The organism is Pelomonas candidula (genome assembly GCF_043555985.1).
Lineage (GTDB): Bacteria > Pseudomonadota > Gammaproteobacteria > Burkholderiales > Burkholderiaceae_C > Pelomonas > Pelomonas candidula.
In genome coordinates this window covers 1-115,343 of sequence record NZ_JBIGIC010000010.1, presented here as the reverse complement: position 1 = coordinate 115,343, position 115,343 = coordinate 1, and the positions used below count along the sequence as shown (strand labels likewise).

101 protein-coding genes and 1 pseudogene (1 of these 102 running past the window's edge) are annotated in these 115,343 nt (G+C 67.8%); 40 read left to right on the top strand and 62 right to left on the bottom strand.

Annotated features, from left to right (window positions below):
• On the top strand, positions 1-209 hold the 3' portion of the coding sequence (locus ACG04R_RS19380) for an acyl-CoA thioesterase (protein ID WP_394414581.1). It extends 196 nt beyond the left edge of the window; only the last 209 of its 405 coding nucleotides appear in the window; the start codon falls outside the window, past its left edge; its stop codon occupies positions 207-209.
• 18 nt (positions 210-227) lie between these two features.
• Here ACG04R_RS19380 and ACG04R_RS19375 read toward each other — a convergent pair whose 3' ends face one another.
• Together ACG04R_RS19375 and ACG04R_RS19370 are read right to left on the bottom strand one after the other, a co-directional pair.
• On the bottom strand, positions 228-2,045 hold the full coding sequence (locus ACG04R_RS19375; protein ID WP_394414578.1) for a rhamnogalacturonan lyase B N-terminal domain-containing protein: 1,818 nt from the start codon (positions 2,043-2,045) through the stop codon (positions 228-230).
• 105 nt (positions 2,046-2,150) lie between these two features.
• A complete protein-coding gene (locus ACG04R_RS19370) occupies positions 2,151-2,885 on the bottom strand; it encodes an SGNH/GDSL hydrolase family protein (RefSeq protein ID WP_394414575.1) in 735 nt (244 codons plus the stop codon).
• A 137-nt stretch (positions 2,886-3,022) separates the two neighbouring features.
• Here ACG04R_RS19370 and ACG04R_RS19365 point away from each other — a divergent pair, with 137 nt between their 5' ends.
• Positions 3,023-3,184 carry a DUF1328 domain-containing protein gene (locus ACG04R_RS19365; protein ID WP_394414571.1) on the top strand — a complete coding sequence of 54 codons (162 nt, stop codon included), beginning with the start codon at positions 3,023-3,025 and terminating at the stop codon, positions 3,182-3,184.
• Here the strand turns inward: ACG04R_RS19365 and ACG04R_RS19360 are convergent.
• The 8 genes from ACG04R_RS19360 to ACG04R_RS19325 form a co-directional block, all read right to left on the bottom strand.
• Positions 3,181-3,945, bottom strand: coding sequence for an enoyl-CoA hydratase (locus tag ACG04R_RS19360; protein WP_394414568.1), 765 nt, complete (start codon positions 3,943-3,945; stop codon positions 3,181-3,183). The two genes, ACG04R_RS19365 and ACG04R_RS19360, sit on opposite strands and share 4 nt — an antisense overlap.
• 80 nt (positions 3,946-4,025) lie before the next feature.
• Entirely contained in the window at positions 4,026-4,559 is a 534-nt protein-coding gene (locus tag ACG04R_RS19355; protein ID WP_394414565.1) for a DUF1569 domain-containing protein, read from the bottom strand.
• 3 nt (positions 4,560-4,562) lie between these two features.
• Positions 4,563-5,777 (bottom strand): acetyl-CoA C-acyltransferase, encoded by a 1,215-nt coding sequence (locus ACG04R_RS19350; RefSeq protein WP_394414562.1) that lies wholly within the window; start codon positions 5,775-5,777, stop codon positions 4,563-4,565.
• An 11-nt stretch (positions 5,778-5,788) separates the two neighbouring features.
• The gene (locus tag ACG04R_RS19345) at positions 5,789-6,280 is read right to left on the bottom strand and encodes a DUF4442 domain-containing protein (RefSeq protein WP_394414559.1); all 492 of its coding nucleotides are present in this window, start codon (positions 6,278-6,280) and stop codon (positions 5,789-5,791) included.
• A gap of 12 nt (positions 6,281-6,292) precedes the next feature.
• A complete protein-coding gene (locus ACG04R_RS19340; protein ID WP_394414556.1) occupies positions 6,293-8,689 on the bottom strand; it encodes a 3-hydroxyacyl-CoA dehydrogenase/enoyl-CoA hydratase family protein in 2,397 nt (798 codons plus the stop codon).
• A 35-nt stretch (positions 8,690-8,724) separates the two neighbouring features.
• Positions 8,725-9,150, bottom strand: a complete 426-nt coding sequence (locus tag ACG04R_RS19335; protein ID WP_394414553.1) for a DUF2147 domain-containing protein — start codon at positions 9,148-9,150, stop codon at positions 8,725-8,727.
• A 37-nt stretch (positions 9,151-9,187) separates the two neighbouring features.
• A complete protein-coding gene (locus ACG04R_RS19330; RefSeq protein WP_394414550.1) occupies positions 9,188-10,978 on the bottom strand; it encodes an acyl-CoA dehydrogenase C-terminal domain-containing protein in 1,791 nt (596 codons plus the stop codon).
• Positions 10,979-11,013: 35 nt separating this feature from the next.
• Entirely contained in the window at positions 11,014-11,736 is a 723-nt protein-coding gene (locus ACG04R_RS19325; RefSeq protein ID WP_394414547.1) for a TetR/AcrR family transcriptional regulator, read from the bottom strand.
• A gap of 202 nt (positions 11,737-11,938) precedes the next feature.
• On the opposite strand from ACG04R_RS19325, the gene ACG04R_RS19320 reads away from it, so the two are divergent.
• The 4 genes from ACG04R_RS19320 (at position 11,939) to ACG04R_RS19305 (ending at position 14,162) form a co-directional block, all read left to right on the top strand.
• The gene (locus tag ACG04R_RS19320) at positions 11,939-12,496 is read left to right on the top strand and encodes an HNH endonuclease (protein ID WP_394414544.1); all 558 of its coding nucleotides are present in this window, start codon (positions 11,939-11,941) and stop codon (positions 12,494-12,496) included.
• An 83-nt stretch (positions 12,497-12,579) separates the two neighbouring features.
• Positions 12,580-13,074, top strand: coding sequence for an outer membrane lipoprotein (locus ACG04R_RS19315; RefSeq protein WP_394414541.1), 495 nt, complete (start codon positions 12,580-12,582; stop codon positions 13,072-13,074).
• Positions 13,075-13,133: 59 nt separating this feature from the next.
• Positions 13,134-13,625, top strand: a complete 492-nt coding sequence (locus tag ACG04R_RS19310) for a hypothetical protein (protein WP_394414539.1) — start codon at positions 13,134-13,136, stop codon at positions 13,623-13,625.
• Positions 13,626-13,697: 72 nt separating this feature from the next.
• Positions 13,698-14,162: a DUF1203 domain-containing protein gene (locus ACG04R_RS19305; protein WP_394414537.1), complete on the top strand. Its 465-nt coding sequence runs from the start codon at positions 13,698-13,700 to the stop codon at positions 14,160-14,162.
• 3 nt (positions 14,163-14,165) lie between these two features.
• Here ACG04R_RS19305 and ACG04R_RS19300 read toward each other — a convergent pair whose 3' ends face one another.
• The 6 genes from ACG04R_RS19300 to ACG04R_RS19275 form a co-directional block, all read right to left on the bottom strand.
• Positions 14,166-14,936: a nitrilase-related carbon-nitrogen hydrolase gene (locus tag ACG04R_RS19300; protein ID WP_394414534.1), complete on the bottom strand. Its 771-nt coding sequence runs from the start codon at positions 14,934-14,936 to the stop codon at positions 14,166-14,168.
• Positions 14,933-16,156, bottom strand: coding sequence for a saccharopine dehydrogenase family protein (locus tag ACG04R_RS19295; RefSeq protein ID WP_394414531.1), 1,224 nt, complete (start codon positions 16,154-16,156; stop codon positions 14,933-14,935). Before ACG04R_RS19295 ends, ACG04R_RS19300 begins: the two co-directional genes overlap by 4 nt.
• On the bottom strand, positions 16,156-16,701 hold the full coding sequence (locus ACG04R_RS19290; RefSeq protein ID WP_394414528.1) for a GNAT family N-acetyltransferase: 546 nt from the start codon (positions 16,699-16,701) through the stop codon (positions 16,156-16,158). The genes ACG04R_RS19295 and ACG04R_RS19290 overlap by 1 nt, the downstream gene beginning before the upstream one ends.
• A gap of 63 nt (positions 16,702-16,764) precedes the next feature.
• Positions 16,765-17,124 (bottom strand): hypothetical protein, encoded by a 360-nt coding sequence (locus ACG04R_RS19285; RefSeq protein WP_394414525.1) that lies wholly within the window; start codon positions 17,122-17,124, stop codon positions 16,765-16,767.
• A gap of 12 nt (positions 17,125-17,136) precedes the next feature.
• Entirely contained in the window at positions 17,137-20,826 is a 3,690-nt protein-coding gene (locus tag ACG04R_RS19280; protein ID WP_394414522.1) for a M48 family metalloprotease, read from the bottom strand.
• 57 nt (positions 20,827-20,883) lie between these two features.
• On the bottom strand, positions 20,884-22,890 hold the full coding sequence (locus ACG04R_RS19275; protein ID WP_394414519.1) for an SDR family oxidoreductase: 2,007 nt from the start codon (positions 22,888-22,890) through the stop codon (positions 20,884-20,886).
• A gap of 171 nt (positions 22,891-23,061) precedes the next feature.
• On the opposite strand from ACG04R_RS19275, the gene ACG04R_RS19270 reads away from it, so the two are divergent.
• Entirely contained in the window at positions 23,062-23,694 is a 633-nt protein-coding gene (locus tag ACG04R_RS19270) for a phasin family protein (protein WP_394414516.1), read from the top strand.
• Positions 23,695-23,719: 25 nt separating this feature from the next.
• Complete coding sequence (locus tag ACG04R_RS19265) at positions 23,720-24,973, top strand: patatin-like phospholipase family protein (protein WP_394414513.1); 1,254 nt, start codon at positions 23,720-23,722, stop codon at positions 24,971-24,973.
• Here ACG04R_RS19265 and ubiM read toward each other — a convergent pair.
• The 5 genes from ubiM to ACG04R_RS19240 form a co-directional block, all read right to left on the bottom strand.
• Complete coding sequence (gene ubiM / locus ACG04R_RS19260) at positions 24,948-26,105, bottom strand: 5-demethoxyubiquinol-8 5-hydroxylase UbiM (RefSeq protein ID WP_394414509.1); 1,158 nt, start codon at positions 26,103-26,105, stop codon at positions 24,948-24,950. The two genes, ACG04R_RS19265 and ubiM, sit on opposite strands and share 26 nt — an antisense overlap.
• 44 nt (positions 26,106-26,149) lie before the next feature.
• Positions 26,150-27,925 (bottom strand): ABC transporter ATP-binding protein, encoded by a 1,776-nt coding sequence (locus tag ACG04R_RS19255; protein WP_394414506.1) that lies wholly within the window; start codon positions 27,923-27,925, stop codon positions 26,150-26,152.
• A gap of 269 nt (positions 27,926-28,194) precedes the next feature.
• Positions 28,195-29,931 carry an ABC transporter ATP-binding protein gene (locus ACG04R_RS19250; RefSeq protein ID WP_394414502.1) on the bottom strand — a complete coding sequence of 579 codons (1,737 nt, stop codon included), beginning with the start codon at positions 29,929-29,931 and terminating at the stop codon, positions 28,195-28,197.
• Positions 29,932-30,025: 94 nt separating this feature from the next.
• Entirely contained in the window at positions 30,026-30,337 is a 312-nt protein-coding gene (locus tag ACG04R_RS19245; RefSeq protein WP_394414499.1) for a hypothetical protein, read from the bottom strand.
• Complete coding sequence (locus tag ACG04R_RS19240) at positions 30,334-31,761, bottom strand: sodium:solute symporter (RefSeq protein WP_394414496.1); 1,428 nt, start codon at positions 31,759-31,761, stop codon at positions 30,334-30,336. Before ACG04R_RS19240 ends, ACG04R_RS19245 begins: the two co-directional genes overlap by 4 nt.
• Before the next feature lie 106 nt (positions 31,762-31,867).
• On the opposite strand from ACG04R_RS19240, the gene ACG04R_RS19235 reads away from it, so the two are divergent.
• Together ACG04R_RS19235 and ACG04R_RS19230 are read left to right on the top strand one after the other, a co-directional pair.
• Entirely contained in the window at positions 31,868-34,936 is a 3,069-nt protein-coding gene (locus tag ACG04R_RS19235; protein WP_394414493.1) for an ExeM/NucH family extracellular endonuclease, read from the top strand.
• Between the two features lie 23 nt (positions 34,937-34,959).
• Positions 34,960-35,439 carry a PEP-CTERM sorting domain-containing protein gene (locus tag ACG04R_RS19230; protein WP_394414490.1) on the top strand — a complete coding sequence of 160 codons (480 nt, stop codon included), beginning with the start codon at positions 34,960-34,962 and terminating at the stop codon, positions 35,437-35,439.
• A gap of 47 nt (positions 35,440-35,486) precedes the next feature.
• Here the strand turns inward: ACG04R_RS19230 and ruvC are convergent, their stop codons facing one another.
• From ruvC to dusB, 11 genes are all read right to left on the bottom strand, one after another.
• Positions 35,487-36,035 (bottom strand): crossover junction endodeoxyribonuclease RuvC, encoded by a 549-nt coding sequence (gene ruvC / locus ACG04R_RS19225; protein ID WP_394414488.1) that lies wholly within the window; start codon positions 36,033-36,035, stop codon positions 35,487-35,489.
• A 165-nt stretch (positions 36,036-36,200) separates the two neighbouring features.
• Positions 36,201-37,199, bottom strand: coding sequence for a phosphatidate cytidylyltransferase (locus ACG04R_RS19220; RefSeq protein ID WP_394414485.1), 999 nt, complete (start codon positions 37,197-37,199; stop codon positions 36,201-36,203).
• Complete coding sequence (locus tag ACG04R_RS19215; protein ID WP_394414482.1) at positions 37,199-37,849, bottom strand: lysophospholipid acyltransferase family protein; 651 nt, start codon at positions 37,847-37,849, stop codon at positions 37,199-37,201. Before ACG04R_RS19215 ends, ACG04R_RS19220 begins: the two co-directional genes overlap by 1 nt.
• A 56-nt stretch (positions 37,850-37,905) precedes the next feature.
• Positions 37,906-38,805 (bottom strand): tetratricopeptide repeat protein, encoded by a 900-nt coding sequence (locus ACG04R_RS19210; RefSeq protein WP_394414479.1) that lies wholly within the window; start codon positions 38,803-38,805, stop codon positions 37,906-37,908.
• 126 nt (positions 38,806-38,931) lie between these two features.
• Positions 38,932-39,321 carry a GFA family protein gene (locus tag ACG04R_RS19205; RefSeq protein ID WP_394414476.1) on the bottom strand — a complete coding sequence of 130 codons (390 nt, stop codon included), beginning with the start codon at positions 39,319-39,321 and terminating at the stop codon, positions 38,932-38,934.
• Positions 39,322-39,326: 5 nt separating this feature from the next.
• Positions 39,327-39,866: a GNAT family N-acetyltransferase gene (locus ACG04R_RS19200; RefSeq protein ID WP_394414473.1), complete on the bottom strand. Its 540-nt coding sequence runs from the start codon at positions 39,864-39,866 to the stop codon at positions 39,327-39,329.
• A gap of 33 nt (positions 39,867-39,899) precedes the next feature.
• Positions 39,900-41,507, bottom strand: a complete 1,608-nt coding sequence (locus tag ACG04R_RS19195) for a GMC family oxidoreductase (protein WP_394414469.1) — start codon at positions 41,505-41,507, stop codon at positions 39,900-39,902.
• A gap of 157 nt (positions 41,508-41,664) precedes the next feature.
• Positions 41,665-43,083: a coniferyl aldehyde dehydrogenase gene (locus ACG04R_RS19190; protein ID WP_394414466.1), complete on the bottom strand. Its 1,419-nt coding sequence runs from the start codon at positions 43,081-43,083 to the stop codon at positions 41,665-41,667.
• A gap of 347 nt (positions 43,084-43,430) precedes the next feature.
• Complete coding sequence (gene purH / locus ACG04R_RS19185) at positions 43,431-45,008, bottom strand: bifunctional phosphoribosylaminoimidazolecarboxamide formyltransferase/IMP cyclohydrolase (RefSeq protein ID WP_394414463.1); 1,578 nt, start codon at positions 45,006-45,008, stop codon at positions 43,431-43,433.
• Between the two features lie 7 nt (positions 45,009-45,015).
• Entirely contained in the window at positions 45,016-45,267 is a 252-nt protein-coding gene (locus ACG04R_RS19180; protein WP_394414460.1) for a helix-turn-helix domain-containing protein, read from the bottom strand.
• 2 nt (positions 45,268-45,269) lie between these two features.
• Entirely contained in the window at positions 45,270-46,319 is a 1,050-nt protein-coding gene (dusB, locus tag ACG04R_RS19175; RefSeq protein WP_394414457.1) for a tRNA dihydrouridine synthase DusB, read from the bottom strand.
• A 70-nt stretch (positions 46,320-46,389) separates the two neighbouring features.
• On the opposite strand from dusB, the gene ACG04R_RS19170 reads away from it, so the two are divergent.
• Both ACG04R_RS19170 and ACG04R_RS19165 read left to right on the top strand, forming a co-directional pair.
• The gene (locus ACG04R_RS19170) at positions 46,390-46,896 is read left to right on the top strand and encodes a YqaA family protein (RefSeq protein ID WP_394414454.1); all 507 of its coding nucleotides are present in this window, start codon (positions 46,390-46,392) and stop codon (positions 46,894-46,896) included.
• Entirely contained in the window at positions 46,884-48,383 is a 1,500-nt protein-coding gene (locus ACG04R_RS19165) for a carboxypeptidase M32 (RefSeq protein WP_394414451.1), read from the top strand. Before ACG04R_RS19170 ends, ACG04R_RS19165 begins: the two co-directional genes overlap by 13 nt.
• A gap of 52 nt (positions 48,384-48,435) precedes the next feature.
• Here ACG04R_RS19165 and ACG04R_RS19160 read toward each other — a convergent pair whose 3' ends face one another.
• The 5 genes from ACG04R_RS19160 to ACG04R_RS19140 all read right to left on the bottom strand — a co-directional run bounded on the left by ACG04R_RS19160 (position 48,436) and on the right by ACG04R_RS19140 (position 53,462).
• Positions 48,436-49,044 carry a hypothetical protein gene (locus ACG04R_RS19160; protein WP_394414448.1) on the bottom strand — a complete coding sequence of 203 codons (609 nt, stop codon included), beginning with the start codon at positions 49,042-49,044 and terminating at the stop codon, positions 48,436-48,438.
• 379 nt (positions 49,045-49,423) lie between these two features.
• A complete protein-coding gene (locus tag ACG04R_RS19155; RefSeq protein WP_394414445.1) occupies positions 49,424-49,609 on the bottom strand; it encodes a hypothetical protein in 186 nt (61 codons plus the stop codon).
• A gap of 10 nt (positions 49,610-49,619) precedes the next feature.
• Positions 49,620-50,555 (bottom strand): UDP-3-O-acyl-N-acetylglucosamine deacetylase, encoded by a 936-nt coding sequence (gene lpxC, locus ACG04R_RS19150; protein ID WP_394414442.1) that lies wholly within the window; start codon positions 50,553-50,555, stop codon positions 49,620-49,622.
• Positions 50,556-50,573: 18 nt separating this feature from the next.
• Complete coding sequence (locus ACG04R_RS19145) at positions 50,574-52,547, bottom strand: sensor histidine kinase (protein ID WP_394414439.1); 1,974 nt, start codon at positions 52,545-52,547, stop codon at positions 50,574-50,576.
• 354 nt (positions 52,548-52,901) lie between these two features.
• Positions 52,902-53,462 (bottom strand): TetR/AcrR family transcriptional regulator, encoded by a 561-nt coding sequence (locus tag ACG04R_RS19140; RefSeq protein WP_394414436.1) that lies wholly within the window; start codon positions 53,460-53,462, stop codon positions 52,902-52,904.
• Positions 53,463-53,573: 111 nt separating this feature from the next.
• Here ACG04R_RS19140 and ACG04R_RS19135 point away from each other — a divergent pair, with 111 nt between their 5' ends.
• Positions 53,574-54,269 carry an SDR family oxidoreductase gene (locus ACG04R_RS19135; protein WP_394414433.1) on the top strand — a complete coding sequence of 232 codons (696 nt, stop codon included), beginning with the start codon at positions 53,574-53,576 and terminating at the stop codon, positions 54,267-54,269.
• Positions 54,270-54,284: 15 nt separating this feature from the next.
• Positions 54,285-55,112 carry an alpha/beta fold hydrolase gene (locus ACG04R_RS19130; RefSeq protein WP_394414430.1) on the top strand — a complete coding sequence of 276 codons (828 nt, stop codon included), beginning with the start codon at positions 54,285-54,287 and terminating at the stop codon, positions 55,110-55,112.
• A gap of 66 nt (positions 55,113-55,178) precedes the next feature.
• Here the strand turns inward: ACG04R_RS19130 and ftsZ are convergent, their stop codons facing one another.
• The 15 genes from ftsZ to mraZ all read right to left on the bottom strand — a co-directional run bounded on the left by ftsZ (position 55,179) and on the right by mraZ (position 72,707).
• Complete coding sequence (gene ftsZ, locus ACG04R_RS19125) at positions 55,179-56,420, bottom strand: cell division protein FtsZ (RefSeq protein WP_394414426.1); 1,242 nt, start codon at positions 56,418-56,420, stop codon at positions 55,179-55,181.
• 84 nt (positions 56,421-56,504) lie between these two features.
• Positions 56,505-57,734 (bottom strand): cell division protein FtsA, encoded by a 1,230-nt coding sequence (gene ftsA / locus ACG04R_RS19120; RefSeq protein WP_132570473.1) that lies wholly within the window; start codon positions 57,732-57,734, stop codon positions 56,505-56,507.
• 8 nt (positions 57,735-57,742) lie between these two features.
• Positions 57,743-58,567 (bottom strand): cell division protein FtsQ/DivIB, encoded by an 825-nt coding sequence (locus tag ACG04R_RS19115; RefSeq protein ID WP_394414424.1) that lies wholly within the window; start codon positions 58,565-58,567, stop codon positions 57,743-57,745.
• A 151-nt stretch (positions 58,568-58,718) separates the two neighbouring features.
• Positions 58,719-59,690 (bottom strand): D-alanine--D-alanine ligase, encoded by a 972-nt coding sequence (locus ACG04R_RS19110; RefSeq protein WP_394414422.1) that lies wholly within the window; start codon positions 59,688-59,690, stop codon positions 58,719-58,721.
• On the bottom strand, positions 59,687-61,075 hold the full coding sequence (gene murC, locus ACG04R_RS19105) for a UDP-N-acetylmuramate--L-alanine ligase (protein WP_394414419.1): 1,389 nt from the start codon (positions 61,073-61,075) through the stop codon (positions 59,687-59,689). The genes ACG04R_RS19110 and murC overlap by 4 nt, the downstream gene beginning before the upstream one ends.
• Positions 61,072-62,148: an undecaprenyldiphospho-muramoylpentapeptide beta-N-acetylglucosaminyltransferase gene (murG, locus tag ACG04R_RS19100; protein ID WP_394414416.1), complete on the bottom strand. Its 1,077-nt coding sequence runs from the start codon at positions 62,146-62,148 to the stop codon at positions 61,072-61,074. The genes murC and murG overlap by 4 nt, the downstream gene beginning before the upstream one ends.
• 142 nt (positions 62,149-62,290) lie before the next feature.
• Entirely contained in the window at positions 62,291-63,544 is a 1,254-nt protein-coding gene (ftsW, locus tag ACG04R_RS19095) for a putative lipid II flippase FtsW (RefSeq protein ID WP_394414997.1), read from the bottom strand.
• 5 nt (positions 63,545-63,549) lie between these two features.
• Positions 63,550-65,247 carry a UDP-N-acetylmuramoyl-L-alanine--D-glutamate ligase gene (gene murD, locus ACG04R_RS19090; protein WP_394414414.1) on the bottom strand — a complete coding sequence of 566 codons (1,698 nt, stop codon included), beginning with the start codon at positions 65,245-65,247 and terminating at the stop codon, positions 63,550-63,552.
• Positions 65,248-65,251: 4 nt separating this feature from the next.
• Positions 65,252-66,430 carry a phospho-N-acetylmuramoyl-pentapeptide-transferase gene (gene mraY, locus ACG04R_RS19085; protein WP_394414411.1) on the bottom strand — a complete coding sequence of 393 codons (1,179 nt, stop codon included), beginning with the start codon at positions 66,428-66,430 and terminating at the stop codon, positions 65,252-65,254.
• Positions 66,420-67,805: a UDP-N-acetylmuramoyl-tripeptide--D-alanyl-D-alanine ligase gene (locus tag ACG04R_RS19080; RefSeq protein ID WP_394414408.1), complete on the bottom strand. Its 1,386-nt coding sequence runs from the start codon at positions 67,803-67,805 to the stop codon at positions 66,420-66,422. The genes mraY and ACG04R_RS19080 overlap by 11 nt, the downstream gene beginning before the upstream one ends.
• A complete protein-coding gene (locus ACG04R_RS19075; RefSeq protein ID WP_394414405.1) occupies positions 67,802-69,268 on the bottom strand; it encodes a UDP-N-acetylmuramoyl-L-alanyl-D-glutamate--2,6-diaminopimelate ligase in 1,467 nt (488 codons plus the stop codon). The genes ACG04R_RS19080 and ACG04R_RS19075 overlap by 4 nt, the downstream gene beginning before the upstream one ends.
• The gene (locus ACG04R_RS19070) at positions 69,268-71,058 is read right to left on the bottom strand and encodes a peptidoglycan D,D-transpeptidase FtsI family protein (RefSeq protein WP_394414402.1); all 1,791 of its coding nucleotides are present in this window, start codon (positions 71,056-71,058) and stop codon (positions 69,268-69,270) included. The genes ACG04R_RS19075 and ACG04R_RS19070 overlap by 1 nt, the downstream gene beginning before the upstream one ends.
• The gene (ftsL, locus tag ACG04R_RS19065; protein WP_394414400.1) at positions 71,055-71,318 is read right to left on the bottom strand and encodes a cell division protein FtsL; all 264 of its coding nucleotides are present in this window, start codon (positions 71,316-71,318) and stop codon (positions 71,055-71,057) included. Before ftsL ends, ACG04R_RS19070 begins: the two co-directional genes overlap by 4 nt.
• Positions 71,319-71,322: 4 nt before the next feature.
• Positions 71,323-72,276, bottom strand: coding sequence for a 16S rRNA (cytosine(1402)-N(4))-methyltransferase RsmH (gene rsmH, locus ACG04R_RS19060; RefSeq protein ID WP_394414397.1), 954 nt, complete (start codon positions 72,274-72,276; stop codon positions 71,323-71,325).
• Complete coding sequence (gene mraZ, locus ACG04R_RS19055) at positions 72,276-72,707, bottom strand: division/cell wall cluster transcriptional repressor MraZ (RefSeq protein WP_394414994.1); 432 nt, start codon at positions 72,705-72,707, stop codon at positions 72,276-72,278. The genes rsmH and mraZ overlap by 1 nt, the downstream gene beginning before the upstream one ends.
• A gap of 378 nt (positions 72,708-73,085) precedes the next feature.
• Between mraZ and ACG04R_RS19050 the strand changes: the two genes are divergently transcribed.
• Positions 73,086-73,733 carry a hypothetical protein gene (locus tag ACG04R_RS19050; RefSeq protein WP_394414394.1) on the top strand — a complete coding sequence of 216 codons (648 nt, stop codon included), beginning with the start codon at positions 73,086-73,088 and terminating at the stop codon, positions 73,731-73,733.
• A 163-nt stretch (positions 73,734-73,896) separates the two neighbouring features.
• Here the strand turns inward: ACG04R_RS19050 and ACG04R_RS19045 are convergent, their stop codons facing one another.
• Together ACG04R_RS19045 and exaC are read right to left on the bottom strand one after the other, a co-directional pair.
• On the bottom strand, positions 73,897-74,283 hold the full coding sequence (locus ACG04R_RS19045) for a DUF779 domain-containing protein (RefSeq protein ID WP_394414391.1): 387 nt from the start codon (positions 74,281-74,283) through the stop codon (positions 73,897-73,899).
• Between the two features lie 80 nt (positions 74,284-74,363).
• On the bottom strand, positions 74,364-75,887 hold the full coding sequence (gene exaC / locus ACG04R_RS19040; RefSeq protein WP_394414389.1) for an acetaldehyde dehydrogenase ExaC: 1,524 nt from the start codon (positions 75,885-75,887) through the stop codon (positions 74,364-74,366).
• A 416-nt stretch (positions 75,888-76,303) separates the two neighbouring features.
• Between exaC and ACG04R_RS19035 the strand changes: the two genes are divergently transcribed.
• Both ACG04R_RS19035 and ACG04R_RS19030 read left to right on the top strand, forming a co-directional pair.
• Complete coding sequence (locus tag ACG04R_RS19035; RefSeq protein ID WP_394414386.1) at positions 76,304-78,052, top strand: PQQ-dependent methanol/ethanol family dehydrogenase; 1,749 nt, start codon at positions 76,304-76,306, stop codon at positions 78,050-78,052.
• Positions 78,053-78,126: 74 nt separating this feature from the next.
• Positions 78,127-78,432: a high-potential iron-sulfur protein gene (locus ACG04R_RS19030; RefSeq protein WP_394414383.1), complete on the top strand. Its 306-nt coding sequence runs from the start codon at positions 78,127-78,129 to the stop codon at positions 78,430-78,432.
• A 1,010-nt stretch (positions 78,433-79,442) separates the two neighbouring features.
• Here the strand turns inward: ACG04R_RS19030 and ACG04R_RS19025 are convergent.
• The 8 genes from ACG04R_RS19025 to ACG04R_RS18990 form a co-directional block, all read right to left on the bottom strand.
• Positions 79,443-80,090 (bottom strand): response regulator transcription factor, encoded by a 648-nt coding sequence (locus tag ACG04R_RS19025; RefSeq protein WP_394414381.1) that lies wholly within the window; start codon positions 80,088-80,090, stop codon positions 79,443-79,445.
• Entirely contained in the window at positions 80,087-80,944 is an 858-nt protein-coding gene (locus ACG04R_RS19020) for a sensor histidine kinase (RefSeq protein WP_394414378.1), read from the bottom strand. The genes ACG04R_RS19025 and ACG04R_RS19020 overlap by 4 nt, the downstream gene beginning before the upstream one ends.
• A complete protein-coding gene (locus tag ACG04R_RS19015; protein ID WP_394414375.1) occupies positions 80,944-81,624 on the bottom strand; it encodes a hypothetical protein in 681 nt (226 codons plus the stop codon). Before ACG04R_RS19015 ends, ACG04R_RS19020 begins: the two co-directional genes overlap by 1 nt.
• Before the next feature lie 182 nt (positions 81,625-81,806).
• Positions 81,807-82,301, bottom strand: coding sequence for a hypothetical protein (locus ACG04R_RS19010; RefSeq protein WP_394414373.1), 495 nt, complete (start codon positions 82,299-82,301; stop codon positions 81,807-81,809).
• A complete protein-coding gene (locus ACG04R_RS19005) occupies positions 82,298-82,909 on the bottom strand; it encodes a hypothetical protein (RefSeq protein WP_394414370.1) in 612 nt (203 codons plus the stop codon). Before ACG04R_RS19005 ends, ACG04R_RS19010 begins: the two co-directional genes overlap by 4 nt.
• The gene (locus ACG04R_RS19000) at positions 82,906-83,547 is read right to left on the bottom strand and encodes a hypothetical protein (RefSeq protein ID WP_394414368.1); all 642 of its coding nucleotides are present in this window, start codon (positions 83,545-83,547) and stop codon (positions 82,906-82,908) included. The genes ACG04R_RS19005 and ACG04R_RS19000 overlap by 4 nt, the downstream gene beginning before the upstream one ends.
• On the bottom strand, positions 83,544-84,479 hold the full coding sequence (gene pqqB, locus ACG04R_RS18995; protein WP_394414365.1) for a pyrroloquinoline quinone biosynthesis protein PqqB: 936 nt from the start codon (positions 84,477-84,479) through the stop codon (positions 83,544-83,546). The genes ACG04R_RS19000 and pqqB overlap by 4 nt, the downstream gene beginning before the upstream one ends.
• A 231-nt stretch (positions 84,480-84,710) precedes the next feature.
• Positions 84,711-86,756: a sigma-54-dependent Fis family transcriptional regulator gene (locus ACG04R_RS18990; protein ID WP_394414362.1), complete on the bottom strand. Its 2,046-nt coding sequence runs from the start codon at positions 86,754-86,756 to the stop codon at positions 84,711-84,713.
• A gap of 240 nt (positions 86,757-86,996) precedes the next feature.
• Between ACG04R_RS18990 and pedF the strand changes: the two genes are divergently transcribed.
• The 23 genes and pseudogenes from pedF to istB all read left to right on the top strand — a co-directional run bounded on the left by pedF (position 86,997) and on the right by istB (position 115,020).
• Complete coding sequence (pedF, locus tag ACG04R_RS18985; RefSeq protein ID WP_394414359.1) at positions 86,997-87,470, top strand: cytochrome c-550 PedF; 474 nt, start codon at positions 86,997-86,999, stop codon at positions 87,468-87,470.
• A complete protein-coding gene (locus tag ACG04R_RS18980; RefSeq protein ID WP_394414356.1) occupies positions 87,467-88,288 on the top strand; it encodes a substrate-binding periplasmic protein in 822 nt (273 codons plus the stop codon). Before pedF ends, ACG04R_RS18980 begins: the two co-directional genes overlap by 4 nt.
• A gap of 26 nt (positions 88,289-88,314) precedes the next feature.
• Positions 88,315-90,429, top strand: coding sequence for a TonB-dependent receptor family protein (locus ACG04R_RS18975; protein WP_394414353.1), 2,115 nt, complete (start codon positions 88,315-88,317; stop codon positions 90,427-90,429).
• 10 nt (positions 90,430-90,439) lie between these two features.
• Positions 90,440-91,381, top strand: a complete 942-nt coding sequence (locus ACG04R_RS18970; protein ID WP_394414350.1) for a beta-propeller fold lactonase family protein — start codon at positions 90,440-90,442, stop codon at positions 91,379-91,381.
• 120 nt (positions 91,382-91,501) lie between these two features.
• Positions 91,502-93,991, top strand: coding sequence for a TonB-dependent receptor (locus ACG04R_RS18965; RefSeq protein WP_394414347.1), 2,490 nt, complete (start codon positions 91,502-91,504; stop codon positions 93,989-93,991).
• Positions 93,992-94,235: 244 nt separating this feature from the next.
• Positions 94,236-95,366, top strand: coding sequence for a porin (locus ACG04R_RS18960; RefSeq protein ID WP_394414344.1), 1,131 nt, complete (start codon positions 94,236-94,238; stop codon positions 95,364-95,366).
• Positions 95,367-97,135: 1,769 nt separating this feature from the next.
• Complete coding sequence (locus tag ACG04R_RS18950) at positions 97,136-99,139, top strand: hypothetical protein (RefSeq protein WP_394414338.1); 2,004 nt, start codon at positions 97,136-97,138, stop codon at positions 99,137-99,139.
• 15 nt (positions 99,140-99,154) lie between these two features.
• Positions 99,155-101,725 carry an RHS repeat domain-containing protein gene (locus ACG04R_RS18945; protein WP_394414335.1) on the top strand — a complete coding sequence of 857 codons (2,571 nt, stop codon included), beginning with the start codon at positions 99,155-99,157 and terminating at the stop codon, positions 101,723-101,725.
• Entirely contained in the window at positions 101,722-102,252 is a 531-nt protein-coding gene (locus ACG04R_RS18940; protein WP_394414332.1) for a hypothetical protein, read from the top strand. Before ACG04R_RS18945 ends, ACG04R_RS18940 begins: the two co-directional genes overlap by 4 nt.
• A 597-nt stretch (positions 102,253-102,849) precedes the next feature.
• The gene (locus ACG04R_RS18935; protein WP_394414329.1) at positions 102,850-103,335 is read left to right on the top strand and encodes a hypothetical protein; all 486 of its coding nucleotides are present in this window, start codon (positions 102,850-102,852) and stop codon (positions 103,333-103,335) included.
• 219 nt (positions 103,336-103,554) lie between these two features.
• Complete coding sequence (locus ACG04R_RS18930) at positions 103,555-103,962, top strand: hypothetical protein (protein WP_394414326.1); 408 nt, start codon at positions 103,555-103,557, stop codon at positions 103,960-103,962.
• A 113-nt stretch (positions 103,963-104,075) separates the two neighbouring features.
• The gene (locus ACG04R_RS18925) at positions 104,076-106,385 is read left to right on the top strand and encodes a type IV pilus secretin PilQ (RefSeq protein ID WP_394414323.1); all 2,310 of its coding nucleotides are present in this window, start codon (positions 104,076-104,078) and stop codon (positions 106,383-106,385) included.
• Positions 106,382-106,879: a type II secretion system protein gene (locus tag ACG04R_RS18920; RefSeq protein ID WP_394414321.1), complete on the top strand. Its 498-nt coding sequence runs from the start codon at positions 106,382-106,384 to the stop codon at positions 106,877-106,879. The genes ACG04R_RS18925 and ACG04R_RS18920 overlap by 4 nt, the downstream gene beginning before the upstream one ends.
• 6 nt (positions 106,880-106,885) lie before the next feature.
• A complete protein-coding gene (locus ACG04R_RS18915) occupies positions 106,886-107,272 on the top strand; it encodes a type II secretion system protein (protein WP_394414318.1) in 387 nt (128 codons plus the stop codon).
• 52 nt (positions 107,273-107,324) lie between these two features.
• Positions 107,325-107,759, top strand: a complete 435-nt coding sequence (locus ACG04R_RS18910) for a hypothetical protein (protein WP_394414315.1) — start codon at positions 107,325-107,327, stop codon at positions 107,757-107,759.
• Positions 107,756-108,187, top strand: a complete 432-nt coding sequence (gene gspG / locus ACG04R_RS18905; RefSeq protein ID WP_394414312.1) for a type II secretion system major pseudopilin GspG — start codon at positions 107,756-107,758, stop codon at positions 108,185-108,187. The genes ACG04R_RS18910 and gspG overlap by 4 nt, the downstream gene beginning before the upstream one ends.
• A 7-nt stretch (positions 108,188-108,194) precedes the next feature.
• A complete protein-coding gene (locus ACG04R_RS18900) occupies positions 108,195-109,376 on the top strand; it encodes a type II secretion system F family protein (protein WP_394414309.1) in 1,182 nt (393 codons plus the stop codon).
• Complete coding sequence (locus tag ACG04R_RS18895) at positions 109,373-111,022, top strand: GspE/PulE family protein (RefSeq protein WP_394414306.1); 1,650 nt, start codon at positions 109,373-109,375, stop codon at positions 111,020-111,022. Before ACG04R_RS18900 ends, ACG04R_RS18895 begins: the two co-directional genes overlap by 4 nt.
• On the top strand, positions 111,003-111,683 hold the full coding sequence (locus ACG04R_RS18890) for a hypothetical protein (RefSeq protein ID WP_394414303.1): 681 nt from the start codon (positions 111,003-111,005) through the stop codon (positions 111,681-111,683). Before ACG04R_RS18895 ends, ACG04R_RS18890 begins: the two co-directional genes overlap by 20 nt.
• Positions 111,684-111,720: 37 nt before the next feature.
• Entirely contained in the window at positions 111,721-112,173 is a 453-nt protein-coding gene (locus ACG04R_RS18885) for a hypothetical protein (RefSeq protein WP_394414300.1), read from the top strand.
• 12 nt (positions 112,174-112,185) lie between these two features.
• Entirely contained in the window at positions 112,186-112,977 is a 792-nt protein-coding gene (locus ACG04R_RS18880; RefSeq protein ID WP_394414297.1) for a DUF6216 family protein, read from the top strand.
• Positions 112,978-113,595: 618 nt separating this feature from the next.
• Positions 113,596-114,064, top strand: a pseudogene (locus ACG04R_RS18875) (IS21 family transposase); the annotation flags it as partial.
• A 191-nt stretch (positions 114,065-114,255) separates the two neighbouring features.
• Positions 114,256-115,020 (top strand): IS21-like element helper ATPase IstB, encoded by a 765-nt coding sequence (gene istB / locus ACG04R_RS18870; RefSeq protein WP_394414294.1) that lies wholly within the window; start codon positions 114,256-114,258, stop codon positions 115,018-115,020.
• Positions 115,021-115,343 lie beyond the last annotated feature (323 nt).

Below are 115,343 nucleotides of genomic sequence, written 5' to 3'. Positions count from 1 at the left end.
AGTTCATCTTCAAGCAGCCGGTCTCCGTCGGTGACCTGTTGAGCTTCTACGCCACCGTGACGCGCGTGGGCCGCACGTCGGTCACGGTGCACGTGGAGGTGTTCGCCGAGCGCAACCCGGAGAACCTGCACGTGGTCAAGGTGACCGAAGCCAACCTGACCTACGTGGCCATCGACCGCGAGGGCAAGCCGCGGCCGATCACGACCTGATCGGTCGCGAGCTTCAGCTCAAGGTGTCACGATCAGATCGACCGCGTCGTAGGAGAAGCCCGGGCTCAGGTAAGCCGTGCCCGACGTGCCGCTGACGACGTTGATCGTCACCGTGTTGGTGCCAGCCACCAGCGCCGACGCCGGAATGGCGTAGCTGTAAAGCCGGTTCACGCCGCGGTAGGTGCCGACGGTCAGGTTGCGCGAGCCCTTGGCGGGTGCCGTCGGGATGGCCGAGCTCCAGCTGTTGACGGTGATCTGCGGGCGTGCGGCGCTGAATTCGGCCGTCGTGCCCAGGCGCAGCGTCAGGTTCTGCACCTGGGCGCTGGTGAGCGTGAACGTGATGACGCGGGCGTTGTTGACGTCCTTCCACTGGTAGGCCGGGAAGCCCGCCGCGGCCGTCGACGTGCCGACGACGAAGGTGGACGGCACCCAGCTGCTCATGCGGCTGTCGGTCGGGTGCATGGTCGTCAGCCGGCCACCGTTCAGGAACTCCGCCGGCGAGCCGTCCCAGTTGCCAATGCGCCACAGCGCCGCGGTGCTGGACGGGTCGTTGAGCGTCAGCGTGTTCAGCGCCGTCGTGCCGCCGGCCGTCACGGTCACGCTGCCGGTGTAGACCTCCAGTTCGTTCTTGTAGACGGTCAGCGTGTAGGTGCCGGGCCGCATGCCGGTGGCCTTGAAGTAGCCGTTGCTGGCCAGGTTGGCGGTGGTCCAGTACTGCGCCGTGGCGTTGGAGAAGCCCACCGTGTAGGTGAAGTTGGCGTCGGTGCCGGCCAGGCCCACGCCGGCCACGGCGCCGCGGCCGGCGGGCGCCACGTAGCCGTCCAGCGCCATCAGCGAGAACCAGCTCGTGTCGGGCGCCGACGGCGCGCCGCCGCTCGTGAACATCAGCGTGTAGCTGTTGAGCACACCGAAGCGGAAGGCCTCGGTCTGTCCTTCGCCGTAGTTGACGATGTAGGTCAGCTCGTTGTTCGTGGACGTGATCTGGTTGAGCAGGCTGCGGTAGAACGGGCCGCCGGAGTTGCCCTCGTTGTTGTCACGGTAGAACCACAGGCCCACGGTACCGGCGCTGTTGCGGCCGCCGAAGTACTGCCAGTCCTTCAGTCGCATGTTGGAGTAGTGCTTGGAGCGCGTCTGGCCAGTGCTGGAGATGCCGAACACGTCGCTGGACTCGACGGTCGTGTCGGTGCTGCGCAGGTCCTGCGGCCAGTTGCCGCTGCTGTCCGCGCCGCCCGGCGTGCCGGCCGGCCCGCCCTGCGACAGCACGCCGATGGGCACGCGCACGATGAAGCGCACGAGGTTCAGCGTATCGGGCTCCTCCATGAAGTAGGTGCCCATGTAGATGCGCGGCTCCCCGCTCTTGGCCATGTAGTAGTGCCTGAGCACGTTGCCGCTGCTGCTGTAGACGGTCACCGTGATCTTGATGTACGCCCCGCCGCTGACGACGCCGCCGTCCGACGTGGATGCGGACGTGGCGACGCCGGTGCTGCTGATCATCTGGGCCTGCACGTCGACGGCCGAGACGTTGCTGTAGAGGTAGTCGAAGCCCGAGTTCAGCTGCGAGCCGCGGCTGGCGTCGGCGTACTGCACGCCGTTGTAGAGGATGCTGGAGAGGTCGCCCTTGGACTGCGTGCTGGAGCCGTTGTCGTAGGCCATGACCTTGAATACCAGGCCGCCGCCGGTGTCCACCTGGTACTGCACCTTGGACGAGCTGCCGCTGTCGTAGACGGTGGTCAGGCTGAAGGCCGCCAACGCGGGCGAGCCCAGGGTCATGAAGAAGAGTGCGCAGGCTAGCGCACCCAGCCGGCTCAGATGCCGGCGGAGAAAGTCGATCCGCATGTTTGTCTCCGTTGGTGCCCGGCCATCTACTGCTGACTGCTGCGGCCGGTGCTGCCGCATGATTGCGGCCGGATCAGTCTAGGAAGCGGCTCGCCGCCGTGGCACTCAAGTTGTTGAGCGGTTCGCAACCTGCGGTAAGGCCGCCACGATCTGGTCGGCGAGCGCCTCGGCCCACAGCGCGTAGCCGCGCGGCCCGGGGTGGAAGCCGTCAGCCGCCATCAGCGCTGCCGCATTGCGCTGCATGGCCTCGGGCAGGTGCACGACGCGGCGCAAGGCCTGCCCCCGCGTCTGCGCCGCCAGCGCCGCGTTGAAGCGCGCCGCCTGCCGGCCGAAGAACCAGCGCAGCGGCTGCGGCAGCAGCGGGAAGCTCTGCATCGGGGGTGCGGCGCAGTGCACGCTCAGCCGTACGCCGGCATGTTCGCGCGCATGCGCGTCGATGGCGTCCAGCGCCGCCAGCGCCTCCTGCGGCGGCACCTGGTCGACGACGTCGTTGACACCCAGCGACGTGATCAGCACGTCCGCCGCGCCCACATCCGCCGCCTGCAGTGCCGCCAGCGCCTGGTTGCTGCGATGGCCGCTGGTGGCGATGAGCTGCCAGCCCACCGGATCGCCCAGCCGCGTTGCCAGCGCGCGGGCCAGGCAGCCGGCCAGCGCTTCGTCCTGATGTGCCGCGCCGACGCCGGCGGCCGACGAGTCGCCGACGATGAGCAGCCGCAGCACGCCCCCATCCCGCGAGCGCTCGCCGGCGGCCTCGGGCAGGCGCAGCGCCGTCGCACGCACATGGCGGCCCTGAAGGATCAGCAGCGGGCCCAGCAACAGTTTGGCAAGCGTCAGGCGCATCGGGCGTGGGTCATTTCGAGGCCGCGGCGTCAGCAGCGTCCGACGGCAGGCCGCCGCGCCGTCCGGCATGGCGGCGACGGGCGGGACCGTAGGCTGCGAGCGTGCGCCGTCGAGGCGTCAACCGAGAGGAGTCCGCCATGCTGCGTTACGCCATCATCTTCTTCGTCATCGCCCTGATCGCCGCCGTGTTCGGCTTCACGGGCATCGCCGCGAGCGCAGCGGGCTTCGCCCAGCTGCTGTTCTACGGTTTCCTCGTCCTGGCCGTCCTCGGCCTGCTGGTCGGGCTGGTGCGGCGTTAGTCGAACTTGGAGAAATCCGGCGCCCGCTTCTGGAAGAACGCCTGGAAGGCCTCCATGGCCTCCGGGCTGCGCAGGCGGGCGCCGAAGATTTGCGCCTCGCGCGTGATGGCCGCCTTGACGGCCTCGCGCTGAGGCTCGCGGATCAGCTTCTTGCTGTCCCGCACAGCGCCCGGCGCCAGGTGGTTGAAGCGCTCGGCCACACGGCGGGCGTGGTTCAGCACCTCGCTGCACGGCAGCACGCGGTTGGCGATGCCGCACTCGACCGCCTGCTCGCCGGTGAAGGGGTCGCCCAGCAGCAGCTTCTCGGCTGCGCGGCGGTTGCCCATCAACTGGGGCACGACGACGCTGGACGCGAACTCGGGCACCAGGCCCAGGCCCACGAAAGGCATCGCGAGACGGGCCTCATCGGCGACGAACACCAGGTCGCAGTGCAGCAGCATCGTCGTGCCGATGCCGATGGCCGCACCGGTCACGGCGGCGACGACGGGCTTGCCGCAGTCCACCAGCGCGTGCATGAACTGGAAGGTCGGTGCGTCCTCGCCACGCACGGGGCCGGCCATGAAGTCTTCGAGGTCGTTGCCCGACGTGAAGATGCCGGGCTGGCCGGTGATCAGCACGGCGCGCACCGCCTTGTCTGCATCGGCGGCGCGCAGCGCATCGGCCATGTTCTGGTACATGGCCTGCGTGATCGCATTCTTTTTCTCGGGGCGGGCGATCTCGATGGTCGCGACGCCGTTGACGGTGTAGCTCTTGATGGTCATGTCTGACTCCTGTCGGGGATCAGTTGCATTGTCGCGGGCCGGGCAGGCCGGCGTTCAGCGGGGCCTGGCTGGGCGAGGGCTCACGCCACTGCAGTCCTGGCGTGGAACTGGGTCCAGTGGTTTGCCAGATGCATCAGATGGGCTCGCTCGTACTGCGGCTTGGTCAGCTCGCCGTAGGCGAAATGAGGCCGCAGCGTACCGTTGAACTGGGTGAAGGCGTCCATCGCCGCGAGCAAACGGTTCACGGCCGTCTTCAGCGCCTGCGACGGGTCAAGCGCCGGCGCGCCCGGAATGGGCTCATCCAGACTGTGGCTCATCGCGCCGCGGGCGTTGAAGACACTGAACGCCGCCGAGCCAAGGGTCGAGCGGAACCAGGCGCCCTTCAACACCGGAAATCCCTGCATCGAGAACTCGATGCTCTGGGCCAGATGCTGCAACACCTGGCTGAGGTTCCAGGGGTTGTCCTGCACGACCTTGGGCGTGAACAGCAAGTCCAGCACAGCCTGCTGGGCCTGCTTCCAGCTCATGAAGGTCTTCAGCTCGCCGGTGCAGCCGGCGAGCGGTGCCGCCGCCAGCAACACCGTCGTGGTCTTGAGCGCGCGGCGGCGGTCCATGGCTTACAGCCTCTCGAAGATGCCAGCGGCGCCCTGGCCGGCGCCGACGCACATCGTCACCATGCCGTACTTGCCGCCGGTGCGGCGCAGGCCGTGGATGACCGAGGCTGCGCGGATGGCGCCGGTGGCGCCCAGCGGGTGGCCCAGCGCGATGGCGCCGCCGTTGGGGTTGACCTTGGCTCGGTCCAGCTCGATGCCCTTGCTGTCGAGGTCGTTCAGCACGGCCAGCGATTGCGCGGCGAAGGCTTCGTTCAGCTCGACCCAGTCCAGGTCCTTGGCGGTGATGCCGGCGGCCTTCAGTGCGACGGGGATGGCTTCGATCGGGCCGATGCCCATGATCTCCGGCGGCACGCCGCGCACGGCGAACGACACGAAGCGGGCCAGCGGCGTCAGGTTGAAGCGCTTCAGCGCGGCTTCGCTGACGATCAGCAGGCCGCCCGAGCCGTCGGAGGTCTGCGAGCTGTTGCCGGCGGTCACGCTGCCCTTGGCGGCGAACACGGGCTTGAGCTTGGCCAGGCCCTCGAGCGACGTGTCAGGACGGGCGCCTTCGTCGAGCTTGACGGTGCGGGTCTTGGTGTTGACCGTGCCATCGGCCAGGTTGGGCGTGCGCTCGATGACATCGAACGGCGTCATCTCGGCGTCGAAGTGGCCGGCCTGCATGGCGGCCACGGCGCGGCGGTGAGATTCCACCGAGAACGCGTCCTGCGCTTCGCGGCTGATCTTCCACTGCGCGGCGACCTTCTCGGCCGTCAGGCCCATGCCATAGGCGATGCCGATGTTCTCGTCCTTCTCGAAGATCAGCGGCGACAGGCTGGGCTTGTTGCCGCCCATCGGGATCATCGACATGGACTCCACGCCGCCGGCGAACATCACGTCGGCCTCGCCGACGCGGATACGGTCCGCGGCCATCTGCACGGCGGTGATGCCGGACGCGCAGTAGCGGTTGATCGTCACGCCGCCGATGGTGGGGCCCAGGCCGGCCAGCACCGAGGCCACGCGGGCGATGTTCATGCCCTGCTCGCCTTCGGGGAAGGAGCAGCCGACGATGGCGTCTTCAATCGCGGCCGGGTCCAGGCCCGGCGCCTGCGCCAGCACGGCCTGCATGACCTTGACGAGCATCTCGTCGGGGCGCGTGTTCTTGAAGTAGCCGCGGCCGCTCTTGCCGATGGGCAGACGGGTGGCGGAGACGATGTAGGCGTCTTGGACTTGCTTGCTCATGACTTTTCCTTTCAAGCCTGGGGCTTCTCTTTGGGCACCCAGGCCCAGACAAATTCACACTCGATCGGCTCGATACCGGCTTCGTCGGTCACGGTGACGGCGACGCGCACTTCGCCCTTGGTCTCGCTCGCCATGCTGGCGCGCTGGGCCTCGGTCAGATGCGCGCGGGCGACGAGGCCGCCGGTGGCGCGCTTGCGGAAGTTCACCTGCAGCGACTTGCACAGCGGCAGGCAGTCGTCGCGCACGTTCATGCCCACCACCATGCCGGTGGCCGTTTCGGCCAGCAGCGACATGGCGGCCGCGTGCACGCCCTTGATGTGGTTCTGCACGGGGCGACGGTTGGCCACATGGATCTCGCTGCGCTCGGGCGTGAGCGCAACGAAATCCAGCGACGCCGTGCCGGTGAAGGGCACCGCACGGCGCAGCGCGAAGTTGCGCGCGGCGCCCCGCAGCGGGCCGGGCAGACCGTCCAGCTTGGCGAGCGTGCGTTGAAGCCGGTTCACGACGATGGACCTTCAGTTGCGGACGGGCTTGCCGGTTTGCAGCATGCCCATGATGCGCTCTTGCGTCTTGGGGTTGTCCAGCAGCGAGCAGAAGTGCTTGCGCTCCAGCGCCATCAGGTACTCCTCCGTCACCAGGGAGCCAGCCTCGACCTCGCCACCGCAGACCACGTCGGCGATCGCCGCGGCCAGGTGGTAGTCGTGCGCGCTGACGAAGCCGCCGTCGCGCATGTTGGCGACCTGGCCCTTGATCGTCGCGATACCGCTGCGGCCCGCGACCGGGAACAGCGCCTTGTGCGGCGGGCGGTAGCCGGCCTCGGACATGCCGATGGCGGTGGCGGTGGCCACGTGCAGCAACTCGTCCTTGTGGGGCACGATGATGTCGGACTCAAGCAGGAAGCCGTTCTTCTTGGCCTCATGGGCCGACGTCGCGACCTTGGCCGTGGCCGCGGTCAGGAAGCCGTCCTTCAGGAAGCTCAGGATGTCCGCACCGGCATTGCCGGCGGCGGCCATCTCGGCAGCGCGGCGGGCGATGTAGGTCAGGCCGCCGCCGCCGGGCACCAGGCCCACGCCGACTTCGACCAGGCCCACATAGCTCTCTACGTGCGCGACACGGCGCGCGCAATGCACGGCCAGCTCGGCACCACCGCCCAGCGCCAGGCCGCGCATCGCGGCGACGACCGGCACGGTGGCGTAGCGCAGGCGCAGCATCATGTCCTGCAGCTTCTTCTCTTCCGGCGCGATGCCCTTGCTGCCCATCTTCATGAAGACGGGCATCAGGCTCTCGAGGTTGGCACCGGCAGAGAACACGTCGTCCGGGCTCCAGATCACCATGCCCTGGTAATCCGCTTCGGCGATCTCGACGGCCTTCAACAGGCCCTCGGTGACGGCCGGACTGATCAGGTGCAGCTTGGCGGTGATGGAGGCGATGACGACCTTGCCGTCCAGCGTCCAGACGCGCACTTCGTCGTTCTTGAACAGCTCGGTGCCCGACTTCAGCGGGTCGGCGGCGCCGGTGCCCAGCAGCGATTCGCGGAAGGCCTGGCGGGCGTAGACCGGCAGCTCGCTGCGCGGCTTGAACTTGCCCTCGGCGGCGCTCCACGAGCCTTGCGGCGTGTGCACGCCACCGGCTTCGGCAACCGGACCTTCGGTGACCCAGGCCGGCAGCGGCGCGCTGGACAGCGTCTTGCCGTCGGCGATGTCGGCGGAGATCCATTCGGCAACCTGCTTCCAGCCGGCGGCCTGCCACAGCTCGAACGGACCTTGCTGGCTGCCGAAGCCCCAGCGCATCGCGAAGTCGATCTCGCGCGCGGTGTCGGCCACGGTGTCAAGGTGCACGGCGGCGTAGTGGAAGCTGTCGCGCAGGATGGCCCACAGGAACTGAGCCTGCGGGTTGGTGGATTCGCGCAGCAGCTTGAGGCGGTCGGCCGGCTGCTTTTTCAGCATGCGGGCGACGATCTCGTCGGCCTTCTTGCCGCCGGGAACGTACTCGCCCGTGGCGAAGTCCAGGCGCTGGATGTCCTTGCCGACCTTCTTGTAGAAGCCGGCGCCGGTCTTCTGGCCCAGCGCGCCCTTCTCGATCAGGCCGGCCAGCACCTTGGGCGTGGCGTAGGTCGAGTAGAACGGGTCGTCCTTCAGGTTGTCCTGCATCGTCTTGACGACGTGGGCCATGGTGTCGAGGCCGACAACGTCTGCGGTGCGGAAGGTACCCGACGACGCGCGGCCCAGCTTCTTGCCGGTCAGGTCGTCGACGACGTCGACCGACAGGCCGAACTTCTCGGCCTCGATCATCGTGGCCATCATGCCGGCGATGCCGACGCGGTTGGCGACGAAGTTGGGCGTGTCGTGGGCGCGCACGACGCTCTTGCCCAGCGACGTCGTCACGAAGGCTTCGAGCTGGTCGAGGATTTCAGGCTGCGTGGTCGGCGTGTTGATCAGCTCGACCAGCGCCATGTAGCGCGGCGGGTTGAAGAAGTGGATACCGCAGAAGCGCGGCTTGATCTCTTCGGGCAGCACTTCGGACAGCTTGGTGATGCTCAGGCCCGAGGTGTTGGACGCGACGATGGCGTGGGGTGCCACGAAGGGCGCGATCTTGGTGTACAGGTCGAGCTTCCAGTCCATGCGCTCGGCGATGGCCTCGATGATGAGGTCGCAGCCCTTCAGCACGTCGAGGTGCTCTTCGTAGTTGGCCTGCTGGATCAGCGGTGCCTCGGCGCTGTCGCCCAGCGGCGCGGGCTTGAGCTTCTTCAGGCCGTCGACGGCCTTGGTGACGATGCCGTTCTTGGCACCGTCCTTGGCGGGCAGGTCGAACAGCACGACCGGCACCTTGCAGTTGACGAGGTGGGCGGCGATCTGTGCGCCCATCACGCCGGCGCCGAGCACGGCGACCTTGCGGACTTGGAAACGACTCATGGGGGTGTACTCCTGGGTATTTCTTGAGAGATCGGTCACTCGACGCGAATCCACGTCTGCGTGCGGTAGAAGGGGCCGATGTAGCCGCGCATCTCCAGTTTCTTGCCTCCGTCGACGGGCTTCAAGCGCGTACGGTAGGTCTTGCCGTTATTCGGGTCCAGCACTTCGCCACCACCCCAGGTGCCGTCACCCTCGGACTTCACGCCGCGGATGATCTGCAGGCCCACGACGGGCCTGTCCTTGCGGTCGTCGCTGCACTTGTCGCAGCGGGCGTCGGCCGGGTCCTTGGGGTCCAGCAGCCTGTCGATGTTGCCAACCAGGGTGCCCCCCTGTTCGCTGATGCGGACCAGCGACTTCGCGGTTTTGCCGTCGTCGTCGATGGTCTTCCACAGGCCCACGGGGGTGTTTTGCGCAAAGGCAAGAGCGGGCAACAGCAGAGCAGCAGCGAACAGGGATTTCATCGGGCGTCCAGTTGTCGGGCAGCGAATCGAGAGGTGCTCAGAACAGCGCTTCTTCCATTTCCATCAGCGGCGCCAGGCCCGCGCGGCAGGTGCGGATCAGGCTGGCCGTCTCGGGCAGCAGCTTGGCGAAGTAGAAGCGCGCCGTGGCCAGCTTGGCGGTGTAGAACGGGTCGCCGGAATCCTTCTTGGCCAGCGCGATCTTGGCGGCCTGGGCGAAGAAATAGGCGAAGGTCATGTGGCCGACCACGCGCAGGTAGTCCACCGCGGCAGCGCCAACTTCATCGGGGTTGCCGAAGGCCTTCATGCCGAGTTCCTGCGTCAGCTTGTTGACCTTGTCGCCCAGGTCGGCCAGCGGATTCACGAACTCCTGCATGGCTTCGTTGGTGCCCTCTTCCTCGATGAAGGCGGCGATCTTCTTGCCGAATTTCTTCAGCGTGGCACCGTTGTTGCCCAGCACCTTGCGGCCCAGCAGGTCCAGCGACTGGATGGTGTTGGTGCCCTCGTAGATCATGTTGATGCGCGCATCGCGCACGTACTGTTCCATGCCCCACTCGTGGATGAAGCCGTGGCCGCCGAACACCTGCATGCAGTGCGACGTGGCCAGCCAGCCGTTGTCGGTGATGAAGGCCTTGATGATGGGCGTCAGCAGCGCGACTTCGGCGTCGGCTTCCTTGCGCTCGTCTTCGTCGTCGCTCTTCAGCGCCTTATCCAGCTGCAGCACGGTGTAGCCCTGCAACATGCGGCCGCCCTCGGCGAAGGCGCGAGCGGTCAGCAGCATCTTGCGCACGTCGGGGTGCACGATGATCGGGTCGGCCGGCTTGTCCGGGGCCTTGGGGCCGCTCAGCGCGCGCATCTGCAGGCGGTCCTTGGCGTAGGCCACGGCGTTCTGGTAGGCCACTTCCGTCAGGCCCAGCGACTGGTTGCCCACGCCCAGGCGCGCGGCGTTCATCATGACGAACATGGCGGCCAGGCCCTTGTTGGGCTGGCCCACCAGCGTGCCGTTGGCGCCTTCCAGCACGATCTGCGCGGTGGCGTTGCCGTGGATGCCCATCTTGTGCTCCAGGCCGGCGCAGAAGATGCCGTTGCGCGAACCCAGCGAGCCGTCGGCGTTGACGTTGAACTTGGGCACGATGAACAGCGAAATGCCCTTGGAGCCCTGCGGGGCGTCGGGCAGGCGGGCCAGCACCAGGTGGACGATGTTGTCGGCCATGTCGTGCTCGCCGGCCGAGATGAAGATCTTGGCACCGGTGATCTTGTAGGTGCCGTCGGCCTGCGGTTCGGCCTTCGTGCGCAGCAGGCCCAGGTCGGTGCCGCAATGCGGCTCGGTCAGGCACATCGTGCCGGTCCACTCGCCGCTGGTCAGCTTGGGCAGATAGATGGCCTTCTGCTCGGGCGTGCCGTGGGCGTGCAGCGCCTCGTAGGCGCCGTGGCTCAGGCCCGGATACATCGTCCAGGCCTGATTGGCCGAGTTCAGCATCTCGTAGAAGAACTGGTTCACCGTGTAGGGCAGGCCCTGGCCGCCGTACTCGGCGTCGCAGGACAGTGCCGCCCAGCCGCCTTCGACGTACTGCTTGTAGGCTTCCTTGAAGCCCTTGGGCGTCGTCACCTCGTGGGTGGCCTTGTCCAGCGTGCAACCCTCGGCGTCGCCGCTGAGGTTGATCGGGGCGATGACCTCAGCGGCGAACTTGCCGCCTTCCTCGAGCACCGCATTGATCATGTCGGCGTCGATGTCCTCGTGGCCGGGCAGCATCTTCAGCTCGTCAACGACGTTCAGCAGCTCGTGCATGACGAACTGCATGTCGCGCATGGGCGGGGTGTACTGGGGCATCGGGTACTCCTGGGACGGTCGGTGATGAAATGAAGTCAGCGCTTCGTGGCGCCGGTCTTGGAAAGCTTGCGGCCGCGCTCGACATCGAGGCCGGCCGGCGTGGCGTAGAACTGCATGGCGCGGTCGAAGCCGATCCCGGCTCGCGACAGCGCGCCCGGGATGCGCATGAAACGCGCGTCATGGTGCAGCGACAGGATCAGGCCGTGCAGTTCGAAGACGATCTGGTCGATGTCGGCATCGGCCTGCAGATGGCCCTCCTGCACGGACAGCTGGATAGCCTTGTGCAGCGCGGCGTGCCAGGCCTTGACCATCGCGACGAGCGCATCGCGCACGGGGCCCGGCCGGTCGTCGAACTCGACGGCGCCACTGATGTAGATGCAACCGGAGTCGACCTCGACGGACACGCGGCGCACCCAGCGCTCGAACATCGCGCGCAGCCGCGGCAGGCCGCGCGGCTCGCGGATGGCGGTGAAGAAGACTTCTTCCTCGAACTTGGCGTGATACTCGGTGACCACCGCGATCTGCAGCTCCTCGCGCGAGCCGAAGTGGGCGAACACGCCCGACTTGCTCATGCCGGTCACGTCCGCCAGCGCGCCGATGGAAAGGCCTTCCAGGCCCATGTGGGAGGCCAGGCCCAGCGCGGCGTCGAGGATGGCGGCGCGGGTCTGCTGGCCCTTCTGCAGCGAACGCGCCACCCGTACCGGCTTCGCGGCACGCAGCGGGGCGGCTTTCTTGGCGGGGGCGGACGAGGTGGACACGGGCACAAGAATAAAACGAACGATCGTTCTATTTTGCAGGTCGCTTCCGTGACAGCGCCAGCTTTGTGCACCGAAATCCTAGGGTGAAACGCCTAATACTGCCGTCGCCTCAGGGAACACCCTAGGCCGCCACGCTGTCATCGAACCACGCTTGAGCGCTGGCCCGGTTCTCGCTAGGCTCGCGGTCGGAGGTGAACCGACCGTGGATGTGCTCCAGCTCGATGTTTCCGGCCGACCGCAGGCCTGGATCACGACCCGCGAAGCGGCCGTGATCTACGCCAGCGACGGCGTCGCCTGGACGCTGGGCCACCCCTGCCAGACGCTGCGCGGCGGCCTGCAGCGCGTGACCGGGCGGCAGTCGCGCATCGAGGTCCATCCCATCATCGCCGTGCGCGGCGCGGTGCCCAGCCGGGCCTGGCGCCAGGCGCCGGCGCTGACGAACAGCAAGCTGTTCGTGCGTGACCGCTTCGTCTGCGCCTACTGCGGCCACCACTGCATGCCCGAGGACCTGACGCGCGAGCACATCCAGCCCACCTCGCGCGGCGGTGCCGACACCTGGATGAACTGCATCACCGCCTGCAAGGCCTGCAACGGCCGCAAGGGCAACCGCCTGCCCGAAGAGGCGCGCATGAGCCTGCTCTACCTGCCCTACGTGCCCAGCCTGCACGAGGACATGATCCTGCGCGGCCGGCGCATCCTGGCCGACCAGATGGAATTCCTGCTGGCCAGCGTGCCGCGCAACTCCCGGCTGCACGGGTAAAGAGTTGTAGCCTCAGGCGACAGTCAGTCAACGGCGGGACAATTCGACACGTTGGGCTGCTGTTGTGCCCTAGGAGTGTTTCCATGTCCAAGCTCGTGACTTCCCTTTCCCTCGCCGCCGCCCTGGTGCTGTCGGCGTGTGCGACGTCCAACCCCGACGTCATCCAGCGCGGCGACGCGCAGCGCATGTCCCAGGTGCAGGACGCGACCGTGCTGTCCTCCCGCCCGGTCGTCATCGACGGCTCGCAGAGCGGCGTCGGCGGCGTGGCCGGCGGCGTGACCGGCGCCATCGCCGGCAGCACGGTCGGCGGCCGTCGCGAAGGCCAGGTGGCCGGCGTCCTCGGCGCCGTGGCCGGCGCCGTCATCGGCAACGCCATCGAGCGTTCCGCCACCCGCGAGGACGCGCTGGAGATCACCGTCCAGCTGCGCAACGGCGAGCGCCGCGCCATCGTGCAGGCCAAGGGCGCCGAATCCTTCAACAGCGGCGACCCGGTCATCCTCGTCACCACCGGCGGCAAGACCCGCGTGATGCGCGCCCCGGCCGTCGTGCCTGCCTCCGCGCCGGGCCGCAACGGCTGACAACCAGCCCGGCGTCAGACAATGGCGGGCTTCGTCCCGCCATTTTTCATTGCCGCCCCATGTCCGACGCCACCGATACCGACGAACCCATCTTCGAGCCGCGCCTGTGGCGCGACAACGGCTGGACCGCCCAGGTCATCAAGAACGAGGACGACGAGGGCTGGGCCGTCGCGATGTTCAAGGCCGGCGAGAGCGAGCCGGCATTGGTCGGGCCCTGGACGATGGGCCGCGACAAAAAGAACCCCAAGCCGCTGGACACCGCCGCGTTCAACACGCTCGTCAAGACGGCCTCCGAGGTCATCCGCCGCCACGAACAGCAGTTGCACGCCCAGCTGAACAAGGCGCTCTACGTCGCCCGCGACGGCAACTGGATCAAGGTCTCGCTGGAAATCGTGCCCGCCGAGGACGATCCCTACGCCTGGCTGGCCGCCCAGGACGCCGCGGGCGAGCCGCTCGCCAAGGTCAAGGTCGGCGCCAATTTCAAGTTCACCCAGTCGGCCGCCGAGGCCTGGGTGGACGCCGGCTTCGAGCGCCCCGCCGGGCGGGATTGAAGGTCCGATAGCGGCCAGACGCGGGCTGGCTACGCCCGAAGAATGCGTGCACCCCCATCCCAGGAGCACGCCATGTCCTTCCGCGTCACCGGCCTGTCGGCCCAGCCCTTCGCCCACCTCTTCGGCCTCAGCGACCACGAGCTTGCCCGCCACGGCGCGCTGCGCCTGATGACGGGCGAAGGCGACCGCCACCCCGACCGCATCGAGCTGCGCCTGGCCCGCCCGGGCGAGACGGTGCTGCTCGTCAATCACGAACATCAGGGCGCCGACACGCCCTACCGCTCGCGCCACGCGATCTTCGTCCGCGAGCATGCCTCGGCGAGCTTCGACGCCATCGACAGGCTGCCGTTGATGCTGCGCAGCCTGATGTCGCTGCGCGCCTTCGATGCCGACGGCATGATGGTGGATGCCGACGTCGCCGAGGGCGAAGCGGTCGAGGCGCTCATCGAACGGTTGCTGTCACAGCCCGGCGTGGCCTATCTGCATGCCCACTACGCGCGCCGCGGGTGCTATGCGGCGTTGATCCGCCGCGCCTGAGGGCTACCTGCCGTGCAGCGTGACGGGCGCAACGTCCGCCGCGTCGCGCGCGAGCACCTGGCTGATCCGCCCATCAGGCGCGACGACGACACCGGCCCCGAAACCGCGGTGCGACGGCTCGTTCAGAGACTCCGCCCAGTTGCTCTGCAGCACCCAGGCCTGCAGCTCCCTCGCCAGTTCGGCGGCACCGGCGCGATAGGCCTCGCACAAGGCCGCCTGCTCGACATCGGAATCGGCGATGTAGCTGGGCCAGAAGATCACGCGCTGGCGATCGTCACCGGTCGGCAGCGCCGCGCGCAGTTCGGGCAGCAACTGCGCGCCGTCCAGCGTCTCACGGCACAGCACCGACGTGGCCAGCACGCTGCCGAGGGCGGTCCAGCCGCGCGCGCGGCCCGGCGTGAAGAACGTCGCCTCGCTCGGCGTGAGGCCGCGTTTGTGCACGCGCCCGCACTCGCGGCCGGCGGCGTCGATGTAGACATGGCTGTTGAAGACCGCCCCGCCCTCACCCCGCGTCGGCAGGCCGACGACGGCAGCGATGCCGAGTCGGCCGCAGGCGGCGCACAGCCGCGCCAGTGCAGCGGCCAACGCGTCACCGCCCAGAAGCTCGGGCAGGCGGCGATGAAACCCCGTCAGCGCCAGTTCCGTGCAGACACAGCCCTCGGCGCCGGCCGCTGCCGCCGCCTCGAGGGCGGCCACCGTCTCGGCCAGGTTGGCCTCCAGCGTCCAGTGCATGCGCGGCTGGGAGATGGCCCAGCGCGGGGCGGCGGCACTCAAGCCGCGATCTCGAAGCTCAGCCCCGCGCGCTCATGCAGGCGGCGCACCAGCGCCAGCCCCATCGCACTGCCGGGTGTCCACACGCCGCCGGGTGTCGCGTCGCGGCCCACGTCCTGCAGCAGGCACAGCGCCGCCTCGCTGATGAGCTTGCAGGTCGAGCCGTAGCCGGGGTCGCGGTCGCCCTTGACGACGGCCCGCAGCGTCTCGCCTGCCGCCGACTTGCCGGTGAACCAGACCTCGTAGCGCCCCGCCTCGCGGGCGGCTGCGTTGGGGCCGTCCCCGGGCTGGGTCAGCACGAAGCGGCGCAGCAGCGCGCGTGTCGGGCCGAAGCCCAGCACCAGGTTCTGCAGCTTCGTGATCCTCGCCAGCGCCATGGCCTTGCGCCGCCCCCGGTCGCCCTGGCCGGGCTTGCCGGTCAGCAGCTTCTCGTCGTAGACAAAGCCCTCGCCCCAGGGATGGCCGCGCAGCGCGTTGCTGCGGTGGACGTTCTTCGTGTTGATCGTCGCCATGACGAAGGGGCCGCACCAGGCGCCGGCCCAGTCGTCGAAGCCGGCCTCCTGGCCGGCGGGCTGGCGCGGGCCCTTGAAGCCCGGCGTCAGCGCGAACGGGTTGGCCATCAGCTTGACGAGCGAGGGCTCACGGCGCACGGCCTCGATGGTTTCCATCAAGCTGGCGAAGGTGCCGCCGGAGAACGTGCCCTTGAGCCGCGCGACGCGGCCGCGCACCTCGGGCAGCGGCGCGCCGAAGCGCTTCTCGGCCTCGGCCTGCAGGTAGACGACGCCGAGGTCGAACGGGATGGAATCGAAGCCGCAGGAGAACACGATGCGCGCGCCACTCGCCTGCGCCAGCGGCGACAGCTTGTCGATCATGCGCGCCATCCACAGCGGCTCGCCGCACAGGTCCACGTAGTCGGTGCCAGCCTCGGCGCAGGCGGTGGCCAGCGGTTCGCCGTGCACTTGGTAGGGCCCCACCGTCGTGATGACGACACGGGTACGCCGCACCAGCGCCTGAAGCGCGGCAGCGTCGTTGGCGTCCGCCTTCAGCAGCGCGACGGAAGGTGGCAGGTGCAGTTCGTCGCGCACCTTGGCCAGCTTGTCGAGGCTGCGTCCGGCGATGGCCCAGCGCGCGCCTGCCGCGCCGCTGAGGTGCAGGTACTCGGCCACGAGGCGGCCGGTGAAGCCGGTCGCGCCGAACACGACGAGGTCGAACTCCCGGTCCATCACGCGACGTGCCCCTTCATCGCCAGCCAGTCGCTGCGCAGCAGCGACAGCGAATGGCAGTCCACGTACTCGCCATTGACGAAGACGATGCCGCGCTGGATGCCCTCGTGCTTGAACCCGCACTTCTCGGCGACACGGCGCGACGCATGGTTGTGCACGGACATGCCGCAGGACAGCCGGTTCACGGGCCAGTTCTCGAACAGGTAGTCCACCAGCAGCGAGGCGGCCTCGGTCATCAACCCCTGGCCGCGCATCGCGATGTCGGCCATCGTCCAGCCGATCTCACGCGCCGTCGTGTAGCGCGCCGCGGCGAAGTGCACGACGTCGCCGATGACGCTGCCATCGATCAGATGGCAGATCAACAGCCGCTCAGCATCCTCACCGGAGAAGCCGTTGTCCTTCCAACGCTGCTCCACTGTGTGCGGCGGCATCATCCGCGTGCCCATGAAGGGGCCCCGGATCTGCGGGTCGCCGCTGGTGCGCTTGAGCCAGGGCAGGTCTTCTTCGGTGACATGGCGCAGGCCGACGCGTTGTCCTCTGAGCATGGGTTCCTTTCCCTCCAACAAAGAAGCCCGGCCGGGGCCGGGCTCCGTCGGGGCATTGTGCGGTCAGAGCGTCGCGCCGGCGGCAGCCGCGGTGGGCATGGGCTCCTGCGACCTGAGGGCGGCCAGCAGCTCGGCGCTGACATCGCGCCCGCCGCCGACGTTCGTGAAGATCGTGCTGACCGTCCAGATCGGCCCCCACGGGATGCCCCAGGGTCCGGCCACCAGCGACAGCACGGAGAAGCCGAGACGGCGCCCCCAATCGGCCTCCCCGGCGCGCAGCAGGTACAGGCCCGAGCCGCGCTTGAACGACATGACGACGATGGAGATGCAGAAGCCGTAGGCGACGACGCGTGCGCCGTTCTGCAGTTCCTGCCTCAGCTCGGCCGCACTCAGGCGCTCGGCGCCATTGATCTTGATGTCCATCCCTGCCTCCTCCTAGTTGAAATACGGTCGTTCGTGGCTCAACAGCAGCCGCTTGGCGCCTTCGCGCCAGGCCGGCGGCGCGCGCTCGCCCAGGCGCATGACGGCCATGCTGTAAGCCTGACCGCGCAGCTCCAGCGACAGGCCCTGCAGGTGCTTCTCGGCGCTGGACAGCGTGGCCGGGCTGCGCAGCGCGGCACGGAAGTCCTCCATGCGACGCAGCTGCCCGGGCTCGATACCCTGCAGCGCGGCCGGCTCGGCCTGCGGCGCGGGCCAGCCCTCGCGCTCGGCCAGTGCCAGCGCCGTCCACCAGGTCTGCGAGTCCAGCCCCTCGGCACCGGGCAGCGCCGCCGCACGCTGGCGCAGCTCGGCAGAGGCACCGTCGGAGGCCGCGGCCAGGCGCAGCAGATGCGCGCTGGGCGAGCTGTCCGCGGCGGCTGCGCGGTCCGGCCGGCCCTGGGCCAATTGCTGATAGGCCTCGGGCTCGAAGACCAGCGACGCGGCCCGGACCTGCATGCCGAACGCAGCCTGCAACCGGCTCGGCGGCCCCATGCGCTCGGCGTCGGCCGGCAGCGGCTTCTCTTCGAGCAGGCGGCGCAGGCGGTTGGCCTCGATGCTCGCGAACGGCGCCAGCGTCGGCTCGGCCCGGGCCAGCTCGTAGTCGCGCAGCGCGACGCGCCAGTTCGCCGCGCCGGCCTCGGCCCAGGCGGCGCCGTAGGCCAGCCAGGCATGCTGCGGGAAGTGCCGCAGGCCCGCCTGCAGCGCCGTGTCGCGCTGCGGGCCGTCGGGCAGGCAGCGTGCGGCCAGGTAGACCAGGTCGCCCTCGGCGCCCGGCGCGGTCGCGCGGCGGCCCAGCTCGTCGCACAGCGGCTGCAGCTCGGCGGCACGCAGTGTGTCGAAGCGCTCGCGCTGCAGCTCGATGCTGGCGGGCTCCCGCGCCAGTGCCGCGGCGAGCAACTTGTCGTGCGCCGGCCGGCCGCGCAGCTGCGACAGCCACACGAAGCGCACAGGCGAGTCGCGCCGGTCCCAGCGCAGATGCAGCTCGCCCAGACGTTCGGCGGCCGTGGCATCGCCGCGCAGCAGGTCCAGCTGCAGGCCCGGCACGGCGTCAGCGCCGCTGTAGAGCACACGTCGCGTCTCGGTCTGGCCGGCCTTGACGGACACGCTCTGCGGCGGGTCGGCGAAGAACACGTCGGCGCGGCTGCCGGACCATCGCGGCGTGCCGATGACCTGGGGCGGCGGGGTCTGCACGTTGCGGCCGTAGGTGTAGGTCAGCTCCACCAGCGGCGCGGCACCGGCGACGTTGTAGACCTGCCGACCCGGGCCATGGTCCAGCGCCACCTCGAAGTGCTCGATGGCCTCGCCCTGCTCGGTCTGCGCATCGACGGCCAGGTGCTCGTCGGGTGCGAGGTCCACGGTCGTGCTGCCGTAGGGCGGCAGCGTGACGGCGCCCGCACCGCCGAGCTTGACGCGCACGGTGCGGTCCAGGCCGTTCAGCACCTGCACGGTGATGTCGCCGTAGCCGCCGCCGAAGCCCAGCACGCCGGCCACGATGCCGCCGGCCACGGCAACGCGTGCCGCCGTCGCGCCCGCGCCCTGCGCAGCCAGGAAGCGCGCCCACAGGTTGGGCTTGAGCGTGCGCGGGCGCTCGGCGCCCTCCAGCAGCACGGCGTAGCGCGGCGGTGCGGCGGGCACGGGGTCGCCGTCAGCCGGCGCATGCGCCTCGCCGCGCGCGACGCGGGCCTCGGCGTCCAGCAGCTCGCCCAGCACAGCCGCGCGCAGGCGGTCCAGCGCGTGCTCGGCCAGGTCCATCCAGCTGTCGATGACGTTGAGCCAGCCGCCCAGGTTGCCGTAGTCCGGCGCGTCGAGCTTGAGCGTGCCCAGCGCGGCGCGCCAGCTCTCGACCTCCATGCGCTTGAGCGTGGCCGCGTCCAGCTGCAGCAGGCCGGCGTGGCCGTAGAGGTCCAGCAGGCCCTCGTGCAGCTCGCCGGCGGCGCGCAGCACGCGGTCACGCACGTCGTTGGTGATGCGGCCGGCCGTCAGCACGCGCACGGTGTGGGCCAGCACGCCGCGCAGGTCGCGCAGGTTGGCGGCGGTGTGCTCGGCGTAGTGCAGCTGCGCCAGCAGGCCGCGCAGCCGCGCCTCGCTGCCATCGCCCAGCGTGCGGGCCAGCGCGAGGTGCGCCTCGCGTGCGGCGCGGTCGTGGCGGCGCAGCTGCTCCTGCAGCCGGGCGTGCTCGGCCGGCTCCTTGTCGGCATCGAGGCGGCGCCAGCGTCGCACGGCTTCACCGAGGCTGGCCGGGTAGAGGCTCGCGAGGCGCCGGATGCCGTCCGCCTCGGCCGGCAGGTCGCCGGTGAGCTGGCCGGGCTCGGCGGCGTGGCGGGTCAGCGCGCGGCCCAGGTAGGCGCCGCGGTAGCGCGGCCGCGCCAGCTCGCCGCCGAAGCGCTCGTCCAGCAGGGCTTGCAGCGCGGCGTCGTCCAGCAGCGGCGCGGACTCGGGCGTCTCGAACAGCCGGCGCGAGACCTGCGCGCGCAGCGCCGCGGCGTTGTCGAACAGCGTCCATGCGCTGCGCTCGTCGATGTCGCCCGACCGGTAGTCGGCCTTGGCGCGGGCTTCGCGCTCGTGGTTGAGCGGGTGGGTGCGCCACATCTGCGGCACGGCGCTGTCGGCGGTGTCGAACAGCCGCGCCGGGCCAGCGCCCTGCGGCGGCAGCTGGCCGTAGCGCTCGTCGTCCAGCATGCGGGCGGTGCGGCGCGCGACCTCGGCCTGCAGCGTGAACAGGTCGCCGACGCCCTGCTCCCTGGCCTTCAGCTCGGCGGCGATGCCGGCGGCGCGCTCCCAGTCGCCATCGGCCGTCTGCAGCTTGTAGAGCGCATGGATGAGGGCGTCGCTGCCGGTCAGCGCCACGGCCACCGCGTCGGCGCCGTACTCCATCTCGCGGCCCAGGCTGCGCTGCAGCAGTTGCACGCCGGTGAAGACGCTGTCGACCAGGCTGCGGATGGCCCAGACGATGAGGCTGAGCAGCCAGCCCACCCAGGCGATGCGGAAGTCGAAGCCGCTCAAGGCCTGCAGGAAGCGGTCCAGCATGTCGCGCTGCGCAACCAGCCGCGCGGCGATCTGTTGCGCCACGTAGACCCAGCGGCCCACGGCCATCGCCCGCTGCGCGAAGTGGCCGAACTCGTGCGCCAGCACCGCACGCAGCTCGCTGCGCGTCAGCACGTTGACGAGGCCCAGGCCGATCTCGAGGTTCTTCTTCGTCGGGAACAGCAGGTTCAGCGGCGACAGGTCGTAGAACACCGCCGCGTTGACCCGCGCCGACACCAGCACGCGGTGCGGCCGCGGCGCGCCGACGGCGTCGGCGATGGCATGCAGCTCGGCGAACAGCGCGGGCTGGTCGGCGGGTTGGATCTCGAAGGCATGGTCTTCCGCGCGCTTCTGGCGGAAGAACAGCGCCTTCAGCATGAAGACGGCCAACAGCGCCGCGCACAGCGCGACGAGCCCGGCCCAGAGGGCGTCGTTGCGGCCGGCGAGCGCGCCCCGGCCGAGCCGCCAGGCCGTCCACGCGAACCAGCCGGCGAGGCCGAGATAGGCGCCCAGGAACCCGATCAGCGACGCGACAGCGCCCCAGGCGCGGAGCTGATAGCTGCGCGGTGTCGGCGCCGGCGTGACGGCCGGCAGCGACCCGGCGGGTTGCTGCTGTTGCAAGAGATCCTCCCTTCGCGCCGGGGCTCGTGCGGCCCCTGGGCGCCTCACTTCACGTCGTCAGAAATGAATCCCGCGCATCATCTGCTGCAGCGCGATAGCCTCGGGTGACAGGCCGCCGCCCTTGGCCTTCTCGCCGGGCTTCAGGTTCTTGGCGGCCTCGCTGTCCGGGAACATGCGGAAGGTTGTGTTCATGACGATCTGCGCAATGCGCGGTGCGACGGCGTGCAGGATCTGGCCCGTCATGCCCAGCCTTGTCGCGATGCGCACCGGCTTGGCCGTGCAGGCCTGCGCGATCATGTCGGCCGCCTCTTCGGGCGACAGCGTCGGCACGTTGTTGTAGATCTTGGTGGGCGCGATCATCGGCGTGCGCACCAGCGGCATGTTGATGGTCGTGAACGTGACGCCGGTGTCGGCGAACTCACTGGACGCGCAGCGCGTCCAGGCGTCCAGCGCGGCCTTGCTTGCGACGTAAGCGCTGAAGCGCGGCGCGTTGGTCAGCACGCCGATGGAGCTGATGTTGACGACGTGGCCCTTCTTCTTGGCCGCCATGCCGGGCAGCAGGCCCATCGTGACGCGCAGGCAGCCGAAGTAGTTCAGCTGCATCGTGCGCTCGAAGTCGTGGAAGCGGTCGTAGCTGCTCTCGATGGCGCGGCGGATGGAGCGGCCGGCGTTGTTGATGAGGAAGTCCACGCCGCCGAACTCGCCGTTGCACCACTCGATGAGGTTGGCGGCGCCTTCCTCATCGGCGATGTCGCAGGCGAAGGCATGCACCTGCGCGCCTTTTCCCGCCTTGTCCTTGATCTCCTTGACGGCCTCGTCCAGCTTGGCCTGGTCACGCGCGCAGATCAGCGTGATGGCGCCGGCCTCGGCGAACTTGATGGCCGCGGCCAGGCCGATGCCCGACGAGCCGCCCGTCACCAGCACCACCTTGCCGCCGGTCGCGCCCTTGAGCGAGCGGTCGATGAAGAGGTCGGGGTCGAGGTGGCGCTCCCAGTAGTCCCACAGCCGCCAGGCGTAGTCGTTCAGGTCCGGGCAGGCGATGCCCGAGCCCTTCAACGCACCCTCGGTGTCGCGGCAGTCGAAGCGCGTCGGGTAGTTGATGAAGGTGAACATGTCGTCCGGCAGGCCGAGGTCCTTCATGACCGCGTTGCGGATGCGGCGCACCGGCGCCAGCGCCATCAGGCCCTTCTTCACGCTGCGGGGGATGAAGCCCAGCAGCGCGGCGTTGATGAACAGGTTCATCTTGGGCGCGTGCGCGGCCTTGCTGAAGATGTCCAGCACGTCGCCGACGCGGTAGCCCTTGGGGTCGACGAGGTGGTAGCAGCCCTGGCTCTCGTGGACCTTGTGCGAGATGTGGTCGAGCGCGTCGACGACGAAGTCCACCGGCACGATGTTGATGCGCCCCCCCTCCAGGCCCACGCTGGGCATCCACGGCGGCAGGATCTGGCGCATGCGCTGGATCAGCTTGAAGAAGTAGTAAGGCCCGTCGATCTTGTCCATCTCGCCGGTCGTGGAGTCGCCGACGACGAGCGCGGGGCGGTAGACCGTCCACGGCCGCTTGCACTCCTTGCGCACGATCTTCTCGCTCTCGTGCTTGGTCATGAAGTACGGGTGGTCGAGGTTCTCGGCCTCGTCGAACATGTCCTCGCGGAACACGCCTTCGTACAGGCCCGCCGCGGCGATGGATGACACGTGGTGCACGTGGCCGGCGTCGATCGCCTGCGCGAACTCCACCATGCTGCGCGTGCCCTCGATGTTGACGGCCACCTGCGACTCCTCGTCGGCGCCCAGGTCGTAGACGGCGGCGAGGTGGTAGAGGTGGTCGATCTGGCCCTTGAGGCTCTTGATGACGTCACTGGCCACGCCCAGCTTCTTGCCCGTGAGGTCCCCGTAGACGGGGATCGCCCGCGTCTTGCTGACGCCCCAGTAGGCCAGCAGGTCGGGCAGCTTGGCGGCGCTCTCCTCGCGCATCAGGAAGTGGACCGTGCTGCCCCGGCGGGCCAGCAGCTTCTTGACGAGTCGCTTGCCGATGAAGCCGGTCGCGCCGGTGACGAAATACTGCATGCGGGTCTCCTGAATTGGGGGTTTCGCCTGATTCTTCCCCAGCGCCCGAGGCCGGCCGGTGGGCACTTTCCCGAGGAACCGCATAGAGACTCCACACTAGGAATCGACGCGCCACGAGCCCATGCCGCCGCTAAAGTCCGCTCGCAATCTGCACATTCGAAAGGACACCCCATGGTCAAGAAGCTCCAGAAGATGGCTGACAAGAAGAAGGCTGCGGCCGCCAGCGGCTTCCCGGCCGGCCTGCTCGACAGCGCGATGGCCCAGAACGTCAAGGACAGCGCCCAGCAGATCTGGGCCGCCGGTCTCGCCTCCTTCGCCAAGGCCCAGGGCGAAGGCTCCAAGGTCTTCGAGGCCCTCGTCTCGGAAGGACTCAAGTTGCAGAAGAAGACCCAATCCGCCGCCGAAGAAAAGCTCAGCGCCGTGGCCAGCAAGGTCAGCAGCGTCGCCGGCGATGTCGGCGCCAAGGCCGGCCAGCAGTGGGACAAGCTGGAATCCATCTTCGAAGCCCGCGTAGCCAAGGCGCTGCAGGGCCTGGGCGTGCCGACCAAGGGCGACATCGACGCGCTGATCAAGCGCATCGACGCGCTGGCCGTCGCCACCGGCGTGCAGCCGGCCAAGAAGGCCGCTGCGAAGAAGGCCGCTCCCGCCGCCAAGAAGGCACCGGCCGCGAAGCCCGCCGCCGCGCCTGCCAAGAAGGCTGCGGCTGCCAAGCCCGTCGCCGCAAAGAAGGCCGCTCCGGCCAAGAAGGCGCCCGCTGCCAAGAAGGCCGCTGCGCCCAAGGCCGAGCCGACGGCTCAGGCCTGATCTCGCAGACTGACTCTCGCTGACCATGCGCCAGCCAAGGATTGGCCTGGCCCTGGCCGGCGGCGGCCCACTGGGCGCCATCTATGAAGTTGGCGCCCTTTGCGCTTTGGAGGAGGCCGTCGACGGCCTGGACTTCACCGCCTGCGACGGCTACATCGGCGTCAGCGCCGGCGGCTTCATCGCCGCCGGCCTGGCCAACGGCATGACGCCGCGCCAGCTCTGCGCCGCCTTCATCGAGAACACCGCCGAAGCGCCCGACCGCTTCGACCCCGCCGAGCTGCTGCAGCCCGCCTGGGCCGAGTTCGGCCAGCGGCTGCGCCTGCTGCCGCAGCTGCTGCGCGACGCGGCGCGCGAGGTGCTGCTGGAAGGCCGCTCGCGGCTCTCAGCCATCGAGCGCCTGGGCCGCGTGCTGCCCACCGGCCTGCTGAGCAGCGAGCGCTTTGGCGAAGCACTCACACGCGTGTTCGCCGTACCCGGCCGCACCAACGACTTCCGCGAGCTGAAGCGCCGCCTCGTGCTCGTCGCCACCGACCTCGACACCGGCGAGGCCGTCCCCTTCGGCGCCGACGGCTGGGACCATGTGCCCATCTCGCAGGCCGTGCAGGCCAGCGCCGCGCTGCCGGGGCTGTTCCCGCCGGTCGAGATCGACGGCCGGCACTACGTCGATGGCGCGCTGAAGAAGACGCTGCACGCCTCCGTGCTGCTGGACCGCGGGCTGGACCTGCTGATCTGCCTGAACCCGCTGGTGCCCTACGCCAGCGACCGCCTCTCGCACCGCGAGGCCCGCTCGCGCCGCGCGAAGAAGCTCGCCAGCAAACTGGGCCGCGCGGCCGGGCGCGCGCTGCAGCCCCGCATCCACCGGCTCGTGGACGGTGGCCTGCCGCTGGTGCTGTCGCAGACCTTCCGCTCGCTGATCCATTCGCGGCTGGAGCTCGGCATGAAGGGCTACGAGCTGACGCACCCGCAGACCGACATCCTGCTGTTCGAGCCCGACCCGCGCGACGCCGAACTCTTCCTCGCCAACACCTTCAGCTACAGCCAGCGCCGCCACCTCGCCGAGCATGCCTACCAGGCCACGCGCGAGCAGTTGCGCGCGCGTGCGGCCCGGCTGAAGCCGCAGTTCGCGCGCGCCGGCCTCACGCTGCGCGAGGACGTGCTCGCCAGCCGCGAGGCACGCCTGCTGCCCGCCCCCGGCGAGACACGCCTGGAGCAGGCACTGCGCTCGCTGCGCGGATCGCTGAGCGTGCTTGAAGCTAGGCGTCCACCAGCCGCCGCGTGATGGCCGCACGCAGTGGCGGCAGGTGGCGCACCACGTCGATGACCGCGCGCCGCAGCGCCAGCACCGGTGCGCGGTCGTCCGTGAAGAAGCGCACCAGCGCGTTCGTCCCGGCATACAGCGGACCGGCCTCGCGGCGGTGCTCGGCCTCGTAGGCCCGCAGCGCGCCCAGCTCACCGGGGTCGCGTGACGCATCCAGCCGCCGCGACAGCGCCTCGATGCCGTAAAGCCCGAGGTTGTAGCCGTGTGCCGTCACCGGGTGCATGCCCACGGCCGCGTCACCGATCAACGCGAAGCGCGGCGCGACGAAGCGCTCGGCCCACACGGCCACCAGCGGGTAGACATGGCGGGCGCCGTCCACCCGCATCGCGCCCAGCCGGCCGTCCGCCGCGGACTGGATGGCTGCGGCCAGCGCCGCGTCGTCCATGGCCGCCAGCCGGGGCAGCTCGGCGTTCGCGACGGTCCACACGGCCGAGCTGCGCCGGCCGTTCATCGGCAGCAGCGCCAGCGTGTGGCCGGCCAAAAAGCACTCCTGCGCCAGCCCCTGGTGGTCCACCTCGTGCGCCAGCGGCACCAGCAGCGCACTGCGGCCGAAGTCGCGGTGGCGGGCGCCGATGCCAGCCAGGCGGCGCAGCGTCGAGAAGCGGCTGTCGGCCGCAACGACCAGCGGCGCCGCATGCACCTCGCCGCAACGCGTGCGCAGCCGCGCCTGCGCCGCGTCGGCCTCGAAACCCACGACGGTGCGGCCGCACAGCACCGGCACGCCGCGTTCGCGAACGCCGGCCCAGGCCGCGGCGCGCAGATGGTGGTTGGACACCAGCCAGCCCAGATCCTGCCCGTCCGCCTCGAACGGCAGTGCCGTGCGCGAGCCGCTGGAGCGCACGCTGGCGCGGCGCAGCGGCGCAATGTCCGGCAGGCGTTGCCACAGCCCCAGGCCTTGCAGCAGGCGGCGCGAGCGGTGCGTCAGCGCGATCTCGCGTCCATCGTCCGGCGGCGCGGCCAGGAAGGCCTCGTCGGCCTGTTCCAGCACACGAACATCCAGGCCGCGGTCATGCAATGCACAGGCCAGCGCCAGGCCCGCGGGGCCGGCGCCACCGATGAGCACCTGGGGAGAGGAAGCAGCAATGACAGTCATTCGCGCAGCCTAGGCCGCTGCCGCGCGGCGCGCCTTGACCCAGGTCAGGAGGCGTCGGCTTCCGCCTCGCGCTCCTCCAGCGTCTGCAGCTCGACGAGGCGGCGGTACAGCCCGCCGGCCACGCCCATCAGTGCCTCGTGCGTGCCGCGCTCCTGCAGATGGCCGTGGTTCAGCACGAGGATCTGGTCGGCCGCACGGATCGTCGACAGCCGATGTGCGATGGCGATGACCGTCACACGGCCATGCAGCGCCGCCAGCGCGGCGCCGATGCGCGCCTCGGTCTCGCTGTCGACATTGCTGGTGGCCTCGTCGAGGAACAAGATGCGCGGCGCACCGGCCAGCGCCCGCGCCATCGCGAGCAGCTGCTTCTGGCCCGTTGACACACGGGCGCCACCCTCGCCGAGCTTCGTGTCGTAGCCCTGCGGCAGCGCGAGGATGAAGTCGTGCGCGCGCGCCGACCTGGCCGCGTCTTCGACAGCTTCGTTGCTGATGCCCGGCCGCCCCATCGCGATGTTCTCGCGCACGCTGGCCGACAGCAGGAAGGGCTCCTGCGGCACCAGGCCCACGGCGTCACGAAACGCCGCGTCGGGCACCGAGGCCAGTGGCTGACCATCGACCGTGATGCGCCCCTGCTGCGCCGTGTAGAAACGCAGCAGCAGCGACAGCAGCGTGCTCTTGCCGCTGCCCGTGTGGCCCACGATGCCGGTGAAGCTGCCGGCCGGGATGTCCACGTCCACGCCGTGCAGCACCGGCCGCGCCGGGTCGTAGCCGAAGCCCAGCGACTCGATGCGGATCGCGCCCCGCGAGATCGGCACGCCGTCCTGCGGCGGCCCGCGGTGTTCGTCCTCCTCAAGCAGCGCCCGCACCCGCGATGCGGCGACCATGGACTGCTGAAGCTGGCCGAACTGCATCGTGATCTGGATCAGCGGCTCGACGACGCGGGCGATGTAGGCCAGAAAGGCATACAGCAGGCCTACCTCCAGCCCCGACAGCTCGCGCCGCCCGAAGCCGTAGATGACGGTGACGAGCAGCAGCACGTTGAGCAGGTCCAGCGCCGGCCGCAGCAGCCACGCGTTGGCGCGCAGCTCGGCGATGCGCGACAGCCGGTGCTCGGCGTTCACCGCCTCGAAGCGCGCGCCGAAGCGCCCCGCCGCCCCGGCCGCCTGCAGCACCGCCATGCCGGCCATGCTCTCGGCCATCTGCGCATTGATGTCGCTGCGCAGCTGCCGCGTGCGCGCGACGGCCGGCGCGGACAGGCGCTGGTAGCCCTTGATGATGAGCACCATGGCCGGCACCAGCGTCGCGACGATGAGCATCAACCGCCAGTCCAGGAAGGCCATCGCCACCAGCGAGCCGGCCACGACGATGGACGAGTCCAGCATCACGTACAGCACCTGCCGGTAGAGCTGGTTGACCGCCTCGGTGTCGTTGGTCACGCGGCTGACGAGCTGGCCCGTGATGGCCTTGTCGAAGAAGGCCATCGGCAGCGCCAGCACATGCGCGTAGACCCGCTCACGCAGCCGCAGCACCGAGCGCCGCGCGACGCCGGCCATGCGCGACAGCTGGGCGTAGCGCAACCACGTCGCGGCCCAGCCGCTCAGCAGCACCAGCGCCAGCAGCATCGCCATCGCGCCGAGGTCGTAGTGGCCCGGCAGCAGGTGGTGGTCGATGTAGCGCTTGCCGAGGATGGGCGCGATGGCCTCCAGGCCGGCCGCCAGCAACAGCCACAGGCCGCCGCGGATCAGCTGCGGCCGCTCGGGCCGCGCTGAATCCATCAGCAGGCCGACGCTCTGCCAGGGTTTCTCTTGGGGCTTTGCCATCTCAGCTGTCCACTCCACACATGCGACGCACGACACCGCCGCATTGCAGGCCGAGCGCTGGGCCGCTCCCGAGCCGGCCCGCGCTGGCGATGTGCTCGCGGCTCGATGCCGCGAGCATCGCCGTCCCCTCGGGGGCTGAGGCCGGACACGTGGCGCCCGGTGGGCGGCACGTGCCTGCCGAAGGGCTGCGGCCCAGGCCGCAGCGCGGTCTGCAAGACCGGCCAGCCACACCGCGTTCAGCGATGTGCGGCTGGACGAGGGGCTTCACGTCAGGCGGTTTCAAGGCTGGCCTCGATCTGTTGATAGCGCCATTGCGCCGCGTACCAGCCGCCGCGCTCGAGCAGCTGCTCGTGCGTGCCGCGCTCGATGACGTGGCCCTGCTTCAACACGATGACCTCGTCGGCGTCCATGACCGCCGACAGCCGGTGCGCGATGACGATGACGCTGCGGTCGGGCCGCGCGGCGCGCAGCTCGCGCAGGTGGTCGAGGATGGCCGTCTCGGTGCCGGTGTCGACGGCGGACAAGGCATCGTCCAGCACCAGCAACGGCGCGTCCGACAGCAAAGCCCGCGCGATGGCGACGCGCTGGCGCTGGCCGCCCGACAGCGTCACGCCGCGCTCGCCGACCTCGGTGGCGTAGCCGTCGGGCAGGCGAGCGATGTCGTCGTGCACGGCGGCCAGGCGGGCGGCGGCTTCGATGTCTGATGGCGTCGCCGAGGGTCGCGTGAGCGCGATGTTGTCGGCCACCGATGCGGAGAACAGGAAGGGCTCCTGCGGCACCCAGGCGATGTGGGCGCGCAGCGTGGCCAGCGGCAGATCGGGCAGCGGCACGTCGCCCAGCGTCAATCGCCCCGCGTCGGGCTCGGACTGGCGCAGCAGCAGGCGCACGAAGGTCGACTTGCCGGCACCCGTGGCGCCGACGATGCCCAGCGTCCTGCCGGGCGCGAGCGTGACATCCACGCCGTCGAGCGCGGGCCGCCTGGCGGCGGGGAAGCTGAAGGTCAGCGCCTCGGCCCGCAGCGTCGCGCCGGCGGGCAGCACCGCCCTGCCCTCGTCCGCCAGCGTCAGCGGCGCATCCAGCACCGGGGCCAGGCGCGCCCAGGCCGCGCGGCCGCGCTCCAGCAGCGCCAGCACCCAGCCGGCCGCGAACATCGGCCAGATCAGCTGGCCCAGGTACATCGTGAACGCCGTCAGCTGGCCAATGCTGATCTCGTGCCGCGCCACCAGCCAGCCGCCCACGGCCAGCGCGATGGCCGTCGCCAGGCCCAGCGTCATGCCGACGGCGGGCTCGTAGGCGGCCTCCCAGCGCTGCGAGCGGAAGGCGGCTTCGGCGGCGTGCTCCGCCAGCTCGGCGAAACGCCGCTCGCTGCGGCCCACCAGCCCCAGCGCCCGCAGCGTGCGCACGCCGGCCAGGCTTTCCTGCACCTGCTGGTTGAGGTCGCCGAAACGGGTCAGTGAGTCCTGCGCGGCCTGGTGCAGGTGGTTGGAGATCCACCAGAACGCCAGCCCCATCAGCGGGAACGGCAGCAGCGCCGCAAGGCCGAGCCGCCAGTCGATCGCGACGGTCATCATCGCCAGCACCAGCAGCAGCGTCTGCGTGCCGTCGAAGCCCGCCAGCATCGCCTCGCCGGCGGCCTGCTCGACGGCATCGATGTCGTTGGTCGCCAGCGCCATCAGGTCGCCGGTGCGCTGCTGCTGGAAATAGGCCGGCCCCTGCAACGCGAGCCGTGCGAACAACCGCGTGCGCAGCCGCGCGCCGAGCCGGTAGGCCGCCTTGAACAGCGTCAGCCGCCAGCCGACGCGCAACAGGTAGATGACGAGGCCGGCGGCGACGAGCAACGAGAGTTGCTCGGTCAGCGCCGGGCCTTTGAGGCTGCCGGCCACGAGTTCATCGACGACATGGCCGACCTGGCGGGGAATCCAGACGGTCAGCGTGGCGATGCAGGTCAGCATCGCCGCGGCCGACGCATAGGCGCGCCAGTACTCGCGCACGAAGGTGGCGAGCATGCGAGTGAGGCTATTGGAAACAGGGGCTGTTAGCGGCATGCGAGGACGATATGCGCCGGGTGGGGAACGAAGTCAGGCGTGCATCACGCTCGATCTATTTGAGTTTGCGTTCACCCGCGAAAGCCCGAATCCTACGAACCAGCGCCACGACCGCAGTGACCGATAGCGCGAATGCAATGCTTGGATCAAGCATGGGAGGAATCCACCAAAAGACGCGAAGGCCTACGTCCGGATGCGTTGCGATAAGCAGGGTGGCCAGCAAACCCGAAAGAAAAGGCGGAGCAAAAGAGCAACTGCGTTTCTTGAACATCGCGTCTATCAACGAACCCCAGTTCGCGGCGATGAACAGCCCACAAATCCCGAGCCCCAAATTGAACGCCCACCCCATCCAGCCCTCTTCCTTCACGACATTCTTGAAAGCAGGCCTTCATTCTTGCTGCCCACACAAGCCATCCACAATCCTGCCCACGTCAGCAGCCCGTTCAACACCAACAACTCCAACCCGATCTGATACCCACCCCACGGCTGCCCGAAGTCCAGCAGAGCGCACAACAGCGGCGCCGCCACGCACACCGTCACCAGTGCACGACCTGACACCGGCCGCGGCGTGAACATCGCGAACGCGAACAGCCCCAACAGCGGGCCATAGGTGTAGCCCGCGAGCTTGAGGATCAGGAACACCATGCCCGTGTTGGCCAGCGCCTTGAAGCCCAGCACGAGCACGAGGAACAGCAGCGCAAAGCCCAGGTGCACGCGCCGCCGCGTGCGGGTGTCGTCGCGGCCCACGCTCAGCAGGTCCAGGCAGGTGCTGGTCGTCAGCGAGGTCAGCGCGCCGTCGGCGCTGGGCAGCAGCGCGGATACCAGGGCCAGCACGAAGACGACCTGCACCCACGCCGGCAGGTGCTGCATGACGACGGCGGGGAACAACTCGTCGCCCCTCGCCACCAGCCCGTAATCGCGGGCGAACAGCGTCAGCAGGCCGCCCAGCAGCAGGAAGGCGCCGATGACGACCACCAGCAGCACGGCAAGCAGCAGCAGGTTCTTCTGCGCGTCGCGCAGCTTCGCGACCGACAGGCTCTTCTGCATCATTTCCTGATCCAGCCCCGTCATCGCGATGGCGATGAACATGCCGGCCAGCAGCGCCTTGATGGAGAAGTCGCGGCTCAGCGGATCGGTCACCCACACGCGTGACAGGCCCGCTGCGTCCAGCTGCGCGAGCGCATCCGGCCGCCACAGCAGCACGATGCAGACGACCAGGCCCGTCAGCATGCCGGCCGTCTGCAGCATGTCTGTCCACACCAGCGCCTTGACGCCGCCGTCCACTGTGTAGAGCAGGATCATCGCCAGCACGACCGCCGCGGCAAGCGCGAACGGCACGCCCAGCGGCTGCAGCATCAGCGTGTGCAGCACCTGCACGACGAGGTAGAGCCGCGCCGTCGCACCCAGCGTGCGGCTCAACACGAAGTAGCCCGCGCCCAGCCGCTGCGCCGCCGGGCCCAGGCGTTCGCCCAGCAGCTCGTAGATGGAAGCCACGCGCAGCCGGTGGTAGGCCGGCAGCAGCACGAAGGCGATGGCCACGTAGCCGGCCACATAGCCCAGCGTGACCTGCAGGTAGGTGAACCCGCTGGCCGCGACCGAACCCGGCACGCTGATGAAGGTGACGCCGGAAAGCGACGTGCCGACCATTCCTAACGCGACGACCAACCAGGGACTTTCCCTGCCTCCCACGTAAAAACCCTCAGCCCCGGAACCGTGCGAGACGCACCGCGCCAGCACCAGCAGCCCGGCAAAGTAGGCGAGAACCCCGATCAAAAGCAGTGCATGCGGCATGGCGCTAACGAAGGGACCGCGAGCACCCCCTCAAACGTGGTGGATCAAATCGTCACGAAGCATCCCTAGGATGCGCCGCGTTTCCGGCAATTTTTACTAAATAGTCATGCAACTCAAACCCCTGGTGTCCCTTCTCGCCGCGGTCTTCGCGGCACCCGCCGTGCTGGCATCGCAGTCCGGCGTCGTCATCAGCCAGGTGTATGGGGCCGGTGGCAATACCAACGCGACCTACAACCGCGACTTCATCGAGATCTTCAACGCTGGCACGGCGTCGGTGACGATCGGCGGCTGGTCGGTCCAGTATGCGTCGGCGACGGGCACCAGCTGGACCAACAAGACCGTCATCCCGGCAGGCACCGTGCTGCAGCCGGGCCGCTACTACCTCATCGGCGGCGCCTCCGGCGCCGTGGGCACGGCCCTCATCACGGCCGACGTCGAAGGTGCCACCAACCTCAGCGGCACCTCGGGCAAGGTCGCCCTGGTCACCAACAGCACGACGCTGCCCGCGGTGGCCGCGCCGACCGGCGTGGAAGACATCCTGTCCTACGGCAGCTCCACGCCCGTGGAAGGCAGCCCCACCCCCGTGCTGAGCGCCACGACGGCCGCGTTGCGCAACGGCGCCGGCTGCGTCGACACCAACGCCAACAGCGCGGACTTCACCGTCGGCCCGGTCAGCCCGCGCAACAGCGCCACGCCGGCCAACGTCTGCAGCGGCGTCCCCGTCAACCAGCCCATCGTGCCGAGCTGCCCTGACGGCAACACGCTGGCCGGCAGCGCGCTCAGCTTCAACGTCAGCGCAAGCGACCCCGACAGCCGCGTCAACGCCGTCACCCTGGTCGGCAACCTGCCCAACGGCATCACGCTGGGCACCTTCACCGCGGCCACCGGCGACGGCGTCGCCGCCACCCAGGGCATCGACGTGTCCTCCGGCATGGCCGCCGGCAGCTACGGCATCACGCTGAAGTGGGACAACGACGAGAACCAGACCGCCTCGTGCACGTTCAAGGTCAACGTCACCGGCCTCACGACGATTCCGCAGATCCAGGGTTCGGGGGCCAAGAGCCCGATGGAAGGCTCGATCGTCACCACCAGCGGCGTCGTCACCAAGCTGACGAGCGCCGGCTTCTTCCTGCAGGACCCCGTCGGCGACGGCGACCCGGCCACGTCCGACGGCATCTACGTCTACACCGGCAGCGCGCCGGCCGTGGCCGTCGGTCAGTCCATCCTCCTGTCGGGCACCGTCAGCGAGTTCAACACCGGCGCCGCCGGCAACGCTGACACGCTGGCCCACACCGTCACCGAGCTCGTCAGCCCGAGCGGCATCACCGTGCTGGGCAGCGGCTTCAGCATCACGCCGGTGGAGATCGACCTGACCACGCTGCCGGCCGGCGGCCTGGAAGCCTACGAAGGCATGCTCGTCACGCTGCGCGGCCCGCTGATGGCCCAGCAGAACTACTTCCTGGGCCGCTACGGCCAGGTCACGCTGGCCGCCGGCGGCCGCGTCTACACGCCCACCAACGTCTACCCCGCCGGCCCCGATGCGCTGACGCTGCAGGCGGCCAACGCCGCCCGCAGCATCCTGCTGGACGACGGCAGCACCGCGCAGAACATCAACCCCGTGCCCTACATCGGCGCCGACAACACGCTGCGCGCCGGCGACACGACGGGCAGCATCACCGGCATCATCGACTACGGCCTGGCCACCAGCAGCAACACCGATGCCGGCATGTACAAGATCCAGCCGCTGGACGTGTCGTCCGTGGTCTTCCAGCGCACCAACCCGCGCGATACCACACCGCCGGTCAGCGGCGGCAACGTCCGCATCGCCAGCGCCAACGTGCTGAACTTCTTCACCAGCTTCACCAACGGCGGCTTCGTCACCGGCTCGGCGGGCTGCAAGCTCGGCAGCTCGACGTCCAACGGCAACTGCCGTGGCGCCGACAACCAGACCGAGTTCGACCGCCAGATCGCCAAGACCGTGGCCAACCTGTCGGGCCTGAACGCCGACGTCGTGGGCCTGATGGAGATCCAGAACAGCGGCGCCACGACGGTGAACTACCTCGTCAGCCAGCTCAACGCCAAGCTGGGCGCCGGCACCTACGCCAGCGTGCCGCTGCCCGACCAGGGCACGGGCACCGACGCCATCCGCGTGGCCATGATCTACAAGCCCGGCAAGCTGACGCTGAACGGCACGACGATCTCCGACGCCGACCCCATCAACAACCGCCCGCCGCTGGCCCAGGGCTTCACGCTGCCCAACGGCGAGAAGTTCGCCGTCATCGTCAACCACCTCAAGTCCAAGAGCTCCTGCCCGAGCAGTGCCAGCGACCCGGACGCCGACGACGGCCTGCAGGGCTGCTGGAACGCACAGCGTGTGCAGCAGGCCAACCGCCTGAAGACCTTCCTGGGAACCGTGAAGACGACGGCCGGCACCGACAACGTCGTGATGCTGGGCGACTTCAACTCGCTCGCCAAGGAAGACCCCATCCTCGCGCTGACCAGCGACGGCAGCATCGTCGACGCGGTGGCCCTGTTCGACCCGCTGGACTACTCCTACGTGTTCGACGGCGGCTCCGGCCGCCTGGACCACGGCTTCACGACGGCCGCGCTGGCGAGCAAGGTGGTCTACGCGACGTCCTGGCACATCAACGCCGACGAGCCCACCTTCATCGACTACAACACCGAGCTCAAGGTGCCCTTCGCCGCCAGCGGCAACCCGGACTTCTACACGCCCACGCCGTACCGCTCGTCCGACCATGACCCGATGGTGATGGGTCTGAGTCTGGTGAAGTCCATCACCGGCACGTCCGGCAACGACACCATCATCGGCACCGACGGCGATGACGTCATCGAAGGTGGCCTGGGTCGAGACACGATCACCGGCAAGGGTGGTCGCAACCAGTTCGTCTATCGCACGGGCGCCGACGGCCTCGACACCATCACCGACTTCGTGCCTGGCAAGGACACCCTCGTGTTCACCGACCTGCTGAAGAACGTCGGCATCACCAGTGCCGACCCGCTGGCCACCGGCCACGTCACGTGCACCAACCAGACCGATGGCGCCCTGATCGGCTACGACCCTGATGGCTCTGCTGGCAGCGCAGCCTCTCGCCCCATGGTCAAGCTCAAGGCCGTGCTCTGCTCCGCGATCAACGGCACCTCGTTCAAATTCTGAGTCACTGCAAGGACAACAACATCATGAAATTCCGTCCCCTGCTCATCGCCGCCGCCGCACTGCTCGCCGCCACGGCACAGGCTGCAACGGTCAGCTTCAACGGCGCCATCGACGCTGGTCCGCTGACGACCCAGACCTTCTCGGGCAGCTATGACGTCGATACGTCGGCGCTCACGGGCTCTGGCTTCGAGAGCCTGTCGCTGACCGCCTTCTCGCTGACCTTCCAGCTCACCAACTACAGCCTGACGGCTGGTGCCACCGCCGACTATCAGGACGGCGTCTTCCTGGGCCTGAGCTACAACTACGCCGACGCAAGCCAGGCGCTGAGCATGACCTCGGGCAGCATGGACTTGACCGACGCTTTCCTGCATTACCAACCCACGGGTGGCATCGAGAGCAGCGGTGGCTACAACATCTCAGCCGTTCCCGAACCTGCCAGCCTGGCATTGGTGATTGCCGGCCTGGGCACAGTGGGCTTCGCCGCCCGCCGCCGCAAGGCCTGAGCGGCTTCGCGCTTGTTGAACGGCCCGCCTCGGCGGGCCGTTTTCTTTCAGTACGTCCGCCCGCCCTTGAACTGCGCGTGCTGCCGCCTTTGCAGCGTCGTGCTGCGGCTCATCGCGTCGAAAGTGACGCGGGCATGGGCATGCATGATGGCCAGCCCCAGCGCATCGGCGGCGTCCTTGCCAGGCACGCCGGGCAGGTTCAGCAGGCGCTGCACCATGGCCTGGATCTGTTCCTTCTTCGCGTGGCCGTTGCCGGCGATGGCCTTCTTCATCTGCAAGGCCGTGTACTCGCTCACCGGCAGGTCGACCGACACCAGCGCGGTCAGCGCCGCGCCGCGGGCCTGGCCCAGCAGCAGCGTGGACTGCGGGTTCACGTTGACGAAGACGATCTCCACCGCGGCGCACTGTGGCTGGTAGCGTGCTGTCACCTCGCGGATGCCGTCGAACAGGATCTTCAGCCGCGCCGGCAGGTCGCCCACCGCGACGCCGCTGGTCTTGATCGTGCCGCTGGCCACGTAGGCCAGCCTCGGGCCATCGGCGTCGATGACGCCAAAACCGGTCGTCTGCAAACCCGGATCAATGCCGAGAATCCTCATGGCAGCCATACATCCCTGCGGGCCGAGCGCTGGGCCGCTCCCGAGCCGGCCCGCGCTGGGCGATGTGCTTGCCGGTCGAACCGGCACGCATCGCCGTCCCCTCGGGGGACCGACCGGGCTGGCCCGCGTTCAGCGCGGGCAGACTGGGCAAGGGGCTGCGTCATGTCACCGATAACCCAGCGGCAGCTGGAAGTACCAGCGCACGGAGTGGAACAGCACCGGCGCCGCAAAGCACAGCACGGCGATGCGGTCCAGCAGGCCCACGGCGCCGGTGATGGAGCTGCGGTTGCCCCAGTAACGCACGCCAGCGTCCTTCTTCAACGCCTTCATGACGAGGCCGCCGAAGCCCGCCGCGCCGGCCGTCAGAAAGGCCATGGCGAGCGCCTGGCCAGCCTTGAAGGGCGTGATCCAGAACAGGCCCAGGCCGGCGAGCGAACCGATCACCGTGCCGATCCACCACGCACGCATCGAGAAGCTGCGGCTGATGTGCCGTGCCACCGGCCGGCGGCGCAGCGTGCGCGTCGCGATCTCCTGCGCGATCTGCGACGCCGCCACGACCATGACGAGGAAGAACAGCAGGAAGGCGCCGCGCCCCGTGAAGCCGGGGAAGTCCAGCAGCAGCAGCGCCGGTGCGTGCGACAGGCCGTAGACGCAGACCATCACGCCCCACTGGATCTTGGCGTTGCGCTCCAGGAAGGCGCGCGGGTCGTCGGCCAGCGCGCTGACGATGGGCAGCACGAGGAAGCCGTAGACCGGCAGGAACACCGTGAACAGGTCGAAGAAGCGCGTGCCGCAAATCATGTACTGCACCGGCAGCAGCACGAAGAAGGCGACGATGAGCGTGCGGTGGTCGCTGCGCTGCGTGTGCATCAGCGTGATGAACTCGCGCAGCGCCAGGAACGAGAACAGTGCGAACAGCAGCGTCGCGCCCAGCGGCCCCGAGATCCACGCAACCCAGAACATGCAGCCGCCGATCCACGCGGCGCGCAGGTCGCGGCGCACGCGCTCCCACGTCAGCTCGGACGCGCGACGGGCCTCCTCGTCCTCGCGCTCGCGCAGCGAGTTCAGGAACAGGCCCACCGTCAGCAGCATCAGGAAGCCGAACAGCACGACGAAGAGCAGCGCCACCTGCTCGCTGGCGTTGAGGGATTTCAGCCAGCGCATCAGTCAGCCTCCGCCGGATGGCCGACGACGGATGGGTCGGGCCGCTGCTCCATGACGGCCTCGCGGGCACGGCACAGGAAGTCGGCCTTGCACTCGCCCTCGCGCAGCTGGATGGGCTCGCCGAAGGTGACCGTGCACAGGATGGGCACCGGCACGACTTCGCCCTTGGGCATGACGCGCTGCACGTTGTCGATCCAGGTCGGAATCAGCTGCACGTCGGGAAACTGTTGGGCCAGATGGTAGATGCCGCTCTTGAACGGCATGGGGTTGCCCTTGCTGGAACGCGTGCCCTCCGGGAAGATGACCAGCGAGTCGCCGTTGGTCAGCGCCTCGACGAGGGGTTCCAGCGGGTCTTCGTCCGGGTTGGCGCGCGTGCGGCTGACGTAGATGGCGTTGAAGACCTCGGTCGTCAGCCAGCGCCGGAAGGCGCTCTTGGTCCAGTAGTCCCGCGCGGCGATGGCACGCGTGGAGGCCCGCAACTCATGCGGGAAGGCGGCCCAGATGAGGACCAGATCGAAATGACTCTGGTGGTTGGCGATGTAGATGCGCTGCTCGGCTTTTGGCGGGCAGCCCTTCCAGTGTCCCTGCGCACCCGTGATGAGACGGGCGATGAAGGCGAGCAACTGGCCGGTGAAGGCGGCTGGCGTCATGGGGCGGGATTATCGGGGCCCCTCCCCGCCCGCCGCGGCGCAGGCCGGAGCAGGGTTTACCAATCGTCGCTGCCGCCGCCACCGCCGCCGAAATCGCCGCCACCGCCGGCATCGCTGCCGCCCCAGCCGTCGCCGCTGCCAAAGTCGATGTCGCGGCGGGTGAGGTCGTCGGCGGCGCCGTTGTCGCCACCGCCGAAGCTGCCGGGGATGAGGCCACCGGCGTGGCTGCCGGTATCGGCGCTGCTGTAGTTGCCGCGGTCCTCACGGCCTTCGTGCAGCAGCTTCTCGGCCAGCATGCCGGCGGCCACGCCGCCCGCCACGCCGAGGCCCACGCCCAGCATGCCCGGGCCCGACGAGGGCTGCTGCGGCACACCGTAGCCGCCCATGCCGTAACCACCACCGGCCGGGGCATAGCCGCCGGACATGACCGGCTGGCCCTGCATCTGCGCGGCCGTGCGGCGGCGCATCCAGCTCGCGGCGATCGCGATGAAGGCGATCGCGCCGACGATCAGCAGCCAGACGGGCACGCCGCTGCTGCGCTCCGGCTCGTAGCGCTGCACGGGAGCAGCGCGCGGCGCGGGGACGGGGTCCAGTGACGTCGGCGCGACGGGCCTGGCCTCGGCGGCCTGCTCGCGCTGAAGCAGCTGCTCGAAGTTGTTGAACTTGGCCGAGTCGGTGAACTTGATGGCCGGGTCCAGCGCACGGGCGCGGCGCGTGTGCTCGGCGGCTTCGCCGAACTTGCGCTCGTGGGCCAGGATCTCGGCCAGCACGTAGTGCGCCTTGGCACTTTCGGGCTTGGCCACGACGACCTCGCGCATCATCTTCTCGGCGCCGGCGTAGTCACCGCCCTTGGCGGCGGCCTGCACCTGGTCGACCGTCGGCAGCGCCTGCGCCGCACCCATCCACAGCGTGGACAGCAGGGCCAGGCAGACCAACAGGAATCGGGGGAACTTCATCGCAACACTCCTCAAACCATCGCCCGTGCGCGGCGCGCGCGAGCAAACGGCAGTTTGCGCCCCTGATCTGACACCGGGCCGTCCGGTTTCAAGAGGGTGCGGCGTAGGACGACGGCGCGGTGTCAGCTAGAACCAGTAGTCGGCGACGCAACGCCCGTCGCGCGGCAGGTCATCGAAGCTGTCGAGGCCGTCGAAGTGGTCGATGGGAATGGCCGCCACCGCGGCCGGCTCGGCCAGCCGCAGGTTGACGGCGATGCGCCGGCGGCCGTCCGGCTCCAGCCGGAGGCCGCGCCAGAAGGCCGTGCAGCCGCAGTGCGGGCAGAAGTGGAACTCGATGGCCTTGCCGCGCACATAGGCCTGCGTGGCGCCGCTGACGTGGATGCCTTCGTCCACGTAGTCGTAGGCCCACAGCGCGCCGTAGCGGCGACACACGGTGCAGTTGCAGGCGGTGGCACCGTCAGGCTGGCCGTCGAAGCGCCAGTGGACGCGGCCGCAATGGCAGGAACCTTCGATCATGATCGTCACTCCTGGGGCCGCACCGCGGCGGCGTAGATGGGGTCCATGTACAGCCGGCCGCCGAACAGGAACTCCTTGCTGCCCACCTGCACGAAGCCGGAGCGCCGGTAGAACTCGACCGCGCGCAGGTTGCGATCGTAGACACCCAGCCACAGCGTGCGCGCGCCGCGCTGGCGTGCCCGCGAATGGACCTCGCGCATCAGCCGTGCGCCCAATCCCAGGCCGAGGAAGTCCTGGCCGAGGTACAGGCGCCACAGCTCGATCGGTGCCGCTGCGCTCACGCAGGGCGGTGGCGGTGCGTCACGCACGATGGCGTAACCGGCCAGCCGCCCGTCCATCTCGGCCAGCAGCGTCGTGCAGGCCGCATCGAGGATGACGGCGGCCATCACGCCGGGCTGGAAATGGGTGGCGACGTAGTCGGCGATGTCCTGCGCGTCGTCGAGGTCGCGGTAGGTGTCGGCAAAGGCCTGAGCCGCGAAGGCCGCCAGCGCGGCGGCGTCCTCAGGCGTGGCGGTGCGGATGACGGGCGTGAGCGGTTGCGGCATGCGCCGCATGTTCGCTCACGGGCAGCGGGCGGGTCACGCAGCCCGCATCATCTGCGCGGCCTTCTCGCCGATCATCATGGCCGGCGCGTTGGTGTTGCCGCTGATGAGCGTGGGCATGATGGAGCAGTCCACGACGCGCAGCCCCTGCAGGCCGTGCACGCGCAACTGTGCGTCGACAACGGCGCCCTCGTCGCCACCCATGCGGCAGGTGCCGACGGGGTGGTAGATGGTGTCGGTGCGCCGGCGCAGCAGGGCCTCAACCTCGGCGTCCGAGGTCGTCTCGGTGCTCCACAGCTCGCGGCTCCAGTGCGCGCGCAGCGACGGCTGCTGCAGCAGCGCGCGCGTCAGCTTGAAGCCGGCCACCATCTGCGCGAGATCGTCGGGGTGCTGGAAGAACGCCGGGTCGATGCGAGGCGCGGCGTTCACGTCGGCGCTGGCCAGCGTCACCGAGCCGCGGCTTTGCGGGCGCAGCAGGCAGACGTGGCAGGACAGCCCCTGCCCCCAGCGCAGCTTGCGGGCATGGTCTTCCACGGCGGCAACGACGAAGTGCAGCTGCACATCGGGCCGCTCGACCTCACTGCTCGTGCGCAGGAAGGCACCGCCCTCGGCGAAGTTGCTCGTCAGCATGCCGCGACGCTCGGCGCGGTAGCGGCGGATGGCGCGCCAGAACGCCAGCCCGCCTCGCAGCGACACGCCGAAGCTGTGCGGGCTGTCGCTGGCCATGCCGAACACGAAGTCGGGGTGGTCCTGCAGGTTGGCGCCGACGCCCGGCAGGTGGTGCAGCACGGGAATGCCATGGGCCTGCAGCTGCGCCGCGTCGCCCACGCCGGACAGCATCAGCAACTGCGGCGACTGGATGGCCCCGGCCGCCAGCACCACCTCGCGCCGCGCCTGCAGGCGGCGGGTGACGCCGCCCACCTTGACCTCCACGCCCACCGCGCGGCGGCCGTCGAACAGCACGCGCTGGACCTGGGCCTGCGTCGTGACGCGCAGGTTGGGCCGGCCCAGGTGCGGGCGCAGGTAGGCGCGCGCGGCGCTGCAGCGCTCGCCGCGGTCCTGCGTGACCTGGTAGATGCCGACGCCTTCCTGCACCTCGCCGTTGAAGTCCGCGTTGATCGCGTGCCCCGCCTCGCGGCCAGCGGCGAGCCAGGCGTCCTGCAGCGGGTTGTCGGTGCGCAGCTGGCTGACCTTCAGCGGACCGCCCTGGCCATGCAGCGGCGCGCCGAACGTGTCGTTGCCCTCGCTCTTGACGAAGAACGGCAGCACGTCGCTCCAGCCCCAGCCGGGGTTGCCGAGCGCAGCCCAGTGGTCGTAGTCCTCGCGCTGGCCGCGGATGTAGACCATCGCGTTGATGCCCGACGAACCGCCCAGCATCTTGCCGCGCGGCACATAGCCGCGACGGCCGTTCAGGCCCGGCTGCGGCACGGTCTCGAAGGCGTAGTTGTGCAGCTTGCTGGGCACCATGACGACGGCGCCGGTGGGCACGGTGCCCAGCCAGCTGGTGACGTCGGCACCGGCCTCCAACACCTGCACCTGCGTGCCAGCGTCCTCGCTGAGGCGCCCGGCCAGCGCCGAACCGGAAGAGCCGCCGCCGATGACGATGACGTCATGGCTTTCGTCGAAGCGTTGCGTGTCGTTCATGTCGATATTCAAGGGGGTAGTGCACCCGCGGGCCGAGCGCCGGGCCGCTCCCAAGCCGGCCCGTACTGGCGATGTGCTTGCCGGTCGAGCCGGCAAGCATCGCCGTCCCCTCGGGGGACCGGCCAAGGTACTCCTTGGACGAGGGGCTCCATCTCAGTCAGGCGATCCGCTTCAGCAGCGACAACAGGCGCTCGAAGGTCTTGCCGTAGGGCGGCTGGAACAGCTTCGTGCCGGCGAAGCGCGACTGCACGAACAACGGCTTCTCCTTGCTGAAGGTGCGGAATCCCCACTCACCGTGGTACGCGCCCATGCCGCTGGCGCCCACGCCGCCGAAAGGCTGCTCCTCCTGGCCCAGGTGCCACAGGCAGTCGTTGATCGTCACGCCGCCGGCGTGGGTCTGGGCCATCGCCTGGTCGCGCGCGGCGCGGTCCTGGCCGAACCAGTACAGCGCCAGCGGCCGGTCGCCGCGGTTGATGTGCGCCAGCGCGTCTTCCACCTTGTCGTAGGCCACGACCGGCAGCAGCGGCCCGAAGATTTCCTCCTGCATGACGGCGGCCTCCAGCGGCACGTCCAGCAGCAGCGCCGGCACGAGGCGACGGTCCTGACTCGGATCAGGCTGCTCGTCGTGCGTGCGCAGCACACGTGCGCCACGCCGCGCCGCGTCGTCGATCAGGCCCTGCAGCCGCGCGTGATGGCGCGGCGTGGCGATGCTGCTGTAGTCGGCATTGCCGGCAATGCGCGGGTACATGCGGCGCATCTCGGCGAGGATCTTCTGGCTCAGCGGCTCGACCAGTTCGCGCGGCACCAGCAGGTAGTCGGGCGCCACGCAGGTCTGGCCCGCGTTGAAGAGCTTGCCGAAGGCCAGGCGGGACGCGGTCAGGTCGACGTCGCATGAGCGGTCGACGATGGCAGGCGACTTGCCGCCCAGCTCCAGCGTGACCGGCGTGAGGTTCTTCGCCGCGGCCTGAGCCACCAGACGGCCCACCGGCGTGGAGCCGGTGAAGAAGAGGTGGTCGAACGGCAGCTCGGTGAACGCCTTGCCGACCGCGGCATCGCCGGCGACGACGAGCATCTCCTCCGGCTTGAAATGCTCGGCCACCAGGCGCGCCATCAACTCGCTGGTGGCCGGCGTCAGCTCCGACGGCTTGACGAGCACACGGTTGCCGGCCGCCAGCGCGGCCACGGCCGGCGCCATCGCCAGGTAGTACGGGTAGTTCCAGGGCGCGACGATGCCGACGACGCCCAGCGGCTGGCGCATCAGCACGTTGTGCGCAGGCAGGAAGTGCAGCGGCGTCGCGACACGGCGGGCCTTCATCCAGGCGCGCAGGTGCTTGATGGCGTGGCGCGCACCTGACTCGACGGTGAACACGTCCGCCAGCAGCGACTCCTGCCGCGCACGGTGGCCGAAGTCCTGCGCCATCGCGCTCGCCAGCGCCTCGCCGTGGTCGCGCGTCATCTTCAGCAGCCGCTCGAGACGGTCACGCCGCACCTCGTAGGTCGGCATACGCTCGGCCTCGTAGGCGTGGCGCTGCGCGAGCAATGCCAGATGCAGACGTTCCTGCAACGCGGTGTCCATGGCCTTGTCTCCGGTTCTAGATCGAATCGAAGGAGGCTAACCGCAAGTGATGGGCCGCCCAACAGGGGCGGCCCTGGACTAGAGGGCTGCGTCTAGTCGCGGGGGCGACACGGAGTCTTTGGAATTCGCTGGCCGAGCGCCGGGCCGCTTCCAAGCCGGCCCGCCTTGGGCGATGCTTGCCGGTCGATCCGGCAAGCATCGCCGCCCCCTCGGGGGCTGTGAGGCCGGACACATTGCGCCCAGTGGGCGCGGTGTGCCTGCCGAAGAGCTGCGCCACTGGCCCAGCGCGGTCTGCAAGACCGACCAGGCACGCCGCGTTCAGCAGGCGCGACTGGGCGAGGAGCTCGTCAGTGCCGGAAGTGGCGCACGCCCGTCAGCACCATCGCGATGCCGCGCTCATTGGCGGCAGCGATGACTTCGTCGTCGCGCATCGAGCCGCCCGGCTGGATGACGCAGGTGGCGCCGGCGTCGGCCAGCACGTCCAGACCGTCGCGGAACGGGAAGAAGGCGTCGCTGGCGACGGCGGAGCCGGCCAGCGTCAGGCCGGCATGCTGGGCTTTGATGGACGCGATGCGGGCCGAGTCGAGGCGGCTCATCTGGCCGGCGCCGACGCCCAGCGTCATGCCGCCGCCGCAGAAGACGATGGCGTTGCTCTTCACGTACTGCGCGACGGTCCACGCGAACATCAGGTCGTCGAGCTGCTGCTCTGTGGGCTTCAGGGAGGTGACGACCTTGAGGTCTTCACGCTTCAGGAAGTGGTTGTCTGAGCTTTGCAGCAGCAGGCCCGAGCCGACGCGCTTGCTGTCGCCGGCATTGCGGCCCTGCTGCCACGGCGTGTTGCCGCCCGGCGGCAGCGCGATCTCGAGCAGGCGCACGTTGACGCGGCCCTTGAAGATCTCACGCGCCTCGGGCGTGAACGAGGGCGCCATCAGCACCTCGACGAACTGCTTGACGACTTCGGCCGCGGCCGCGCCGTCCAGCGGACGGTTGAAGGCGATGATGCCGCCGAAGGCGCTGGTGGGGTCGGTCTTGAAGGCCTTGCTGTAGGCCTCGAGCGGGTTCGCGCCGACGGCCACGCCACAGGGGTTGGCGTGCTTGACGATGACGCAGGCCGGCGTATCGAAGCTCTTCACGCATTCCCACGCGGCGTCGGCGTCGGCGATGTTGTTGTAGCTCAGCTCCTTGCCCTGCAGCTGCTTGCCCGTGACCAGCGAGCCGGGCGCCGGGAACAGGTCGCGGTACAGCGCCGCGCTCTGGTGCGAGTTCTCGCCGTAGCGCAGATCCTGCACCTTGACGAACGTCGAGTTCATCTGCGCGGGGTACTCGGCCTTGGAGCCGTCTTCGTTCAGCGCAGACAGGTAGTTGCTGATGGCCGCGTCGTACTGGGCGATGCGGTTGAAGGCTGCGACGGAGGCAGCGAAGCGCGTCTTGTCGCTGGTCTTGCCATTCGCCTTCAACTCTTCGAGCACGGCGGCGTACTGGGCCGCGTCGGTCAGCACCGTCACGTCCTTCCAGTTCTTGGCCGCGCTGCGCACCATGGCCGGGCCGCCGATGTCGATGTTCTCGATGGCGTCTTCCAGCGTGCAGCCGGGCTTGGCGACGGTGGCCTCGAACGGGTAGAGGTTGACGGCCAGGATGTCGATGCGCGTGATGCCGTGCTTCTCCATCGCGGCCACGTGCTCGGGCACATCACCGCGCGCCAGCAGGCCACCGTGGATCTTGGGGTGCAGCGTCTTCACGCGGCCGTCCATCATTTCCGGGAAACCGGTGTGCTCGGCCACCTCGGTGACGGGCAGGCCGTTGTCAGCCAGCAGCTTGGCGGTGCCGCCGGTGGACAGCAGCTTCGCGCCGAGGGCATGCAGCTCCTTCGCGAATTCGAGGATGCCGGTCTTGTCGGAGACGGAGAGGAGTGCGGTGAGTGCCATGGTGGTGTCAGCCAATGTTGTGATCGGTCAGTTTGCGGCGCAGCGTGTTGCGGTTGATGCCCAGCCATTGCGCGGCCTTGCTCTGGTTGCCGCCGGCTTCGCGCATGACGATCTCGAACAGCGGCTTCTCAACGAGCTTGATCAGCATCTCGTGCATCGAATGCGGCTCCTGGCCGTCGAGGTCACGGAAGAAGGCTTCGAGGTTGTCGCGCACGCAGGCGTCGATGGGGTTGGGCGGGGTGTTCTTCTGGGCGCTCATGTTCAGGCAGCGCAGGCTTCGTGGCCTTGCGCTTCGTCGTCGTTGGCTGCGTCGGTCGGAGGCAGCCGGTCGTGGGTCTGGCCGAGTTCGTCGAACCAGTCGCGGAGCGCCTGCACCTGCTGTTCGCAGCGCTCCAGGGTGTTCATGTGCTGGCGGAATTCTTCGCCGCCCGGCAGGCCGCGCACGGCCCAGCCGATGTGCTTGCGCGCGCTGCGCACGCCACTCAATTCGCCGTACAGGCCGTAGTGGTCGTGCAGGTGCTCGGTGAGCACATCGCGCGCCTCGGTGACCGTGGGCGCGTCCAGGTGTTCGCCCGTCGCCAGGAAATGCGACACCTCGCGGAAGATCCACGGCCGGCCCTGCGCGGCGCGGCCGATCATCAGCGCGTCGGCACGCGTGTAGGCCAGCACGTCGCGGGCCTTCTCGGGCGAGGTGATGTCGCCGTTGGCAACGACGGGGATGCCCAGCGCGGCCTTCACGGCGGCGATGGTGTCGTACTCGGCCAGGCCCTTGTAGCCCTGCTCGCGCGTGCGGCCGTGGATGGTCAGCATCGCGATGCCGGCAGCCTCGAAGAGGCGCGCCAGGCGCAGCGCGTTGCGCTCCTCAAGACTCCAGCCGGTGCGCATCTTCAGCGTGACCGGCACGCCACGCGGCGCGCAGACCGCCACGACCGCCTCGACGATCTCCAGCGCCAGTGCCTCGTTGCGCATCAGCGCCGAGCCCGCCCACTTGTTGCAGACCTTCTTGGCCGGGCAACCCATGTTGATGTCGATGATCTGCGCGCCGCGGTCGATGTTGTAGGCGGCGGCCTCGGCCATCATGGCGGCGTCGGTGCCAGCGATCTGCACGGCGATGGGGCCGGGCTCGCCGCTGTGGTCGGCACGGCGCGAGGTCTTCAGGCTGCCCCACAGCTCCTTGCGCGACGTGACCATCTCGCTGACCGCGTAACCCGCGCCGAGGCGCCGGCAGAGCTGGCGGAAGGGCCGGTCCGTCACCCCCGCCATCGGCGCCACAAAGAGCCGGTTGGGGAGGAGGTGGGGGCCGATGTGCACGAGGGGTCTGCTCAAAAAAGAGGCGAGATTGTAGCCATCCGGCTTTTCAGCCCCGCCCCACAATGCCGGCATGGAAGCCTGGCTCGGTCAACTCATCCACGATCTGCTCGCCTCCCTTGCCTTGCCGCAGGTGGGTCTGGTCGCGGTCTTCATCATCACCTTCATCTCGGCGACGCTGCTGCCGCTGGGCTCGGAGCCGGCGGTGTTCCTCGTCGTCAAGGCCGACCCCGGCATGTTCTGGGTGGTCATCGCGGTGGCCACCCTCGGCAACACGCTGGGCGGCGCCACGAGCTGGTGGGTGGGCTATGGCGCGGAGAAGGCGGTCGAGGCCGTCCGCCACCGCGAGCCGCCCAACCCGCGCGCGCTGGCCTGGCTGAAACGCTTCGGCCCCAAGGCCTGCGTGCTGAGCTGGCTGCCCATCGTCGGCGACCCGCTGTGCGCCGTGGCCGGCTGGCTCAAGCTGCCGTTCTGGCCCTGCCTGGGCTGGATGGCGCTGGGCAAGGGCCTGCGCTTCATCTGCTTCACGGTTGCGCTACTCTGGCTGATCCCCGAATCCTGGATGTCATGGATGCAATGAACACACCCGCCTACCAAGACCTCGCCGCCCGCCAGCAGCGCCTGCACCGCCTGGGCCACCTGCAGGCCATCGCCCAGTGGGACCAGGCCGCCAACATGCCCGCCAACGGCAACGAGGCGCGCAGCCTGGCGCTGGCCGAGATGGACGGCCTGCTGCACCAGCTGGCCACCGACCCGGCACTGGCCGGCCTGCTGGACGCCGCGGCCGCCGAGCCGCTGGACGACACGCAGCGCGCCAACCTGCGCGAGATCCGCCGCGCCTGGCGCGCCGCCAACGCGCTGCCGCAGGCCCTTGTCGAAGCGAAGAGCCTGGCCAACAACCGCTGCGAGCATGCCTGGCGCACGCAGCGCCCGGCCAACGACTGGCCCGGCTTCGCGCCCAACCTGCGCGAGGTGCTGAAGATCGCCCGGCAGGAAGCCGAGCTGCTGTCGCAGAGCGCGGGCCTGTCGAAGTACGACGCGCTGCTGGACCTGTACGAGCCGGGCATGCGCAGTTCGGAAGTCGAGCGCGCGTTCGCGCCGCTGCGCGGCTGGTTGCCGGGGCTGATCCGCGACGTCACCGCGAAGCAGTCGACAGAGACCGTCATCGAGCCCGTCGGCCCCTTCCCGACCGCGGCGCAGAAGGCGCTGGGCCTGGACGCGATGCGGCTGATGGGTTTCGACTTCGCCGCCGGCCGCCTCGACGAGAGCACCCACCCGTTCTGCGGCGGCGTGCCCGAGGACGTGCGCATGACCACGCGCTACCGCGAGGACAACTTCCTGCCCAGCCTGATGGGCACCATCCACGAGACGGGCCACGGCCGCTACGAGCAGGGCCTGCCGCGCGAGCTGCTGGGCCAGCCCATCGCCCGCGCACGGTCCATGGGCATCCACGAGAGCCAGAGCCTGTCCTTCGAGATGCAGCTGGGCAGTCACCCGGCCTTCGCCGGCCTGCTGGCGCCGCTGCTCGTGAAGCACTTCGGCGACCAGCCCGCCTTCGAGCCCGGAAACCTGAACAAGCTGCTGACGCGCGTGGCGCCCGGCTACATCCGCGTCGACGCCGACGAGGTGACCTACCCCGCCCACATCCTGCTGCGCTTCGACATCGAGCGGGCGCTGATCGAGGGCGATGCCGAGGTGGATGACATCCCCGCGCTGTGGGACGCCAGGATGGCCGAGCTGCTGGGCCTGGACACGCGCGGCAACTTCAAGGATGGCCCGATGCAGGACGTGCACTGGCCCGCCGGCCTGTTCGGCTACTTCCCCTGCTACACGCTGGGCGCCATGTACGCCGCGCAGTGGTTTGCGACGATGCGCGCGCAGCAGCCAGACCTGGATGCCCGCATCGCCCGCGGTGAGCTGGGCGGCGTGTTCGACTGGCTGCAAACCCACGTCTGGCAGGAAGCCAGTCGCTGGGAGACACCCGAGCTGGTTGAACGCGCCAGCGGCGAGGCGCTGAACCCGGCCCACTTCGAGGCCCACCTGCGCAGCCGCTACCTGGGCGCCTAAAAGAAAAGCGCCGAGGGGTTCAGCCCTCGGCGCCGTTCAGTGCACGCCTCGATCAGCCAGCCGTCGTGCCATTGGTCTTGGCGCGGTGGATGCGCTTGCTCTGGTGGTTCTCGGCATGCTGCACGCGCCGCTGCTCGCCGGCACCGACATGGCCATCAGCCGCGGCGTGCGCTTCGGTGCGGTCCACGTGCGCCTGGCCTTGCTCCAGGTGGGCGGCCTCGCGCTTGGTCAGCGAGCCGCTCTGCAGACCGTTCTCGACGCGCTTCTCCTGATTCACGTCCCGCTGCACGTCGGCCTGCATGCGCTGGCTGGAGGCCGACAGCGGGTTGCCGTTGACGCCGTTGTTCTCGGCCGTCTTGATGTCGCGGCTGGCCTTGTTCTGCGCGGCGCGCAGCTGGCGGCGCTCGGCGGGGCTGAGCTTGCCGTCCTTCATATCCCTGGCCTGAAGCTTGTCGACCTTGGCCTCGTCGCGCTCCAGCTGGCCGGCTTCACGCGTCGTGATCTTGCCGCTCTGCAGGCCGTTCTCGATGCGCTGCTGCTGGTTCGCGTCGCGCTGCACGGTGGTCTGCGCGGTCACGGGCACGGGCGTGGCGGGGGTCTGGGCCATTGCGGCGCTGGTCAGCAGGGCAAGGGCGGCGGCGGCGATCAGGGAAGTCTTCATGGTGAGGGTCCTTTTTCAGCGGTCAGCGACGCTGGCCTGGGCATACAACGCCGCCTCGATGACGCCTGGACGACGCCCGATCAGGCCGTTGCGTGAGCGCTTGTAACGGCCGACAGGCAACAGACAGCGAGCGCATCCGCACAAAAAAATAGGGCCGCCCCAGCGGGGAGCGGCCCAAGTTCAGTCGAACGATCTCTCTTCCAGATCCACTGCGCTTCCCCGGCCCCCCGGCCATCTCCGCGCGTGGCGCCCGGTGGTTGTTGTCTCCGGGCTCGGCCGCCGCACCTCGGTGCAGCAACCGTGAAGCGATTCTGAGCACGTCAGGCCCCGGCCGCATCCCCGCAAGCCCAGGGGGTGTCGCCGCGAGCCGTGAACGGCTTCACAGCATCAGCGCCAGCCGCTCCAGGAACAGCACGCCGAAGAAGCCCAGGCCGGCGATCAGCGTCCATTTCATGATGATCAGCCCCAGCCGCCGCCAGCGACGCTGCCCCGTGGCGATGGAGAACGCGAAGCAGAGGATGGCCGCGAACAGCAGCAGGCCGACGACGAGGCGGGCGATCAGCATGCGGCTGTGCTCACCACGCCGGCGCCAGTTCTGCGAAGCCCTTGGGCGCCGCGCTGTCGTCCTCGAAGTAAACGACCTCGTAGGCGTCCTTGTCCGCCAGCAGCGCGCGCAGCAGCTTGTTGTTCAGCGCATGGCCGCCCTTGAACGACGTGTAGGCCGCCATCAGCGGCATGCCCGCGACCTGCATGTCGCCGATGGCGTCGAGGATCTTGTGCTTCACGAACTCGTCGTCGTAGCGCAGGCCGTCGGCGTTCAGCACCTTGTAGTCATCCACGACGATGGCGTTGTCCATCGAACCGCCCAGCGTCAGGCCACGCGAGCGCATCAGGTCGATGTCGGACGTCATGCCGAAGGTGCGCGCGCGGGCGATCTCCTTCTTGTACTTGCCCGAACCCATGTCGAAGACGAAGCTGCTGCCGGTCGCGGCGACGGCCGGGTTGTCGAACTCGATCTCGAAGCTCAGCGTGTAGCCGTGGTGCGGCTCCAGCCGGGCCCACATCAGCTTCTTGCCCTCACCCTGACGCACCTCGACGGGTTTCCTGACTTTCAGGAAACGCTTGGGCGAGTCCTGCATCGCGATACCGGCTGACTGCAGCAGGAACACGAAGCTGGCGGCCGAGCCGTCCAGCACGGGCACCTCGTCGGCGTTGATGTCGACGTAGAGGTTGTCCAGGCCCAGACCTGCACAGGCGGACAGCAGGTGCTCGATGGTCTGCACCTTGGGGCCGCCGGGGTCGCCGCCCGGGCTGATGGTGGTGGCCATGCGCGTATCGCTGACCGACGTGACGGTGACCGGGATGTCCACCGGCGGGCACAGATCCACACGGCGGAAGACGATGCCGGTGTCGGCGGGCGCCGGGCGCAGCGTCAACTCGACCTTCTGGCCGCTGTGGATGCCGACGCCGACGGCGCGCGTGATCGACTTCAGGGTGCGTTGCTTGACCATCCCCCGATTGTCCCGGAATCAACCCTGGCTCTTGCGTTCCACGGGCAATCGCAGCGATAGCCGCGTGCCCATGCCCGGCGTGGAGTCGATGCGCAGCTTGCCGCCCAGACGCTGGGCGCGCTTGATCTGGCTCTTCAGGCCGCGACCGTGCTGGATGGACTGCAGGTCGAAGCCGGCGCCGTCGTCCTCGACGCGGATCTCGACGTAGCTGCCGTGGTGCCGCGTGACCATGCGTACGCGGCTCGCGCCGGCGTGCTTGAGCACGTTGTTCAGCGCCTCCTGCATCAGCCGCAGCACGTGCAGCGCGTCGGGCGGTTCCAGCCAGGCCAGCGGCGGCAGGTCCTGCACGTCCCAGTCGAGCTTGAGGCCGCCGGTCTGCAGCCGCTTGCCGAGGCGGTAGCGCATCGTCGCCAGCAGCGAGACAAGGTCGTGGCCAACGGGCTCCAGCGAGTCGATGACCAGGCGCAGGTCGTCCACGCATTCGCGCAGCACTTCGACGCATTGCTCGTGCGACATGCTGCCCTGCTCCATCGCCACCAGTGCCGACAGCAGCGACGAGCCCAGGCCGTCGTGCATGTCGGCCATGATGCGCTGGCGCTCCAGCAGCAACGCCTGCTGGCGCTCGGCCTCGCGCAATTGCGCGTTCTGCACCTGCAGCACGGAGATCTGCTCGTCCAGGTCTTCCTGCAGCTGGCTGTTCTCGGCCTGTACCTGCTCGACGGTGCCGACGTAGCGGCGCTGCACCGCGTACAGGAAGCTGATCATGACGGCCAGCGTCGCGAACGGCATCCAGAAGAAATGCTCCGGCCAGGCCCAGCCCGCCAGCACGGCGAGGTCATGTCCGCCGATGAGCACCGCCACGATGAGGGCCAACGCCATCAGGCGCAGCTCCGGGTGGCGCTCGCGCCAGGCGAGGAAGGCCACCCAGGCCGTGCCGACGGCGGCCACGACGGCCGTCACGCTGTACTGAAGCACGACCATGTCGATCTGCCGCAGCCACAGCGGCACGCTGACCACGCTGACGACGCCCACCGCCCCCACCAGCACCCACTCCAGCCGGGGCGCACGGCGCGTCGCAAAGCGCAGCACGAACAGCAGCGCCGGCACGAGGACCCAGGCCATGGACGCATGGGTGGCCCACCAGAACCAATCCTGCGCCAGCGGCGAGGCCGGCGGGCTGACGTAGTAGTGCAGGCTGCGCACCATCCACGCAGCGGCTGCCAGCGCGAACAGCCCGTAGATGGCCTCGTCCGGCCGGCGCAGCCACAGCATCAGCGCGAATGCGCCCAGCACCGCCAGCGTCAGGCTGACGGCCTGGGGCAGCCCCGTCTGCATGCGCACGCGCCACTGCCAGCGCGTCTCCAGCACGTCGCGCGGACCGACCCAAAGGCGCGAGACCGCGTGATAGCCGCCCGCCGGCACCGGCAGCGCGACAACCAGCTCCTGCACCTGTGCGCCGCTCCCCGGCAACGGCAGCCAGACGGGCTGTACCCACTGCTCGCGCTCGGCGTGCTGGTTGTCCAGCAGCAGCCGCCAGCCGCCCTCGGTACGCGCCAGCACGGCGGCCGACAGCGTCACCAGCCGCGGGATGTAGAGCGCCTGGGGTTCGTCGGTTCCAGCCGGCACGCGCACGCGATACCAGCGCATCTCGTAGCCACGCGTATCGCTGACGACGGTGGCACCGGGGCGGGCGCGCACGTCAGGCATGGGCAGCGGCTGCCAGGCCGCCGCGGCTTCCGGCGGCAGCAGGGACGCTGGAAGGTTGAGCCGGTCGTCGGCGGACACGGCCTGGCGGCGCAATGCGGCCCACCAGGCGTCCAGCTGTTCGCGGCTCCACGCGGTGGTGGCGATCTCGGTGGGCGCGGCCTCCTCGGCCGTCTGGTACGCCGTGGGCTGCGGCAGGCGCTGGGCCAGCACGGGCAGGCACAACCCCAGGGCCAGCCACAGCAGGCCCGTACGCAGCAAGCCCCACAGACCCCGGACCTCAGACATCCCCGTGACGACCAGTCCGGCGAATCCGTGAAATCGACGCTGCGCAGGGGTCTCGCTGGGCAGGCGGCAAGGCGTGGCGCGCAGCCAAGGCTGGAGCCTTGGCAAGCGCCGCAACGACGCTGCCTGCCCAGCGAGACCCCTGCCCGAAGGGTGAGCTCCTGGCGGGTCGCACTCGGCGTTGCACGCGCTCGCCGGGTGCCTACCCGGCCGCGCGCCTGCGCCTGGATTGCAGCCCGCCAGGGGCTCACGCACCGCCGATTTCACGAATTCGCCGGACTGGACATTGACATGGGCCGCGAGCATGCCACACGGGGGACGGCCCACCCGTGCCGCCCAGGCAGCGGGAGCGACCGCTCAGCCGCCGGCCGGCAGGCTCTTGCGCGCGGCCTCGCGCAGTTCGCGCGACAGCGCCGTGTCGCCCACCGCCCGCGACAGCAGCAGCGAGCCGACCAGCGTCGACAGCATTGCCAGTGCCTGCTCGCGGCGCTCGCCGGCTTCCGCCCCGGGCATCTGGCGCTGCAACGTCTGGACCAGGCTGTCGACGCCTTCGCCAAACGCCTCCTTCACCGCCGGACCGCCACGCGCCGCGTCCCCCGCCAGCGCGACCAGGCCGCATCCGGCGCCAGGGTGGTCGCGGTGCGCGTCGGACAGATAGGTCCGCACCCACGCCTGCAGGCTGCGATCGGCCTGCTGCTTCCACTGCTCGCGGTTGGTCTGCAGCGCGCGACGCGTGGCCTGGGCGGCGAGGTCGTCCTTGGACTCGAAGTGGCCGTAGAAGCCGCCACGCGTGAGGCCGGCTGCCTGCATCAGATCGTTCAGGCCGATGCCGTCGAACCCGCGCTCGCGGAACAGCTGGGCGGCGTTGTCGAGGATGCGTTCGCGGTTCTCTTCGGCCTGGGCGCGGGTGACCTTCATCGCAGCCTCCTGGGGTCATTGGGGATCGTGGTTGACACATTTTATATGTTGATCGACATTTAACTCAATCATGTCGGTCGACATGAATAAACGGACTGCGAAGGAATCCCCATGAAGCTCAAGAACGCCGTCGTCTTCATCACCGGCGCCAACCGCGGCCTGGGCCGGGCGTTGGCGCAAGCGGCACTGGCTGCCGGCGCCGCCAAGGTCTACGCCGCGGCGCGCGACCCGGCCAACATCGACCTCCCCGGCGTCGTGCCGGTCGCGCTGGACGTGACCGACGCCGCCCAGGTCGCCGCCGCGGCCGCGCAATGCGCGGACGTGACGCTGCTCATCAACAACGCCGGCATCTCGCAGGGCGCGGGCGTGCTGGCCGACGACGCCATCGCCACGGCGCGCCGCCACCTGGACACCAATTTCTTCGGCGTCTGGGCGCTGACGCAGGCCTTCGCCCCGGTGCTGTGGGCCAACGGCGGCGGCGCGGTGCTGAACGTGCTGTCGGTGCTGAGCTGGGTCACGCTACCGGGCCTGACGCCCTACAGCGCCAGCAAGGCCGCCGCCTGGGCACTGAGCAACGGCCTGCGCGCCGAGCTGAAGGCGCAGGGCACGCAGGTCACCAACCTGCACGTCGGCTACATGGACACCGACATGACGCGCGGCCTGGAGGCGCCCAAGTCCGCGCCCGCCGACGTGGCCCGGCTGGCGCTGGAGGGCGTCGAGGCCGGCGCCTTCGAGGTGCTGGCCGACGACATCAGCCGGCACGTCAAGCAGAGCCTGTCCACGCCCACGCCGGCCTACGCCGGCTGAACCCGGGAGGTCGCCATGCTCGAGTCCTCAGCCCTGACGCCTGCACGCCCGGCGACGTCCGCGGCCTACACCGACGGCCATCTCGCGGCGGCACGCCACGCGTTCTCGTCGCCCGACCGCGTGGCGCTGACGGCGAGCGAGAAGGCCGCCCTCACCAGCGCCACCGAACCGCCACTGCGCCACGAAGGCCTCAAGCTCGCGCGCTGGACGCTGGGCACCGGCCCGCGAGTGGTGCTCGTGCACGGCTGGAACAGCCGCGGCGCGCACCTGCTCGGCTTCGCGCGGCCACTCGTCGAGGCGGGCTTCTCGGTGACGCTGTTCGACCTGCCCGGCCACGGCGACTCTGGCGGCCACGCGGCCAGCGTCGTGCATGCCGGCCGCGCCCTGCGTGCGCTGGCGACGCACATCGGAGACGTCCACGCCGTCATCGGCCACTCGATGGGATCGGCGGCGGCGCTGATGGCCTTTGCGCATGGGCTGTCGGTGAAACGCAGCGTGCACCTGGCCGGGCCGTCCTCGCTGACGCCCATGGTCAAGGGCCTGGCCAGGGCCCAGGGCCTCGGGCCAGCCGACGCCGCCGCGTTTGCGGGCTGGGTCGAGAGCTTCATCGGCACGCGCATCGCGAACGTGGACCTGGAACGGCTGCAGCACGGCCTGCGTCACCCCGGCCTCATCGTCCACGACGCCGAGGACCGCACGGTGCCTTTCGCCGCGTCGCAGGCGCTGCACGCCGCCTGGCCCGGCTCGCGCTTCGAGCCTGTCACGGGCCTGGGCCATCGGCGGCTGCTGGTGGATGCCGGTGTCATCGCGCGCAGCGTCGCTTTCGTCGCCGAGCGCGCGTAGACGCAACGCGACAAAGAAAAAGGGCGAGCCTCGCGACTCGCCCTTTTTCAGTTCGGCAGAAACCGATCAGTCGGCCTGCTTGCGCAGGAAAGCCGGGATCTCGATCTCGTCCATGCCGTTGGAGGAAAGCGCCTCCACCTTGGCGGCCGCGCTGCCCGAACGGCCGTGGCGCCACACACTCGGCACGTTGGCGTTCGCGAAGTCACCCAAGCCCAGGCCAACGTTGGCCTGCGCCGCCGTCGGCGTGGCCATCGCAACAGCCTGCGTCAGCACCGGCATGGCCATGCCGTCGGTGCCGTTGCGCACGACCTGCTGGGTCTGCACAACTTGCAGCGGCGCCTGCTGGCGAGCGCGGCCTGCCGTCAGGCCGGTGGCGATGACAGTCACGCGCAGCGCGTCACCCAGCGTCTCGTCGTAGGCCGTGCCGAAGATGACGTGGGCTTCCTCCGAGGCGTAGCGCTTGATGGCATTCATCGCGTTGCGCGACTCGCTCAGCTTGAAGTTGCTGCGGCCGGCGGCGATCAGCACCAGCACGCCACGCGCGCCGGACAGGTCGATGCCTTCCAGCAGCGGGCAGGCAACGGCGGCTTCGGCCGCCTTGGCGGCGCGATCCGGGCCGGTGGCTTGCGCCGTGCCCATCATGGCCTTGCCGGGCTCGCTCATCACGGTCTTCACGTCTTCGAAGTCGACGTTGACGAGGCCGGGGATGTGGATGATGTCCGAAATGCCGCCAACGGCGTTCTTCAGCACGTCATTGGCGTGCGCGAAGGCCTGATCCTGCGTGACGTCGTCGCCCAGCACGTCGAGCAGCTTGTCGTTCAGAACGACGATCAGCGAGTCGACATTGGCCTCCAGCTCGGCCAGGCCGGCATCGGCCGCCTTGGCGCGACGGCCGCCTTCGAATTCGAAGGGTTTGGTGACGACGCCGACCGTCAGGATGCCCATTTCCTTCGCGACGCGTGCAATCACCGGCGCGGCGCCCGTGCCGGTACCACCGCCCATACCGGCGGTGATAAACAGCATATTGGCACCGGCGATGGATTCGCGGATGCGGTTTTCTGCTTCCTCGGCGGCCGCCTTACCCATCTCGGGTTTGGCACCCGCGCCCAGGCCGGTGGAGCCGAGTTGCAGCAATTGGTCTGCCTTGGAGCGGTTCAGCGCCTGTGCGTCAGTATTGGCGCAGATGAATTCAACGCCCTGGACGCCCTGGGCGATCATGTGGTCCACGGCATTGCCGCCGCCGCCACCGACCCCGATCACCTTGATTTGGGTGCCTTGGTCAAATTCTTCGATCATCTCGATGGGCATATCGCTCTCCTAACTGCTGCAATTGTGCCGTGGCACTCAATGAATGACTAGTTGCTGAAACAAAAAATTCGTGGTTTTAGGGAGTCAGAAATTCCCCATGAACCAATCCTTGACGCGTCCAAGCAGGGTTTGCACGGAGCCGGCCTGCTGCGCGGCCTTGAAACCCCGGCTGCGCGACAGCCGAGCCTCCTCCAGCAACCCCATGACGGTGGCCGAACGGGGGTTGGCGACCATGTCGTAAAGAGCCCCCGAATAGGTGGGCAAGCCGCGCCGGACAGGTTTCAGAAAAATATCCTCGGCAAGTTCCACCATGCCCGGCATCACGGCCGAACCGCCGGTCAGCACGATGCCGGAGGACAGCAATTCCTCATACCCGGATTCGCGAATGACCTGGTGGACCAGCGAGAAGATTTCCTCGACGCGCGGCTCGATGACACCGGCCAGTGCCTGTTTGGACAACATCCTGGGGCTGCGGTCGCCCAGGCCCGGCACTTCCACCTGGTCGGACGGGTCGGCCAGCAGCTGCTTGGCCACACCATATTCGACCTTGATCTCCTCGGCATCCTTGGTCGGCGTGCGCAGCGCCATCGCGATATCGGAGGTAATCAGGTCGCCAGCGATGGGGATGACGGCGGTATGGCGGATCGAGCCGCCGGTGAATATCGCGACATCGGTCGTGCCGGCGCCGATATCCACCAGTGCCACACCCAGGTCGCGTTCGTCGGCGGTCAGCGCGGCATGGCTGGATGCGCTCGGGTTCAAAACCAGTTGGTCGACCTCCAAACCACAGCGTCGCACGCACTTGACGATGTTTTCCGCGGCACTTTGCGCCCCGGTCACGATATGGACCTTGACCTCCAGCCGGCCGCCACTCATGCCGATGGGTTCCTTCACCTCATGACCGTCGATGACGAATTCCTGCGGCTCGACCAGCAGCAGGCGCTGGTCGTTGGGGATATTGATGGCCTTGGCGGTTTCGACAACCCGGGTCACATCGACCGGCGTGACCTCCTTGTCGCGCACGATGACCATGCCGGTGGAGTTCTGGCCGCGAATATGGCTGCCGGTGATCCCCGTATAAACCCGGGAGATTTTGCAGTCGGCCATCATTTCGGCCTCTTTCAGGGCCTGCTGGATGGACTGCACGGTGGCATCGATATTGACGACGACCCCGCGCTTTAGGCCGTGCGACGGCGCCACACCCAAACCGGCGATGCGCAATTCCCCCCCCGGCAAAACCTCGGCCACGACGGCCATGATCTTGGCGGTTCCGATATCCAGCCCGACGACCAAATCCTTGTATTCCTTGGCCATGTCCGTCCTCAACGTTTTCTATTTGCGGGTTTACCCGGAGTTTGTGTCGTCACGCCGCGCAGCTTGACCGCGTAGCCATCGGCGTGGCGCAGGTCGGCCGTCAGCAGCGGACTGCGATAGGTCGCCGTGACCTGCGAGATGGAGCGGGCGAACTGGCCGAAGCGGGCAACGACCTCGGCCTCAGTACCGCGGCCCAGTTCGATGACGGCGCCACTGCCAAAGGTCGCGCGCCAGGAGCCGCGGCCGGACAGGTCCAGGCGGTCGATGCTTTCGCCCAGTTTCTCGGCGGCCGGCGACAGCGCCTGCCACATGCGCAGCATGTCGCTGGCGGCATTGGCCGGGCCGGCCAGCACGGGCAGGTCCTCGTCCTCGACGTCGCCGAGGTTGGCCTGGAAGACTTCGCCGAAGCTGTTGACCAGCGCGCGCTCGGCCGTCGCCTCGGTGGCGGAGTCGGCACCGTCGGCGCGCGCCTCCCAGTAGGCTGCGGCACGATGCTCTTCGAGGTTGACCTTGAGTCGCATCGGCCAGACGCGCTGGAGCTGCGCATGCCGCACCCACGGCACGGCCTCGAAGGCGGCGCGGCCTTGCGCGAGGTTCATGTTGAGGAAGGAACCTCGCAGTTGCGGCAGCGCGTTCGCGCGCAGCGACGCGACGCTGTTGCGGCTGACGTCACCGTCCACCTGGATGACACGGAAGTTGAACACCGGCAGCCGCACCACCCAGCGGATCAGCCCCCACGCCGCGGTCGCCAGCAACGCCGTGACGAGCACCGCCGACACCGCATTCATCAGGCGGATGTCGGGCGGCAGCGCGGCGGTGGCGGCAGCATTCATGTTTGCCCCTCGTCCGGCGAGTACGCCGGCCGGTCCCCCGCGGGGACGGCGATGCATACGGCATCGAGCCGCATGCACATCGCCCGACGGGCCGGCTTGGGAGCGGCCCGGCGCTCGGCCCGCAGGCGCGCAGCAGTGGCGGAGACGGCGTTCACTGCTTGTCGAGCCTCGCTTGCGAAAGCAGCCACAGGCACAGCTGCGGATAGTCGACGCCCACGGCTTGCGCGGCCTTGGGCACCAGCGAGTGCGAGGTCATGCCCGGGCTGGTGTTCATCTCCAGCAGGAAGGGCTTCATGTCGGACTTGCGCAGCATCAGGTCGGCGCGGCCCCAGCCGCGGCAGCCGAGCAGGCGATAAGCCTTCAGCACCAGCTGCTGGATGTCGGCTTCGAGCGCGGCGGGCAGTGAGCCGAACAGGTACTGCGTCGTGTCGGTCTCGTACTTGTTCGCGAAGTCGTAGTTGCCGGCCTCGGCGCGGATCTCGATCAGCGGCAGCGCGACGGCCGACGCGCCCTCGCCCAGCACGGCGCAGGTCAGCTCGGGGCCTTCGATGCACTGCTCGAACAGCAGCTCGTCGTCGAAGCCCAACGCCAGTTCGACGGCTCCCTGCATCTCCGAATAGCCGGTGGCCTTGGTGATGCCGATGCTGCTGCCTTCGTGCGGCGGCTTGACGACGACTGGCAGACCCAGCTCGTCGGGGATCGTGCGGATGCGCTCGCGCGTCAGCTCGGCGCGGGACAACGCCAGGTATTGCGGCGTCGACAAGCCCTCGTTGGTCCACAGACGCTTGGTCATCGTCTTGTCCATCGCGACGCCGGAGGCCGTCACGCCGGAGCCGGTGTACGGGATGCCCAGCCATTCGAGCGCGCCCTGGATCGTGCCGTCCTCGCCGCCGCGGCCGTGCAGCGCGATGAAGGCGCGGCCGAAGCCGCCGTCCTTCAGCGACTGCAGCGGGCGCTCGGCCGGGTCGAAGGCATGTGCGTCCACGCCGACGGACCGCAGTGCGGCCAGCACGCCGTTGCCGCTCATCAGCGACACCGGCCGCTCGGCGCTGTGGCCACCCAGCAGCACGGCAACCTTGCCGAGCGCGGTGGCGTCGATGTTCAGATCAATCGGCGACTTCATGCTGCGCCTCCCTGGAAATGCGCCGCCACCAGCCGCGGCAGCGCGCTCATCGATCCCGCCCCCATGCCGATGACGATGTCGCCGTCGCGCGTCAACGCGGCCAGCGCGGCGGGCATGTCGGCCACGGTCGCAACGAAGTTGGTCGTGCCGACGGCCTGCGCGAGCGCGGTACCGGTCGCGCCTTCGATGGGCAGCTCGCCGGCCGAGTACACCTCGGTCAGCAGCACCACGTCGGCGCTCTTCATGACGCGCACGAAGTCGGCGAAGCAGTCGCGAGTTCGGGTGTAGCGGTGCGGCTGGAAGGCCAGCACGAGGCGGCGCCCCGGATACGCGCCGCGCGCGGCGGCGAGCACCGCGGCCATCTCGACCGGGTGGTGGCCGTAGTCGTCGATCAGCGTGAAGCGGCCGCCATCGGCCGCTGGCCATTCGCCATGCTTCTCGAAGCGGCGACCCACGCCGGAGAAATGCGCCAGCGCCTTCTGGATCGCGACGTCGTCGCAGTCCAGTTCCGTCGCGATGGCGATGGCGGCCAGCGCGTTGCGCACGTTGTGCTCGCCGGCCAGGTTCAGCAGCACGTCCAGGTCGGCCATGCCCTCGCGCTGGCAGGTGAAGCGCATCTGCGCGCCGGCCAGCGCCTGCACGCCGACGGCCCGCACGCTGACGCCTTCGCTCAAGCCGTAGCTGACGACCGGCCGTTCGATGCGGCCGAGGATGGCCTGCACGCCGGGGTCGTCCGCGCAGACCACCGCCGCGCCATAGAACGGCATGCGGTGCAGGAACTCGACGAAGGCTGCGTGCAGCTTCTCCACCGAGTGCCCGTAGGTGTCCATGTGGTCTTCGTCGATGTTGGTGACGACGGACAGTACGGGGCTCAGCTTGAGGAAGGACGCATCGCTCTCGTCGGCCTCGACGACGATGAACTCGCCCTGACCCAGCCGCGAGTTGGCGCCGGCGGCGTTGAGCTTGCCGCCGATGACGAAGGTCGGGTCCAGGCCCGCCTCGACGAGGATGGCCGTGACCAGCGAGGTCGTCGTTGTCTTGCCGTGAGTGCCGGCGATGGCGATGCCGCGCCGCAGCCGCATCAGCTCGGCCAGCATGACGGCGCGAGGCACGACGGGCACCTGGCGGGCACGAGCGGCGACGACCTCGGGGTTGTCCGCCGCGACGGCCGTGCTCGTGACCAGCGCCTGCGCGTTGCCGATGTGCGGCGCGGCATGGCCGATCTCCACGCGCAGGCCCAGCGAGCGCAGGCGCTCGGTCGTCGCGCTCTCGGCCGCGTCCGACCCGCTGACCTCGTAGCCGAGGTTGTGCAGGATCTCGGCGATGCCGCTCATGCCGGCGCCGCCGATACCGACGAAGTGCAGTCGTTGGACGGCGTGCTTCACTTGATCATTCCTTCGATTTCATCCGCCACGCGCGCAGCGGCACGAGGGCGCGCCAGCGAGCGGGCCTTCTCGCCCATGGCCAGCAGCGCACCGCGGTCCAGGCCGGCGAGCAGCTCGTGCAGCTTCTCCGGCGTCAGCTCCGTCTGCGGCAGGTGGATGGCCGCGCCGTGCTGCGCCATGAAGACGGCGTTGTCGCGCTGGTGCGAGGTGGTGCTGACGACCAGCGGCACCAGCACTGCCGCACAGCCGGCCGCGCACAGTTCGCTGACGGTGATGGCGCCGGCGCGGCAGACGACGACGTCGGCCCAGGCGAGTGCTGCGGCCATGTCGTCGATGAAGGGCCGCACTTCGGCCGACAGGCCGGCGTCGCTGTAGGCCTGCCAGACGGCGCCGAGGTGATCCTGCCCCGACTGGTGCAGCACCTGCGGGCGCTGCTCGGCGGGCCACAGGGCGAGCGCCTTCGGCAGGGCCTGGTTCAGCGCCCGGGCGCCGAGCGAGCCACCCAGCACCAGCAGGCGCAGCGGCCCGATGCGATCGGCCATGCGCTCGGCCGGCGCCGGCAGCGCCTCGATCTCGGCGCGAACCGGGTTGCCGCTGACGACCGCGCCCGACGTGGACGCCGCCGCGGCGCCGTCGAAGCCGAAGGCGATGCGCCTGGCGAACGGCTTCAGCGCGAAGTTGCTCTTCAGCATCGCCGCGTCGGCGTTCACCAGCATCAGCGGACGACCGGTCAATGCTGCCGTGAGGCCAGCAGGCACGCAGACATAGCCGCCCATGCCCAGCACCGCCGTCGCGCGACGCTTCGCGTAGACGCGCCGGGCCTCGCCCAGCGACTTGAAGAAGCCGACGATGCCGCGCAGCGTGTGCTTGAGCCCCTTGCCGCGCAGGCCGGCGAAGGGCAGCGCGTCCAGTTCGATGCCGCGCGCCGGCACGAGGCGGTTCTCCATGCCGTGCGGCGTGCCGATCCACGACACGGTCCAGCCGCGGCGCTGCATCTCCTCGGCGACGGCCAGGCCGGGAATGACGTGGCCGCCCGTGCCGGCGGCCATGACCACGAGATGGCGTTCCGTCATGAACGACCTCCCCGCATCATTTGCCTGTTCTGGTGCCTGCCGGTCGCTGGTGCTCCCTTCACATGGCTTCGCCATGTGAGCAGTCCCCAAACAGGCAGATTGCCCACTTCGCGGGCTGCAGCCCTCGTCGAGACGATGTCCGTCATGCGCGGCCTCCGCGCATGAGCTGCCTGTTTTCCAGATCGATCCGGAGTACCACCGCCAGCGCCACGCAATTCATCAGGATGGCCGAGCCGCCGAAGCTCATCAGCGGCAGCGTCAGACCCTTGGTCGGCAGCGCGCCGAGGTTCACGCCCATGTTGATGAAGGCCTGACCGCCCATCCAGATGCCGATGCCCTGCGCGTACAGGCCGGCAAAGATGCGGTCCAGCGCAATGGCCTGGCGGCCGATGAGGAAGCAGCGGCGCGTGAGCCAGAAGAAGGCCAGGATCACCACGACGACGCCGGCAAAACCCAGCTCCTCGCCGATGACGGCCAGCAGGAAGTCGGTGTGCGCCTCGGGCAGGTAGTGCAGCTTCTCGACGCTGCCGCCCAGGCCCTGGCCGAACCACTCACCGCGGCCAAAGGCGATGAGGCTGTGCGTCAGCTGGTAGGCCTTGCCCTGGGCGTACTTGTCCTCCCAGGGGTTGAGGTAGGCAAAGATGCGCTCGCGGCGGAACTCGCTGAACGTGATCATCAACACGAAGGCGCCGACCAGCACCATCGTGATCAGCAGGAACATGCGGCCGTTGACGCCCCCCAGGAACAGGATGCCCATCGCGATGGCCGCGATGACCATGAAGGCGCCCATGTCCGGCTCGGCCAGCAGCAGCAGGCCGATGAAGGCCAGCGAGATCGCCATCGGCGTGACGGCCTGGAAGAAGTTCTCCCGCGCGTCCATCTTGCGCATCATGTAGTTGGCCGCGTACAGCGCGATGCCGAACTTGGCCAGCTCGCTCGGCTGGAAGTTCATGACGCCCAGCGGAATCCAGCGCCGCGCGCCGTAGACCACCTTGCCCACGTGCGGGATCAGCACCGCGACGAGCAGCACCAGCGCCACGACGAACACCCACGGCGCGTAACGCTCCCACAGCGACACGGGAATCTGCACGGTGACGAGGCCGGCGACCAGCCCGAAACAGATGGCGACGACGTGCCGCGTCAGGAAATAGGTCGGCAGGTACTTGGCGAACTTCGGGTTGTCCGGCATCGCGATCGACGCCGAATAGACCATCAGCAGGCCGAAGGCCATCAGCGCGACGACGACCCAGACCAGCGTGATGTCGAAACCCTGCAGCTGCGTGGGCCGGCCGGCTGACGTGGACACCCAGTCGCGCACCGGCACCGGGCCGCCCGCCTCATCGCCGCCGTCACGCTTCCACAGCGACTGCAGCTTGGTCGTGAAGCCGGTCAGCACCGCATTCACAGCGTCACCCCGCGCTCGTCGGCCAGCTGCTGCACCGTCGCGACGAAGACCTCGGCGCGGTGGGCGTAGTTCCTGAACATGTCCAGGCTCGCGCAGGCGGGGGACAGCAACACGCTGTCGCCGGACTGCGCCTGCGCCAGGCACCAGGCCGTGGCGGCTTCCAGCGTGTCGTGGCGCTGCATGGGCACGCCGGCGCTCGCGAGCGCGGCCTCGATCTGCGGCGCGTCGCGGCCGATCAGCGCGACGGCACGGGCATGCTGCTGCACGCCCGCCGCCAGGGGCGCGAAGTCCTGGCCCTTGCCGTCGCCGCCGAGGATCAGCACCAGCTTGGCCGGCGCACGGTCCGCGCCGAGGCCCGAAATGGCGGCGACCGTCGCGCCGACGTTCGTGCCCTTGCTGTCGTCGTAGAACTCGACGCCGTCGATGCTGCCCACCGGCTCCACGCGGTGCGGCTCGCCGCGGTACTCGCGCAGGCCGTGCAGCATCGGCGCCAGCTCGCAGCCGGCGGCCGTCGCGAGCGCCAGCGCGGCCAGCGCATTGGCAGCGTTGTGGCGACCGCGCACGCGCAGCGCGTCGGCGGGCATCAGGCGCTGGATGACCAGCGGCTCATCCTCGTCGCCCTTGCGCTTCTTGATCGTCGGGTCCAGCTCGCGGGCGCGCACCAGCCAGGCCAGGCCGCCCTCTTCCGTCAGGCCGAAGTCGCCCGGCGCGCGCGGCGGGTTCAGGCCGAAGCGCACGACGCGGCGCGACACCGTGCGGCCGGGCTTGCCACGCGTGCCCTTCACGAACACCGGCTGCGGCACCAGGCCTTCGACCTCGGCATCGTCGCGGTTGGCAACGATGACCGACTCGCGGCCGAAGATGCGCGCCTTGGCGCGACCGTAGGCGGCCATGTCGCCGTGCCAGTCGAGGTGGTCCTGCGTCAGGTTCAGGATGGCGCCGGCCGTCGGCTCGAAACCCGTCACGCCGTCGAGCTGGAAGCTGGACAGCTCCAGCACCCAGACCTCGGGCAGCGTCTCGAACACCGGGCCGCGCGGCGGCGGCGGGTCGATGGGCAGCGGCGTGTCCTCGTCGGGAACGATCGCCGCGGCTTCGGTGGCTTCTTCGGCGGCAGTCTCTTCCTCGACCGGCACGTCCTCAACTTCGACGGCGATGGCCTCGGCCGTCGTTTCCACCGGCGCCGGGTCCGGCTCCTGGGCCAGCGCCTCGGTCAGCGTGTCCAGCAGCGTCGGGCCGATGTTGCCGGCGATGGCCACGCGCTTGCCGGCGCGCTCGACGAGCAGGCCGGTCATGCAGGTGGTCGTCGTCTTGCCGTTGGTGCCGGTGATGGCGAGCACCGCCGGCGCGTAGCCGTGCTGCGCCTTCAGCGCGGCGAGCGCGTCGGCGAACAGGTCCAGCTCGCCGCGCACGGCCGGGCCGTGGTCGTAGACGGCCTTCAGCCGCGCGTCCAGCGGCGACAGCCCGGGGCTCTTCAGCACGGCGTTGAAGCCGGCCGCGACGTCAGCCGTCAGCTCGCCGGTGATGAACGCCGCCGTGTCGCCCAGCGCGCCGAGCTGAGGCGGCTGCGCGCGCGAGTCCCACACGGTGACCTGCGCGCCGAAGCGCACGCACCAGCGGGCCATCGCGAGACCAGAGTCTCCGAGGCCCAGCACGAGCACGCGCTGCTGATCGAGTTGCGGCAGGTCCAGCTTCATGCGTTCACCGCAGCTTCAGGCTGGCCAGGCCGATGAGGCACAGCAGCATGGTGATGATCCAGAAGCGGATGACGACCTGCGTCTCGTTCCAGCCGCTCTTCTCGAAGTGATGGTGCAGCGGCGCCATCTTGAAGATGCGCCGGCCCTCGCCGAAGCGCTTCTTCGTGAACTTGAACCAGCTGACCTGCAGCATCACGCTCAGCACTTCGGCCACGAAGATGCCACCCATGATGCCCAGCACGATCTCTTGTCGCGTGATGACGGCGATGGTGCCCAGGCCGCCGCCCAGCGCCAGCGCGCCGACGTCGCCCATGAAGACCTGCGCCGGATGCGCGTTGAACCACAGGAAGGCCAGGCCCGCGCCGGCCATCGCGGCGCAGAAGATCAGCAGCTCACCCGCGCCCGGGATGTAGGGCAGCAGCAGGTACTTGGAGAACACCGACGAGCCGGTCAGGTAGGCGAACAGGCCCAAGGCTGAACCCACCAGCACGACCGGCATGATGGCCAGGCCGTCGAGGCCGTCGGTGAAGTTCACCGCGTTGCTGGTGCCGACCATGACGAAGTAGGCCAGCGCCACGAAGCCCCACACGCCCAGCGGCATGCTGATCGTCTTGAAGAACGGGATCAGCAGGTCGGCCTTGGGCGGCAGTTCGGTCGAGAAGCCGCTGCTCACCCAGCGGAAGCACAGCTGCACGACACCGAGGAAGCTGGTCTCCGACACGCTGAATGCGAGGTAGAGCGCGGCGACGAGGCCGATCAGCGACTGCCAGAAGAACTTCTCACGGCTGCGCATGCCTTCGGGGTTCTTGTCGACGACCTTGCGCCAGTCGTCCACCCAGCCCACGGCGCCAAAGCCCATCGTCACGAGCATGACGACCCAGACGAAGCGGTTGCTCCAGTCGAACCACAGCAGCGTCGACACGCCGATGCCGATGAGGATGAGCACGCCGCCCATCGTCGGCGTGCCGCTCTTGGCCAGGTGCTGCTGCACACCGTAGGCGCGGATCGGCTGGCCGATCTTCATGGCGGTGAGGCTGCGGATGACCCAGGGCCCGAAGGCCAGGCCGATCAGCAGCGCCGTCATCGCGGCCATCACCGCACGGAAGGTGATGTAGTTGAACAGCCGCAGGAAGCCCAGGTCGGGGTAGAGACCTTGCAGCCACTGGGCGAGGCTAAGCAGCATGCGGGCCTCCGGTGTTGTTCTGGAGAGCGGCGACCACTTGTTCCATCTTCATGAAGCGGGAGCCCTTGACCAGGGTCTGGCTCGCGCCCGGTTGTTCGTCGAGGGCCGCGATCAGCGCGGCCGTGTTGTCGAAGGCGCGCGCGTTCGGGCCGTAGGCCGCGGCGGCGTCGCGGGCGGCCGTGCCGGCCGTCCAGAAATGCGCGATGCCGCGCTCGGCCGCATAGGCGCCCACCTCGCGGTGGAAGGCCGGGCCATCGTTGCCGACCTCGCCCATGTCGCCCAGGATCAGCCAGCTCGCACCGGGCAGGCCGGCCAGCACGTCGATGGCGGCGCGCACGCTGTCGGGGTTGGCGTTGTAGCTGTCGTCGATCAGTGTGCGCCCCTGCGCGTCGCGCTTGAGTTCGCTGCGGCCCTTGACGGCACGGAAGGCTTCCAGGCCCTGCTGGATGGCCGACAGCGGCGCACCGGCAGCCAGTGCCGATGCGGCGGCGGCCAGCGCGTTGCGCACGTTGTGCTCGCCGGCCATCTGCAGCGCGACCGGCGCCGTGCCGGCCGGCGTGTGCAGCTCCAGCGCCCAGTGCGTGCCCTGCCACTGCGCGTCGCCGGTCACGTCGGCCTCGCCGCGCAGCGCGAAGGTCAGGTGCGGGCGCGAGCCGGCCATCTCGAACCAGATCGGCGCGCATGCGTCCTCGGCCGGGAAGACCGCGCAGCCGCTGGGGCTCAGCGCCTCCAGCACGGCGCCGTTCTCGCGCGCGACGGCCTCGACCGTCGCCATGAACTCCTGGTGCTCGCGCTGCGCGTTGTTGACGAGCGCGACGGTTGGCTGCGTCATCGCGGCCAGAGGCGCGATCTCGCCGGGGTGGTTCATGCCCAGTTCGACGACGGCGGCGCGGTGGCTGCGCTCGTCGTCATGGCGCAGGCGCAGCAGCGTCAGCGGCACGCCGATGTCGTTGTTGTAGTTGCCCTCGGTCGCGAGCGCGTCGTCGCCAACCCACGCGCGCAGGATGCTGGCGATCATCTGCGTCGTCGTCGTCTTGCCGTTGGAGCCGGTGACGGCGATGACGGGCAGCTGCTGCTGGCGGCGCCACGCGGCAGCCAACTGGCCCAGCGCTGCTTTCGCGTCGGGCACCAGCAGGCCGGGCAGGCCCGCTTCGGCGAGGCCGCGCTCGGCCAGCGCGGCGACGGCGCCGGACTGCTTCGCCTGCGTCAGGAAGTCGTTCGCATCAAAGCGCTCGCCGCGCAGCGCGACGAACAGATCGCCGACGCGCAGCGTGCGCGTGTCGCTGTGCACGCGGGCGAAGGCGGTCGCGCCATCGCCCACCAGCGTCGAGCCGGGGAGCAGCGCCTGTGCTTCAGCGAGGGTGAGGAGGTTCAAAGCCCCGCCCTTTCCAGCAGCGCCGCGCGCGCCTCGGCCACGTCGGAGAACGGCCGGCGCACGCCGTGCACCTCCTGGTAGTCCTCGTGCCCCTTGCCGGCGATCAGCACGATGTCGCGCGGGCCAGCCTCGGTGATGGCGATGCGGATGGCTTCCTCGCGGGCCTCGATGACCGTCGCGGCGGGCGCGCCGGCCGTGATGTCGGCCAGGATCTGCGCCGGCACTTCGGTGCGCGGGTTGTCGGTCGTCACGACGACGCGGCCGGACAGCCTGGCCGCGATTACACCCATCTGCGGGCGCTTGCCCCGGTCCCGGTCGCCACCGCAGCCGAACACGCAGACCAGCTCGCCGCCACGCGCGGTCGCCAGGCCCTGCAGCGCCGACAGCGCCTTGTCCAGCGCATCCGGCGTGTGCGCGTAGTCGACGACGACCTGCGGCAACTCGCGCCCGTTGCCCACGCGCTGCATGCGGCCGGGCACCGGCGTCACGTTCGCCAGCGCGCGTGCCACATCGGCCAGCGAGTGGCCCTGCGCGCGCAGCGCACCCGCCACACCCAGCAGGTTGGCGGCGTTGTAGTCGCCGATCAGGGCAGTCTGCACGGCAATGGCTTGCGCGCCCTCGTGCAGCATGAAGGCCAGGCCCTCGCCGGTGTAGTGGAGGTCGCGCGCCGTGATCCGCGCGTCCGAGCGCTGCACACCGGTGGTCCACACGTCTATTGCCAACAGCTCGGCGGCAAGCGAGTCGCCCTTGGCATCGTCCAGGTTGATGACCGCGGCGCGCAGGCCCGGGAAGCCGAACAGCGCGCGCTTGGCCACCCAGTAGGCGTTCATGTCGCCGTGGTAGTCGAGGTGGTCCTGCGTGAAGTTCGTGAACACGGCGACGCGGATGGCACTGCCGGCCAGGCGCCCTTCGACGATGCCGATGCTGGACGCCTCGATGGCGCAGGCGGCGAAGTCGTCGTCGCGCATGCGGGCGAACGCGGCCTGCAACAGCACGGGGTCCGGCGTCGTCAGGCCGTTGTAGTCCAGCTTGGGCGGCTCGCCGATGCCCAGCGTGCCGACGACACCGCAGCGCTTGTTCAGCACGGCCGACGCCTGGGCGATCCACCAGGCCGTCGACGTCTTGCCGTTGGTGCCGGTGACGGCGATGACGTCCAGCGTGTCGGTGGGCTTGCCGAAGAAGGCCGCGGCGACGTCGCCGGTGCGCGCCTTCAGCCCCGGCAGCGACGCGACGCGGGCGTCCACGAAGCCGAAACGGTCGACATCGGCCTCCTCGACGAGGCAGGTCGACGCGCCGGCCGCCAGCGCCGCGGCCACGTACTCGCGGCCGTCACGCGCGTAGCCGGGCCAGGCGATGAAGGCGTCGCCGGGCATGACCTGGCGGCTGTCGGTGCGCAGCGTGCCGGTGCACCACTCCTGCAGCCAGCGGGCGGCGGCGTCGGGGGACTTGAGTCTTGTCAGCATCAGAAGCTCTCTTCCGTGGCGACCGCGTTCTTGTTCGCGACGATCTGGCTCTTCACGTCGAGGTCGGGTTGCACGCCCAGCAGGCGCAGCGTCTGCGCCGCAACCTGGCTGAACACCGGGCCGGCGACCTGGCCGCCGTAGTGCGCACCGGCGGATGGCTCGTCGACCATGACAGCGACGACGATGCGCGGCTTGCTGATGGGCGTGATGCCGACGAACCAGGAGCGGTACTTGTGGGCGGCGTAGCCACGGCCTTCCTGCTTGTAGGCCGTGCCGCTCTTGCCGCCGACGCTGTAGCCGGGCACCTGGGCCTCGGGCGCGGTGCCGCCGGGGCCGGCGGCGGCCTGCAGCATCAGGCGCAGGTCCTGCGTGACCTTGGGCGAGAAGACGCGGATGCCGGGGACCAGATGGTCGTGCGGCTGGCGCAGCATGCTGACGGGGATGATCTCGCCGTCACGCGCGAACACCGTGTAGGCGCGCGCCAGCTGGAACAGCGACGCCGACAGGCCGTAGCCGTAGCTCATCGTCGCCTGCTCGATGGGCCGCCAGGTCTTCCAGGGCCGCAGCTTGCCGGTCACGGCGCCGGGGAAGTTGATCTGCGGCCGCTGGCCCAGGCCGATGGCCGTGAACATCTCGTGCATCTCACGCGGCTGCATCTGCATCGCGATCTTGGTGGCGCCGATGTTGCTGGAGAACTTGATGACGTCGCGCACCGGGATCACGCCATGGGCATGCGTGTCGGTGATGACGGCACCCTGGAAGGCGTACCTGCCGGGGCCGGTATCGACCAGCGTGTCGGGCGTGACGCGCCCGGTCTCCATCGCCAGGCCGGCGATGAACGGCTTCATCGTCGAGCCCGGCTCGAAGACGTCGGTCAGCGCGCGGTTGCGCAACTGCTCGCCAGACAGGTTCTGGCGGTTGCCGGGGTCGTAGCTCGGGAAGTTGGCCAGCGCCAGCACCTCGCCGGTCTGCGCGTCCAGCACGACGACGGAACCCGCCTTGGCCTTGTTCTCGGCCACCGCATCGCGGATGCGCTGGTAGGCGAAGAACTGCACCTTGGAATCGATGGACAGGTCGATGTCCTGGCCGTTGGCAGCGGGCACGACCTCGCCGATGTCCTCGACGACGCGGCCCAGCCGGTCACGCACGACGGAGCGCGAGCCATCCTTGCCCTGCAGCTGCTTCTGGAAGGCCAGCTCCACGCCCTCCTGGCCCTTGTCCTCGACGTTGGTGAAGCCGACGACATGCGCCGCCGCCTCGCCTTCGGGGTATTTGCGGCGGTACTCGCGGTCCTGGAAGATGCCCTTGAGGCCCAGCGCCTTCACCTTGGCGGCGGTGTCGTCGTCGGCCAGCCGCTTGAGCCAGACGAAGCGCGACTCCGGGTTGAGCTTGGCCTCCAGCTCCTTGCCGGAGATGCCCAGCGCCTTGGCCAGTTCGACACGCTTGTCGGCGTCGGCGTCGACTTCCTTCGGAATGGCCCAGATCGACGGCACCGCCACGCTGGCGGCCAGCGTCTGGCCGGTGCGGTCGTTGATGCGGCCGCGGCTGGCCGGAAGCTCCAGCGTGTGCGCGTAGCGCGCCTCGCCCTGCTTCTGGAAGAACTCGCTGTGCAGCACCTGCACGTAGATGGCGCGCACCAGCAGACCCGCGAAGGCCAGGCCCACGAGGGCGACGAGGAAACGCGAGCGCCACGGCGGCGTCTTGGACGCGAGCAGCGGGCTGGTGGAGTAGTTCACCGCGCGGCCGGAGCCGAGCGCGCGGGCGCCGGACTTGTTCTGTTTACCGCTCACGGGCGCACCCCCGAGGCCACGACGGCCGGCGTGATCGGCCGCATGCCCAACCGCTCGCGGGCCACCTGCTCCACGCGCAGGTTGGTGGCCTGCGCATGGCGCTCGGCCTTCAGCCGCTCGGCATCGGCCGCCAGGCGCTCGCCCTCGGCCTTGATGCGGTCGCGCTCGGCGAACAGGCGGCGCGCCTCATAGGCGTTGTGCACCAGCGCCAGGCCGCTGGCCAGCACGGCGAGGATGAGCACGAGGTTGAGCTTGGCCACCGGATCAGGCCCTCAGCGGTGCGTCGGTGCGCTCGGCGATACGCAGCACGGCGGAACGCGAGCGCGGGTTGGCGGCCACCTCGGCGTCGCTGGGCTTGATGCGGCCCAGCGCGTTCAGGATCAGCGGCGCGGGTTCGGCGAACGGCGCGCGGCGGTCGAACACATGCTTGCTGTACTCGGCGATGAAGGTCTTGACGCGCCGGTCCTCCAGCGAGTGGAAACTGATGACGCTCAGGCGACCGCCCGGCGCCAGCAGCCGCAGCGCCGCCTTCAGCCCCTGGTCAAGCTGCTCCAGCTCTCCGTTGACATGAATCCGAAGAGCTTGAAAGGTGCGCGTTGCCGGGTCCTGGCCGGGTTCGCGGGTCTTGACCGCGCGAGCCACGAGTTCGCGCAGTTCGTCGGTGCGCGTGAGCGGCGCACCGGCTTCTCGGCGAGCAACAACCGCCTTTGCAATCTGGCCAGCAAACCGTTCTTCGCCATAGTCCCGAATCACCTGTGCGATGGCGCGCTCGTCGGCACGCGCGAGGAAGTCCGCCGCGCTCTCGCCGCGCGTCGTGTCCATGCGCATGTCCAGCGGCCCGTCGAAGCGAAAGCTGAAGCCGCGCTCCGGGTTGTCGATCTGCGGGCTGGACACGCCCAGGTCCAGCAGCACGCCGTCCACCTGGTGCACGCCGATGGCCGCCAGTTCCTCGGCCATGTCGGCAAAACCGGCGTGGACGATGGAGAAGCGCGGGTCGGTGATGGCGGCCGCCGCAGCGATGGCCTCGGGGTCGCGGTCGATGCCGATCAGGCGCCCCTGCGGGCCAAGCTTGCTCAGCAGCAGCCGCGAGTGGCCGCCGCGGCCGAAGGTGCCGTCCACGTAGACGCCGTCGGGCCGCGCGAGCACGCCGTCCACCGCCTCGTCCAGCAGCACGGTCGTGTGGCGGAACGTGGCGCTGTCGTTCACGTCGGCGCCCATCAGAAGCTGAAGTCCTTGAGCGAATCCGGCATCGGCCCGGCCAGCACCTCGGCCTCCTGGGCGGCGTGGGCCTTCTTGTCCCAGATCTCGAAATGGCTACCCATGCCCAGCAGCACCACGTCCTTGTCCAGGCCGGCACTCTCGCGCAGCTCGGGAGAGATCAGCACGCGCGCCGCCGAGTCGATCTCGACGTCCATCGCGTTGCCGAGGAACACGCGCTTCCAGCCGGCGGCCGACATCGGCAGCGCGGCAACCTTGTCGCGAAAGACCTCCCACGTCGGGCGCGGGAACAGCATCAGGCAGCCGTCCGGATGCTTGGTGATCGTCAGCCGCCCCTGGCAGAGCAGCTGCAGCACCTCACGGTGCCGCGTAGGAACGCCCAGGCGCCCCTTGGCGTCCAACGCCAAGTTTGAGGCCCCCTGAAAGACGATTTCCGACACTTTTCACCACGAAAGAACACTTCTCCCCACTTTAAGTCCACAACCCCCCATGGTCAAGATTGAGAACAAGTTTTTTCAATGAAATCAAGCACTTAGGGATGGCTGTATAAAAAAACAGCACAACCAAGAAATGTCCTTAATAAATAAGGACTTGCTTTGATATTGAGAAGTGCTGCTTTAGGTTTGACGAACAACAGAACCGTGTTTGTCCGCATCGCGCGGGCCGGAGGGACCAAAGCGGCGGGCATGCGGCGCAAACGAGGAGGGCGCAGCCAACGCCCCCCCTAGCCTGCCGCCCGCGGCAATGTTCGCCTTTGGCTATCTTTGCGAAGGCCCTCGGGCCGAAGTGCAGCCACCGGGAGGACGGCAATGACGACGTGGATAGGCACCAACCAGGCGGGTTGGGACACCCAATCGATCGGCTTTCACAGCGTCAATGGCTGCACGGGCCTGGTCCTGAGCACGCCGCACTGGGTGGCCGGCTGGCACATCGGCGGCGGCGCCGGGGGCGACTACGCGTACTCCGGCCAGACCAAGGCCGGCTTCCAGGCGACGACCTTTCTCAACTACATCCAGGCCATCCACCCCAACCCCTGGCCGGCGTCAGGCATGCCCGCGGGAACTGTCGAACTGCTGGTGGTCTATCAGGTGCTGGATGACTGGAAGACCGTCCTGCAGCAGTTCGCCACCGGCATCGGCTACACCGGCGCCGCGCGCGGCTTCGACGTCAGCGGGAAGACGGGCACCGATTCCTGCGACTTCCTGATCAGCCACATCAACGGGCACTGCACGGTCCAGTACAAGCGGACGTCCAAGATGGACCACGTCACGCAGACGGATGCCGAGCGCCTGAACAGCGTCGTGAAGACGCTGGGCTCGACGGGCATGGGCAAGCCCTTCCAGATCATGGCGCTGACGAACAACGAGTCGGCCTCAGCCACCGTCAAGCCGACGCTGCTGAACGGCGGCCACATGCACTTCGTGCCCTCCAAGAGCTTCGCGTCGATCAACGTGTAGCGCCGGCTGCCTTGATCGACCAGGGCTGGCCACGCCGGTGCGGTTCGCGGCGGTCACCGGCCTGCCGCTGGGTCGACCCGAGGACGCACTGGACCCGTATGCCCGGCAGCTCAGAAGCCCAGCGGCAGGCCTTCGCGACCTGATGCCGTAGAGCGCCCCGGCCCTAGAGCCCCGTCACGGGCTCGATCACCGCCAGATGCGGCACCTCGTCATCGGCCCACAGCCGGAACTGCGCGACGAAGTGCTGGCCCGAGCCGTCCTCCAGGCCGAAGCTGCCGCTGTTGCCGGGCGCCACGTCCAGCGTCATCTGCAGGCCGGCGAGGTAGTCGCACTGGGCGACGCTGGCGTACACCGGCACACCGTCCACACTGCCCAGCAGGCGGTCATCGGCGTTGAGCTTCAACTCGTGCACGGCAAAGCACATCGGCGCACTGCCGGCGCAGCAGCCATGCGACTGGTAGAACAGCAGCGCGCCGTGCTCCGCGCGCAGCCGGGCGATCAGGGCGCGCGCGGCGGCGGTGGCCTGCACGCGGGGGATGGGGGCTGCCATCAGCATTCCTTCAACGAAATGGGGCAGCCGAAGCCGCCCCATGATCTACCGGTCACGAACGCCCGATCAGGGCGCCGTGATCAGAAGAAGCCCAGCGCGTTCGGGCTGTAGCTGACCAGCAGATTCTTGGTCTGCTGGTAGTGGTCGAGCATGGCCTTGTGGGTCTCGCGGCCAATGCCGGATTCCTTGTAGCCGCCGAAGGCCGCGTGGGCCGGGTAGGCGTGGTAGCAGTTCGTCCACACGCGGCCGGCCTGGATGCCGCGGCCCAGGCGGTAGGCGCGGCTGCCATCGCGGCTCCACACGCCGGCACCGAGGCCGTAGGGCGTGTCGTTGGCGATGGCCAGCGCCTCGGCCTCGTCCTTGAAGGTGGTCACGGCCAGCACGGGGCCGAAGATCTCCTCGCGGAAGATGCGCATGTTGTTGTGGCCCTGGAACAGGGTCGGCTGGATGTAGTAGCCGCCGGCCAGGTCGCCGCCCAGCTGCGCACGCTCGCCGCCGATCAGCACCTTGGCGCCCTCTTCCTTGCCCAGCGCGAGGTAGGTCTGGATCTTGTCCATCTGGATGGACGAGGCCTGCGCACCCATCATCGTGTCGGTGTCCAGCGGGTTGCCCTGCTTGATGGCCGCGACGCGCTTGATGGCGCGCTCCATGAAGCGGTCGTAGATGGATTCCTGGATCAGCGCGCGGCTGGGGCAGGTGCAGACCTCGCCCTGGTTGAACGCGAACAGCACCAGGCCTTCGATGGCCTTGTCCAGGAAGGCGTCATCGGCCGCCATCACGTCTTCAAAGAAGATGTTGGGGCTCTTGCCGCCCAGCTCCAGCGTGGCGGGGATCAGGTTGCTGGCCGCCGCCTGCGCGATGACCTTGCCGGTGGCGGTGGAACCGGTGAAGGCAATCTTGGCGATGCGCTTGCTGTTGGCCAGCGGCATGCCGGCTTCGCGGCCGAAGCCGTTGACGATGTTGAGCACGCCGGCGGGCAGCAGGTCGGCGATCAGCTCGGTCAGCACCAGCAGGCTGATCGGCGTGCTCTCGGCCGGCTTGAGCACGACGCAGTTGCCCGCACCGAGAGCCGGCGCCAGCTTCCAGGCCGCCATCAGGATCGGGAAGTTCCACGGGATGATCTGGCCGACGACACCCAGCGGCTCGTGGAAGTGATACGCGATGGTGTTGTGGTCGATCTCGCTCAGCGCGCCTTCCTGCGCGCGCACGCAGCCGGCGAAGTAGCGGAAGTGATCCACGGCCAGCGGGATGTCGGCATTCAGCGTCTCGCGGATGGGCTTGCCGTTGTCGACGGTCTCGGCATAGGCCAGCAGTTCCAGGTTGGCCTCGATGCGGTCGGCGATCTTCAGCAGCAGGTTGGCGCGGTCGGCGGCCGGCACGGCGGCCCACTTGGCGGCGGCGGCGTGGGCGGCGTCAAGCGCCTTGTCGATGTCGGCGGCGGTGGAACGCGCGGCCTGCGTGTAGACCTTGCCGTTGATCGGCGAGATCACATCGAAGTACTGGCCGTCAACAGGCGGCACGAACTTGCCACCGATGAAGTTGTCGTAGCGGGGCTTGTAGGCAATCTTGGCACCGGCCTGGCCGGGAGCGGCATAAACAGTCATGGCTTGTCTCCTGTGCGAATGGGGTAACGCCTGCTGAACAACGCAGAACCCGTGCCAGGCCGCCAGAGGCGCTTGCACACCGCTGCCGGGGCACAAAGCCAAGGGAAATCACCCGAGGACTGTTGCAGCCTGGAGCAGTTCGGCACAGGACGGGACACCGCGTCGCGCTAACACGCTAGTCCGGCGACTCGCCGCTGCCAACCCCCTCGATGTCTCACCGCGGCGCAGCCGGCCGCCGCATTGACACAGTCCTTTGGTGGAACCCAGCACCCGGCGGGCCGCCGAGGTCGCCTGACTGCTCCATCTCGCCGCGATTTCGTGCCGATTGCGACTGGCATGGAGCTTGCGCCTGGGCTGTCCACCCGCCCGCCGCATCGGCATGGCGGCGCACATCCATCAACACCGGAGACAACACCATGCAACTCAAGCCTCTCGCCGCCCTGATGGCCTTTGGTCTCGGCCTCGTGGCCGTCGGCAGCGCATCGGCCGCCGTGACCGAGCAGATGATCGAAGCCTCGTCCAAGTCCGGCCAGGAGGTCCTGTCCTGGGGCCTGGGCACGCAGGGCCAGCGCCACTCGCCGCTCAAGCAGATCAACGCCGGCAACGTCGCCAAGCTCGTGCCGGCCTGGGCCTTCTCCTTCGGCGGCGAGAAGCAGCGCGGCCAGGAGTCGCAGCCGCTGATCCACAACGGCAAGATGTTCGTAACGGCGTCCTACTCGCGCATCTTTGCGCTGGACGCCGCCACCGGCGCCAAGCTGTGGAAGTACGAGCACCGCCTGCCCGACGGCATCATGCCCTGCTGCGACGTCGTGAACCGCGGCGCGGCGCTGTTCGACAACCTCGTCATCTTCACGACGCTGGACGCGCAGATCGTGGCGCTGGACCAGAACACCGGCGACGTCGTCTGGAAGGAAAAGATCGACGACTACGCCGCCGGCTATTCGTCCACCGCCGCGCCCATCATCGCCAACGGCCTGCTGCTGACCGGCGTGTCGGGCGGGGAGTTCGGCGTCGTCGGCCGTGTCGAGGCGCGCGACCCGCGCACCGGCAAGATGGTCTGGACGCGCCCCACCGTCGAGGGCCACATGGGCTACATCTGGGACAAGGACGGCAACAAGCGCGAGAACGGCGTCTCCGGCACGCCCGGCAAGAGCTGGCCAGGCGACCTGTGGAAGACCGGCGGCGCGGCCACGTGGCTGGGCGGCACCTTCGACCCCAAGACCGGCCTCGCCTACTTCGGCGCCGGCAACCCCGCACCGTGGAACAGCCACCTGCGCCAGGGCGACAACCTGTTCAGCTGCTCAACGATCGCCATCGACGTGAAGACCGGCCAGATCAAGTGGCACTACCAGGGCACGCCCAACGACGGCTGGGACTTCGACGGCGTCAACGAGTTCATCACCTTCGACATGGACGGCAAGCGCATGGGCGCCAAGGCCGACCGCAACGGCTTCTTCTACGTGCTGGACGCGACCAACGGCCAGCTGAACAACGCCTTCCCCTTCGTCAAGAAGATCACCTGGGCCACCGGCATCGACCTGAAGACCGGCCGCCCGAACTTCGTGCCCGAGAACCGCCCCGGCGACCCGACCGCCGGCGCCGACGGCAAGAAGGGCAACTCGGTGTTCTCAGCGCCCTCCTTCCTGGGCGGCAAGAACCAGATGCCCATGGCCTACAGCCCCGACACCAAGCTGTTCTACGTGCCGTCCAACGAGTGGGGCATGGAGATCTGGAACGAGCCCATCGCCTACAAGAAGGGCGCGGCCTACCTGGGCGCCGGCTTCACGATCAAGACGCTGAACGACGACTACATCGGCGCGCTGCGTGCCGTGGACCCCAAGACCGGCAAGATCGTCTGGGAGGTCAAGAACAACGCGCCGCTGTGGGGCGGCGTGCTGACGACCGCCGGCAACCTCGTGTTCTGGGGCACGCCGGAGGGCTGGCTCAAGGCCGCGGACGCCAAGACCGGCAAGGTCGTGTGGCAGTTCCAGACCGGCTCCGGCGTCGTCGCGCCTCCGATCGCCTGGCAGCAGAACGGCGAGCAGTACATCGGCGTCGTGTCCGGCTGGGGCGGTGCCGTGCCGCTGTGGGGTGGTGACGTGGCCAAGCGGGTCAGCTACCTCGAACAAGGCGGCATGGTCTGGGCCTTCAAGCTGCCCAAGTAAGCCGATTGTTCCGATGTGAAGGCGCCGGCCTGCGCAGGCGGGCCGGCGCCTTGTCTTTCTCCGAGGTATTCCCCATGCAACCCACCCGCCGCATCTTCATGCTCCAGGCCACGATGGCCGCCCTCGCCAGCCCGGCCATCGCCCAGACGTCGCCCGTCGACGAAACCAGCGAAACCGCCGTGGCGCTCGGCTACAAGCACGACACCACCAAGGTCGATACCGCCAAGTTCCCCAAGCACCAGCCCAGCCAGCACTGCGCCAACTGCCAGTTCTGGCAGGCCAAGCCCACCGACGCCTGGAGCAACTGCGCGATGTTCGGCCGCAAGGCCCAGGTCGCGAAGAACGGCTGGTGCAATGCGTGGGTGAAGGCGCCCGGCTGAAGTGCAGGGCTTCGGAACATTTGCGAATGGCGGCTGTGGGTTGCTGCGACTGCCGGCCATGCCGGATCGCTCTCCATCAGACGTTCACCTCGCTCAGCATGCACATTGGACGCAGCCCACCTGAGTTGCCGATGGGCGCTATCGACCCGAAGCGGACGTCGGAACCGACCTACCAAGCTTCCGGAAAGCTGCCGCTCAACGCTTGAGTTAAGCCGCGTTGCGAAGCAACGTCGGCTTGAATGAATGGTTAGGTGCCAAGCCTAGATGTAGAGAAGCGGCCACGCTAGCCCGCCAAGCGCAAACGCGGAAATGCACCGGAGTGAAAATTTCGATGGACTGCGCGCAAAGGCGGCACATAAGAGCGCCCATGGAAGAATGACAAGCGGGCCAGCAAGAATGAATCCGAGCTGGGATGGGACAAAAAAGATAGCAAGACCGACGGAAATGATGCCGACGACCAGACACCAGACAACCCAAGCGCGTTTGTCTCTTAGCTTTGAGGCAAGTGACTGCAAGTCCACCATTTGCACCTAACGTGTTGTAGACCGCAGGCCAGCGCGGCCTATCACGGCAGTCCGCGCAGTAACGGGTCGCCCGGAAGCCGGGCTAAGTGCTTGTTGCATATGAACTTCCTCCACTGTGCCGCGCTGCCAATCGGGTGCTATTTTTCCGGGCAAATGCCGCGCCGGTTACAAACCTATCGAAGGCGCCGGCCGGCCAGCGGCGCCCGGATGTTGCCATTGCCAGTAGTCCGTGGTTCACGCGGAGAACCCTGGCTCGAGGCCGTCGCGCTGGGGCGGCTCCGGCAGTAGAGACGCCGACTCAACGCTTGAGCACAGGCCCCACACCGTGGTCGCCATGAAGCAGCCAGTCGTTGACGGCTGCTCCTGGCTGGAAGCCGTCCCCGGCAAGTAGCGCTTCGCGGAACTCCGGCCCTCTTTCCCCTTGCTGGTACCGGTACCCTGGCGCACTGCGCGAGAGCCCCCACCAGGCCGGCGACATGACCACATTCAGCGGCTGAAGACGCCGTCAATCAGGCCCCGTCGCAACGCCAGATGTGCCATCGCCGCGGTGCTGGCCAGGCCCAGCTTGTCGCGGATCTGCGCCTGCAGGTTGGACACGGTCTTGGAGCTGAGATGCAGCGCCGCCGCGCAGCCCGCCGGCGTCAGGCCCTGCGCCAGCAGGCGGAAGACCTCGAATTCGCGGTCGCTCAGGCGCTGCAAGCCCTCGTCATCGCCACCGACAGGCGACGGCTGCAGCCAGTGCGCCGGCAGCCCACCGCACAGATGCCGCCGCCCCGCCATGACGCGGGCGACCGCGTCCAGCAGTTCCTGCGGCTCGCTGCTCTTCGTCACGTAGCCGCGCGCGCCCATCGCGAACGCCCGCCGCACCATCGCCTCGCCCTCGTGCATGCTGAACACCAGCACGCGCGCACCGGCGTCGCGCTCCAGCAGATGGCGCAACAGTTCCAGCCCGCCGCGGCCGGGCAGGCCCAGGTCGGTGATGGTCAGCTCGGGCTGGTGCTCGCGGTGCAGGTCCAGCGCCTCGTCCACCGAGCCGGCCTGGGCCACGACGCGCCAGCCCCCGCCCAGCTCCAGCAGGCGCTGGTAGCCGGCGCGCACGACGGGGTGGTCATCCACCAGCAACAGCCGTGTCATGACGCCACTCCGATGGGCAGCGGCAGCCACAGCTCGACGCGCGTGCCTTGCCCGGGTGCGCTGCGCACGTCCAGCCGCCCGCCCAGCGCCGCGGCGCGCTCGCGGGCGCCCAGCAGCCCCAGTCCTGGCGTCTCCGCGCTCGCATCGAAACCCAGGCCGTCATCCTGCACGCTCAAACGCACGCCCCCCGGCAGCACAGCCAGCTGCACCTGCACGGCCGTCGCGTGCGCGTGGCGCAGCGCGTTGGACAGCGCCTCCTGCGCAACGCGGTAGACGGCCATGTCGACGTCTTCGCCAAAGCTCATCGACTCGCCATCAGCGGCCTCGAAGCGGCAGGCCGGCCAGGCGCGCTGCGCACACAGCACCTGCAGCGCGGCGGCCAGGCCCAGAGCATCGAGGTCCGTGGGGCGCAGCTGGCGCAACAGGCGGCGCACGCCCAGCTGCAGGCTCTGTGCGCTGTGCGCCGCACGGCGGGCGGCGTCCTGCGCTGCGGCCAGCTCCGTGCAGCGCTCGGCCACCGCCGCTTCGAAGCGGATCGCCGTGCAATGCTGCGCCAGCTCGTCGTGCAGCTCACGCGCCAGCGACTGACGCTCGGCCTCCTGCACGGCAATCAGTTGGCGCGCCAGCTCGCGGTTGTGGCGCAGCAGCCTCGCTGCCTCGCGGTGGCGGCGCCAGGCCGCCCAGGCCAGGCCGACGGTCATGACCGTCAGCGCCAGCGGCAGCTCGTCCACCTGCCAGGGTTCGTAGCCCTCCAGCACGGCGCTGAAGCGCTCCCGCCACTGCCCCGCGCTGCCCAGCGCCCAGACGGCAAGCGTCGCGGCGCCCACCGCCAGCAGGTCGCGCCGCGCCGGCATCACCGCCACTCCTCCAGCTCCAGCGTGCGCGAACCGCCGATCAGCATCGGCGAACTGGACGGCTCGCTGCGCTCCAGCTTCACGAGTCCGACGCCGCGGCAGTACCACTCGCGCGTGTTCAGTGGCTGGTCGCGCCAGCCGGTCATCGGGTCGACGAAGACACGCACCGTCGCGCTGCCGCGCACGCGCAGGCAGGGCGAGAACCTGCCCGCGGCCGTCTGCACCTCGTCGGCGACGGCCTCGATCTCGTAGGTCATCGGCACGTCGGCATGGCTGTGGCGGATCTCGCGCGGGTACTCGCTGGTGCGCATCAGCAGGTAGGCCGTCGTCGGCGCCTGCCACTGCGTGCCGACGGCGAACGGCGCCTTCAGCACGTAGCGGCCCGGCGCGTCGGCCACGGGCTCGGTCTGCATGTCGCTCTTGCTGGCCACGCGGACGATGCCGCCGTCGTCGGCGCGCAGCCAGTAGTTCACGCCGCTGTCACTGCGGCGCTGCCAGGCGGGCTTGTCGTCCAGCACCAGTGTGTCGCTGCCCAGCGTCCGCATCGTCAGTGTGTCGCGCTCGGCGGCGTCGTTGCCGCTGCGCGTCGTCACCGTGTAGGTCCAGCGGTGGCCGGCTTCGAGCGGGAACCAGGCCTCGTTGCCGGTGCCGGGCGAGCGGGTGCAGCCGGCCAGGGCCAAGAAGAGAAGGGGAAAGCAGCGGCGCCTGAGGCCGGCGTATTTCGGGCCGGGCGCCGGGTCGCTCCCAAGCCGGCCCGTTGGGCGATGTGCTCGCGGCTCGATGCCGCGAGCATCGCCGTCCCCTCGGGGGACCGGCCAGGGCCGCCCGCGTTCGGCGTGGCGAGACTGGACGAGGGGCATATTCATTTCTCCGGCAATTGAGGCAGGGGCATGTCGCGCAACTTGACCTGCTGCTCGTCACTGCCGGGCCGCAGCCAGGCCAGCCCCTTGCGGCCGGTCTTGGGCTCGGCCGTGCCGAGCTGGCTGATGCCGTTACGCACCTTCTTCACGCCGTCGTTCAGCAGTGCGTGCAGGTCCTTGCTGTAGGGCAGCAGGTAGGCCCGCGGCTGCGCGGCGGGCTTGCCGTCCTCGATGGCGTTGACCCACACGTAGAGCGCGCCGTCGCGCTTGCCCGTGGGCTCCTCGATGACGGCGGCCAGCAGCACGAAGCGCTCGGGCAGCGGGTCGCCACTGGGCCAGCCCCACAGCGTGTGGATGGCGCCTTCGGCGTAGAAGTAGAACGCGCTGACGCCGACGACCAGCAGGCCGCGCAGCCACGCGGGCCAGCGCGATTGCAGCAGGGCGAGCAGGCACAGCAGCAGCAGTGCGGAGAAGCTGAGGACGATGGGCAGGGTCATGTTCGTTGCATCAGGCTTTTGGGGAGCGTGTTCACGTTGACGACGCTGCCATCGGGCAGCAGCGTGAAGCGCACGGCGGTGGCCTCGTCGCCCTGGCGGGCCAGCTTGACGGTGCCGTAGAAGACGACGTCGGCGCGCGGGTTGACCTTGATGACCGTCACGGTCACCGGCACGGCCTGGCCGTCGTGCGACTGGTAGTACTGCACGTTGACGATGTGCTCGCCGGGCACGATGCCGCGCAGGCTGACGACTTCCTGCCGGAACGGGCTCTGGATGCGCTGGCCGTTGATGATGGCGGCCGCGTTGCCCTCGCCGCGGTCGTCGCGGTCCAGGTACATCAGCCCGGCCTCGCGCTGGCGGAACCACACCAGGTTGCCGCCAGGGTCCTGCACCCAGGTGTCGATGTCGTCGGGGCTGTTGTCGGGCCAGGCGACGTTGATGAGGTACTCGGCCTTGGACGGCACGTCGCCCGCCTTCAGCGCGCGCGGGTTCATCGCCAGCAGCGCAACGATGAAGCAGAAGACGAAGCCGATCAGCAGGTTGAACAGCATGTCGTAGAACGGGTCGACCTCGGCCTCCCGCGAGCCTCGGCGCAGGCGGCGGGTCACGCGGCGTCCTTCGCCAGCGCGGCGCGCTGGATATCGGCGACCAGGGCGTCGGCAAATCGGTCCAGACGCGTCAGCTGCAGGCCCAGCAGGATGTTGCCCACCAGTCCCACCATCGTCGTCAGCAGCGCCACGCCCAGGCCCGCGGTCAGGCTGCGCAGCAGCTCCTGCGACTGCGCGGGGTCGAAGCTGTGCAGCTTGCCGATGGACAGGGCCAGCATCGAGAAGCCGATGACCTTGCCCAGCAGCCCCAGCTTGAGCTGGATGCCATTGACCCACCAGGCCGTGCCGTGCGGGCCGTGGCTGTGCTCCAGCAGCAGGTCGGTGGCCAGGCCACCGGGCGCGCTCAGGTACTCGGCCGCCCAGCTGGCCTCGCCATCACGCGTGCGGTGCGGCTCGGCCAGCAGCAGGCGCTGGCGCTGCAGCTCGCGCGAGCGCTGGCCGCACCACAGCGTGGTGCACAGGAAGACGGCGGTGATGACCAGCGTCAGCCCGGTCGGGTCAGCGCTCAGCAGCAGCGCCCAGACGCCACGCACGCCCAGCAGCCAGGTGCAGAAGGCCAGGCCGCCGACGAGCGTCAGCCACTCCAGCCACAGCGGCTCGGCCGGGCGCGAGGGACGAGAGATGACCACCGCGCTCATAGCTCGATCACCATGCCGTCATGCGCCACCTCGATGCCCTGCTCGGCCAGCTCGCGGTGCTGCGCGCCGCCGCGGTCGAGGATGGGGTTGCTGTGGTGGATGTGGGTCAGCACCTTGCGCGCCGCGCCGCTGGCCCGCAGCGCGTCGATCATGCCGGGGCGCTCGCCGTGGCTGCGCTGCGGCAGGTGGCCCTTCTCGCTGGCACTCAAGTTCCCGACGCCGGCCTCCTGTAGGCCGTGCTCGGTCCAGAAGCTGCCGTCGACGACGACGCAGTCGGCCTCGCGCATGCACGCCAGCTCGGCCTCACCGACGCCGGCCATCGCCGGCGACAGGAAGAGCCGCCCGCCCGTGCGCACATCCTGCACCTGCAGCGCGATGCACTCGCCGGCGGCCTCGCTGCGCGGCCGGGCATGCCGCGGCGTGCGCGCCGGCACGGCGACGACGGCGAAGCGCAGCGCCGGGAAGCCCGGGATCTCGAACGCCGCGCTGCGCCGGTCGCCGGCGATGGGCAGCATGCGCCAGCGCACACGGCAGTAGCTCTCCAGCACGTGCAGCAGCGGCAGGTCGGCCGTCAGGTCCTCGAACACCAGCGGCGTCGCGTACACCTCCAGCTCGCGGCTCTCGCGCAGGCTCAGGAGGCCGGCGACGTGATGCAGCCGCGAGTCCAGCAGCATGACGGCGCGGATGGGCACGTCGCCCGCATGGCCCGGCTGCAGTTCGCGCGTGTCGCGGATCTGCTGCGGCAGGTCTGGCGATGCGTTGATGAGCAGCCAGCCCTCGCCGGGCAGACCGTCCTGCGAGATGGCGATGGATGATTGCGTGCGTGCGCTGGCGTCGAGCTCGCCGCGCCGCCAGGCGCTGCACAGGCGGCAGTGGCAGTTCCACAGCGGGAAGCCGCCGCCGGCGCCGGAGCCGAGCACGAGGAGCTTCATGAGAAGCTCCGCTGGAAAGAACGGGTCATGGGCAAGGTTCCACGGATCGATGCCCCATCGGTGCAAAACCCGTGCCTTGCGTTTTCGGCCGTTCAGGCCGTGTCAATCGGGGGTTTTGCTCCAGATCGGCACAGTCCGCGGCGCGCGCCCCCTGGGAAAGTCCCTGGCCGTTTTCCGCGCCGGCTTGATGTCAAGCAACAACGCCGCGGCCCGTCCGGGCCGCCGCCGGCGTCACTCGGGCTGCTGCTCGCCGGCGGCGTTCCAGCGCAGCTTGCGATAGATGGTGTTGCGGCTGATGCCCAGCTGCTTGGAGGCCAGCGAGATGTTGCCGCCCACCGCGTCCAGCGTGGCGCGGATCATGTCGATCTCGGCCTGGCCCAGCGTGCGCGCCGTGGCAGGCTCGGCCGCCGGCGCCGCGACGGGGGCCGGCGCGGGCAGCACGGGCATGGGCTCGTAGGACGCCCACGCCGGCGCGGGCGCCGGTGGCGGCAGCACGTGGCCGCCGGCGCGCTGCATGTCTTCGAGGAAGTCGTCGGACAGATGGGCCGTCGTCACCAGCCGCTCGCCGGCCGACATGACGGCCGCCGTGCGCAGCACGTTGGCCAGCTGGCGGATGTTGCCGGGCCACTGGTAGCGGCGGAACATGCCCAGCACCTGCGGGCTCAGTTCGGGCGTGTCCTGCGGGCGCTCGGCCTGCAGGATGCGACGCACGATGGCCTCCAGGTCGGTCCGCTCCCGCAGTGCCGGCAGCCGCAGCGCCAGGCCGTTGAGGCGGTAGTAGAGGTCTTCGCGGAAGGTCTGCGCGGCGATCATGTCGCGCAGGTTGCGGTGCGTCGCGCCGATGACGGCGATGTCCACGGCGATGGACTTGGTGCTGCCGAGAGGCGTCACGCTGCGCTCCTGCAGCGCACGCAGCAGCCGCGCCTGCAGCGCCAGCGGCATGTCGCCGATCTCGTCCAGGAACAGCGTGCCGCCATTGGCCTGCACCAGCCGGCCCGGCGCGCCCTTGCGCCGCGCGCCGGTGAAGGCCCCCTCCTCGTAGCCGAACAGCTCGGCCTCGATGAGGCTCTCGGGGATGGATGCGCAGTTGACGGCCACGAAGGGCTGGCGCGAGCGGTTGGAGTCGTGGTGCACGGCGCGGGCCAGCAGCTCCTTGCCCGTGCCGGTCTCGCCGAGCACGAGCAGCGGGATGCCGCGGTCCAGCACGCGGCGCACCTTCTGGATGACGGTCTCCAGCTGCGGGTCGCCGGTGCGCAGGTATTGCAGGCCGGAGAAGCGCTGCGCGCCCGTGGCGTCGACCTGGACGGGCTCGACCGCCGGCGCCGGCTCGCGCACCTCGGCCACCTCGGCGTCGGCCACGTGCATCCCGGCCACGACGGGCCGCGAAGGCCAGTCGAAGCGTGCCGTGACGAACAGCGTCTGCCCCGTCGGCAGGCTGACCTGCATCGGCGGCGACAGCGGCATGCGGAAGTGGTCGTAGACGGCCGCCGGTGTCGTACCGAGCAGGCTGCTGAGGCTGCGCGCGCGCAGCTCGGCGCCGCGCATGCCGAGTTGGTCCAGCGCCGCGCGGTTGGCGCCCAGCAGGCGGCCGTCGGGCGAGACGACGAGGATGCCTTCCAGCAGCGTGCCGATGAACTCGGGCCGGCTGTGGAAATGCAGGCGCAGGCGGTTGTTGTAGTCGTCCGAGAGCCAGTGGTTCTCGATCATGCGGGCCGACATGCGCACCAGGCCCATGGTGTGCTGGTGGTAGCCGCGGTGGTCGCCGGTCACGTCCAGCACGCCCAGCATGTTGCCGCGCGGGTCGAAGATCGGCGAGGCCGAGCAGGTCAGGAAGCTGTTGGCGTGCATGAAGTGCTCGCCGCCATGGACCAGCGTCGGCGCCTCCTCGAACAGCGCCGTGCCGATGGCGTTGGTGCCCTTGGCGTGCTCGGCCCAGTTCTCGCCCGGCGCCAGCGCCACGCGGTGGGCGCGGGCCAGGAAGCTGTCGTCGCCGACGGCATGCAGGATGGTGCCCTGCGCATCGGTCAGCACGATCATGCTTTCGGTGTTGACGATCTGCTCGTAGAGCAGTTGCATGACCGGCGCGGCGTGCGTGTACAGGCGCTGGTTGCGCTCCCGGGCGACGTTGAGGTCGCTGCGGACCAGCGGGTCGAAGCCGCTCTTCTCGTGGCGCTTCAGGCCCAGGGCTTCGCTGCGCTGATGGCTGCGCTCGATGAAGGCCTGTCGCGGTGGCGCCAGGGGGGCCGCGCCGGCCGGCGCTTCGGTGTCGATGGACATGAGGCTTCCTTGGCCTGCCTCGACAGGCTTGTCTCCGTTGACTGCGCGATCAGATGCCGCGCTCGTTGAGGTCGGCATTCATCGTGTCCCAAACCGCACCGGCTGTCCATGCGCTGACGCAAGCGAGGGCGTGAGCGACTGTGTCAAGTTGGAGCAATCCGGCGCTGGCATGTGGCTTGCAGTTTGAGCCTCGAACCCGACACGGGCCTTGCAGCCCTCGACAACCACGGAGACAGCTTCATGAAAACCCAACCCCTCGTCATCGGCGGCATTCTTTGCATCGCCGCCCTGGCCGCCACCATGCAGGCCTGGGGCCACGGCGACGTCACGCCGCAGGCGGTGGACACCACCAGCCTGCCCCAGCTCGGCGAAGGCTGGCGGCCCGAGAACCCCTACCGCGGCAACGAGGCGGCCATCAAGATCGGCACGTCGGCCTTCAACCAGAACTGCGCCCGCTGCCACGGCCTGGAGGCCATCTCCGGCGGCATCGCCCCCGACCTGCGCCGCCTGGACAACGACTGCACCACGCTGAAGGACGATGCCAAGAAGGCCGCCTGCGTGAAGGAGAACGACGACTACTTCCTGAACACCATCCGCCACGGCCGCAGCCGCAACGGCGCCGTCTACATGCCGCCGTTCGAGGGCGTGTTCACGCAGGAAGCCATGTGGGCCATCAAGTCCTACCTGGAAACCCGCCGGGAGAAGCCGCTGTGAACAGAAGACACCTCCTCGCGTGGGCGGCGGCAGGTGCCCTGACCGGCACGCAGGCCGGCGCCACCACGCTCGCCCAGGTCCGCGAACGCGGCCGCCTCGTCGTCGGCCTGTACGAAGACATGCCGCCCTTCCACCTGAAGGGCAAAGGCATCGACGTCGAGCTGGGCCAGGCGCTGGCCGAAGCCATCGGCGTCAAGTTCTCGCCGCTGCCGTTCATCGCCGACGAGAACATGAACGACGACCTGCGCAACATGGTCTGGAAGGGCCACTACCTCGGCTACGGCCCGGCCGACGTGCTGATGCACGTGCCGGTGGACCGCCCGCTGATCGAGGCCACGCCGCAGGCACGCATCTTCGGCCCTTACTACCGCGAGCACGTGGTGCTGGCGCGGCGCGTGGCGGACCTGCCGGTGCTGGACAGCCTGTCCCAGCTCGGCACACGCCGCGTCGCCGTGGCCGGGCAGACCCTGGCCGGCTGGCTGATGATCGGCGCGGACAACGGCGCCTACCGCGAGCAGCTGCTGACGCAGTGGAAGGACGGCTGCGACGCGGCCCGCGCGCTGCAACGCGGCGAGGTGGCCGCGGCGGCCGGCCTCTCGTCCGAACTGGAGGCCGTGCTGGCCGGCGACACTGCCTACCGCATCGAGCCGCTGCCGTCGCCGCGCGCCCCGCGCGATGGCTGGGCCGCCGGCATGGCCGTGAAGCGCGACGCCACCGACCTCGCCGAAGCCTTGCAGGACGCGCTGAACCGCCTCTCGCAGGCCGGCCGCGTGGGTGAGATCTTTGCCAAATACAAGGTGGCCTGGCGTCCCGCCTGAATCGACCACCGCCCGAGGAGACACCCATGAAAAAGACATTCGCGCAGGCGACGCGAAGGACCGCCCTCGCGCTGGCCGCGAGCACCGCGGCGGCGGCCCAGGCCGAGCCGACCGTCCTCGAACCCGTCGTCGTGACGGCCACGCGCAGCGAGGCGGCCATGTCCGCCCTGCCCGCTTCCATCGACCGCATCGACGGCGACGCGCTGCGCGCCGGCCGCGCCCAGGTCAACATCTCCGAGGGCCTCGGCAGCGTGCCCGGCCTGCTGGCCCGCGACCGCCAGAACTACGCGCAGGACGTGCAGATCTCGGTGCGCGGCTTCGGCGCGCGAGCCAGCTTCGGCATCCGCGGCGTGCGCGTCTACGTGGACGACATCCCCGCCACGCTGCCCGACGGACAGGGCCAGATCACCAATGTCGAGATCGGCACCGTGGGCCGCGTGGAAGTGCTGCGCGGGCCGTTCTCTGCGCTGTACGGCAACTCGTCGGGCGGCGTCATCAGCATCTATTCCGAAGCCCCTGCCGGCCCGCCACGCGTGGACACCGGCGTCGCCTTCGGCAGCGACGGCCTGCGCCGCGTGGGCGCGGCCAGCAGCGGCAAGCTGGGCAGCTTCTCGTACACGCTGGGCGCGAGCCGCTTCACGACCGACGGTTACCGCCAGCACAGCGCCGCCGAGCGTCGGCTGGAGAACGTGCGACTGAACTGGAAGCTGGGCACCGACACGCAGCTCACGCTGATCGGCAACAGCGTCGAGCTGCCCGAAGCGCAGGACCCGCTGGGCCTGACGCGCGCGCAGTGGCAAGCCGACCCGCGCAGCGTCGACCCCACGGCGCTGAGCTTCGACACGCGCAAGACGATGAAGCAGGAGCAGGTCGGTGCGGTGCTGGAGCACGGCGTCGACGCGGCCAACACGCTGCGGCTGATGGTATACCAGGGCCACCGCACGACCCAGCAGTTCCAGTCCATCCCGGTCGCGACGCAGACCAACCCGCTGCACCCCGGCGGCGTCATCGACCTGGCGCGCGACTACGAAGGCGCCGACATCCGCTGGCGCTGGAAGGGCGAGACCGTCAACCTCGTCGCCGGTGTCGCCGCCGACGACTTGCGCGAGCACCGCGTCGGCCGGCAGAACTTCATCGGCACGACGCTGGGCGTGGCTGGCGCACTCCGCCGCGACGAGACCAACCGCGTCAGCAGCGCCGACCCCTACCTGCAGGCGCAATGGCAGCCCACCGCGGCCTGGCTGCTCAGTGCCGGCGTGCGCCACAGCCGCGTCAACTTCAGCTCCGCCGACGCCTACATCACCAAGACCAACCCCGACGACAGCGGCAGCGCGCTCTACGCCGCGACGCTGCCGGTGCTGGGCGCGAGCTACGCGGTCGGCGAGGGGCTGCACGTCTACGCCACCGCAGGCAAGGGCTTCGAGACGCCGACGCTCAACGAGCTGGCCTACCGCGCCAGCGGCGCCACCGGCCTGAACTTCGCGCTGCAGGCCTCGCTGAGCCGCAGCGTCGAGATGGGCGTCAAGGCCAGGCCCTGGGCCGGCGCCGAGGCCACGCTGGCCGTGTTCCAGACGACCACCGAGCACGAGATCGTCACGCAGACCAACGTCGGCGGCCGCGCCACTTACCAGAACGCCGGCGCCACGCGCCGCCGCGGGCTGGAGGCGTCGGGCAGCTGGCAGATCGCGCCGACGCTGCAGGCGCAACTCGCCGCCACGTGGCTGGACGCGCGCTACCAGGACGGCTTCCTGACCTGCACGGCCACGCCCTGCGCCGCGGCCAACCAGCAGGTCGCCGCCGGCAACCGCATCCCCGGCATCGCAAAGACTTCGCTGTACGGCGCACTGACCTGGCAGCCGACCGGCGGCTGGCGCGTCGGTGTCGAAGGTCGGGCGCTGGGCAAGGTCTGGGTCAACGACCTGAACAGCGACGCCGCGCCCGGCTACGCCACGCTGGCGACGTTCGCCGGCTACCAGCTGAGCGTCGGCGCCTGGGACCTTGGCGCGCTGCTGCGCGTGGACAACCTGGCGGACCGCCGCTACGCCGGGTCGGTCATCGTCAACGACGGCAACAACCGCTTCTTCGAGCCCGCGCCGGGCCGCACCTGGCTCGCCAGCGCGACAGCCTCTTACCGTTTCTGAGGAGAACGCCATGCACCGCGTCCTGCCCACGCTTACCCTGCTCGCGGCCACCATCGCGCAAGCCCATGCCGGCCCGCTGGCCTATGTGTCCAACGAGGGCTCCGGCACGCTCAGCGTCATCGACACCGCGACCGACGCGGTGCTGTACGAGCTGCCCGCCGGCGCCAAGCCACGCGGCGCCGTCATCAGCCCCGACGGCCGCCGTGCCTACGTCAGCGACCAGCCCGGCAACCGCCTCGTCGTGCTGGACCTGGCCGCACGCCGCCAGGCCGGCGAGATCCCGCTCGGCGAATCGCCCGAGGGCCTGGGCCAGTCGCCCGACGGTCGCTGGGTGACGGCCGCCGTGGAGGAGAGCAACGAGGTCGTGTTCGTCGACACGCGCACGATGACGCGCAGCTTCGCCGTCAAGGTGAAGGGCAAGAACCCCGAGCACGCCGTGTTCAGCCCCGATGGGCGCTGGGTGCTGGTCAGCGCCGAGGAGGGCGAGGCGGTGGACGTCATCGACGTGGCCAAGCGCGCGCAGATCGCACAGATCCCGGTCGGCACGCGACCGCGCGGCATCGGCTTCTCGCCGGACGGACGGCGCGCCTTCGTCGCGGCCGAGATGTCCAGCGAGATCTACGTCATCAACACGCAGACCTTCACGGTGCAGGACAAGCTGATGGCAGGGCCCAAGAGCAACGGCATCAGCGTGCACCCGGACGGCCGGCGCGTGTTCGTTTCCAACGGTGGCGACGGGACCGTGTCGGTGCTGGACGTGGACCGCATGACCTTCGTCGCGACCATTCCCGTCGGCCAGCGGCCGTGGAACATGGCGCTGACGCCAGACGGCCGCAAGCTCTACGTGGCCTGCGGGCGCTCGGGCGCCGTATCGGTCATCGACACCGAGACACAGAAGAAGGTGGCCGACGTGACGGTGGGCAAGCTGCCGTGGGGCGTGGTGATCCATTGACTGTTCCAGCGTGGCGCAGCAGGCGGTAGTTCCTCGGGGGCCATGACGGGAAGTCTTCCCGAGCCACCGCGCCCCTCGCTCCGAAGAATCGTCCACAACAAGAACGGCTCAGAGGACGACATGAAATCCCATCACCACAGGCTCGGCTTCGCGGCGCTGGCCCTGCTCGCGTGGCCCGCCGCGCAGGCGCAGATCCAGCTGGAACGCGTCGAGGTCGTCGGCCTGTCGCCGGTGGCCGGCGCCGACGTACCGCGCGACTGGATCGCCGCCGCCGTGCAGACCGCGCGCGCCGCCGACATCGAGCGCACCCAGGCGCTGGACCTGAGCAGCTTCATGAACCGGCGGTTGGGCAGCGTCCACCTGAACGAGGTGCAGGGCAACCCGCTGCAGCCGGACGTGAACTATCGCGGCTACACGGCTTCGCCGCTGCTGGGCACGCAGCAGGGCCTGTCGCTGTACCTGGACGGCGTGCGGCTGAACCAGCCGTTCGGCGACGTCGTCAGCTGGGACCTGGTTCCGAAGGCGGCCATCGCGTCCGTCGCGCTGAACCCCGGCTCCAACCCGCTGTTCGGCCTCAACACGCTGGGCGGCGCACTGGCCGTGCAGACCAAGGACGGGCTGAAGAACCCGGGCTCGTCGCTGCAGGCGCTGGCCGGCTCGCACGGCCGCGGTGCCGTTGAGTTCGAGCATGGCGGCAGCACGGCGGACGGCACCCACTGGTTCGTCACCGGCCACCAGTTCGACGAACGCGGCTGGCGCGATGACTCGCCGTCCCACGCGAGCCAGCTGTTCGCCAAGCTGGGCCGGCGCAACGGCGACACCGACATCGCGCTCACCGCCGCCGCCGCCCGCACCGACCTCAACGGCAACGGCCTGCAGGAGCAGCGCTTCCTGGCGCGCGACCGCGCCAGCGTCTACACCAAGCCCGACAACACGAAGAACCGCGCGCTGCTGCTCAACCTCACGCTGTCGCAGGCGCTAGGCGAGCAGTGGACGCTCAGCGGCAACGTCTACGCGCGGCAGATCCGCACCCGCACCTACAACGGCGACCTCAACGACGACGCGCTGGACCAGTCGCTCTACCAGCCCAACGCCACCGAGCGCGCCGCACTGACGGCCGCCGGCTACACGGGCTTCCCGACCTCGGGCGAGAGTGCCACCAACGCGCCGTTCCCGAAGTGGCGCTGCATCGCCCAGGCCCTGCTGAACGACGAGCCGGGCGAGAAGTGCAACGGCGTCATCAACCAGACCCACACCAACCAGAGCAACGCGGGATTCGCGGCGCAACTGGGCTACGACGGCCCGCTGCTGGGCTTGAAGAGCCAGTCCCTCGTCGGCGTGGCGGCCGACTTCAGCCGCAGCCACTTCACGCAGGGCTCGGAGCTGGGCTACCTGACCGCCGACCGCAGCATCACCGGCGTCGGCGCCTTCGGTGACGGCGTCAGCGGCGGCAACATCGACGGCGAGCCTTACGACACGCGCGTCGACCTGTCAGGCAGCGCGCGCACGTTCAGTGTCTTCGCCAGCACCGTGCTCAGCGTGGCGCGCAACGCGCACCTGACGCTGTCCGGCCGCTACAACAGCACAAGCGTGAAAAACCGCGACGCCATCACGCCTGGTGGCGGCCCGGGGTCACTCGACGGTGACCACCGCTTCAGCCGTTTCAACCCAGCGCTGGGGCTGACCTTCAATCCCGTGGCCAGCGTCAACGCCTGGGTCGGCATCAACCAGGGCAGCCGTACGCCGTCGTCCATCGAGCTGGGCTGCGCCGACCCCACCAACCCCTGCAAGCTGCCCAACGCCTTCGCCGGTGACCCGCCGCTGAAGCAGGTCGTCACGACGACGGTCGAGGCTGGCGTGCGCAGCACGGCCGGCGGACCGGTCGCCTGGAGCCTGGGCCTGTTCCGCTCCGACAACCGCGACGACCTGCTGTTCGTCGCCGACAACGCAGCCGGCTTCGGCTACTTCAAGAACTTCGGCAAGACGCGGCGCCAGGGCGTGGAGCTGGGCCTCAGCGCCGAGCCAGCCAAGGGGCTGACGGCGGGTGCCAACCTCACGCTGCTCGATGCCACCTACCGCACGGCCGAGGTCGTCAACGGCGCGTCCAACAGCAGCAACAGCGCAGCGCAGGCCGGCTTCCCCGGCGTGGACGGCACGCTGCAGATCCAGCCCGGCGACCGCATCCCGCTGGTGCCGCGCCGCATGCTCAAGCTCTACGTGGACCTCGATGTCGGCGAGGCCTGGTCGCTCGGCGCCGATGCCGTCGCGATGGGCCGCTCGCTCGCACGCGGCAACGAGAACGGCCAGCACCGGCCCGACGGCATCTACTACCTCGGCCCCGGCTACAGCGCCGGCTACGCGGTCGTGAACATCAACGCCGCGTGGAAGCTGGCCAAGGGGCTGAAGCTGTTCGCGCAGGTCGCCAACCTGTTCGACCAGGCCTACAGCACGGCCGCCCAGCTCGGGCCCACAGGCTTCAACGACGCGGGCAACTTCCAGAGCCGGCCGTTCGCCGCGAACGCCAACGGCGACCGACCGTTGCGCCACGCAACCTTCTACGCACCGGGCGCGCCGCGCAGCGTGTCGGTGGGCGTGAAGCTCAGCTTCTAGGCACAAGCCCTGTACCGCTGCTGCGCGCGGTGACAGCGGCGCTGCAGCGCGCAGCAGTGGCAGGCAGTGGGCACGCCACAGCCGACGCACGGCACGACCCGCAAAGGCGTCCCAGCGCGGCACGGCGGGCTGTCACTCCTGCGCCGTGCTGCAACGCCCCACGACACGGCTCGCTCCACATCGGCACTGGCATAGCGCTTGCGCAAGGCGCTACGGCCACAGCCCATAACTCACAGGAGACAACATGAACATCACCCGCACCGCTCTCGCCGCCGCGCTCGCCACCGCCGGCACGGCCCACGCCGCCGACTTCAAGGCCGGCGAGTGGGACATCAGCCTCGGCGGCATCGTCAACGCCTACTACACGCACACCAGCTGCTCGGGCTCGCAGACCGTCGGCGGCCTCGCGCTGGCGACCAAGGCGCTAGGCTGCGGCGGCACCGATGGCCGCACCGTCATCGGCAACGGCCTGCTGCCCAACGCGCTGACGACGACGGCCAAGACGCGCCAGGAAGGTTTCGACATCAGCGCCACGCTGATGATCGGCGCCGCCGTCGCCAGCGGCGACGCCATCTCCAACAACAGCAACGTCGACGTGCGCCAGGGCTTCGTCACGATCGGCAATGCCGACATGGGCAGCGTCAAGCTGGGCCGCGACTACGGCCTGTTCGGCTCGTCCGCCATCCTCGGCGACATGACGCTGCTGGGCGCTGGCGCGCCGGTCAGCGCCACGCAGCGCAACCGCGTCACGCTGGGCCACATCGGCTCCGGCTACACCTACCTCGGCACCTACGGCCAGATGGCCTACACGCTGCCCACCAGCGGCGGCTTCTCGGCCACCGTCGCGCTGATGAGCCCCGTCGACGCTGCAGGCACGAGCTTCACCGGCCGCAGCGAGCCGCAGCTGCAGGCGCTGGCGTCCGTCAAGTTCGACGGCGGCAAGGCCTGGGTCGGCGTCAAGCGCCAGAAGTTCGACGGCCCGGCCGACACCGGCTTCACGCTGAACGCGGCCGAGGTCGGCGCCAGCGTCAACCTGGGTTCGCTGGGCTTCTCGGCCAACGTGCAGTCCGGCAAGGGCCTGGGCGTGCTGTCCGACGGCGACAGCGGCAACCGCAAGCAGACCAACCTGCTGCTGCAGGCCACCTGGCAGGCCACGGCCAAGGCCAAGTTCGGCCTGAACTGGGGCGAAAGCCGCCTGAAGGATGGCGCAGCCACCGACCTGCGCAGCAACAGCAATGTGACGGCCGGCCTCTACTACGGCCTGACCAAGAGCGTCACGCTGGTCACCGAGATCAGCCGCACGACGTCCAAGCCCGTGACGGGCGACGAGGCTCGCATGAACGGCGTCGCACTGGGCGGCATCGTGTTCTTCTGACAGGGCGCGGGCTCGGGAGAGCCCGGCAACGCCAAGGCGGCGGCAAGGCCATCCCGCCGCCGATCGCCAAACCGGGCCGAGGCCGCGGGCATGCCCGTCGTCCCGGCCTCTTTTTTGTATCGTGGGATTTTCATGCCCACACCCTGTGCCCGCGCCAAGTGTCGATCGCCAGCTATCACTGAACTGGCCTCCTGGGGGAATTGGGAAATTCGCCATTCAACTTTGACGGGCATCGTCATCTAAGTCTGAACTTTTCAGGACAGCCGTCAACAAACTTTGAACTGATAGAGCTGTTCAAATATACAGCACCAACCCCTGACGGCATTTCCTCGGGCCCAGGTCAGTCTCGGAGCGGCCGTAGGTTGTTAGACATGTAAAAATATACAGTGATTCTACTCACCAGCAAGTGCTCGCCATGGCTAACGTACCGCTCGTTTATCTCGACAGCAGCGACTTTTCCGTGCTCTCGAGTGAGGGGCGATCCAGCGAGCATAAAGCCCTGCGGCGCGACCTAGCTGCAATGAGCAGGGCCGGCGAAGCGCGGTTCTCCGCGATACCCGGGGCGATTCAGTAGAAGTTATGCAGCGGTCTCAGGACTTGCTCGAACCCCGTTCCGTAGCGTGTCAGCTTGCGCAGTCACGGTAGGCCCGTCGGGTGGCCGCGAGCAGTTACAAATGTGCTTGAACCGCGGAGCCACCAATTCAAGTAGGTTCTTCCCCAATGGGTCCCGTTAGGACATCGCATACATTGCCTTAAAAAGCGAAGGACAACGTTGTCTGATCGCAACAAGGGAGGAGGATTGACTTTACTGTCACCTAAAAAGCTCGACCTTTGCGATCACGCTTAGGTCTTGAGGTCAGCCCGCCATTTGTAGCGGTAAGCGGCCGACACACTCAATACGCATCCCCGGAGATTTTCCGCGCGCGGTGCTATTTTTCAATCACCTCTGTTTGGCCAGTTTGCGCGGGCTTGTGGCCATCGCGCGCTGTTGTTCAGCGACCTCCAAACATCCAATCCATTCAAGGTTTCAGATGAGTGCATTTTCGCAAAAGCGGCCACGCAAGCTCATGCAAATGGTCGTATGTTTTTTTCTGGTTAGTTCGGTCCAATCAGTTAATGCGGTAACACTGACTAATCCGCCAGTGAGCACAACTGGGAGCTTCACGCTGTCTTGGAGCGGGGGAACTTGGACGTACTCCGAAATATGGGAACGGGGCGCAAGCAGCCGCCTTGGAACAGGTAGCGGAACGAGCGGGGTATTTCCGATTAGCGGAAAATCGAACGGAACATATTACTATGATCTAAAGCCTTGCACGGCTGGCCAATTTGGGACCACCTGCTCTACTATCGTCGGCACCTTCACTGCCGTGGTGTCAATTGGGTCATCCGGCACTGCATCGATTTCAGCATTTGTAAACCAGGGCGCAATTCAAGTGAACTGGACAGCATCGCCAAACGCGACGAGCTACCAGATATTGCGAAATGGCTCCCTAATAGCAACGTCCTCTAAGGCCTCCTACACCGACGTCAGCGTCAGCGCCGGCACGGCTTATACATACTCGATAAACGTCTGCCAGTCCACGACATGCTCTGCTGGGCTGACGGCGGCTCCGGTTACTGCGGGCGCGATAAAAGCAGGGGCGCCGGTTTCTGAGACTTACCAATATGATGCATTGGGGCGACTAAATACAGTCACCTCTGGTGGGGCTGTCAAGACCGATTACAGGTATGACAAGGCCGGCAATCGCACCGCCGTCACGGAGTAAATGATGTTCAAATTGCTTTCTGGCATGAAGCTCGCTGAAAAAAAGCGCCGCGCAATTGATTCGAATATGGTGCTTGCCGCATCCTTGCTGCTCGTCTGGCAGGTTGCTGAAGCGGACCGGTTGGATCCTCCCCCGATTCGCTTGATGAACCGACATGGTGTCAACATGGCAAGTGGGCGCCCCTCGCCAACTTTGGTCGACGTATCGATCGGCGACAAAGCTCTCGGCCTTACGCATTCCATCTCGACCTACACAGGCAATATGGTGAATGTTGGAACAGCCGACGAACACATGTCGGGACCCGATGGCCCAAAAGACAAGTTTGCAGGCGTGCTTCGCCTAGTTCTTCATCACAAGCCGATCGGGCAGGAGAACAATCCGTCGGCATGGGTGTACGTGATGCGCGCGTTTGATACCGAGGGCTCTTTTGACTTTTCCGTAAATAGCGACGGCACGTTTACCAGCTACAACGGCGACCCCCGTCAGATTCTTGAGAAGGTCAATGACAGCGCCGGTTACGGAATCGTTTGGACGAAGCCGGACGGCTCGACGTCAAGGTTTGCGTCGTACGCAAATTATGCTCCAACCAGTACTGGTCAAAATGCCGACATTCCGCTCAATCTGACCCAGATGCAGGCCGCCAACGGGTTCACTGTCAACATTCTGGGCAATGTGGCGAATGTGTTCACGAACACTGGCTATCAACTCAAGTACGTGTATTCAGCCCAGGATCCCAGCCTCCCATACGACGATCCGACGAACACATCCATTCCCCCCATTGGATGGGGCAGTGAATCGCCAAAGTATGTTGTCGCAATCAATAACACTGTCGACTATTGCGACCCCAGTTACTTGACTCAGTATCCAGACGTAAATTCCGCCTGCCCAGGGCTGACTGTAAATAATTGGCCGAGAGCAACGTATCTATGGCCGTCTGGAATGCCAAGGGCAATGTTCCTTCAAGAGAATAGCCTAGTGGTGTTGGATTCAGAAGGTGGTCGAACAGAATACAAGCATCGACCATACGCGAAGCCCGCGCAGGCGGGCGATCCGAACTTCCGAGCAGTTCGACTGGTCGGCATAAAGAGCTCTCGCGCCACCGTTTCTGAAGTAACGTACGACTACAGTACTACCGACTGGATCGCGAACGGCACATGGAAGGTATGGTGGACGCCGGGAGCCATCGCAACACTTAGCTTATCAACCATCGGAAGCACAGCCTGGGGCTACACCCTAAATCAGCCCTACCAGCCTCTAAATGGCGTGAGCACTGATCGCTACAATCAGGGAGGCCGCACATCTCTTTTAGTCGCAAACTACCAATGGGGGTTGTGGATGGTTAACGATCTTGACTATTCAGCAGGATGGGACCAAACCTATAAAAACCAATTGCAATACCTGACGGATAATGTGACTGGAGTAAAGATGGCTTATGGTTACGACGATCGCTACAATATCACCTCTGTCACAAAAAATGGGGTGACCGTTCAAACTGCCGGCTATCCTGCGACGTGCAGCAATCGCAAAACTTGCAACCAGGCGACTTGGGTCAAGGACGGCAACGGCAACCAGACTGACTTCGAATACGATCCCAATTCCGGTCAGATTTCACGCGTGCGAAAACCTGCCGTGATGTCTGGCGGCATCAGCGTACGGCCGGAGATTCGCTACACCTACACGCCGCTCTACGCCTATTACAAGACCAGCGCGACGGGGTATGCGCAGGCCAGCACGCCGGTTTACTTGCTGACGCGCGAGCGCACCTGTTTGACCAGCGCAACGATTGCTGACGGCAGCGGCTGTACTGGTGGCGCAGCCGACGAAATCATCACAGATTACGACTACGGTCCGGCCAATGCGCCCAACAACCTGCTGCTTCGCGGGGTGACGGTGTCGGCCTATTCCGAGGGCGCCCTCCAGACGCGCCGCACCTGCTATCAGTACGATAATTTCGGTAACCGCATCGGTGAAATCAAGCCTAAGGCAGGCTTGGCCAGCTGCTATTGAGGGATGGGGAAAGAAATGAAATCGTCCAAGATTCTCCCCAAATTGGTGGCTGTGGTTATCCTGACATTGCCAGCACTGCTGGTGCACGAGGTAGCGCAAGCCTCCCAAACCTACCAAGCCTATTTGACCGCCACACGCTACGACGGCAATCGCCAGGTCACCGGCGTGATCAAGCCTTCAGCCAATGGTCAGGCCCCGTGGCCCGCGGTCCGCAACACGTACGACCCCGCGCGTCGGGTCCTCGTGTCGGTCGAAGAGGGCGTGCTGAACGCTTGGCAAGACGATACCGTGTCACCCCTGAACTGGGGTTCGAACTTCGTACCGAATCGCAAAACTGTCTATACCTACGACAGCCTAGGCCGCAAGGCCACTGAATCCCAAGTCGGGACCGACGGGCAACCCGTGGGTCTGGTGCAGTACAGCTACGACGACTGGAATCAGGTGATCTGCAAAACGGTGCGGATGAATCCCGCTGCTTACGGCAGTTTACCGGCGGACGCTTGCACTTTGGGTGCCGAGGGCAGTGACGGACCGGATCGGATCACCCATTATTCCTATAACACGTACTTCCAGATGACAGTTGAGACCCGGGCCTATGGTGTCCCGGGCCTTCAAATGGACTACGTCACCAATACGTATGGCGGCACGGCCACCGCCACCAATACCTTTTCTTGGCTGACTGACCAGAAAGACGCCAACGGCAACGTCACACACCTGGACTATGACGGCCTCGCTCGGTTGAGCAGGATCTCCTTCCCGAGCAAAACTGCGCCCGGCCAGTTCAGCACCACCGACTTTGAACAATACGGCTACGACAACAACAGCAACCGCACGGTGCTGACCAAGCGGGACGGGCGGGTCATCAACTACACGTATGACGCCCTCAATCGCAATACGCTGAAGGATGTTCCGGATAGCGCCGTTGATACGGACGTCTATTTGGGCTACGACCTGCAGGGCCATCCCAGCTACGCCAACTTCGGTAGTGCAAACGGGTCTGGCGTTGCAACGGTTTACGACGGTTTTGATCAACTGGCCAGCGAAGCAACGAGCGTGGGTGGAACGACCTATACGGTTTCCCACAAGTACGACCTCAATGGCAATCGCACGCTCATCACGCACCCGGACGGAACACCGTTCAGGTATGAATATGATGGATTGGATCAGCTGACCTTCATCAAGGAGGGCTCCAGTACCACGAGCCCGGTATTGATTCAGGTTGGCTTTGACAGCCAGGATCGGGTGGGCGCGCTGTACACCGGCGGCACATCCTCTGCGACGACGACATTTCAGTATGACAATTGGTCGCGCAATTACCTCAATAGTCTCGTGCCGACGGATGCCAATTACGCCTTCAGTGAAACGGCGTCGTACAACCCTGCCGGCCAGGTCAAGCAGATGGCCTTCAGCAACGACAATTTTCAGTATCGCGAGAAAGGCAGCGCGAGCGGGAGCTATGTCGCCAATGGGCTGAACCAGTACACCTCGGTAAGCGGCACCGCCTTTAGCTACGACGCCAACGCCAACCTCACGGCTGACGCCAGCACCAGCTATGGCTATGACGTCGAGAACCGGCTGGTCTCTGCCAGTGGCGGCCACAACGCCACGCTGGCCTATGACCCGCTGGGCCGCCTCTACAAGATCACCTCGGGCAGCCAGTCCACTCAGTTCGTTTACAGCGGCAGCACCCTGATCTCCGAGTATCAGAGTGGGAGCATCGCCAAGCGCTACGTCGCCGGCAACGGGGTTGACCAGCCCCTGGTCAGCTACAGCGGCAGCGCCGTCGGCGCCGGCAATCGCCAGTTCCTCCATGCAGATCGCCAGGGCTCGGTGGTTTCGGCGACGAACAGCTCAGGCGCCACGGTCTACGTCAACGCCTATGACGCCTATGGCGTGCCAAGCGTGGTCAACCAGGGGCGCTTTGCGTACACCGGGCAGACCTACTTGGCCGAACTCGGGATGTACTACTACAAAGCACGGATCTACTTTCCTAGCCTAGGTAGGTTCTTGCAAACCGACCCGATAGGGTATAACGATGATATGGATCTTTATACCTACACTGGGGATGATCCAATAAATAAAACCGATCCCTCGGGTCTTTGCATTGAAGACTTTTGTATAGCCGAAACAATATTTGTGAGCCGCGTTGTATATGGCACATATAGAGCATATAAGACTTATCGGGCAGCTCAAACAATCGCAAAAATAATTGCCACAAACGAAAGTTCGACACAGTCGAATGAACAGGAAAAAAGTGCTCCTCCCAATCCGAACGGAAGTAAGGGGGGGCCAGAACATCAAGAAAAAGTAGCAGAGCGAGCCAAAGTGCTTAGAGATGAAGGCCACACGATTGAAAATGGTGGCGGAGTAAAACCAGAAGAAATAGTTCAGACTCCAGGTGGCGATAAGGCTAGCCGCCGACCTGACATAACTACAACTGGTCCAGATGGCAAGCCCTATCGAGAAAACATTGGCCGAGCCAACAAAAATGGCGAACCCATTGCTCGCGAGAGAAGGGCTCAGAATGATATCAAGGGGGCCACAGGACAGTGCGCATTTACTGCATACATCCCCTGCAAAAAATGAGCAAGCATCGCACAGCAAACGTTAGTTTTTTTTGCTTACCTGAAGAATTAAGCAAAGCTTTAGAAAATATTCTATCAGAGTTAAATTTGAAATTATTCTTTGCAGTAGAAAATGGAGGGCTCTTCAATTTCCAAGAGGCCCCTCTTTGGGACGGAAGCCAAAACGGTCGTCCAATATTTTATGCCTTGCCGGCCGATGTCGACAATAATTACAGCAGAAAATCCCTGATGGGGATTGTACAAATTTGGTTTCCAGTTGTTGACGATAAGCTCTTGCGCATGGGCAACCTGGCGTTTTCTTCCATTAACGAACCGTCAGACGACCTGCAATTTAAGCTTTTCTCAAAAGTTAAACATTTTTTTAAAAAGAATTTCCTTGCAGGAGTGGTTGGAATCAATTCAAACCTTGGGAGGGAGCACATTTACAGAGATATATATGTTTCACATTTGGCACAAATTGAGGCCAACAAAGGAAAAAAGTTATTTCCCAAACTGGAGGGCGGGTATGTTTCTTTTCGCCCACTCTAAGAGCAAGGGGGGGGGGGCTCCAAAATCAATTCTTTTACCAGATGGATTGATGCCTGAATGTGGAATAGTCTTAAAGCGTGCCCACCAATCGACGATTTGAGAGGTGCGCGCCGTGAATTCATGGATCTCTTCGCATGACGGCCTGTTGCACCATTCACCAAATGCCGCCAGCACCTGCCTATCCCTCCCGGCCTTCGTACCACTGTTTGATCAATCCGCTCAAACCCACCAGCCCTATCTCACTGCTACACCTTAGGGCGAAATCAGCCTTCCGGCAACGGCGCGGCCTCGTGGTTTTTACGTTCTCCTTTAAGAATTTCGATGTGTAGATTGAGTTCAGCCAGCAGTTTTTGAAGTCAATTGTTCTGCAGGTCCAATGCCTTCATGCTATTGATATTCGCGACTCTTCGTTAAGGGGCTTCGGGCAAAGACGTTGATCCGACCTTGTGCGCAACCATAAGCTTTAACTCATTCGAAACTGATTTGAATCCATCTACTTTTCGAAATACATGGTGGCAACTCTGTCTTCGCGATCGGCAGATAGTGATAGTCATGGCAGCGCTGGCCTTCTTGACGTCTGGCATCGGATGTTGGTGGATGGCCACTGACGGCAATTCAGTCGAAGTAAGGAATGGTCGGATATCCGTTGATGAGCGTGCTCTGCCAAACAGTCAATCAAGTTCGAGCATCGTGGCGCAAAAGGATGTCTTTTCGGGGCCGAATTCTGGTGAGCAACGACCGTCTCAGCAGCAGCCTAAAGGAGCGGCGGAACATCCGTCAGCCCCGTTAATCGAAACCGCATTGAACTCCGAGAGTCAGGTGGGTATAAAGGTACGGCGATTCAGGGATGCGTCGTCTGCACAATTGAGTGGTATGACCTACGGTGGTTCAGTAGTTGCTTTCGAACTTCGCGGTCCTTACATCGGGCTCAAACGCTGGACCGCGATGATGCTCTCATCCTGGCCGCGTAGGCTCGTGCTCAAGTCCCTGGATTTGACGCACACCGAAGGTGACGACAACTCGGGAAAGGATGTAGAGGCACGCGTGGAATTTCTCTTCATTCCAGCGGGATCTTCACCATGACGGAGCGACGTCGTGCCGGGTGAGATGCGAGAGCGGCACGCGGGTCAAGCATCGCAATTTCATTCCTCAATCCGCTGGACATTGCTGGCGAGCCTGCTGGCAACCGCTTGGGCGTTGTGGTGGCCCAAGAGTGTTGAAGTTGCTGCGCCAGTTGCGGCTGTTGACAGAGCGCTCCCGCCCCTGCAAATGCCAGACGTTTCCAAAGGGGACGCAGGGCTCTTGCACGAAGCACTGGCCGACCCGTTTTTTCCTAAGCCGGCTTCTGCTGCAGTTTCTGATGCGACAGCCGCAAGTGTTTTATCTCCTCAGGCTAAGTTGTCACAGGTGCAATTGCCGACGCCGACGCCGCCGCCGATGCCTCCTCGTATTGCTGGTAGCTTCACCGGGCCAGACGGGGAAACCAGTGTGTTCGTGGCCGAAGGCAGTCAGCTGTTGCCGGCCAAGCCCGGACAGACGCTGGGCGGCGGTTACCAAGTGGAGGCCATAGGCCAGGGTGAGCTGTGGTTGCGTCATCCTGCTGCATCGGAACCCGTGGTGTTGCCGATGCCTGCCGCATCTGCAACCGGCACACTGCGCGTCTCGACCGGTCAGCCAATTGCGACAGGATCAGGACAAAGCGAGAGGTAGATGTGAGAGGGACGTATGCCGTTGCTCCAGCGCGGAGCAGGGAGGGGATCAGCGTAGTAGCTGCGCTGGATGGGCTGGTAAGGAATTCATTTGGCGCCTCGTTCATCCTGGTTGTGTTGCTGGTTCTCGGGCTGAGCGGCTGCGCCAACCCAGCGCAAATCGAAGCTGAGCATTTGCAGGCGGCCGGCCGCCCAGAAGAAGCCTTAAGCGCGCTGCAACGCGGCCTGTCGCTGGACCCTGAAAACGCTTCTCTACGTAGCTACGCCCTGCGGCTTCGCACGGACACGATGAACATTTGGCTAGCTGAAGCCTTTCGCTTGCTGGCCCAGGGTCAACTGGACGAGGCAGCGCGGCTGCTGGACCGCGCCCAAGCTCTGGAGCCGAATTCCGCGCGGGCCGCGGAGATGCTGCGGGCCGTACAGACGGAGCGCCGACTACGCGAAGTTCAAAGCGAGGCAGAAGCGCTTTTCGCGCGCGGCCAGGCGACTGCGGCCTTGCGCATGGCGGATGAGGCACTCAGGACCAACCCGCGCCACGACGGACTGCTGGCACTGCGCCGCCAGATCCTGGTGGCGCAGCGGGATGTGCAGCTCAAGGCGGCGCAACTGGGTCTGGCTGAGCAGCGACCAGTGTCGCTGGACTTTCGCGACGCGGGGCTTCGCCAAGTGCTGGACGTGGTGAGCCGCTACAGCGGTTTGAACTTCGTGCTGGACAAGGACATCCGATCCGACCTGCGCGTCACCATCTACCTAAAGAACGTGCGCGTGGAGGATGCGCTGGACCTGCTGGTGAGCACGCATCAGCTCGCACGCAAGGTGCTGGACGAGCGCACCGTCCTTATCTACCCCAATACGCCGGATAAGCAGCACGAATACCAGGAGCAGGTGATCCGGGTGTACTACCTCGCCAATGCCGAGGCGAAGGGGGCGGCGGCCTTCCTGAAAGCGATGCTGAAGGTGAAGGACCCGTTCGTGGACGACCGCAGCAACATGCTGTCGTTGCGCGAGTCACCTGAAACTATGGCCCTCGCCGAGCGCTTGATCGGGCTCTATGACACGCAGGAACCCGAGGTACTGCTTGAACTGGAAGTGCTGGAGGTGAGCAGCACGCGGCTGACCGAGCTGGGCGTGAAGCTGCCCAGCAGCGTGGGCTTGTCGCTACTGCCAGCCAGTTCCGGTGGGACGCTGACGATGGATCAACTACGCCGGGTGGGCCAGGACCGAATTGGGGTCTCGCTCGGTAGCGCCACGCTGAATTTGCGCCGTGAGGTGAATGACGCTCAAGTGCTGGCCAATCCACGCGTACGGGCCAAGAACCGCGAAAAAGCCAAGGTGCTGATTGGGGACAAGGTGCCCATCGTGACGACGACGACTGGGCAGGCGGGCTTCGTAGGCGACAGCGTCAGCTACATCGACGTGGGGTTGAAGCTGGACCTGGAGCCGACGATTTATGCCAACGACGAGGTGATGATCCGGCTGAGCCTGGAAGTCAGTTCGTTGGCCAGCCAGATCAAGACAGCATCCGGCACGACGGCCTACCAGATCAGCACGCGCAATGCCGGCACGGCATTGCGCTTGAAAGACGGTGAGACGCAGCTCCTGGCCGGTTTGCTGAGCCGAGAGGAGCGCAGCAGTGGTACTCGCGTGCCCGGTATTGGCGATCTGCCCTTGCTGAACCGCATATTCGGCAGCCAGTTGGACGATGGCAGCCGGACAGAGCTGGTGTTGTCCATCACGCCGCGCATCGTTCGCAATCTGCGGCAAATGGACCCGAGCGAAACAGAGCTGTGGGTGGGCACCGAGGCCTACACACGGTTGCGGCAGGTCGGAGGCCGGGTCGCGCCGGAAAACCTGCCATCCTCGCGCGCCGCGAAGTTGCCAACGACTGCTGGCGTGCAAGTTCAGTTAGCGCCCGGCTCCACCGCGGAAGCATCGCCCGGCGAAGCCGCGCCCCCTGCAGGAGTCGCCAGCGGACCACCCGCAGCGAACTCCGAAGCTCTGCCCGCCAATCAGGTGTCCCTGCGTTGGCAGGCCCCTGCACAGGTGAAAGCCGGACAACCATTCAGCTTGGTACTGGTGGGAGAGGTGTCCGGCGCCTTGAAGGGCTTGAGTTTTGGGCTGCAGACCGAGCCGGATCGGCTTCGATTGCTCCAGCCCAAGGCAGGAGCCTTCTGGGCGGCGCAGGGCGCGCCGGTCAACATCACCTCGGCTGCAAATGAACGTTCGGGCCGCATCGACATCGGGCTGCTGAGGTCTGAAGGAAAGCTGTTGACAGGCACAGGCGTCTTGGTTGAGCTGACCGTGATGGCGACAAAGCCAGGACGCCTGGACTTGAGCGCTCCGCAGCTCAACATGATTGGCGCGGATACCAATCCACCAACGGTGCTGCCACCGGAGCCAGTGAGCATTGAGGTGCTTCCGTGAAGCTGTCCTGGCGTTGGTACTGCGACAGCGGCGCTCGCCATGAAGGCGGGTACACGCTGGTGGAACTGCTCGCGGTGCTGGCCATCCTCTCGGTCCTGGCACTCGGCGTGGCGCCGTTGGCAGAACTGACCGTGCAGCGCCGCAAAGAGGACGCCCTGAGGGAGGCGCTGTGGCAGATCCGCTCGGCCATCGATGCTTACAAGCGTGCTGCAGATCAAGGCCTCATTCCCAGGGCGCCTGGAACATCGGGCTATCCGCCGAATCTTCTGGCGCTGGTGGACGGCGTGCCTGGTGCCGGCGGGCAGCGCCAATATTTCTTGCGGCGCCTGCCGCGGGATCCATTCGCGCCGGTTGGCGTGGAGGCACTTGCGAGCTGGCGTCTTCGGAGCTATGACAGCCCGCCGAATGCGCCGCATCCCGGAGCTGATGTCTACGACGTGCATTCGATGTCTGACGGCCGCGCCATGGACGGCGACCTCCTCAAGAATTGGTGAGGACACGTGCGCCCCCCTCAACGTCCTGGCCGCGGCTTCACGGTGATCGAATTGATCGTCGTGCTGGCGGTCATCGGGCTCCTGCTGAGCATCGTCGCGCCGCGCTACGCCAGGCACGTGGACCGCTCCCGCGAGACCGTGCTGCGGCAGAACCTGGCTGCGGTGAGGGACGCCATCGACAAGTTCTATGCGGATCGAGGGCGCTACCCCGCCGATCTCGACGAACTGGCGCGCGAGCGCTACCTCCGCGAGGTGCCCATGGACCCCATCACCGACCGACGCGACTCCTGGCTGGTGCAGGCGCCGCGCGCGCCGCAGCAAGGCGGTGTCTTTGAGGTGCACAGCGGAGCCGGTGGCCAAGCCAGCGATGGAACACCGTATGCGAGCTGGTGAAAAGCAACGCCGCCAGCTCAGACGTAGCCCCGCGCATGCGAGAGGCTTTGCATTGCTCTATGTGCTGATGGTGCTTGCAGTGCTGGCGGGCACCGTCTCCGTGGTCGCGCAGCGGTGGTCCGACCAGGTCGCCCGCGCCAAGGAACTGCAGCTGCTGCGCGTTGGCGATGCGATCGCCAAGGCACTGGCTGCCTACCAGGCGAGTACGCCGGGTGTGGACAAGCGTTTCCCCCCTCGCCTGGAAGATCTGGTGCTTGATCTCCGGTTCGGGAATCCGAGGCACCACTTGCGTGAGTTGTATCCGGACCCCATGACGGGACGACCAGATTGGCAGCTGCTGAGGGACTCGCGAGGTGGGATCGTCGGCGTGCGCAGCAGCTCGGATCGGCCGACCTGGCGCCGCGTGCCCCAACGTATGGATTTTGTGGATTTGCCTGCGGCGACCCGGGTGTCGCAGTGGGTTTTTACGCCGAGGATGTTTCCATGACCCGACGCCCTAACCACTCCGCTTGCGCTGCATCGGGGTTTACGTTGCTGGAACTGCTGGTGGTGATCCTCATCATCGGCCTGTTGACCGGGATCATCGGCCCGCGGCTGATGGGCCAGATCAGCCGCTCGGAGGTGACCACCGCGCGCGCGCAGATCGCCGCCCTCGACAAGGCCGTGGAGGCCTACCGGCTGGACATGGGGCAGTATCCGAGCAGTGGACAAGGACTGCGCGCACTCGTCTCACCGCCAACGTCGCCAGAGCGTTGGCGTGGGCCGTACCTCAAGGGGGCGCTCCCGCTCGATCCTTGGGGCTCGCCGTATCAATATCGGGTGCCAGGCAGCAATGGGCGCGATTTCGACATCGTGAGCCTGGGACGCGACAAGGCGCCTGGCGGCTCCGGCGACGACGCTGACATCACCAACTGAGGGCTGCGTGGAATTCGTGGCCCGCCTCTTCGACCCCGCGCAGAACGGGATCAGGGAAGCCCGCGTCCACGCGCAGGATCAGGCGGAGGCTAGAACGCTCCTGACGGGCGAAGGCATGACGGTGCTGGCTTTGCAGCCAGTGCGTCGTTGGCCTGGACGCACCGGTGGCACGCAGTCTTTGGACATTGCCCTTTGGTGCCGCGAACTGCGGGCGCTGTTGCAGGCAGGGCTGTCGGTGGTTGAAGCGTTGGAGGCCTTGGGTGCCGTAGCTCAGGCCAGCTCCGTGTATGAAGAACTGCTGGCTCGCCTGCGCGAAGGAAAGGCATTTTCCTCAGCGCTGGCGGAAACCCAACGGTTTCCCGCTCTGCTCATTGCGTCCGTGAGGGCCAGCGAGCGCACGAGTGATCTGGCGCACGCGTTGGATGCATTCCTGCGATTCGACGAATTGGTAGGGACGTTGCGCAGAAAGATTGTCAGTGCTGCCATCTATCCGGCGCTGGTCGTCGGGTTGGGTATCTTGATCGGCCTGTTCCTGCTGTTCGTCGTCGTGCCGCGCTTGGCGTCGCTGTACGCCGAGGCAAGCGCTGGCGTGAGTGCCGCGACACGGATGCTGATCGCCGTCAGCTCGGCGCTCACCGGGCATCCCGAGTGGGTGCTGGGCGTCGCGCTGTCGTTGGCCGTCACCGTCGCATGGCTTTGCACAGGCCCGAGGCCAAAGTCGCTCGGCACATGGCTGTTGCAAGCGTGGCCTTGGTTGGGCCGCCAAATCGGCCATTTTGAAAAAGCCCGGCTCTTCGAAGCACTGGCGCTCTTGGTTCAGGGCGGGTACAGCCTCCATGAAGCGCTGGGGGTCTGCGTGGGCATCGCGCACAGTCCTCTGACCGAAGCGCGACTCCACACGGCCCAACAGAGAATTGAGCAAGGATCGTTGGCGTCAGCGGCCTTCACGTCGGCAGCGCTCGCGGACCCGGTCGCTGAACGACTGATGCGCGCTGGTGAGCGCGGCGGCGAGTTCGACCGAGTGCTGCGTGCCATTGCGGAGCGCCACCGGCAGGCCTTCGAGACTTTCGTGGAGCGGGCGACCCGCCTTGTTGAACCCGTACTTCTGACGTTGGTGGCACTCATGGTGGGCGGTATGGTGGTCCTGCTTTACATGCCCGTGTTCGATATCGCGGCTTCTATCCGATGAGCGCGCAGACATCACCATCGGCGATCCAGCCATCGCAAGTGTTGGCTGAACTTGCGTCTGCTAGATCCTCGGACACGATCGGCACCGTGCTCGACAGACTGCTTTCCCGGCGTCCGGACTGGCCATGGCCTGAGTTGCTGGCGAGGGATGCTGGCGTGCGCTGCCTGGCGGATACAGGACCGTTGACGCCCCTGGCTGTCGCTGCGGATATCCCGCAGGGTGTCGCCTTCCTGCAGAGCGACTCGCCGCTGTTGGCAATGGCGGATCCTTGGGATGCGGATCTCTTCAGCGCCGTCGAGAGACTCGTGGGCCTGCAGTTGGAGCCGGTTGCAGTCACGGGTCAAGAACTGGCGGCGTGGCGGGGCGCGGTTCCTGCGGAGAAGCATCCATCCAGCGCCCCGCCTTCAAAAGCTCCAGCAAGTGGAGTCTCGGCCGAGAAGGTAGTGTCGGCGGTGGTTCAACTGGTCGACCGGGCGCTGGTCGGGGCCTGGCGTAACGGGGCGAGTGACGTCCACTTCGAATGCGACCGGCAGGGTCTATGGGTGAAGCATCGCCTCGATGGCGTCATGGCGCCCTTCGAGCGGCTCGACGGCGCGTCGCGGGCCGAAGAGGTGATCTCTCGCCTCAAGGTTCTTGCCCAACTGGACATCACGGAACGGCGGCTCCCTCAGGACGGCCGCTTCCGATTCGGGTTCGACGGCCAAGAGGTGGACTTGCGTGTTTCCATCATGCCCAGCGTCTTCGGTGAGGATGCGGTCCTGCGCTTGCTGGACAAGTCGACGCTGCGGTCCAGCGGGCGCGAGATCACATTGGATGCGCTCGGCTTTGAACCGGACAGCAGGGATCGGCTCAGGCACCTGTCCAGCTTGCCCCATGGCATGGTGCTGGTGACGGGGCCGACTGGCAGCGGCAAGACGACGTCGGTCTATGCGGCTCTGTCGGAAATCAACACCGGCAAAGAAAAGATCATCACCATCGAAGACCCGGTGGAATACGAGTTGCCTGGGGTTTTGCAGATTCCGGTCAACGAGAAGAAGGGGCTGACGTTCGCCCGCGGCTTGCGCAGCATCTTGCGTCACGACCCGGACCGCATCCTGGTGGGGGAGATTCGAGATGCAGAGACCGCGGAAATCGCGGTGCAGTCGGCATTGACGGGGCACCTGGTCTTCACCACCGTGCATGCCAACTCTCTCTTCGACGTCATCGGGCGCTTTCGGCACTTCGGGTTGGACATGTTCGGCTTCGTGTCTTCGCTAAACGGCGTGGTCGTCCAGCGCCTGATGCGCCGCCTCTGCACGAACTGCGGTACGCGACGAGAGCCAACCGCGGCGGAGGAGCGCTGGTGGCTGCGACATGCACAGGAATTCGGCGAACTGCCGGTTGATGTTCCTTGCGCGAACGGTTGTGAGGTCTGCCACGGGACCGGCTATCGAGGGCGCTTTGTCGTGGCGGAGGTCCACCAGATCGGCGACCTGTTGCGAGACCGCATCCTCGCTGGCGCGGAGGTGAGCGAGCTCAAGCGAATGGCCTTCGAAACCGACGACGCCATAGGCGTCACCCGGCCGCTCTTGGTCCAAGCTGTAGGCCATGTCGGGCGAGGTGAAACCACTCTGGAGGAGATTTTTCGTGTGGTGGGCCAGATCTGAAAGCGTCGACGTCTACTTGTCTGGCGGCGTGGCCGCCATTCGCCGCCGCGGCGTTGACACGCTGGTGGAGTCCCTCGCTGCTCGTTCGCGCGATGACCTGTTGGCGGAGTGGGCGGCTACCGTTCCCCGGGCCTACTGGCGTGTTTGGCTTGGCGGAAGTTTGTGCCGCCTCAAAAGGGTTGATGCCGTGCTAGGCGTCCGCACGATCGAAGAGGCTGAGGCTGTCATCGGTCGGCTCGCAAGTGACAGCGGGCAGGCGATGGAGGCGCGATTGGCGCTCTGGTCCCGGAAACGCCCGTGGGTGGCATGTTGCAGCCCGGCCGGGTTTGTTGAGAGCCTGATGTCTTTAGCGGACAAGCATCGCATCAACTTGCAGAGCATTCGTCCTTGGTGGTCGAGCGTATCCACTGATCGAGCCAGTGGCGTGGCCTGCTGCGACAACGAGTCCATATCGGCCTGGTCGACGGACAAGAAGGCGCGAGTGCTCAGGTGCTCCACGTCGCTGGTTGAGGAAGGGCGCCAGGCGCAGGCCCTTCGGCGCATGCGGGTTGCCGAGCCGCTGCGGGCCTACCGGTTGGACCTGCAATCGCCGGTAGCTACAGGAAAGGCCGGTTTCTCCGTGACCTCCCTTGACGAGGATGCCGATGCCGCCGCCAGCTGACCTGCGGTTTGAGCTTCGGCCGAGGAGGCCTTCGCGCGTGCTGCGTGTAGCGGTCCTGCTGATGCTTGTCGCGACGGCCGGGCTGTTTGCAAACAGGCTCGTCCCTCAATGGAGGTCATACCGGCATGGCGGAGAAGAAGCCGAGGGGGTTGGGACGTCGGTGGCACCACCGTATGCCGAGGTGACGGCCTCGGCGCCGGAGCGCGATGCCACCGCGGTACTGGATGATCGGCTGCATGAGGCTGAGCTGTGCGTCAAGGGATCTGCAACCTTGCAGCGTTTCACCTACGACGCTACCCAGCAGGTGGCGTCAATGCACATCAACCTCCGTGAGCCTGAAGCGCTGAGCGCCTTGTTGGATTGCCTAGAGGCGAACACCGCCGGAACTGATCGATGGACGCTGTCGAGCTACGAAGCCCTAGACGGCGCGGCGACCGGCGGTAGTGTTCAGCGATCAGGCCAAATCGTCCTCACGTCGGCGCCTCAGTGAAGAGAAGGCGTTGTGGGGGACAAAGAAAAGTTCGCCGAGCGCCTCGTGCTTGGCAAGCATGAGATCAAGTCACCGGCGCTCTCGGCGTTTGCTGAGCAGCGCGACGACCTAATGCACTTCCGAACACTGACCAGCTTGAAACGAGTGCCTACCGCCGTCGCCGCCGAGCGGCTTGTGGATTGGTTGAAAAGGTTTGATATCGACGTCGACCTGGTGGCAGCCGCCGGGGAGCACTTCGATCTGGAAGCACCCGGCTTCACCCGGCCGCCGCCGCGCCCACGCGCCATGCTGGTGATGATGCTGGGCGCCGTCATTCTTTTCTACGGCGCGCTGACAGCAGGCTTGTTCGGCGCACTCACGCCCCCCGTTATTCAGGTGAAGTCCAGCCAGATCTGGTATGCCGTGGCCAATGACCGTGCGACAAAATTCCGCATAGGAGGAGAACCCGCACCAGTCATCGAATCAGCCAACTGCGGCGATGCGGCTGCCATTGCAAAAACGACTCTCTACCCGTCCCACGACGTCGAAGTGTTGTGCGAGCTGATGTCGTCGGACGTAGGAAAATCGAAGCTGCATGGCGCCCAGATGGGCCAGATGCTGTTGGCCGCAATCGCAACTCCCCTACTCCTCTTCGCAGGGATCAGGCTGTTCCGTAGCCTTCGGAGAGCCGATAAGGCCAATAAGTTGTACAGGCTTGTTAACCAGCGCAGGGCCGCTCTAGATCCCAAACCTGAAGCCGTTGAGAAAGCTGCAGAAGGGGCTGGGGCCGGCGACGATGCGGCCAAAGGGCCAAGCGGGCAGTAGCCACTTCGGCCGACATTGCGAGTTGCAATGCCCACCCATTTCGCTGGACGCCACCACAGCGCCCAGCATCGTGACCGCAGCTCTGTCTGTGCCGGCGTTGCTGCTCGGCGCCCCCAATGCCGGCGGTCATTGGGGGCCGCATTTGTTTACGAGCCGTTGGATCGACCTTTTCCAACTTCCGTCTGCGGATCTTGCGACGCAGGCAGCCCTTCCGCGGGCGAGGGGACTTTCTCAGCGGCCGTCGCCAGAATAGCCTTTCGCCGGGTCAGGGCCAACGGCTTGGTCGAGCCAACAAGTAGCGTCGCATGCCGAGGTTCCGAGCCCTTGAAGGCGCGGATTTGATCCCGCGTCAGCCCCGTCCCGAACACACGCGCCGCTTTCTCCGCCAGCTCGGCAGAGATAGTGACGAACTTGCCGGGGGAGACTCGAACTCGCTTCACAGGAAGATTTTCATGTGCGGTCGCCCCGGCGGCCACCCAAAGTGCCCCACTTATGGCCACTCAAACTGCTCCACCCGGCCGGGGTGAATTGACCCGCTGAACACGGTCGGTCAGGCGCCTCAGCCCTGACGAAGGCAGGACGTAACTTCCCGCCCCTCGACAGAGGGGGATTCACGAGGTGAACGTCTTGAAGCCGCATCTACAAACCACGATCTGGACGCTCCTGCGCGCGGGCAACAGCCAGCGCGAGATCGAGCGCCGAACCGGCATTTCCCGCCACACGATCCGCGACTACGCCAAGCGCTTCGCAGCGCAGGCGGACCCACCCCAGGATTCAAACTGCCCCGGGGTGGCCACCGGCTCTGAGGCTGGCCCACCCAGTCAAACTGCTCCACCCCCGGCCACCGGCTTTGCCACAGGGCGCAAGCTCGGCGGCGTCGCTGTGCGAGCCCCATCGCACCTTTATCGAAGCGCAGCTGCGCCTGGGGCGCAACGCCGTGGCCATCTACCAGGAGCTGGTGGATGAGCACGGCTTTGCCGGCCGGTACAACTCCGTCAAGCGCTTCGTCGCTCGATTGCGGGTGCATGCGCCCGAGCAGTTCGACCGCCTGAGCTTCGCACCGGGCGAGGAGATGCAGGTCGACTACAGCTATCGCCACGTCAAGCTCGTCACAGAGCAGCGGGTGGCGCTGGCACTGAAGCGCCTGGAGCAAATGGCGCCCAACGCAGACGCCTGCGATGGGCTACCCACGCAGTCGCACGCCCTCATCCGCAGTCCTCACGAGTACGGCGAGCTGTTCGCCAAAGCCGCCGCCGCCAATCAAGGAGACCTCTTCGCATGAACACGCAAGACATCGAGAACACGCTGCGCAAGCTGCGCCTGTCCGGCATGGCCCAGACGCTGCAAACCCGCGTCATGCAGGCCCAGGCCGCGCAGGAGCCGTTCCTGGACACACTGACCGCACTGCTGCAGGACGAGCTGGACCGTCGTCGCAGCCGCCTCATGGCACGCCGCTTCAAGCTCTCCGGCCTGGAGGAGAAGCTGTCGCTGGCGGACTTCGACTGGCGCTTCAACCCGAAGCTGCCACGCGGCGCCTGCTTCGAGCTGCACAGCTTGAAGTTCATCGCCGAAGGCAACAACGCGCTGCTGGTCGGCAAGCCCGGCACGGGCAAAAGCCACATCGCAAAGGCGGTGGCCTACCAGGCCACCTTGCAGGGCTATGACGTCGCCTACGTCGAAGCCGACGCGGTCCTGGCCCGCTACGCCCTCGCTGAGCCCGACGAACGCGCCCGGCTGCTCAAGGGCTGGGTGGCCGCGGATCTGCTGCTGTTGGACGATTTGTTCCTGGCCCGCAAGATTGGCGAGCACGCTGCGGAGCTGCTGCAGACGCTGGTTCATCAGCGCTACAAGCTGCGCCGCTCAATCGTCATCACGTCCAACCGGATCGTCCAGGACTGGGGTCGCTACCTCGGCGACGCCACCATGGCCACAACCATCCTGGACCGCCTCATGCATCGCTGCGCGATGCTCGAGTTCGAGGGCAAGAGCTACCGGCTGAAGGAGGCGTCCGCGCGCCTGGTCATGGCCTCAGACCCCACATAATTCCCTCGTCCTGCCCGGAGCAGTTTGGGTGGCCACGAGTGGAGCAGTTTGGGGTGGCCATCGGGGCGGTCGCGGTTTACGCGCTTCTTCACGGCGCGCCCCTGCTCGTTTCAGCATGGTGCCAAAAATCCACGCCATGGCGACCATCAAGATCGACAGCCAGAACCCCGGGTTGGTAAGCAGGTCGGTGTCCATGTGTTGGCGCCGATCTAAATTTGACCCACCCTGCCGATTGAACTTTGACCCAGGGCTTGGGGCCGGCATCGGCTGACGCCGGCTGTGGACAACTGTAGCGCTGAGCTCGGTCAGCCCGCCTCGTCGCG

Bases quoted from the DNA above. Each gene is read 5' to 3' on its own strand.
- ACG04R_RS18895 (WP_394414306.1), top strand. From the start codon at position 109,373: ATGAGCGCGCAGACATCACCATCGGCGATCCAGCCATCGCAAGTGTTG.
- ACG04R_RS19145 (WP_394414439.1), bottom strand. From the start codon at position 52,547: ATGTCTGAGGTCCGGGGTCTGTGGGGCTTGCTGCGTACGGGCCTGCTG.
- ACG04R_RS19340 (WP_394414556.1), bottom strand. From the start codon at position 8,689: ATGAGTCGTTTCCAAGTCCGCAAGGTCGCCGTGCTCGGCGCCGGCGTG.
- ftsA (WP_132570473.1), bottom strand. From the start codon at position 57,734: ATGGCCAAGGAATACAAGGATTTGGTCGTCGGGCTGGATATCGGAACC.
- ACG04R_RS19210 (WP_394414479.1), bottom strand. From the start codon at position 38,805: ATGAAGTTCCCCCGATTCCTGTTGGTCTGCCTGGCCCTGCTGTCCACG.
- ACG04R_RS19285 (WP_394414525.1), bottom strand. From the start codon at position 17,124: ATGGACATCAAGATCAATGGCGCCGAGCGCCTGAGTGCGGCCGAGCTG.
- murD (WP_394414414.1), bottom strand. From the start codon at position 65,247: ATGAAGCTGGACCTGCCGCAACTCGATCAGCAGCGCGTGCTCGTGCTG.
- ACG04R_RS18960 (WP_394414344.1), top strand. From the start codon at position 94,236: ATGAACATCACCCGCACCGCTCTCGCCGCCGCGCTCGCCACCGCCGGC.
- ACG04R_RS19200 (WP_394414473.1), bottom strand. From the start codon at position 39,866: ATGCCGCAACCGCTCACGCCCGTCATCCGCACCGCCACGCCTGAGGAC.
- ACG04R_RS19335 (WP_394414553.1), bottom strand. From the start codon at position 9,150: ATGAAATCCCTGTTCGCTGCTGCTCTGCTGTTGCCCGCTCTTGCCTTT.
- ACG04R_RS19365 (WP_394414571.1), top strand. From the start codon at position 3,023: ATGCTGCGTTACGCCATCATCTTCTTCGTCATCGCCCTGATCGCCGCC.
- ACG04R_RS19045 (WP_394414391.1), bottom strand. From the start codon at position 74,283: ATGGCAGCCCCCATCCCCCGCGTGCAGGCCACCGCCGCCGCGCGCGCC.
- ACG04R_RS19235 (WP_394414493.1), top strand. From the start codon at position 31,868: ATGCAACTCAAACCCCTGGTGTCCCTTCTCGCCGCGGTCTTCGCGGCA.
- ACG04R_RS18945 (WP_394414335.1), top strand. From the start codon at position 99,155: ATGAAATCGTCCAAGATTCTCCCCAAATTGGTGGCTGTGGTTATCCTG.
- ACG04R_RS18990 (WP_394414362.1), bottom strand. From the start codon at position 86,756: ATGTCCATCGACACCGAAGCGCCGGCCGGCGCGGCCCCCCTGGCGCCA.
- ubiM (WP_394414509.1), bottom strand. From the start codon at position 26,105: ATGACTGTCATTGCTGCTTCCTCTCCCCAGGTGCTCATCGGTGGCGCC.
- ACG04R_RS19370 (WP_394414575.1), bottom strand. From the start codon at position 2,885: ATGCGCCTGACGCTTGCCAAACTGTTGCTGGGCCCGCTGCTGATCCTT.
- pqqB (WP_394414365.1), bottom strand. From the start codon at position 84,479: ATGAAGCTCCTCGTGCTCGGCTCCGGCGCCGGCGGCGGCTTCCCGCTG.
- ACG04R_RS18965 (WP_394414347.1), top strand. From the start codon at position 91,502: ATGAAATCCCATCACCACAGGCTCGGCTTCGCGGCGCTGGCCCTGCTC.
- istB (WP_394414294.1), top strand. From the start codon at position 114,256: ATGAACACGCAAGACATCGAGAACACGCTGCGCAAGCTGCGCCTGTCC.
- ACG04R_RS19315 (WP_394414541.1), top strand. From the start codon at position 12,580: ATGTCCAAGCTCGTGACTTCCCTTTCCCTCGCCGCCGCCCTGGTGCTG.
- ACG04R_RS19270 (WP_394414516.1), top strand. From the start codon at position 23,062: ATGGTCAAGAAGCTCCAGAAGATGGCTGACAAGAAGAAGGCTGCGGCC.
- ACG04R_RS19375 (WP_394414578.1), bottom strand. From the start codon at position 2,045: ATGCGGATCGACTTTCTCCGCCGGCATCTGAGCCGGCTGGGTGCGCTA.
- ACG04R_RS19020 (WP_394414378.1), bottom strand. From the start codon at position 80,944: ATGCCGGCGCGGCGCGACCTGCTGGCGGTGGGCGCCGCGACGCTTGCC.
- ACG04R_RS19025 (WP_394414381.1), bottom strand. From the start codon at position 80,090: ATGACACGGCTGTTGCTGGTGGATGACCACCCCGTCGTGCGCGCCGGC.
- ftsZ (WP_394414426.1), bottom strand. From the start codon at position 56,420: ATGCCCATCGAGATGATCGAAGAATTTGACCAAGGCACCCAAATCAAG.
- exaC (WP_394414389.1), bottom strand. From the start codon at position 75,887: ATGACTGTTTATGCCGCTCCCGGCCAGGCCGGTGCCAAGATTGCCTAC.
- ACG04R_RS19215 (WP_394414482.1), bottom strand. From the start codon at position 37,849: ATGACGCCAGCCGCCTTCACCGGCCAGTTGCTCGCCTTCATCGCCCGT.
- ACG04R_RS19140 (WP_394414436.1), bottom strand. From the start codon at position 53,462: ATGAAGGTCACCCGCGCCCAGGCCGAAGAGAACCGCGAACGCATCCTC.
- ACG04R_RS19195 (WP_394414469.1), bottom strand. From the start codon at position 41,507: ATGAACGACACGCAACGCTTCGACGAAAGCCATGACGTCATCGTCATC.
- ACG04R_RS19115 (WP_394414424.1), bottom strand. From the start codon at position 58,567: ATGAATGCTGCCGCCACCGCCGCGCTGCCGCCCGACATCCGCCTGATG.
- mraY (WP_394414411.1), bottom strand. From the start codon at position 66,430: ATGCTGCTTAGCCTCGCCCAGTGGCTGCAAGGTCTCTACCCCGACCTG.
- purH (WP_394414463.1), bottom strand. From the start codon at position 45,008: ATGGCACTCACCGCACTCCTCTCCGTCTCCGACAAGACCGGCATCCTC.
- ACG04R_RS19360 (WP_394414568.1), bottom strand. From the start codon at position 3,945: ATGACCATCAAGAGCTACACCGTCAACGGCGTCGCGACCATCGAGATC.
- ACG04R_RS19030 (WP_394414383.1), top strand. From the start codon at position 78,127: ATGCAACCCACCCGCCGCATCTTCATGCTCCAGGCCACGATGGCCGCC.
- ACG04R_RS19135 (WP_394414433.1), top strand. From the start codon at position 53,574: ATGAAGCTCAAGAACGCCGTCGTCTTCATCACCGGCGCCAACCGCGGC.
- ACG04R_RS19310 (WP_394414539.1), top strand. From the start codon at position 13,134: ATGTCCGACGCCACCGATACCGACGAACCCATCTTCGAGCCGCGCCTG.
- murG (WP_394414416.1), bottom strand. From the start codon at position 62,148: ATGACGGAACGCCATCTCGTGGTCATGGCCGCCGGCACGGGCGGCCAC.
- ACG04R_RS18940 (WP_394414332.1), top strand. From the start codon at position 101,722: ATGAGCAAGCATCGCACAGCAAACGTTAGTTTTTTTTGCTTACCTGAA.
- ACG04R_RS19205 (WP_394414476.1), bottom strand. From the start codon at position 39,321: ATGATCGAAGGTTCCTGCCATTGCGGCCGCGTCCACTGGCGCTTCGAC.
- ACG04R_RS19330 (WP_394414550.1), bottom strand. From the start codon at position 10,978: ATGCCCCAGTACACCCCGCCCATGCGCGACATGCAGTTCGTCATGCAC.
- ACG04R_RS19220 (WP_394414485.1), bottom strand. From the start codon at position 37,199: ATGCGCTGGCTGAAATCCCTCAACGCCAGCGAGCAGGTGGCGCTGCTC.
- pedF (WP_394414359.1), top strand. From the start codon at position 86,997: ATGAAAACCCAACCCCTCGTCATCGGCGGCATTCTTTGCATCGCCGCC.
- ACG04R_RS19275 (WP_394414519.1), bottom strand. From the start codon at position 22,890: ATGCAGTATTTCGTCACCGGCGCGACCGGCTTCATCGGCAAGCGACTC.
- ACG04R_RS18970 (WP_394414350.1), top strand. From the start codon at position 90,440: ATGCACCGCGTCCTGCCCACGCTTACCCTGCTCGCGGCCACCATCGCG.
- ACG04R_RS19075 (WP_394414405.1), bottom strand. From the start codon at position 69,268: ATGCTGACAAGACTCAAGTCCCCCGACGCCGCCGCCCGCTGGCTGCAG.
- ACG04R_RS19250 (WP_394414502.1), bottom strand. From the start codon at position 29,931: ATGCTCGCCACCTTCGTGCGCGAGTACTGGCGCGCCTATGCGTCGGCC.
- ACG04R_RS19050 (WP_394414394.1), top strand. From the start codon at position 73,086: ATGACGACGTGGATAGGCACCAACCAGGCGGGTTGGGACACCCAATCG.
- ACG04R_RS19295 (WP_394414531.1), bottom strand. From the start codon at position 16,156: ATGGACCGGGAGTTCGACCTCGTCGTGTTCGGCGCGACCGGCTTCACC.
- ACG04R_RS19165 (WP_394414451.1), top strand. From the start codon at position 46,884: ATGGATGCAATGAACACACCCGCCTACCAAGACCTCGCCGCCCGCCAG.
- ACG04R_RS19255 (WP_394414506.1), bottom strand. From the start codon at position 27,925: ATGGCAAAGCCCCAAGAGAAACCCTGGCAGAGCGTCGGCCTGCTGATG.
- ACG04R_RS19035 (WP_394414386.1), top strand. From the start codon at position 76,304: ATGCAACTCAAGCCTCTCGCCGCCCTGATGGCCTTTGGTCTCGGCCTC.
- ACG04R_RS19010 (WP_394414373.1), bottom strand. From the start codon at position 82,301: ATGACCCTGCCCATCGTCCTCAGCTTCTCCGCACTGCTGCTGCTGTGC.
- ACG04R_RS19355 (WP_394414565.1), bottom strand. From the start codon at position 4,559: ATGGACCGCCGCCGCGCGCTCAAGACCACGACGGTGTTGCTGGCGGCG.
- ACG04R_RS19265 (WP_394414513.1), top strand. From the start codon at position 23,720: ATGCGCCAGCCAAGGATTGGCCTGGCCCTGGCCGGCGGCGGCCCACTG.
- ACG04R_RS19160 (WP_394414448.1), bottom strand. From the start codon at position 49,044: ATGAAGACTTCCCTGATCGCCGCCGCCGCCCTTGCCCTGCTGACCAGC.
- ACG04R_RS19170 (WP_394414454.1), top strand. From the start codon at position 46,390: ATGGAAGCCTGGCTCGGTCAACTCATCCACGATCTGCTCGCCTCCCTT.
- ACG04R_RS19000 (WP_394414368.1), bottom strand. From the start codon at position 83,547: ATGAGCGCGGTGGTCATCTCTCGTCCCTCGCGCCCGGCCGAGCCGCTG.
- ACG04R_RS19230 (WP_394414490.1), top strand. From the start codon at position 34,960: ATGAAATTCCGTCCCCTGCTCATCGCCGCCGCCGCACTGCTCGCCGCC.
- ruvC (WP_394414488.1), bottom strand. From the start codon at position 36,035: ATGAGGATTCTCGGCATTGATCCGGGTTTGCAGACGACCGGTTTTGGC.
- ACG04R_RS19180 (WP_394414460.1), bottom strand. From the start codon at position 45,267: ATGAGCGCCCAGAAGAACACCCCGCCCAACCCCATCGACGCCTGCGTG.
- ACG04R_RS19130 (WP_394414430.1), top strand. From the start codon at position 54,285: ATGCTCGAGTCCTCAGCCCTGACGCCTGCACGCCCGGCGACGTCCGCG.
- ACG04R_RS19190 (WP_394414466.1), bottom strand. From the start codon at position 43,083: ATGGACACCGCGTTGCAGGAACGTCTGCATCTGGCATTGCTCGCGCAG.
- ACG04R_RS19110 (WP_394414422.1), bottom strand. From the start codon at position 59,690: ATGAAGTCGCCGATTGATCTGAACATCGACGCCACCGCGCTCGGCAAG.
- ACG04R_RS18975 (WP_394414353.1), top strand. From the start codon at position 88,315: ATGAAAAAGACATTCGCGCAGGCGACGCGAAGGACCGCCCTCGCGCTG.
- ACG04R_RS19305 (WP_394414537.1), top strand. From the start codon at position 13,698: ATGTCCTTCCGCGTCACCGGCCTGTCGGCCCAGCCCTTCGCCCACCTC.
- ACG04R_RS19290 (WP_394414528.1), bottom strand. From the start codon at position 16,701: ATGCTCAGAGGACAACGCGTCGGCCTGCGCCATGTCACCGAAGAAGAC.
- gspG (WP_394414312.1), top strand. From the start codon at position 107,756: ATGACCCGACGCCCTAACCACTCCGCTTGCGCTGCATCGGGGTTTACG.
- ACG04R_RS19240 (WP_394414496.1), bottom strand. From the start codon at position 31,761: ATGCCGCATGCACTGCTTTTGATCGGGGTTCTCGCCTACTTTGCCGGG.
- ACG04R_RS18935 (WP_394414329.1), top strand. From the start codon at position 102,850: ATGGCCACTGACGGCAATTCAGTCGAAGTAAGGAATGGTCGGATATCC.
- lpxC (WP_394414442.1), bottom strand. From the start codon at position 50,555: ATGGTCAAGCAACGCACCCTGAAGTCGATCACGCGCGCCGTCGGCGTC.
- ACG04R_RS19155 (WP_394414445.1), bottom strand. From the start codon at position 49,609: ATGCTGATCGCCCGCCTCGTCGTCGGCCTGCTGCTGTTCGCGGCCATC.
- ACG04R_RS18950 (WP_394414338.1), top strand. From the start codon at position 97,136: ATGTTCAAATTGCTTTCTGGCATGAAGCTCGCTGAAAAAAAGCGCCGC.
- rsmH (WP_394414397.1), bottom strand. From the start codon at position 72,276: ATGGGCGCCGACGTGAACGACAGCGCCACGTTCCGCCACACGACCGTG.
- ACG04R_RS19350 (WP_394414562.1), bottom strand. From the start codon at position 5,777: ATGAGCAAGCAAGTCCAAGACGCCTACATCGTCTCCGCCACCCGTCTG.